Origin of the sequence: Duganella guangzhouensis, from assembly GCF_009674535.1 — a bacterium.
GTDB classification, from domain to species: domain Bacteria; phylum Pseudomonadota; class Gammaproteobacteria; order Burkholderiales; family Burkholderiaceae_D; genus Rugamonas; species Rugamonas guangzhouensis.
The window spans coordinates 115,344-230,686 of record NZ_WKJK01000001.1 but is presented as its reverse complement, the minus strand read 5'-3'; the positions used below and the strand labels follow the sequence as shown (position 1 = coordinate 230,686).

Genomic DNA, 115,343 nt, shown 5'->3' with positions numbered 1-115,343 from the left:
ATATTGTCCGCGCCCCATACCCAGCGCACGTGCTCCCAGTAGTGCGGCACTGGATTTTCGCCCTCGCGCAGCAAGCGGCGCTTCTGCATTTCTCCCCAGTTATGGTTGGCGCCCCACACCGCACCGATCGCGAAGCGCGGCTCGAAGGCCACCGCGCGCGGCGTGTAGTAACCGCCCAGCGACACGCCCATCATGCCGATGCGTTTCGGATCAACGTCGGTGCGGGCCTCCAGATAATCCACCACCTTGCTGGCCCATACCTCGCTGTTGACCATCGCCGGCATGTCGTGCAGGCGCAGCGCCTCGCCGGTGCCTGGCTGGTCGAGGTACAGACAGGCGATGCCGCGCTGGTTCAGCTGGCGCGTGATCTGCGTGCGGGCCAGCATCTCCTTGGTGCTGTCCAGGCCATTCACGCACAACATCAACGGCTGGCGCTCAGCCTTGCCGTCCGCGTGGAACAGCACACCGGCCAGATGCTCGTCGCCGTAAGGGATCTCCACCCGCTCCCAGCGCGCGCCCATCAGATCCTGCGCTTGCTGGAACAACGCCACATAGCGGCTGTAAAGCGCCTTGCGCGGCGCGAAGCTGTGCGCCTGCATCCGTTCGGCGCAGGCGAAGTACTGCACCGCTCGGTCCAGCTTCTCGCCAGCGCTGAAGAAATGGCCTTCGGCCTTGTCTTCCTCGGCCAGCGCCACCAGCTTCTCGCCCATGCTTACCCAAGCCTGGAAAAAGGCTTCGGTGCCAGGATCGTCGCCCTGCGTGGCCAGATCGCGCAACGGACGGCAGACTTCATCGATTTCGCCGATGCGGCCACCGCTTTCAAGCGCGGCGTTGACCGCCAGGCTCCAGACGTAATTGGTAGGGAAGTATTGGAACATCGACATGCTGTGGTTTCCTATTCAGTGTGAACGCAAGGCGTTGCGTATCAATTCAATGATCGAGCCGTCGTGATGGAAGCCAGCCGTTTCGGCCGCGCTGGCATCCAGCGGCGGCTGACGGCCGAAGGCGGCTTCCAGCCCTTCATCCGGCTCGTAGACGATGCAATCGCGGCGGTCAGCGCCATACAGCTCGGCCAGACCGTCGACCACCTGCGCGATGGTCAGGCGCAGCACCGGCAAGGTGTAGTCGCGGCGCTCAGCGGCGCGCTCCGGCGCCAGCGTGGCCGCATGCAGGAAATTGTCGACGCAGCAGCCGACCGACATCCACCACGCCACCGCCTGCGGCGACACCGGGCAGCGGAAACGCTCGCCGGCCGACAGCCGCCAAAAGATATCGCTCATGAAGGCTGACAGCAGACCATTCGGCACCGGCGGCCGCGCCACGATGCCCGGCAAGCGCAGGATGCGGCCATCGACCCAGCCACGGCGGCTGTAGTCTTTCAGCAGAATCTCGCCGGCCAGTTTGTGGGCGCCATAGCTCAACTGCGGCGCCATCGGCGTGTGATCGTCGACGCCCTCGCCCATATGGCCGTACACGGCGATGGTGCTGGCGAAGACGAACACCGGCGCTTTTTCCTGGCGGCGGCTGCGTTCCAGCAGCGCTAGCGTTCCTTGCAGATTGACTTCCAGGCCAAGTTCATAATTGCGCTCGGCCGCACCACCGGGGATGCTGGCCAGATGGAAGATCAGGTCATACGGCTGTTCGAACACGCTGTCCAGCAGTTTGCTGTCGGCGATGCTGCCGCCGAAGCGGCGTACGCGCGTATCCCAACCGGCCGCGCCGAACGCGACGTCCATCAGGCTCAGTGCCTCGACCTGCTTGCCGTCCACGCCGCACTCCAGCAGGCGTCGCACCAATGCCTGGCCGACGAAGCCGTTGGCGCCGGTGATCAGCACCTTCATGCCTGCACCATGCGATGATCGATGGCGCCGAAGACCGACTGGCCGCTGGCATCCAGCATTTCGAAGCGCAGCGTTTCGCCGTAGCGCAGGAATGGCGTTTTCGCTTCGCCGTTGGCGATGGTTTCGATCGCGCGGCGCTCGGCCAGGCACGCCGAGCCGACTTCCTGGTAGTTCTTGTTGGAGAAGGTACCGGTGCCGATCACGGTGCCGGCGCCCAGTTTTCGGTTGTAGCTGATGTGGGCAATGATGTCGGCAAAACTGAAGTCCATCTCGCGGCCATTCGGGTTGCCAAACCATTCGCCGTTGCGATGCACCTGAAGATCAAGGTGGATGCGGCCATCGGCCCAGGCGTCGCCCAATTCATCCGCCGTCACCGCCACCGGGCCAAATACCGTGGCCGGCTTGGCCAGGATGAAACCAAAGCCCATGCCCAGCTCGCGGAACAAATGGGTGCGCATGCTCATGTCGTTGAACAGCATCAGCAGCTTGACGTGGCCCAGTGCGTCGGCGGCTTGGGTGCCTTGCGGGACGTCGTCCAGCACCACCGCGATTTCGCCTTCGAAGTCGGCGTTATCCGCTTCGCTGGGGAACGGGTAGTCGTCGTGCGGGCCGTAGAAATCGTCGCCCTGGCGCTGGATCAGGATCGGGATGTTCTTGTCTTTCTTGACCGTCAGGTTGTAGGCGCGCTCCATGATGTTGCCGTGGTTGAGGAAGGCCGAGGCGTCGATGAATTGGTAGGCGCGCGGGAATGGCGCTGCCACGGCGTGTGGGTCGAACACGATCACGCTGCTGATCTGACCTTCGTTCAGGCGGTCGTAGACGCGGCGCAGTTGTGGCGCTGCCTGTTCCCAGTTTTCGATCGCGGCCTGCATGGTGGGGGCGATGTCGCCGGCGTGGCAGGCATGGCGCAGGTCGCGCGATACCACCAGCAGTTGGCCGTCGCGGCTGCCGTCTCTCAGGGTTGCGAGTTTCATGTAGTCTCCTTGTCGTGCGCCGGTGCGCGCTGTATCAGCTCGATCAGATTGCCCGCGTTGTCGCGGATGAAGGCCATCGGCGTGCCGTTGATGACTTTTTCGAACACGATGTCGGCGCCGCGCTCGCGCAGGCCGGCCACCGTGGCCGGCACGTCGGCCAGGCGGTAGCAGACATGCTTGTTGCCGTGGGTGCGCAGGTCGAGGTTAGGTTCGCGACGGTCGGACGGCAACGCTGCAGCGCCTTCCACCTGAAACAGTTCGATGCGGAAGTCGCCACGGCGCAGGAACGCGATGTCGGCCGGGATGATCGGCAGGTGCTGGCGCATTTCCAGCTCGAAGCCGAACATGCGGCCGTACCAGTCTATCGAGGCGTCGAGATCCGGCACGCTGATGCCGATGTGGTCCGCGATCAGTTCGGGGTAGTGGTTTTGCATGTAGTCCTCACTGCAAAGGGCGGCCGCCATCGACGGGGATGATGGCGCCGGTTGTGAAGGTCAGGTGGGTGGCCAGGGCAACCACCGCCAGCGCCACTTCGCGTGGTTCGGCCAGACGGCGCAAGGGCGTGCGTTCGGCTTGCTGGTCGCGCCAGCCGCGGTCCATGGATTTGACGAATTCGGTGTCGGACAGGCCGGGCGAGACCGAGGCGACGCGGATCGCCGGCGCCAGTGCGCGTGCCAGCGATTTGGTCATGTTGTCCACTGCGGCTTTGGAGGCGCAGTACATGACGTTGCTGCCCATGGCCGTCACGGCGGCGATCGAGGATACATTCACCACCAGACCGTCGCCATTCGCCGCCAGCAGCGGGCGCAGCGCGCGCACCGCCGCAAAGGGGCCGCGCACGTTGGTCGACAGGATGGAGTCGATCAATTCATCGCCCAGGCCATCGAGGTCGTGGTGCGCCACAAAGCTGGTGGTGCCGGCGCAGTTGACCAGGATGTCGCAGCGGCCATACGCCTCCGCGATCTGCCGTGCCAGCGCGGCCAGCGCCGCGCTATCCGTCACCGGCGCCGCCAGCGCCACATGCCGCTGGCCCGCCACCGCCTCGCACCGAGCAGCATGGTCAGCCAGCCGCTCGTCGGCCGCGCCTTGCCCGGCCGCGCGCTGCGCCAACGCGGCTGCGGGCGGCTGGACCGCGACTGGCAGTTGGGCGGCGAGCGTGGCGGCTTTGTCGGCCGAGCTGTTATAGCCCACCACCACGCTGGCGCCCTGCCTTGCCAACTCCTGGCAGATGGCGGCGCCGATGCCACCGGCGCCGCCGGTCACCAGCGCCACCTTGCCAAGCAATGGCAACGGCAGCGCATCAGATGTCGTCGTGCCGGCCATCTCAGGCAGTCTTCTTCAGACGGCGCACGCGGATATCCGCTTGCTCCTTGTGGCCAGAGAAGTGCTCCAGCGCGCACAGACGCGAACACACTTCACCAATCGCCACCGAAGCCTCGTCGGTCAGAATGAGCTGATAGGTATGCGTCTTGATGAACTTGCCCACCCACAGACCGCCGGTATAACGGCCCGCGCCCATGGTCGGCAGCGTGTGGTTGGTGCCAATCACCTTGTCGCCATACGAAACATTGGTGCGATGGCCCAGGAACAGCCCACCGTAGCTGCTCATGCGCTCAAGGAACCAGTCCGGATCCTTGGTCATCACCTGCACGTGCTCCGAGCAGATACGCTCCGACTCCGCCAGCATCTCTTCGTCGGTATCGCACAAAATGATCTCGCCATAATCGCGCCACGACACGCTGGCAATCGGCGCCGTATCCAGACGCGCCAGCACCGTTTCAATCGCCGCCGGCAGCTCTTCCGCGATGCGACGGCTGGTGGTCACACAGAATGCTGGCGAGGTCGGACCATGTTCGGCCTGGCCCAGCAAGTCCACCGCCACCAGTTCCGCATCCACGGTATCGTCGCAGATCACCATGGTTTCGGTCGGGCCGGCAAACAGGTCGATGCCAACGCGGCCGAACAGCTGACGCTTGGCCTCCGCCACATACGCATTGCCAGGACCGACGATCATATCAACCGGCGCGATGTTCTCAGTGCCGATGGCCATCGCCGCCACTCCCTGCACGCCGCCCATCACATAGATTTCATCCGCGCCGGCCAGCGCCATCGCGGCGACGATTTCCGGCGACGGCTTGCCATCGAATGGCGGCGCGCAAGCGATCACGCGCTTCACGCCGGCCACTTTCGCCGTCAGCACGCTCATATGCGCCGATGCCAGCAGCGGATATTTACCGCCCGGGATATAGCAGCCCACCGAGTTGACCGGAATGTTCTTATGACCCAGCACCACACCTGGCAGCGTCTCCACCTCCACATCGCGCAGCGACAGCAGCTGCACCTGCGCGAAACGGCGAATCTGCGCCTGCGCGAACTTGATATCTTCCAGCGCCTGTGGCGACAACGAGTCGATGCAAGCCTGGATTTCCTCAGCCGACAAACGCAGCGCCGGCGGATTCCATTTGTCGAACTTTTCCGAATATTCGCGCACCGCCGCTTCGCCGCGTGCTTCGATATCGGCGATGATGTTTTCGACGGTGGTACGCACCTGCGCGTTGATTTCCGCCTTGGCTTCGACCGACTTGCCTTTTTTCAGATACTTGATCATTACGTCTCCTTGATGAAATTGTTCAGAACACCACGCCGCCATCCACATTCAGCACCTGTCCGGTGATGAACGCGGCGTCCGGCGACGCGAGGAATATGAGTGCGCCCACCAGATCCTCCGGTACCTCGGTGCGCTTGAGCAGCTGGCGTTCGCGCACGGCGGCAAACAGCGCCTCGGGCAGCTCGCGCGCCGCCGCTTCGGTGCGGGTCAGGCCCGGTGAGATGCCATTGACGGTGATGCCGCTGCCGCCCAGCTCCGCCGCCAGCGAGCGCACCAGTCCCATTGCCGCCATCTTGCTGGTGGTGTAGGACAGGAAGGTTGGCATCGGCGTTGAGGTGGTGCTGGAAATGATGTTGACGATGCGGCCATGGCCGCGCTGCTTCATGCCCGGCGCGAACGCCTGCGCCAGCAGCAGCGATGCTTCCACGTTCACCGCCATCACCTTGCGGAATTCGCGCAGCGTGAGGTCTTCCAGCGAATTCAGTGGAATGTAAGCGGCGTTGTTGACCAGGATATCGACGCGGCCGAAGCGCTCTTCGACGGCGGCGGCCAGGCCGCGCACCGCTGCCTCGTTACCCAGGTCGCACTGCGCATTGAAGACGCGGCGGCCCTGCGCTGTCAGTTCCTGCTCCAGTTCAGGATCGGGGCGTAGGTCGGCAATCACGATGTCACAGCCTTCCGCCGCCAGTCGCTGCACGAATGCGCGGCCGATGCCGGAGGCGCCGCCAGTGACCAGCGCTACTTGGTTTGCGAGACGTTGGCTCATTGTGCGTCCTCCTTGGCGGCGGCCGATTTGCGGCGGAACGGTAGCGTCATCAGGAATGGCAGCGTGCGCATGCCCAGCAGCTTCAGGCCGGAGCGCGCGGCATCGGCATCGAGGCGAACCACCATCGGCATGGTGCCGAAGGATTTTCCGCTGATGATCAGCGCATCGCCTTCGCGACGGATTTCGCTGACGGTCATCAGCTCGGAATCGTCTTCACCGCGCAGCGTCATTCCGGCCGACGCCTGGCGACCGTTCGCGCCGGCTGCGTGCGCCGTAGCGGCGCCATTCGCGGTGCCGCCATTCGCCGCCAAGCCGGTGCCGTGGCCCCCGCTGGCCGCCGGCAAACTGATCGACCGCTGGCCATCCCCCGCTTCGCCATTGATGGCGCGGTTGAAGTCCATGCCCAGATGCTCAAACATCTTGATCGCCGTCGCCCGGCCAGCGCCAAACACGCCGCCGCCCGGGTGCATGAACGGCCCCACCAGATACAGCCCCCTCACATCCGGCACCGTGAACTGGCCCAGATCCGGCGTCGGCCGATGGCTCAGCGTCTGATAGAAATACGGCGCCACACCATGCACATCGCCACGCACCATGCTGTTCGGCGAGCTGCGTTCCAGATCCAGCGGCGAGCAAATGGTGCGCTTGATGATATTGTCCGAGGTCAGATTGGAGACAAACTTGCGATACGCCTGCAAACTCAAATCTCCAATCTCCTCCTTCACCTCATCCCAGCGCGCATGCCCGCCTTCCGCCAGTTCATACGGCGCAAAAGTAATCCCGTGGAACATCCCCTTCCCTGCCGGCACGCGGGTCGGATCACCGATACTCTCATCGCCACCGGCAATCAGGCGGCGCTCGGTGATGCGGCCACGGCGCAGGCCATCAAAGTCATCCAGCATCTCACTCAGCTTGCTGGTGCTGAGCATTTCCAGCATGGTGGCTTTATTGATATCCTCGCCGGCGTAGAACTTGGCCTGCTCGTGCAAATCGTAATGGCTGACCATGATGCTGAACGGTGCCAGCGCGGTTTTCTCCGCGCGCTTCAGCACCGGCTCATGCACGCCGCTGACGAACTGGCGCAAACGGTGCGGGTGGATCGCGCCAATGACGGCGTCGCGTGCCTTGATCTGCTGACCATCCGACAGTTCAACACCGGTGGCCTGGCCACCGCTGACCAGAATCCGCGTTACCTCGCTATTGCAGCGCACTTCGCCGCCGTAATGTTCAATGCAGCGCACCAGCGCTTCGCTCAACTTGCCGCTGCCGCCGATCGGCTGCGACACGCCGTAGGTGTGAATAATCCCCGGCATCAGGAAGATGCCCATGCCGGTACCCAGTTCGTCCGGCATCTGCAGGTTTTCCGACACGAGACGCAGCAAGTGGATCTTGACCTTGTCGCTTTCGAACAGCTCATTGGCGATGTCCAGGCAGGAGCGCTGCATATAGTTCAGCATCTCGCGGCCCTCGTCGTTCTGATCCAGCATCGCCATCAGGCCGCCCATCGGCGCTGGTGGCGCGTACAGGCCGGACATGAACATCGGCAGGATGCGCATGCTGGATAGCGCGAATTCGCGATAAGCGTGGGCATCGCGCTCGGAGATTTTGGCAATGCCGGCGCAGGTGCGGTCCAGGTCTTTGTACGAGATCAGCACACTCTGGTCATCGAAGATGGTGGCGTGTGGCACATCCGAGTAGTTGTACTTCAAGCCGAATCTGGACAGCAGCCCCAGTTCATCCTGGCGCAGCATCGGATTCCCTTGAATCATGATGTGGACACTGGAGTGTTCATCGTGCCAGTAGCCGGGGGTGTTGATTTCGCGGGTGACCACGCCGCCGCCGTACCAGGGTTTACGTTCCAGTACCAGCACGCGCTTGCCGGCCTTGGCCAGGTAAGCCGCCGCGACCAGGCCATTGTGGCCGGCGCCCATGGCGACGATGTCGAATTCCTGTTGACTCATGGTGTGTTCTTTCTGCTCTGTGTGCCGGATTGATCATACGGATCGCTCCGGCGGGCTAAAAATCGTTTATCGCGTTGGTTGCCATCACGGCCGCTGATACTCCAGCAGCACCACGCCCTGCTCTACCCGCGCCGGCACGGCCTGCAGCGCCTGGCCGAGACAGGGGCCGTGCACGCACACACCGTCTTCAATCCGGAAGTGGGCGCTGTGCGCGTAACAGACGATGGTGCTGCCGTCAGCGGACAGGAAGCGGTGGCGCATGTATTCCAGCGGCCGGTGGTTGTGCGGGCAGTCGTTGCGGTACACATGCACCTGCGCGCCGCGCCGCACGGCGAAGATGGTGTCCTCGCCCGCGCCATCCGGATCGAAGCCGCGCGCGCCGCCATCCGGCAGCTGATCGAGGCGGCACAGCGGTACAGGACCGCTTAGTGGTTGCCCGGACGGGGGAACCATGGATCGCGCAAGTTAAACAGGAACATTTGCGACGTTTCCTCGGCCGCCGTGCATTCGCGTGGCTGCCAGTGGTCGTCGTGCTGGTCCATGTCGGCGTCGTACTCCAGCGTGCCGCCCAACGGCGAGTTGAAATACCAGAACCAGTTGGAGCCATAGATATGCCGCCCCGGTCCCCAGAACGTCTTGTAACCCTTGTCGGCAAACGCGCGACCAGCACGCAGCAGTTCGTCCACGCTGCCCATGTGGAAGGTGAAGTGATTCAGGCCGATCATGGCGGCCGGCGCCTGAATCAGGAACAGCGTGTGATGGTCATTGGTGCCGGCCGGACGCAGGAACGGCCCGGTGCCGGTAAACCGGTCCGACACGCGGAAGCCCAGCCGCTCAACATAGAACTGCTCCGCCGCCGCCACATCCGGCACAAACAGCACCACATGCGACAGCGTGTGCGGCACCGGCAGCGGCGCCTCGGGATTGGCGGCCACGTGGTTGGCCGGGCGCTGCGCGGTGCGGCCGGGCACATTCACCTGTACCGGCGGCGCATCGTATGGACGCCGCACGTTGACCTGGAAGCCGATCGGTACACCCGCGCCATCCACGCTATGCAGCACGCCGTCCGCATCCACGCGTACCTCGCGGTCTTTGGACAGCTCGGCGCGGATCTGCGCCAGCGTCTCCGCATCGCGCACGCCGTAGATCACCTCGCGGATATTGGGCGACCTGCCCACCGCCGCCGGCAACAAAGGATCGCTGTCGTGGCGCACCACCACCGACGTGCCATCCAGCGCCGCATAGACGCCGTGCGTAGCCGACGCTTCTACCTCGATCAAGCCGTAATCCTTCAGACATTGCTGACAGGCGGCGACATCGTCCACACCAAACACCAGCGTGTCGGGACCAAGAATTTGCATAGTTGTCTCCTCTATTTAAATCGGTGCGGCCAGCGCCGCCTGCGAGGCGCGCATCAGCTGCGAGAACTGTTGTTTGGATTCCGCGTCCGCCGTGCGTTCAAGCTCGCCCAGCGCGACCGAGTTCTCCACGATCATGCGGGCACGCGGCAGACGGCGTTCCATGTAGACCTTGAACGCGGCTTCATGCGACCCAGCGCGCGCCAGCTCCTCCGCCAGAACCAGCGCATCCTCGACGGCGGCACCGGCGCCCGAGGCCAGATGCGGCGTGGTGGCATGCGCCGCATCGCCCAGCAGAACCACCCGGCCGCGATGCCACGGTGTGGTCAGCAACAGCTTCTCCAGCGGGCGATACAAAATGCGTGAATCGGCATCCAGACCATCGCGGATAGCGCTGATGGTGCCGCCAAATCCCGCCAGCTCCTGCGCCAGCCGCTGCGGCCAGTCCTGCGGTTCGATAAAAGGATTGCCCGGCATATGCAGCGTGAAAAACAAATACATCTCATCCTGCGACACCGGATTGACGCCGGCTTTCACGCGCGGCCCCATGAAAATATGCGGACGGTCGATCGCCGCCGGGCGCGGCACCAGCGCGCGCCAGCATCCCTGGCCGGTGAATTCCGGCTTGGCGGCATCCGGGAACTGCGCCTGACGCACGCGGGAGTTCAGCCCATCAGCACCGATCAGCAGATCGTAGCGGCCACGCGAGCCATCACTGAAGACGACATCAACGCCATCCTCATCCTGCGTGATCTCGCTGAAGGTGGTACCCAGCCGCACCTGCGTGCCGGACGCCAAGGTGGCCTGCGACAGAATCCTGGCCAGCACCGGCCGCAAGATGCCGCCACCGCCCGGCACGGTATCGCCGGCCAGATGCGGCGTGGGCAGCTCGGTCAGCAGCTTGCCGTTGGCATCGCAGATGTTGACGCCATCGGCGCAAAAACCTTCACGCAGCACCTCATCGATGATGCCCAGCGTGGCGAACGCGCGCAGCGTCGGGCCGCTGATGGTGATGCCGGCGCCGGCCACCTGCCAGTGCGGGTCCAGCTCCACCAGATCTACCTCGAAACCGCGCTTGCGCAGGCTGATGGCGGCGGCCATGCCACCTATCCCCCCGCCGATGATTAAAACTCGTTGGCTATGCATGTCTCCATTACTCCGTTGTTGTTGTCGGGTGAGTGAGATGCATCTTAGAGAGCAGCCAATAATTAAGAAAATCGTTTATTTCGATGTTGAGTATCGTAAAATCCGGTACATAAGAAGGAGACAAGGCTATGCGCTATAAACGATTCGACCTCAACCTGGCCGTGGTGCTGGACGCCCTGCTGGCCGAGCAAAGCGTGACCAAGGCCGGCCAGCGCCTGAACGTCAGCCAGACCACCGTCAGCGACGCGCTGGCCCGGCTGCGCGAACATTTTGGCGACGAGCTGCTAACCCAGGTCGGCAAGAAAATGGTGCCGACCGCGCTTGGCGCCAGCCTGGCGCAACCAGCGCGCAGCATGCTGCTGCAGGCCGACGCCATGCTGAACACGCGTCCGGCCTTCAATCCGGCCGCCGCCAGCCGCCATTTCACCCTCATGCTGAGCGACTACGTGGCCACAGTGCTGATCAGCCGCTTCGTGCCGGTGCTGCAAGCGCAGGCGCCTGGCATCACGCTGGAACTGTTGCCGCACTCGCAGGCGCCTTGGGAATCGCTGAACCATGGCGAGGTGGATTTCCTCATCATGCCGGCCAATTTCGTCCACGACAGCCATCCCAGCAGCATCCTGTTCCGCGACGATTTCAGCTGCGTGGTGTGGGACCAGCATCCGTTCCAGGGCGACACCATCAACATGGAGCAGTACCTGAGCATGGCGCATGTGGTCAACCGCGTCGGCCGCAACCGCGCGCCCACTTTCGACGAATGGTTCTTCAAAAACTACGGCCATGCGCGCAAGGTGGAAATGATGGCCATGGACTTCAATTCGGTACCGCAGTTTGTGGTGGGCACGCAGCGTGTCGGCACCATGCACACCCATCTGGCGCGCTATTACGCGCAGTACCTGCCGGTGCGCCTGCTAACGCCGACCTTCGAACTGCCGGTGCTGGAAGAAGCCCTGCAGTGGCACCGTTTTAACGACAACGATCCCGCCATGCTGTGGATGCGTGAACTGCTGGCCGCCACCGCGCGCGACGCGATTTCCAGCGCAGCCTGAACATACGCATCGCCACTGCCGATACAGGGCATCGGCAGATACCATTGGCTTAAAGCCGGGCTCCGAATCTATTCTCCTCTCCAGTTTGAGAACACAAGGAGAATGGATTGAGCAAAGTAATTAAACCGGCCAAGCCGGTGGTGCGCGGCACCCGCCTGGCTGGCAAGGTGGCGATTGTCACTGGCATCGGCGCCGGCATCGGCCGCGGCTGCGCGCGCATGTTTGCGGCCCAGGGCGCGCACGTGATCGGTTGCGACATCGACGCCGAACTGGCCGCCTCCAGCCTCGCCGCCGCCCACGCAGAGGGCTTGCACATCGATGCGCTGTATCCCTGCGATATGACCGATCCAGCAGAGGTGCAACGCCTGATCGAGCACACGGTGCAGCGCTGGGGCCGCATCGACATCCTGGTCAACGCCGCCGCCTTCGGCGCTTTCGAGCCGATCGAAAGCATGGACTACATCGAACACTGGCGCAAAACCATGGTGGGCGAATTGGACATCGTGTTCCTCGCCTGTAAAGCAGCCTGGCCGCACATGGTGGCTGGCGGCGGCGGTTCCATCATCAACTTCTCATCGGCCAACGCGCACCACGCACTGGACACGTCGCCGGCATTGGCGCACTGCGCCGGCAAGGGCGGCGTACTGGCGATGACGCGCCAATTGGCGGCCGAAGGCGCGCCGCACGGCATCCGCGCCAACACCATCGCCCCCGGCCTGATCGAAACCGCCGCCACCCGCACCCCGCTCGACAGCCTGCCCGGTTTCCGTGACCAGGTGCTGGCCAAGGCCATGATCAAGCGCCTCGGCCAGCCGGAGGACGTGGCCTGGTGCGCGGTCTATCTGGCCTCCGACGAATCCACGCTGGTGACGGCGGCCGACTTCCGCATCGACGCCGGCGCCACCGGCTGGTAAGCCTTTCCAATCCCACTAGAGGAGACATTGTATGACCCATACCATCTTTACGCCCCGCCGCCTTGCGCTGGCAGGTTTGTTCGCCGTCAGCCTGGCCGGCTTCGCGCCGCAGGCATTCAGCGCCGACAGCGCGGCCGCAGCCGCGGCCAGCAGCGCAGCGCACGCACAGCCGCGTTACCTTACGCTGTATCCCGGCGTCTACAGCCCGCATGAGCAGGCGCTGGTGCAGAAATATTTCGAGGCCAACCGCGCGCTGCTGGCGCGTGGCCCGATCGATGTGAAAAAACTGGTGGCCGGCACCCTGCCCGCCGATACGCCCGGCCTGGGCCCGGTCATCAAGGTGACCGAAGAGTGGGTACGCTATAACAACGCCAAGTACGATCCTGAGAACCCGCTGCACAACGATCGTGACTACGCGCGCAAGGCCGGCTATGCCGACATCATGGCCTTCCCGACCTTTGGCGCGCATGACGACACCTTCATGGTGCCCTACCCGCCAGCCGCGCGCGACAAGCTGCTGGTGAGCGAGTTGAATCACAGCGTCACCTCGTACAAACCGATTTACCCGGGCGATACGCTGTACCTGGTGGCCAACGAACGCGAGGTGATCGATCTGACGCCGGCCAGCGGCGCCACCCACCGCAGCCTGGCGATTCAGACCAAGGGCAGCATCTACAACCAGCATGGCGACAAGGTCAATGACGTGATCTTCCGCGTCACCGAAAACATCCGCGTGCTGGCAGATGACAACGATCGTCCGGCCAATCCCGGCTTCCCCGACATTTGGGAAGCGCCGGATTGGCTGAAACGCCCGGCCCACTTCTACACCGACAAGGACTGGAGCTTCATCCGCACCGTCTGGGCCAAGGAAAAGCGCCGTGGCGCCGAGCCGCTGTACTGGGAAGACGTCAAGGTCGGCGAGCAGCCGGCATGGACGGTCGACGGTCCGATTCAGGCATCGGTGGCGCCGGTGCCGCCATGGGGCATGGGCGCCGGCGGCAGTCGCAGCATGAAGCGCGAGATGATGGATCCGGTACTGTTCAAGAGCATGGTGCGCGGCGCCAAGGATGGCATCTGGCGTCTGTCCGAGCGCACCGCTTACGTGCCCGCCGTGCCGGCCGCGCCGGATGGCAAGGAAAATCCGATGCTGCAGGAAGGCGCGATCAACACCACCGACATCCACAAGGATGGCGTCAAGCGTAGCCCGCTGGTCAACTACATGGGGCGTGATCTGGCGATCCGTCACATCACCAACTGGATGGGCGACCGTGGCTGGCTGCAGAACATTCGCTGGACCATCATGGACCCGCGCGCTTTCAACGCTTATGGCATGAAGGTGCCGGCCAATCCGCGCGCCGAGCACTTCCTCGATCAGGTGCCGTCCATGCGCGGCAAATACGTCAGCGAGCACGGGCTGACCGAAGACGTGGCGCTGGTCAAGTCGCAGATCACCAGCAAGTACGTCCTGGATGGCCAGTTCATGGCCGATCTGGTGTGGTGGATTGAAACCGTCGACGGCAAGGTGTGGCTGGAAGGCGCGGCCACCGTCAAGCTGCCGTCGCGCCAGGCACAGTAACACCCCTCGCCCGCTCCAAGCGGGGCGGGCTCCTACTACAAAAACAAAGGAGACGACCATGAAGAACAAACAATTCAAACTGACCCCGCTCGCCGCCGCCCTCGCCTGCGCGCTGAGCTTACCGGCCTATGCGCAAACCGAGGCCGCAGCCGATGCGCCAGCACCGGCCGACGCCACCTCGCCGCGCGCCGAGCGGCAGGAGCTGACCACCATCGTGGTGACGGCTGAGCGTTCGGCGCAGAGCCTGCAAAAAACCTCGATCTCGATGGTCGCCATCAGCGAGCGCGAGATCGCCGAGCAAGGCATCACCAACGCCGCTGATGCGCTGAAAAACATCACCAACGTCGAAGTGCAAGGCGCCGCCCGCGGCAGCGTGATCGCGATGCGCGGCCTCGGCTCCGACCTGCCACCCGGCATGGGCGAATCCGCCGTCTCGACCAATTTCGACGGCATCTACAACTTCCGCGCCGAGGGCAACACCGCCGGCCTGTTCGACCTGGAACGCATCGAAGTGCTGCGCGGCCCGCAAGGCACGCTGTATGGCCGCTCGGCGTCCGGCGGTGTGGTCAACTTCCTGACCCGCAATCCGCAGATCGGCAAATCCACCGGCAACGTCAGCCTGGAATTGGGCACCTACGGCCTGGTGCGCACCGAGGGCGGCGCCAACATCCCGGTCAACGACATGCTGGCGATCCGCATCTCTGGCACCAGCACCGACCGCAAAGGCTATCTGAGCGACGGCTACAACGATGACGTCAGCAACGCCGGCCGCATCAAAGTGCTGTTCAAGCCGACCGCCGGCATCTCGCTGCTGGCCGCCACCGAACGGGTGCGCCTGAACGGCAAGGGTATCGGCTTCATCCCGCAGGATAACTGGAACGACGCAAGCAAACGCCTGCAAGCCGCCACCGGCGCCGGCACCGACATCGGCTATCAGCGGTACGAGCAGAATAAAACCTGGCTGGAACTGAACGCCGATCTTGGCTTCGGCCTGCTGACCGTGCTGCCGGCCTGGCAGCGCGCCGATGGCGAGCTGTATCGCAAATTCGACGCCTCGCGCACCGCCGGCAGCGAAGAGCAATCCAACCGCGATCCCAATCACGCGACCCAGGACAGCCTGGAAGCGCGCCTGGCCTCGCCGGCTGGCGCGCCGTTCAAGTGGGTGGCCGGCTACTACGGCTACAAGATGCATGGCTCAACCTATTGCCTGATCAATTGCGATACCACCTCGCCCAATCCGAATGACACCAGCACCCGCTCCAAGGCTGGATTCGCTCAGGTGACGGTGCCGCTGACGACCGGCTGGCGCGGCCTGGCCGGCATCCGTACCACCAAGGACGAAAAAACCATCAGTTCGCTGACCGAAGGCCAGTTGAAGGACACCTGGAAAAGCACCGACGGCAAGGTGGGCCTGGAATACGATCTGAATTCCGCCACCATGGCCTATGCCACTTACGCCACCGCTTATCGTCCGGGCGGCTTCAACGCGCTGCCGGCGGCGGTGCAGCCGCTGCGCTTCGAGTCGGAGAAGATGAAATCGGCCGAGCTGGGCATCAAATCGCGTCTGCTGCACAACACGCTGCAGATCAATGCCGATATCTTCAGCCTGAATTATGAAAACTATCAGGTGGTGGATTTCTCGCCGCCGACCTATTCGCGTATCAGCAATGTGCCGAAGCAGAAGGTGCGTGGCGTGGAGATTGACAGCCGCATGCTGCTGGGCGAATTCGGCCAGCTGCGGGCGTCGGTGGCGCTGCTGGATGCCAAGCTGGGATCGTTTGTACCGTATGGCACCACCACCAATCTGGAGGGGCAGCAGATGCCGCATGCGCCGCGTCGCACCTTCAAGATTGGGTATGAATATCCGATCGATCTGTCCAACGGCGCGGCGGTGATTCTAAAGGCGGATGCGCGGCGAGTCAGCGAGCAGTATGTGTCAGCCACCGAGAATGCTTACACGCTGCAGGAAGCTTACAGCTCGGGCGACGTCTCGGCGGTGTACCGCGCGCCGGATGAGAAGTGGTCGGTAACGGCGTACATGAAAAACGTCAGCAATTACATCGCCAAGACCGGCAACTTCGGCGGCTACGCCACCGTCAGCGCACCGCGTACTTCGGGCGTGATTCTGAACTACAGCTATTGATAAAAGCGAGCATACGCATGAACAGTAAAACACTACAGCACTCAGCCGCACCGGCCTCGCTGCCGGCGCTGACCGCGATCGCCCTCCTCTGCGCCTCGCTGACGCTGGCCCCGGCGCCAGCCCGCGCCGACGCCTCGACCGCTCCAAGCCTGGGCGCTGCGGCTGAGACAGCCGCCGGCGCGATGGCAGCGCCGGGCGCGGATACGGCGGCCGAGGCGCAGGTCGCGCTAGCGCTTGGTGCTCCGCCGGGGGCGCCTGCGGGGATGGCGGGTGGGCCACCGCCTCCGGTGCGCTCCAGCAAGGAGATCGACTACGCCGCCGAACTGACGGTCAGCGATGGCCGCTATCTGCCGGCGCGTTCGCTGGCGGCGGCGGCCGTCGCCGGCAAGACCAGCGACAGCGGCGCCAAAGGAATCACGCTGCGCTCGGCCAGCGCCAACCGCAACGGTTTGATCGTCCATGGCAGCCACACGCCCTACACGCTGTCGGACGCCAACATTGCGCTGTCCGGCAACGGCAGCAACGACTTCGAAGCCATCGGCGCCGGCGCGCTGGTCGACGCTGGCGGCAGCCTGGTGCTGAAATCGGTAACCATCACCACCAGCGGCGTGCTGGCCGCCGCCACCGCCGCCCGCGAAGGCGCCACCCTCAAAGTCTACGACTCCACCCTGACCGCCCACGGCGGCCCGCTGCCGGCCGACTACGTTCCCAAAATCGGCCCCGGCATGATGGAACCGCCGCCGCCACTCGGCATCAAAGGCACCGCGCGTACCCACCTGTCCACCAGCCGCTCCAAGACCTACTTCTACAACAGCCATATCAGCGCCGACGGCTGGGGCGCGCTGTCCACCGACGACACCGGCGGCGACGTCTACCTGGAAGCCAACGACAGCGACATCACCACCCGCAACAGCGGCTACGGCGTCTACGCCGACTTCGGCGCCACCGTGGTACTGAACCGCTCGCGTCTGAACGCTGCTACCTTCGGCGGCATCATCGCCGGCGCCGGCAAGATCGATCTGAACCAGGTAGAGGGAAACGCCGGCGCCAACACCGTGATGATCCACAGCGTGATGGGCGATCCACAGGAACGCGCGCTACTGGCGATCAAAGGTGGCCGCCTGGCCAGCGCCCAGGCCGCCGTGCTGGTGAAAAGCGCCAACGCCGACATCACCATCGACGGCGCGCAACTGCTGCCGCAGGATGGTGTATTGGTGCGTTCCATCGTCAACCAGGATCCGAACGCCACCCGCATCGATGGTCAGCAAGTGCCCGGCATCCACGTCACGCTGCGCAACGTCGACCTGAAAGGCGACATCCTGCACCAGGATGGCAAGCGCGGCATGACCGTCACGCTCAGCCACAGCAAGTTACGCGGCGCGGTTCAAGGCGCGGTGCTGGAATTGAGCACTGACAGCAGTTGGACCGCCAGCAACGACTCGCGCGTGATTCTGGCCGGCACGCCGGAGTTGGCGCAGCTGGATGCGCCATCAGGCGTCACCATCCACGCCCAGCGCGGCACAGCATCCACACTGCGTGACGGCAGCTACCCGCTGGCGGGCGGCGGCCGTCTGGTGGTCAGCGGCGCGCAGCTCGCATGGCATTTGCTGATGCGCTCTATCGTCAAAAACGATTAGTGACTGCGGACGTAGCTGTTATTCTGGCGACATCCACCAAAAAAAACATGGAGACAAGACCGTAAATGCGTACCATCCCACCCCGCTCACCGCGCCTGATCCAGGCCATCATCCTGCTGATTACCAGCGGCCTCACCGTGCTGGTGTCGGCCATTCTGGGGCCGAATATTCCGCAGCTGCAGGAGCATTTCTCCAAGCAGATCGCCAACGCCGACCAATGGGTGCCGCTGGCGGTATCGATACCAATCGGCGTGTTCGGCCTGTGCGCTATCTTCATCGGCAACCTGGCCGACAAGGTCGGTCGCAAAAACCTGCTGGTGTATTCAACGCTGGCGTACACCGTCCTCGGCACCATGCCGTTTTATATTGACAACTTTTGGGCCATCTTCGCCAGCCGCGTCGCGCTGGGCGTGTTCGAGGCGGCGCTGATGACCGCCTCCACCACCATGATCGGTGACTACTACCAAGGGTTGAAACGTGAGCGCATGATGTCGCTGCAAACCACCACCTCGTCGGCCACGGCGACGGTGTTTGTGGCGGTGGGCGCGGCGGTCGGCACGCTGGGCTGGAACGCGCCGTTTGCAATCTACGCGCTAGCGTTGCTGCTGTTGCCGCTGATGGCGATCTATCTGTGGGAACCGGTGCCGGATAACGCCACCGACAAAGCCGCCGTCGAATCGGCCGAAGGTGAGCAAGTCATCTTCCGGCCACGGCTGGTGGCGCTGACCTGCGCGATCGGCTTCTTCGTCGGCATCGCATTCATGGTGGTGCCGATTAACCTTGGCATTCTGTATGCGACTCAGGGCTGGGCGCCGAATATCGGTACCGGCTATACCCTGAACAGCGCTGGCGTGATGCTGGGTACCTTCATCTTCGGCTGGGTGCTGGCCGGCCGCACCAGCGTGCCACTGCAACTGTGCCTCAGCCTGGCCATCGGCGCCGTCGGCTACATCCTGATGGGCACCGCTCACAATGCCGATGCGCTGACCACCGGCGCCATCGTCAACGGGCTGGGTTGCGGCCTGCTGCTGCCGACGGTGGTGACCTGGAATATGCGCATCCTGCCGTTCGCCAAGCGCGGGTTGGGCACCGGCGCCTTCCAGTCGGCGCTGATGCTGGGCATGGCGGTCAGTTCGCTGATTCTGGTGTCGATGGGGAATGTGGTTGGTTCGCGTGCTGTCGCGGTGGCGGAAGTGGGTACGGTGATGGCGGCGAGCGCCGTGGTCGCTCTGCTCTGCTGGCTGGCGTACGCGGTGCGCCAGCGTCATCCACGTGCGACCAATTTCGCGGACGCCACGCGTCACTAACTTCAACCAGCGCCCGATGCACCGCGTCGGGCGTTTCAGCAAGCAGACTCAGCCCATCGCTGCTGGGCGCTTGGCAAATACCTGCCGCAACGACTCTGCCTCTGGCAGTGCATCGCTCCATGCTTCCAACTGACGCAGACTCGCTTTCGCCAGTCTGGATTTGGCCGTATCCGGCAACGGCCCGAAGCGTCGTATAAGCAACCGCTCCAGCAGAGCCGATGCGCCCTCTTGGCGACCTTGCGCCAGCCCCTGCTCCAGCCCTTTTTTAATGCCATCATCAAGAAACATTTGCTCTAATGGATTGAGAAGTTTCATCTCATACTCCTTATCCAGTTCAAGAACGGCCTGCCAATAGCGCCGCTGATGCTGCTCGGGCAAGACCATCATCCAATTGATCACCTGGAACATCGCAAGTATGCGCTCTTTGCGCCAGCCATGTCGGTACATTTGCTTCGTGCATTGCCACTTGGCGGCGTACAGCACATCGGGATCGTGACGCGCCTGCTGCGTGCGCAGATGCGCCAGCGTGAGCCAGGCAAACGGATTGTGCGAAGCCAGCAATTCCTCGCTATTGGCCGCATAGTCCAACAACTTGACGACGCCAAAGTCGATCCCCATCACGGTCCTTGGCGCCCGGCTATGAAACGAACATGGCCGCCAGTTGACATCTTCATCGGCAAGCACTACCAGGCTCGAGACCGGCCGTTCATGCTCCTTGAAAATGCGGTAGTTATAGTCCAGCACCCGGCGTCCCAGCGTGGCGTCGCGTTGTGCCTGTACTTCGATGTGGATCAGCAGCCATTGCGTGCCGCCATCGCGCCAGCAGACTTCGACCAGCTTGTCTGCGACCATGCTGTCGGTGGCGCTGCCGAAGCTGAGTCCGGCAAGTTCCTTGTCACGAAAACGCGGCCGCTTGCGCCAGTCGATTTCAGGGCCGACGTCGGCAAAGAATGACGCTGCATCAATCATCCTGATGACTATATGAGGTTGAACGATTTCCCTATTAAGCGGGAACACTAAAATGTGAGGACGTTTTTTACGCCTATCCAACTTCATCATGCGAAAACTTCTTTGCGCTATCTGCGCGCTGCTGTGCCTTGCGCTGAATGCCGGTGCGGCCGATCTGCGCCCGCCGCTGCTGCTGACCGGCAGCATTTACCGCGACAGCCAGGACTTGTCCGGCGCCTGGACCTATTCCAAAGACCTGTACCGCACCGGCCTCACCGACATCAACGGCTGGGTCGCTAAATCACGCATGCAGCGCTACCGCGACATCGACGTCACGGCCGAGGAAGCCAAGGGCGGCGTGGGCTTCTACGAATTTGACATGGATCGTGGCCCGCAGATGAATATTCCCGGCGCCTGGAACGCGGCGCAGCCGGAACTGCGCTACTACGATGGCCTGATCTGGTTCCAGCGCAAATTCAGCGCGCGGCCGCTGCGTGGCCAGCGCGCCTTCCTGCGCTTCGAAGCGGCCAACTACCGCGCCTACGTCTACCTGAACGGCAAGGAGATCGGCCGTCACGAAGGCGGCTTCACGCCATTCGTGCTGGAAGTGACCGAAGCGCTGCGCGGCGGCGAGAACCGGCTGACGATGGGCGTCGATTCAACGCACGATGCCCAGACCATCCCTACCCCGATCACCGACTGGGATCTGTACGGCGGCATCACGCGCCCGGTACGGCTGGTCTACACGCCCGCCACCTTCATCGACGACGCTTACCTGCATCTGAACCCCGACGGCAGCATCGCCGGCACGGTACAGCTGAACGGGCCACAGGCGGCGGGACAGCAAGTCTCGGTGAAGATCGGCGACCTGGCCGACATCAGCGTGAAGACCGATGCCCAGGGCGGCGCCACCATCACGCTGCCACCGCCGCGTGGCCTGCAACGCTGGTCGCCGGAGCACCCTGCCCTGTACGACATAAGTTTCAGCACCGCCGGCGATACGCTGCGCGACCGCATCGGCTTCCGCACCATCGCCGTAAAGGGCAGCCGCATCCTGCTGAACGGACAACCGATCTTCCTGCGCGGCGTGTCGATGCACGAGGAAGAATTCGGCCCCAATCCCGCCCGTAACATGACCGAGCCGGCGGCACGCGCGCTGCTATCTGAAATCAAGCAGCAGCTGCACGGTAACTACGTGCGTCTGTCACACTACCCGCATTCCGAGACCACGCTGCGCCTGGCCGATGAAATGGGTCTGCTGGTATGGAGCGAAATCCCGGTCTACTGGACCGTGGATTGGGACAACCCGGCGGTACTACGCAAAGCACTGACGATGCAGGCCGAAACCATCTACCGTGACCGCAATCGCGCGGCGGTGATCCTGTGGAGTGTGGGGAACGAGACGCCGGTGTCGGAACCGCGCACGCGCTTTCACGCCGCCATGGCGGCCAATGTTCGCGCGCTCGATCCTACGCGTCTGATCAGCGCCGCGCTGCTGGTCGAACGCCACAAGGCCAATGGCGAAGACGTCACCGTCATCAAGGATCCGCTGCTGGAGCATCTGGACGTGCTGGCGGTGAATACCTACACCGGCTGGTATGGTGACGACAAACTGGCCGACCTGCCGGCCATGAAATGGCAGGTGCCGGCCGACCGGCCGCTGATCCTGTCCGAATTCGGCGCCGACGCGTTGGCCGGCTATCACGACGCCAGTATGAAGAAGTTCAGCGAAGAATATCAGGCCGAGTACTACCGCAACACGCTGACCATGGCCAGCCGCATCCCCACGCTAGCCGGCATGTCGCCGTGGGTGCTGAAGGACTTCCGCTCGCCAAGGCGGGAGCATCCCGTGTTTCAGAACGGCTGGAACCGCAAGGGTTTGCTGTCTGAAACCGGCGCGCGCAAGCAGGCGTTTGACGTGCTGGCCGACTTCTATCTGCACCACTGATTCAATTGCGGTCCAGATCGCGCGCCACATGCACCGGACCTTGGTAGATAAGCTGAATACCCCGGCTATAGCCACTCAGGTCGGTCTCGTCGTCCATGCCCGGCGAAAGGTGAGTCAGCACCACCTGCCGCACACCGGCGCTGGCAGCCAGCTTGCCCACTTCGGCCGGGGTCAGATGATCTTCCTCCATGTGACGAAGCATCGAGGACAGCATGGCCGGCGGATAGTTGGGCAGCCCCTTCAGCAACCGGCCTACCGCATCCAGATCGATCACTTCGCTGATCAGTACATCCGCGCCCTTGGCCAACTGCTCGACATTTTTCGACGGCCCGGTATCGCCGGTGTAGACATAGCTGCGGTCCGGCGCCTCGATCCTGAACGAGTACGAACGCGAGAAACGCGCTTCCGCGCTCTGTGGGTCGAAATGGTAATGGGTGTTGGTGACGGCCAGCACGCGGATCTGCTCATCCTTGTAGATTTCAGTCGGCGTGTCCATATCGGACGCCAGATCGCGCGCCTGAACGGTGGCCGCCAGCTCCGGCCGACGCGGACCGCCGATCGGCGCCAATTCGACCGGATGAAAGGCCGCGCTCAATCCCGCCCACATCTCCCGCGTGCCTGGCGGTCCAACCAGCGGCAAAGGCTGCACGTGGTTGAAGATCCAGCGGCTGGCCAACAACTGCCCCAGATCGGCATTGTGATCGATATGGTGGTGCGAAATGAAGATGGCCCGCACGCGGGGCAGCGCCAGCCCGGCCGCCAGCAGCTGCCGCTCGGTGCCGGCGCCGGTGTCGAACAGGTAGACGTCCCGCCCCACCACCACCGCATTCGCCGGCTCCGAACGTTTGCCGCGCATGACCGGACCACCGCCGGTGCCCAGCGTGACGAATTCCGACGCAACCGATGACAAGCTGCTGGCTGCGAGCAGCAATGCAAAGATCATTCTCTTCATCTTCAACTCCTTCGCTAAGGGCTGACAGTATGCGGCGAATCGGCGCGCCGGCACAGGAACGCTTATGTTGCATGAATGTCGCACAATCCGCGCCTACGCCGGCCGGCATTGTTGAGGCGCCTGCAACATAGTTTGTAGCCCGTTACAGCGCGCGCCGCAGAGCGCATATTGGGGACAGCTCTCTCACTTAAATCAAAGGACTGTCATGAATCACTCCCCGCCGGCGGCGGCCAACGCGCGACCGCTACTGATCGCCCTTATTGTGGCCATCGCCTTTTTCATGGAAACGCTGGATTCCACCATCATCGTCACCGCGCTGCCCCACATGGCGCGCAGCTTCGACATCGACGTCGCCCGCCTCAGTATTGGCGTCACCGCCTACCTGATGGCGGCCGCGGTATGCGTCACAGCCTCCGGCTGGCTGGCCGACCGCATCGGCTCGCGCACGCTGTTCTGCGGCGCCATCGGTGTATTCACCATCGCCTCCGTCATCTGCGGCATGGCGCAGGATTTTTCCGCCTTCATCGCCGGCCGCGTGCTGCAAGGCGTGGCCGCCGCCATGATGAGCCCTGTCGGCCGGCTGGTGGTGCTGCGCACCTCGCAAAAGAAAGACCTGGGACGGGCGCTGTCGGCGCTGATCTGGCCCGGCCTGGCGGCGCCGGTGATCGGACCTCCGCTGGGCGGCTTCATCACCGACATGGCCAACTGGCGCTGGATCTTCTACGTCAACGTGCCGGTCGGCTTGATCGGCATGGCGCTGGTAATGGCCTACGTCCCCAACGAAAAACAGGCACCACGACCGTTCGACCGCAAAGGCTTCCTGCTGATGGCGGTGGCGCTGGGCGCCCTCACCTATGGGCTGGACCTGCTCGGCATGCGCCAGCAGCAGGCGCTGTACTGGGGCGCCGGGCTGGTGGTGCTGGCCAGCGTGCTGGGCGTGATGGTACACCGCCATCTGAGCAGCGCGCAGCATCCGCTGGTCAATCCCGCCATCTTCAAGGTGCGCTCCTTCTTCATCAGCAGCGTGACCGGCGGCGTGATTTCGCGCGCCGCGATCAGCGCCACACCCTTCCTGCTGCCGTTGATGTTCCAGCTGGCCTACGGCATGACGCCGCTGCAATCGGGCAGCCTGCTGCTGGCCTACATGCTGGCCAATCTGCTGATGAAAACCGTGACCACGCCGATCCTGGCGGCGGTCGGCATCCGCAATGCGCTCATCTGGAGCAGCATCGTTTCCGGCCTAGGGATCGCGCTATGCGGCTTCGTGTCGCCGGCGGCCGACCTGGCGCTGAACATTGTGATTCTGGCTTTCGCCGGCGCCGGCCGCTCGATGCAGCTGACCGCCATCACCATGGTCAATTTTGCCGACATTCCGCCACCGCAGCGCCAGCCGGCATCGGTACTGTCCTCGCTAACGCAGCAAATTGGCATGGGTGCCGGCGTGGCGGTGGGTGCGCTGCTGCTGACCGTCGGTCAGACCACACGCGGCGCGCCAGCCCTGGCACTGCCTGACTTCCAGCTAGCGCTGGTGCTGGCCGGTGTAATCAGCGCTTCGGCGGCGTGGTTCTATGCCGGGCTGGCGCGCGACGTCGGTGATGAAATCAGCGGTCGCGCACAAGGTCCGGCGCGCTGATAAAAAAGCGGCTACCTGAATAACCAGGCAGCCGCAAACGCCAACGGCGACAAAAACCGCAGGATCAACCAGCAAGCAAGGCCGCCGGCACGCGCGGCAAACCATCCAGCACCGAATGGGCCTGATACCAATGCGACATGAACTCCAGGAAGCACTGAATCTTGCGGATGCGATGCGCGCCCGGCGCGTAAACCGCATACAGCGGACGGTCCGGCACAGCGTACGCTGGCAGCAGCACCTCCAGTTCCCCGGTTTGCAGCTCGCGACGAATCGCGCGCATCGGCAGCACGGCAATCCCCATGCCGCGCACGGCGGCCTTGCTCAGCACCAGAAAGGTATTCGACGTGAACACCACCTGCTCCGGCTTGATGCGCAACTGCTCTTCCTCAAAGTTGAAATGCCAGATCGGTTCATTGGCATGCATCAGGCATTTGTGCTCCAGCAGATCGCGCGGCTCCACTGGCCGTCTGGCACCGGCCAGATAGCCGGGCGCCGCGCACACCACGAACTGCATGGTGGCCATCTTCTTCACCATCACCGAGGAATCGCGCAGATAGTTGGTCTGGAAGGCGATTTCAAAGCCGCTGCCAAGAAATTCGTGGGTACGGTCCGACACGCCGCCCAGATCCAGCTTGACCTTGATCAGCGGATGATCGGCGGCGAAGCTGGCGATGGCGTCGCCCAGATCCAGGCTGCCGATCCACTTCGGCGCGATGATGTTCAACTGTCCTTCCGGACGTTCGGTCATCCGTTTCAGGCTGTCTTCCTCCAGCGCCAGCTCGTTGAGAATACGGCGGCAGAATTCGTAATGTCCGATGCCGGCTTCGGTCAACGTCACCGCACGCGTGGTGCGGTTCAACAGCCGCGTGCCAACCTGCAGTTCCAGGTCGGCGATATGGCGCGATACCAGCGCCCGCGACAAGCTCAGGTTGCGGGCAGCCGCCGAAAAGCTTTCGGAGTCCACCACCTGCACAAAACTTTTCATCACAGTCAGTCGGTCCATGCTATCCCTCCCTTAAAGATCGAGCACCAGCAAGGCCGACCTGGCGCGCGAGCAGCACGGCGTGAAACAGTCGTTGCGCGCTTGCTCGGCGGGCGTCAGGAACAGGTCGCGGTGATCGGGTTCGCCCTCTAACACCTTGGTCAGGCAGGTGCCACAAATGCCCTGCTCGCAGGAGACCGGCACCTCGACACCGGCATCCAGCAACGCCTGCAATACGGTGCGTTGCGGCGGCACCGCGATCACGCGGCCGCTGCTGGCCAGCTTGACCTGGAAGCTGGCGCCATCCACAGGGGCGGATGGCGCGGCCGCAAAGAACTCGTAATGCAGCCGCGCTTCCGGCCAGTCAGCCGCGCGCGCGGTCGCCAGCACCGCATCCATGAAGCCCTTGGGACCACACACATACAGATGCGTGCCGGCCGGCGCGCCGCGCAACAGGCGTTCGATGTCCAGCCGCTGCGATGGTGCCTCGTCATCGAAATGGAATTGCACGCGCGCCGCGAAGTCGGATTTGGCGATGCGTTCGCGGAAGGCGGCACGTTCGCGCGAGCGGGCGCAGTAATTCATCTCGAATGCGGCACCGAGCGTCGACAATCGTTCGGCCATGCACAGAATTGGTGTCACGCCGATGCCGCCGGCCAGCAACAGGCTATGCGGCGCCCCCTGCGCGAGCTCGAAGTGATTCTTCGGCGCGCTGATCTCCAGCAGGCCGCCGGCCCGTACCCGCTCGTGCATGGCCTGCGAACCGCCGCGCGACGCTGCCTCCTTCAGCACCGCGATCTGATAGCGGTGCGTGCGCTGCGGATCGCTGCACAAGGAGTACTGGCGTGTCAGGCCGTCCTCCAGTCGCACATCGATATGCGAACCGGCGGTGAACGGCGGCAGCGTGGCGCCGTCCAGCGCCGCCAGTTCGAAGCTGACGATGTCGCGCGCCTCATCGCGCCTGGCGACCACGCGCACCGAAAAAAAGGCCGTCATGCGACCGCCGTGGCTTGTTCGTCGGCGATCATGGTGTCCAGCAGCCGCAGCGCCATGGTCGGCGCGTGGTCGATTTTCAGGCCGGTGAACTGGCGCTTGCCGCAGCGTTCCTGCTCGATCTGAATTGCGCTGGCCACCTGGTTGTCTTCCACATAGGTCTTTTCCAACCCGGCGCGCAGTTGCTGCTCGTAGGCCGTATCGTCCAGCCGATGGTTACGCAGGTGCAGCCAGAAGAAGTGGGTGTGGCGCTCGTCTTCCGGCGTCAGGAACTTGTAGCTGAGGGTGCGCAGGCCGAGGTTCTTGTTGTCCTCTGTTTTATCCAGACCGGTCGGCATCGAACACACTTCTACGAACGACACCCCCGGCAATTCGAACGAAAACGACACCATCCGATCCACCAGCCCATCTCCAAAATCACGCGACTGCTTGTCGAACGGCGATGGTGGCGTGCGCTCCATCCAGCGGAAGGCGCTGATCGAGCGTTCGTTGCGCTCCACCTGCACCGGCACGTCCTTGGCGGCCGGATTGCCGATGGTCTGCTTGTGCAGATAGGTGGTGTGGGCCGGGTCCATCAGGTTCTCGATTTCGATGCGGTAGTTGGCGGCGTGGTGCTGGTAGCCATCCTGCAGCAGCGCCCATCCAGGCTCGCCATGCTGCGGGATCGACGGCAGGCGGCTTTCGTCCGGCTCAGCGTCGCCCATCCACACCCACACCAGGCCCAGACGCTCGCGCACCGGGTAGCTTTTCACCTTGGCGGTGGTGGGAATAAAATCCTGGCCCGGCACGTTGATGCAGGCGCCAGAAGCATTGAACAGCAGGCCGTGATAGCCGCAGCGCAGGCCGCCGTCGATGCATTCGCCCATCGACAGCGGCGCCAGGCGGTGCGGGCACTGATCTTTCAGCGCGCCGATGCCGCCCTCTTTGGTCGGGAACAGCGCCAGTCGCTCACCGAGAATGGTGCGCGCCAGCGGCCGGGTATCGATCTCGCGCCGCCACGCGGCGGCGTACCAGTTATTGCGGATGAACGCCTGTTTGTAGTCGGCGATTTCAGTCATGAATAAGTCTCCTTTAAAGTTGTATGTCGCGATTGCGGCCCAGGTCCAGGTACGGGAAGCGCGCCACACGCGCGCGCACCTGCTTGATGCGACCACCAAAGTCGCCCCAATGCACCGTGACCTGGTTGCCGATCTGCGCCTGGTCGATGTCGATTGAGCACAGCGAAATCATTTGCCGGTAGTGGTAGCTGTAGACCGTGCCGGATGAAATGCCGACCGGCTTGCCGTTGATGGTGACGTGGTCGGCGTGGGCGTGACTGCGGCGGTGCGCCGGCGATGCCGGCAAGTCGATGTATTTGTATTCCTCGCCGGGCCGGAACAGCGAGGCGTAGATGTCGGTCACATCCTCGGCCGACCATTCCAGCGTGACCACGGTACGCCGTGGCGCGGCGGCCTCGCGTTCCAGTGCGGCGCGACCGAGGAAGTCGTGATCGAACTGGATCGAGCGCTGCCAGCCCACTTCGAACGGCGTGCGGAAACGCGCGCGCCGGTCGGCCGGGTCGACACTGCCACAGAACAGCGGCTCACCAAACCAGTAATGCGGATGCGCGCGGGTGAATTCGCGATAGCCGGCGTGGTCGTACAGCGACGAGCTGAAAGTCCAGAACAGCTGCGGGAAGCCGCCCTCCACGTGATTGACCGGAAAGGTCTGCCAGCCCAGGCGTTCAATACCGAACGGCCGGCCCGCCTCCACCACCGCGTCGAACACCGCCGGCCCATCGGCGGACGGCCCATGCAGCTCGTAGGCCAGCGTGCCGGCCATGCCGACCCGCATAATCTCGACCGGCACGCCGTTGATGGCGGTCTGGCGATAGCGCAGGAAACCGACATCGCGCAGGCTTTCGCCGGTGGCCGCTTCCAGCGCTTGCAACGATGTCGGCCCAGCCACCTGAAACAGATAGTTGTCCTGCACCTGCTGCGTCACATCGTATTTGCCCATGCTATGCATGTACAGCGACCACGGACCGCTGACGTACAGGCGAAACTGGTCCGGCGCCAACCGTTGCAGCACACCATGCGCCGTGATCAGTCCCTGCTCGTCGCAGGCTATCGCGTGCTTGCAGGCGCCAACCTGAAAGCGGCTGAAATTGTTGATGAACACACTGGCGAGAAAAGCTTCCGCCTGCGGCCCCTGGTACAGCACCTGACCGGGGCCGGACAGGCCGCCGTGGATGTAGCAGGAGCGCTTCCACGACAGGCTTTCCGCCTTCCAGCCGTTGTACTCCCACTGCCGCACGGCGCCGCCGCCGACAAAATGCAGCGCGTATTCCGGATAATAGGGAATCGCAGGCGGCTGTTTGAATGGTGTTGGAACAGGCATGCGATCTCCTTAATGCGCGCCGGCGCGCAGTGCGTTGCCGGTGCTGGCCGCCAGTGCCAGCAGCACCGCTCCGGCCAGTACCGCCAGCGGCGCCATGATAAAGATCAGCTGATTGGCGGTGGTCCCCTGCCCCATCATGTAGCCGGCGATGACCGGTCCCAGGATGGAGCCGATGCGGCCGGCCGCCACCGCGCTGCCAACGCCGGTGCTGCAATTGGCGGCCGGGTAGATCTGCGGGCTAATGCCGTACAGCGCGCACTGCGCGCCCAGCATCCAGAAGCCCACCAGACCCGCCAGCGACACCACCGCGCCGATCGTGGCGGCACTGCTGAACAACCACAGGCTAATCGCCATGGCGGCATAGGTGGCCAGCATCACCGGCCGCACGCCCCAGCGGTCGCAGGACGATGACAGGATCAGCGCACCGGCAATGCCGCCGACATTAATCGCCAGCAGGCTCTGATATCCCACCGCCGCCGGCAAGCCCTTGTCCACCACCAGCGTCGGCACCCAGCCAGCCACCGTCGAGAAGATGGCCAGCGTGAAGATGAACAGCACCCATAGCAGCAACGTCGGCAGCGCGCGCCGCTCGCCAAACAACGACTCGCGCCATGAAGCCGCCGCTGTACGTGCCGCCGTCAGCCCAAGCTGCTCGGCGCCAGGTTCGGCCAACCAGCGCAGCAGCGCAGGAATAATCACCACCGTCAGCACGCCGCCCAGCACAAACAATCCCTGCCAGCCGTAGCGCGCGATCAGCGCGTGGCCGACCATCGACGCCACCACGCCGCCAGCCGGCATCCCGCAGATCATCGCCGCCACCTTGGTGGTGGCGCGCTCGCCGCGCGAGGCCGATGCGGCGATGGCGATCAGATTGGGCATCACGCCGCCCATCGCCAATCCGGCCAGAATGCGCAGCGTCACCAACCAGCGGAAGTCGGTGGCCAGCGCGGTGGCCACCGTCATCATGCCCAGTGCCAGCAGCGAGACGATCAGCACCTGCTTGCGACCGATGCGGTCGGCCAGCCGGCCGCCATAGGCAGCGCCCAACGCCAGCCCGATCAAGCTGGCGCTGAAGGCAAAGCCCAGCTGACGGGGATCGAGCTGCATGGCAGCGCGCAGCGCCGGCCCGGCGATCGCCATGGCCTGCAAGTCATAGCCATCCAGTACTGCGACGGCAAAGCACAGCCACAGCGTCAGCCGGGGGCGGTCGATAGTCGATATCGTAGTCATGCGGATCTCCCGGCGTTAAAACGAGGTTTGTACGCTGAAGCGCACATGGTCGCGGTCCAGCATCGGCTGGCTGGTGGCTTTGCCGAGGTAATTGACCCACGACAGATTGGCCTTCCACTTGTTGCGATAGTCGGCCGTGAGCCCCAGTACAAAGTCGCCGCCATGATCCGGACTGCCGGCAAACGGGAACGCGATATCGATCATCGACTTGCCCTTGAAAGCCCAGCCCAGATTGGCGGACGGGCTCAGGTCCATACCCGGCAGCACCTGATAGTAGGTCGGCGTGAAGATCACGCGCATGCCGACGCTGTTGCGATTCAGCGTGGTATCCACCTTGTCGGCATTGCGTTCGATCGACATCACGTGATTGGCCGCGACTTCGCCCACGATAGCAGCGCCGTCCCACAGCGGCGAACCACCCAGTATCAGCGTCGACGACAGGTTCAGATGCGCGGTGCGCCCGGTCGGATACAGCGGGTTATCCTGCAGATCGGTATCGGTGGCGCCAAACGGCAGCACCAACGCGCCGGATTTGGCCAGCAGCGGTTGGCCGTAGCGCACCGACACCTCGCCACTGACGTTGGCGTCCCCCACCAGCCGGCCGAAGCTGGCGCCCAGCAGCCGCACGTTGTTCGGATACACCAGCCAGTAACGGCTTTGCGAAGGCTGGGTAAACACCTTGGGCGCGGTGTCCTTGTAACGCAGCGCATACAAACCGAAATCGGCCGCCAGTTCATCGCTGTGGGTGGTCAGCGCGATGCCGAAGTTATGCCGGCTCTCCGGTCCCTTGATCTCGCCGGCATACGCCATGCGCAGCGGGCCGGCCAACAGCAGCTCGCTGCCTGCGCCCAGAAAGTCGACCGTGCTGTAATAGCTGCCGGCCGGCGCCAGGCGGGTCGGCTTGAACTTGGTCTGCACATAAGCTTCGATGCTGGTGCTGCCAGTCAGCTGCAGCGCCGCCGACACCTGCGGCACCGGCATCAGCGTCTCCTTGGACTGCGCGCCCGGGATATTCAGCTTGTACACATCCACCGGCGCCATGCCGTTGGCGATGCCATTCCCGCCGAAGAACAGGCTATTGCCCCAGATGAGGGTGTGCTGGCCGACGCGGTAAGTCAGCTCGTGGCTGGCCAGGTCGGTGTGGCCGAACGCAAACCAGTCCAGCATTTCGGCCTTCTTGCCGGCCATGGTGGCGGTACCGTCGGTGAATTCGTTGTACGCCACGCGGCTGTTATTGGAACGGGCCGGCGTGTTGTTGGCATTGGCGCGCTGATAAACGGCGTCGTACCAGGCGGCGGCGCTGAGACGAATGCCATAGCCATCCTGTTGCGCATCGAATTCGGACAACAGGTCCAACCGGTTCGAGACCAGGCCACGATTGAAATTGCGGCTGCCATCGTCGGTATTGATGGTGGCCGCGCCATCCACCAGCACCGACGACGGCGCATCAAGACGCTCGGCCGCGCTGTACTTGATGGTGTTATCCCAGCGGATTTTCCAGTCGCCGCCGGGATTCAGGTCGGCCGCCGTTGCCGCCGTCGCGGCCAGACCACCGATCAATAACATCGCGGCCGTCTTGTGCGGCGCTCGCTGATGTGAGTTCTGCTTTTGCATATGTCGTCTCCATTTTTATTATGAGGCGGTGGCTTAGCGCACGCCGCTGCTGGCCAGTGAGGCTGGGGTGAACTTCAGCATCGACTTCTCGTCGGCGTCGCTGTACTTGATGCCGCCCGGCGTTTCATTCATCGAGAAGGTATAAGCCCACATGCCTGACTGGAGATCGAACCAGGCGTACGGCAGCGTGGTGGCCAGTGGTTGGTCCGGGACGGCGATGGTGTATGCCTGGCCGGTCTTCCACAGCTTGCCCTTGGCGTCCCAGGTGTCCGACAACACGGCCTGCCAGGTATCCTCGTCCAGATACAGCCGGCGGCGCGCCGACACATTGCGCTTGCCGGCTTTGAGCGTGGCTTCCACCACCCACACGCGGTGCAGCTCCCAGCGCACGGAGGATGGATTCAGCGTGCCCTTGCCCACCACATCGTTCAGTGGCTTCAGCATCAGCGCGTTATCGTTATAGGGCACGTACATTTCGCGCTTGCCGACGATCTTGATGTCGTAGCGGTCCATCGAGCCGATGAACAGATTGACATCGTCGAAGTTGACCACGCCGTTGGCGCTGGGATCCGGCGTGTCATACGCCAGCGATGGCGCCATGCGCACGCGGCGCTGGCCCGGCAGCAGCTGCCATGCCTCTTTCGGCCGTTTCAGGCTGTCCTGATACTCGACCGCCAGCAGCAATTGTCCGGCGGCGGACGGTGGCTCTATGGTATCGAGCCGCGCGCGCGCCCATTCCTCGGTCACACCGGCCGCCTGGTGCGTCACGTAATACGGATAGATTAGCGACACCGCCTGGCGCGAGCCGAGGATACGCTCGGCGCCGGGCGGCATGATGTATTTATCGGCCACGTACGACACCTGCTGGCCGCGATACGACAGCATATGGTTCCACAACGCCTCGTAGCCGCTCTTCGGAATCGGGAACGGAATGCCGCCCGCAGCCCCCTCCAGCGACAAACCGCCGTTGACTGCCTTGGCATTGACGGCATTCTTCGCGATCGCCTCGTAGATCTGCTGCGGGAATACAGCGCTGCGGCGAGTCGGATAGACCTCGACCCGGAACTCCGGGTACTTGGCCAGCAAGGCGCGGGTGCCGTCGCTGAGTTTATCGGTGTATTCCGCCATGTTGGCGGCAGTGATGGTCTGCAGCTTCTTGTCGGCGGCGTAAGGGTCCGGCCGCTTGGTGCCGTTTTGCGAAGCGCCGGCCGGCGCTTTGCCATCCCAGGCGGGAATGGTGCCGTCCTTGTTGCCGGCACGTTCAGCGCCAACTGGCGTCAGCGTGGTTTTCAGCGTCGCGGCCTCCTCGGCGGTGACAGCGGCGCGTGCGGCGGGCAGCGCGCCGACGACGGAGCTAAACAGCAAGGCGTGCCACAGCACACAGTGATTGCGTTTCATGGTGTCTCCTGATTATTTTGATTTTGGGTGACAGGCTGGAACCGGTGGGTCGCGGCGCGCCCGACGCGCCCACCGGGGGGACTGGCCTGTCAGCAGTCCCCGGTAAAACCATCAGTTATTGTTGCGGTACGTGGTGCGGGCGATCTCGCTATACGGCGACGGCTGCACCGTGGCGCGCAGCTTGGGGAAGCCCAGATCGGCATTCGGATCGGTGCCCGGTCCAGGATGCTCGCCCCAGCTGACCGTTACTTCCGTGCCCGGCTTGGCGAATTTGTCGCTGACCACCGCCAGCGACAGGATCGTCTTGGCCGGGTCGATGAACGCCGTGTAGAAAGTCATGCCGGCCAACTCGGCGCCGGCTTCGACGCGGAAGCGCGCGTACGACAGCAGGAAGCCGGTGTCGTCACCAAACACCTTGCGCACGTCGTCCGGATTGAACACCAGCGTGACCTTGGTGCGCAGTTGCTGTTCGCGTGCGCGCTCCAGCGCCTCGCGGCCGATGAAGTCGTGATTGAAGGCGATCGACTTGCCATAGCCCAGTTCAAACGGCGACAGGTAGTAGTCCTCAATGTTGTCCGAGTAGTAGCTGCCGTGGATGCCGCGCATGCCTTCGAACGAGAACAGGCTGATGAAACGGCGATAATCCTCCAGCTCCGGCGCGGTGTAGATGGCCGGCGTCGGCGTTGGAATCCAGCCGCTCTCGATACCGTTGGTGAAATATGCCTTGCCACCGATATGCAGCATGCCGGAAGGCTCGCCGGCCTTAAACAGCGCGTCCTTGACGAACTGGCCGTCTTCCCAGTTGCCGATGAATTCATAGCCCGGCGTGCCGGCCATGCCGTGACGGAAAGCGCGGAAGCTGCGGCCGCCCAGCGACACTTCGGTGGAGTGGAAGAATTTGGTCTTCGGCAGTGGGCCGCCGAAGCAGCGCTCCACCACTTCCAGCGCGCGCGCACCCTGCACCTGGAAGCGGAACAGTTTCGGGTCGCCGCCCTTGCGGGTGCCGGAATCCGGATCAATCTCGAACTCCACGTCATACTTGCCTTTCAGGCCGTGGTAGCGCACCCAGTTTTGCGAAGCCGGCACGCCGCTCAGCACATACTTGTTGGCGTGGTCGCGCATCAGGATGCCGTCGGTGATCAGCAGCCCTTGGGCGGTGACCGGAATGAACTGCTTGGCCTGGCCATCAACGAAGTTCTGGTAATCGTTGGCGCTGACATCCATCAGCAGGCGCTGCGCGTCCGGGCCTTCGATGAACAGGTCGGACATGTGGTGCGACAGATCGGAAAACGCCGCACCATCGCCGTAGGCCGCCTGCTCCAGGCGCCAGCCGGCATATTCCGGCTGCACCACCGGCACCGCGTGCAGCTTGTTATTCGGCTTCCACAGCAGTTTCATCGGGCCGCCGGCCTGCTGCATCGCTTCTTCCAGATTCGGTGCGGATTGTTGTTTGTTTTCGATTTTCATTGCGTCTCCGTGGGTTGGGATTATTTAAGTACGACAGTCTTGTTACCGTTTCTGAACACGCGGCGCTCCGCGTGCCATTTGATGGCGCGGTTCAGCACCACCGATTCCAGCTCGCTGCCGGTGACCGTCAGGTCTTCCGGCGAATAGGTGTGGTCGACGCGCTCGACGCCCTGCTCGATGATCGGTCCTTCATCCAGGTCGGTGGTGACGTAGTGCGCGGTGGCGCCGATCGATTTGACGCCGCGCTCAAACGCCTGGTGGTACGCCTTGGCGCCCTTGAAACCAGGCAGGAAGGAATGGTGGATATTGATGGCGTTGCCGTCGAAGTGGCGGCAGGCGTCGTCGCTGAGAATTTGCATGTAGCGCGCCAGCACCAGCAGTTCGGCCTCGGTGCGCGCGAACACTTCCTTGATGCGCTCCTCTTGCTCGCGCTTGCGGCCCTCGATCACCGGCAGGTAGTAATACGGCACGCCATGCCACTCGACCAGGCTGCGCATATCCTGGTGATTGGACACCACGCCCACCACATGTATCGGTAGCGTGCCGGTGCTCCAGCGGTGAAGGATGCTGTTCAGGCAGTGACCATGGCGCGACACCGCCAGCAGCACGCGGCATTTGCGCCGCTGTGCATGGAATTGCCAGCGCATTTTGAACGGCGTGCCAACCTGCTCGGCAAACAGCTTGTCCAGTTCTTCGATCGGCAGCGATTGCGGTTCGACCGAATGGAACACCGCGCGCACGAACGAGCTGCCGCTATGGCTGTCGTCGTGGTGGTGCGCTTCGCTGACTGAATAGCGATGCGATGCCAGAAAGCCGGTAACGGCGGCCACCACGCCGATGGTGTCCGGACAGGACAGGGTCAGCACAATATGCTCCGCCTGCGCGGCAATGCTGGCGGCCGCGGTTTCGGACTGGTTAAAAGACGTCATGTTCATACTCCAATGTTTGATTTAACGACGCACTTCGATGGCGCCGTCCGGCTGCAGATCAAATTCTTCATTGCGCACGGCGCGTATCCAGTTGGCGGTGGCGATGGTGCCGCCGAACGCAAATACGTGTGGCTGCACGATGCGCGCCGCCGTCTCGCCGGCGCCCAAACGTACCAGCGCTGGTACGATTTCCTCCGGCGTCGCGCCCTGACGCGCCACGTTGGAAAAAGCTTTCATGTTTTTGGAGGCCGCCGTCAGCGAAGCGCCGACACCGCACTGAATCGCAAACCGCAGCAGCTTGGCCACCGAAGTCGGGCCAGCGATGCCGACGTGCACCGGCAGGTCGATGCCATGCTGCTCGAACTGGGCGGCCCAGTCGTGCACACCCTGCGGATCGAAGCCGAACTGCGTGGCGACATGCACCGCGATGCCGGTGCGGTCGGCAAACGCCTGCTTGTGGCGCAAGGCTTGCCACAAGTCTGCCTTGACGACATGCGGGTGGCCTTCCGGATGACCGGCTACGCCGAGCGCGCGCAGGCCGCAATCATCGAGCACGCCCGAGGCCAGCAACTCCAGCGTATTGGCGTAGGGTCCCAATGCCGCATCGCGGTCGCCCGCCACCAGCAGTGCCTGCGTAATGCCGGCGTCGCTGAGCATGCGCAGGCCGTTGCGTACCGCCGCTTCGGACGGCAAGCGACGCGCTACCAGATGCGGCGAAGCTAAAAATCCAGCCGCCTGTACTTTCAGCGAAACGCGCAGCACATCGTCGAACTGCGCCTTGGGTGTATGTGCGACGTACACGGTGGTACCGCGCGGGAGGGTGTCTGCCAGTTGGGGAAGCGTGGATTCATCGTGGGTGGTCACCTCGGTCGAGGCACGCCGCATGAAGGCGGCGATGCGCTCCTTCAGCCGCGTATCGACAGCATGCGGCGGGACCGGGAGCGCTTCGCTTGATACTACATTCATTGTGATCTCCTGGTTATTGTGGCCCCACTCTATTGCAGCCCACAGCCGCCGAAAAATCGATTGCAGGGATGCGCGAATTCGCCATCCATAAGCAACGCTGATAGTTCATCTGTTTTCCCTCTGGGGCGGCGCTGCGCCGCTGGTTTGCGGCCGCGTCTCACTCCTATGTTGCAGAAGTGCGAACAATCGGCGCGTCGTTCCTTCACTACAATCGGTCGCCTGAATTTCACACTCTCGAAAGAACGATATGACGGCACAGCTGATCGATGGACTGAAACTCGCCCACAGCCTGCGGGCGGCGATGCGCGAGCGCGCGCGGCAACTGGAGGAGGATGGCGTCAAGCCAGGACTGGCGGTGGTGCTGGTGGGCGCGGACCCGGCGTCCGCTGTTTATGTGCGCAACAAGCTGCGTGCCTGCTCCGAATGCGGCATCGCATCACGCCAGCATCTGCTGCCGGCGGAGACCAGCGAGGCGCAGGTGTTGCAGTTGATCGCGCAGCTGAATGAGGACGATTCGGTGCACGGCATTCTGGTGCAGCTGCCGCTGCCGCCGCATATCGATGTGCGGCGCGTCATTGAATCGATCGCGGTCGACAAGGATGTCGATGGCTTCCATCTGTATAACGTCGGTGCGCTGGTGATCGGGCAGTCGGTGTTCCCGCCTTGCACGCCGTATGGTGTGCAACTGCTGCTGGACACCACTGGCATCGACGTCGCCGGCAAGAACGCGGTGGTGGTCGGTGCCAGCAATATCGTCGGCAAGCCAATGGCGCTAATGCTGCTGCAGCGCGAAGCCACGGTCAGCATCTGCCACGCGCGCACCCGTGATCTGGCGCAGTACACGATTCTGGCGGATATCCTGATTGTCGCCGCCGGCAAGCCTGGCTTGATTACCGGTCCGATGGTCAAGCGCGGCGCGGTGGTGATCGATGTCGGCATCAACCGGCTGGCGGATGGGCGCATTGTCGGCGATGTGGATTTCGACAGCGTGCGCGAACGCGCGGCCTGGCTTACGCCGGTGCCGGGTGGCGTCGGTCCGATGACGGTGACCATGCTGATGGAGAACACGCTGCGCTCGGCACATCGCGCCGCAATGCAGCACGCGCCGGCATGAGCGGCGACGCCGTATTTGCGCTGCTGGACGATGCAGACCCGGCGCGCCGCTCGCGCCTCTATCTCGACCATGCTGGCACGCTGGCCTGCCTCGCCATCAATGAATGGCCAGCGCTGTTGGCGGCGCTGGACGCGGCACTGCAACAAGGTCTGTATGCGGTGCCGGTTTGCGCTTACGAGTTGGGAGGCCAACTGCTGGAGATCCCCGCCACGGCGCGCGCCACCAGCGAACCGCTGGCGCAGATACTGTTGTTCCGCAGCGTACAGATGTTGGATGGCGCCGAGGTTGACGCCTGGCTGGCGGCCCGCGCGTCGGCGGGGACACATGCCGCTGTGGCGGGACTCCGTGCCACACCGGCGGGCATCGTCGCCGTGCAGCCGAGCGTCGACCAGGCGGCTTTTACGCGCTCTGTTGAGCGCATCCTGGCCTATATCGCCGCCGGCGATGTCTATCAGGTCAACTACACCTTGCGTCTGCATGTAGACGTTTTCGGCCCCGCGCCGGCGCTGTACGCGCTGCTGCGCGCGCGCCAGCCAGTGCCCTACGGCGCCTTGATCGCGCTGCCGGACGGCCGTTGCGTGCTGTCGCTGTCACCGGAGCTGTTCATCCGCCACCGCGCCGGCAAGCTGCAAGCGCGCCCGATGAAAGGTACTGCGACCGCCGGCGATGACGATGCAACGAACGCGCAGCACGCGCGGCGACTGGCTGCCGATCCCAAGAACCGCGCTGAAAACCTGATGATTGTGGACTTGCTGCGCAATGACCTGGGACGCATTGCCCGCACCGGCAGCGTGCGGGTGCCGGCGCTGTTCGACATCCAGCGCTACGGCAAGGTGCTGCAAATGACGTCGACCGTGGAAGCCGAACTGGCACCACACGCCACGCTGGGCGACATCTTCCAAGCGCTCTATCCCTGCGGCTCCATCACCGGCGCCCCCAAGCGGCGCGCCATGGAGATCATCCGCGAACTGGAGCCGGACGCGCGCGGCATCTACACCGGCGCCGTGGGCTGGATCGATCCCGGCGGCGACTTCTGCCTGTCGGTGCCGATCCGCACGCTGGTGCTGCCGCCCGGCGACGGGCCGCGTCAGGGCAGATTCGGCGTCGGTGCCGGCATCGTCCACGACAGCGATCCAGCACTCGAAGTCGCCGAATGCCAGCTCAAAGCATCCTTCCTCACCGGCCTGGTAAAGCCGTCATAGCATTCCGCGCGGCGCGTAATCGCAATCTCCACCGCCTGCGCGCCCGCCACGATCCCCACCTTGCCGACACGGACCGACACCCAGCGCGCGCCATAGCCCAGCACTTCCTGCGCCACCTGCTCGGCCAGCGTCTCGACCAGATTGAAATGCCGGCTAAGCGCAAGCGTGCGCACCGCCTCGGTCACCGCCATATAGCAAATCGTATCCTCCAGCGCGTCGCTGACATGGCTGCCCTGTTCCGGCAAGCCCACCTCCAGCGACAGGCAGATAGTCTGCGTGCGGTCTTTTTCGTGCGGATAAACGCCTACCCGCGCCGGCATGCGCAGCTTCTCGATTATCATGCGGTCGTCGTTCATGCTTCCTCATCGTCTGACTGTCTTCACCGGCATTGTCGGCCAGATCGGCGCGGCCAAGCGACGACAACTCTATGTTGCAGGCAGCTCGACAATCAGCGCAACGGATCGAAGCCGCCGCCCGCATGGTAGGCGTTGCACTCTTCGATAATCAGATTGCGCAACCAGATGTGCGCCGGGTCAGCCTCAAAGGAACGGTGCCACAATATACTCAGCTGACTTGGCGGCATCAGCCCTTCCGGCAGATCCAGGATGCGCAAGCGCGGCGACGCCTTCAGGAACTGCGCCAGGAACTCCAGCGTCACCGCCACAAACGGCGCGCCCTTGGTGACCAGGAACGGCAGCTCCAGTACATTCTCGGTCACCGCACGCACATCCAGCTGCACGCCGAAACTCTCCTGCATGATTTCCTCCAGCCGCGACGAACGCCGCGACTGCCGAACGATGACGAATTGCTGCTGCAGGAAGCGCTCCTCACTCATCTTCTCGGTCACGGCCGGGTGGTCGGCCGACAGAATACACACATAACGCAGGTCGCAAATAAAGCGGCTGTCGATCGATTCCGGCAAGGCAGGATATGACAGCGTTTCCGGTGGATCCAGCGCCAGCATCAGATCGACGTCGGCCTGCAGCAGGCTGGCCAGATCGGCGCCGGAGGGCCGCTCAATCTCGATGCGGATGTTCGGCGCGGCGTGCTGCAAGCGGCGCAGAATGCCGGGCATCAGCCATGGCGACACGTGGTCGGGGCACAGCACGGTAAAGGTGCGGCGCTCCGTGGCCGGATCAAAGGAACGCTCGGTGCCCATCAACGCCTGGGCGCTGAGCAGCATTTGCCGCACCGGCTCGCGCAGTTCACGGGCGCGTGGCGTCAGCTCCATCTGCCGGCCGACGCGCACCAGCAGCGGGTTGTCGAACTGTTCGCGCAGCTTGGCCAGCGAGGCGCTCATGGCCGGCTGCGATACGAACAAACGCGCCGCCGCGCGCGTTACGCTTTTTTCGCGCAACAGCGCATCCAGCGCCAACAACAAGTTGAGGTCGAATTTATTAAGCCGCATAGTCTCCGTCTGGGTATAGTTATCATCGCAGCAAACCCAGATAGTAACAGGGCCGGAGCCGGAACGCTCACTATCCCAGACAGGCACGCACCACCGCCAGCGCCTCCTGTGTCTCGGCAAACACATACGTGAAGTAGTGCTGCGCGCTGGCGCGCTGCTCGGCGTGGAATGCGGGGTCCTGTTCATGCAAGCGGATCGAGACGCGCGCGCTGCGCAGCCACATCCAGCCGATCAGACAGTGTCCCAGCAGCTTGACGATGTCGCCGGCGATCCAATGCGGCAGTTCCGGCCGCGCGCGCGCCGCGCCATGCAGCGCATCCGCCACGGCAGCCAGTTCCCGCGTCAGCGACAACAGCAAGCAGCTATGCCCCGCCAGCGGGCCGTCGGCCTCGTCCTGCGCCGTGTGGCGGACTTCATCCAGCAGCATCGGCAGCGTGCGGCCCTGGTCCGCCAGGATTTTGCGCAGCACCAGATCAATCGCCTGAATCTCGTTGGTGCCCTCGTAAATCATGGTGACGCGCACATCGCGCAGGTACTGCTCGATGCCGGTTTCGGTGATGACGCCATAGCCGCCGTACACTTGCAGCGCGTTACTGGCGCCGTCGAACGCCTTCTGCGTCAGGAAGGCTTTGACCACCGGTGTTACCAGCGCCAGCAACTGCTCCAGCTGCTGGCGGCGCGCCGCATCGGCGCTGGCATGCGCCAAGTCGAGCAGCAGGCCACTCCAGTACAACAGCATCCGGCCACCCTGCACATAGCAGCGCTGAGTCGCCAGCAACCGCTGTACCGGAGGATGCAGCGCAATCGGGTCGGCCGCCGCCGACTGCCGCTCCGGCGGCCGGCACACCGCCTTCATCTGCAGGCGTTCTTGCGCATAGCGTTCGGCGTTCTGCCAGGCTGCTTCCGCGATCCCGATACCCTGCGCACCCGCCAGCATGCGGGCGGCATTCATCATGACGAACATGGCGGCCAGTCCGCGATGCGGCTCCCCTACCAGCCAACCGGTGGCGCCGTCGAAGTCCAGCGAGCAGGTGGCGCTACCGCGTATGCCCAGTTTGTGTTCGATGCCGGTGCAAACGATGCGATTACGCGCGCCGTCCGGGCCAATTTTCGGCACCAGAAACAGCGAGATCCCTTTGCTGCCTTCCGGCGCGCCGGGGATGCGGGCCAGCACCAGATGGATGATGTTATCGGTGAGGTCATGCTCGCCGCCAGAGATGAAGATTTTGCTGCCGCTGATGCGGTATGCCTGCTCGCCATCCGGCTCGGCGCGGGTGCGCAGCAGGCCAACGTCGCTGCCGGCCTGCGGTTCGGTCAGACACATGGTGGCCAGCCATTCGCCACTCACCAGCTTGGGCAGATACGCCTGCTTCAGCGCCTCGCTGCCGTGCGCGCGCAGGCAGGTGTAGGCGCCGTGCAGCAGGCCGGGGTACATAGTCCATGCGTGATTGGCGCTGACCATCATCTCCTCCAGCGCGCAGTTCAGCACTTGCGGCAGTCCCTGCCCGCCATCGTCCGGATCGCAGGACAGCGAGGCCCAACCGGCTTCATGGAACTGGCGATAGGCGTCGGCGTAACCGTCCGGCGTGGTGACGACGCCGTTCTCGAAGCGGCATCCCTGTTTGTCGCCGGACGCGTTCAGCGGGAACAGCACCTCGCTGGTGAAGCGCCCCGCTTCTTCCAATACTTGCTGCACCAGTTCCGCATCGAGGTCCGCAAAGCCGGCTTCCTGCCGCAGGCGCGCGGTGGCCGACAGCACGTCGTTCAACACGTACCGCATGTGTTTGACGGGAGGATGATAGGAAAACATATTATGTCAGGCAAACTGATATTAACCGCATACTAGATCAAACAATACGGCCGCACAAGCAAAATCTCGGCGCCTGGAACTGGCGTAGTTTTTTCTTGACACACGCGATCCGGGCTTGCTATGTTATCGATAACCAAATTAATTAATAAGAGGAAGACGTGTTGAAATTCCTGCTGTTCGCGGCCGCCGCGCTTAGCGCCGCATCACCGGCGCTGGCCGCTCAAATCCAGACCTACGACTATCCGCGCCCGGTGCGCTACAGCCCTGGCGACACGGTACGCGACACCCATCGCAATCCTGAATATGTGGTGCGGGTACGCGCGCCATCGGGCGTCTGGCAGGATCTTTACGAGCACCGGGTGGAGGTAGACTGGAACAATCCGCAAAGCGCCGCGCTGGTGCGCTTCGACTTTGAAGGCAAGGTGGAACTGGCGATTCAGCGCAGCTATGCCGGCTTCTCCAAGGTCGCGGTGCGTCCCGCCAGCCTTGGCATCCAGCCGCGCATCGAGGATGACACGGTGTACCTCACGCTGGACAAGCCGGCCAATCTGTCGGTCGAATTTGACGGCGACAAGCACCACAACCTGCACGTCTTCGCCGGTGCCATCGACAACAGCGCCAAGCCGCAAGGTCCGGGCGTGATCGTGTTCGGTCCGGGCGTGCACAAGCCGCCCAAGGGCGAAAAGGTATTCCGCTTTGCCTCCGGCCAGACGGTGCTGATCGATGGTGCGGCGGTGCTGGATGCCGGCATCTCGCTGGACCATGTGCACGACGTCACCATCAAAGGCCACGGCCTGATCGAACGCCCTACTGGCGACGTCCCCATGACCAACACCGCCACCCATGACAACACGCCGGAAGCACACGTTGATGGCACCGCAGCCATCGGCATCCGCAACTCGCGCAACATCCGCATTGAAGGGCTGACCATCATCAATCCTCCCGGCGTGACGCTGGGCTGCATGCAATCCAGTGGCGTCAGCATCGTCGATCTCAAAAGCTTCAGCGCCCGGCCTTGGGCGGATGGTATCGACATCTACTCCTGCCGGGATGTGGAGATCGACCGCGTGTTCCTGCGCGTGGCGGATGACTGCTTCGCGCTGTACAACCATCGCTGGGATCTGTACGGCGATATACGCCGGGTGCGCGTCACCAATTCCACCTGCTGGGCGGACGTGGCACACGCCATGTACATGGGATTGTTCGGCAATCCGGACCGGCCGGAGGTGACCGAAGACGTCACCTTCAAGAACATCGATGTCCTTGAAATCAACGAGACGCAGCCACGCTTTCAGGGCGTGATGGCGATTAACGCGAACAACGCCACCGTGGTCCGCAACATCCTGTTCGAGGATATCCGGGTCGACCATATGATCGAAGGGAAGCTGTTCAACTTTGCGGTGATCGGCGACGACCGCTTCAGCCTCAGTCCCGGCGGCGGCATCGCCAATCTCACGCTGCGCAACATCAGCTTCACCGGCAAGGGCGTGTACGGGCCGTCCGTGATCCAGGGCTATGACCAGGCGCGCGGCGTGCGTGGCGTCACGCTGGAGAATGTGCGTATCGGCCAGCGCAAGCTCACCGCGCCGGACGCGGAGCTGCTGCAAGTCGGCCCGCATGCCACCGACATCCGCTTTAAATGAACAAGGACACCATGAAGAACCGTATCGCCCTGACCATGCTGGCCGCCTGCGCGCAAGCCCACGCTGTCACCACGCTGACCGACAAGATCACCTTTGGCGATGCCGCATCCGAAACGGCGCATGCAGTGCGTGGCGAACATGCGCAAATCATTCAAGGTGCGCTGGGACGCGGCGCACGCCAGCTACTGCCGCTGTCCGCGACCGACTGGCGCGGCGGCTCGCTGGAGTTCACGCTGAAGGTCGACCCGGCGGTGCAGAACTACGCGTCGGTGCGGCTGTGGGGCGGCGAAACCAACACCAACAAACTGACGCTGTACTGCGAAGGAAAGCAGATCGGCTACCGCCATCTGGGCGACATCGAGATCCTCGATCTTGGCACCGTCTCGCCCATGTATGAAGGCCGCTTCACCTATCGCACTTTTCCCCTGCCCGCCAACCTGACCGCGAACAAACGCCAGCTGAATTGCCGCATCCGCGCCACCGGCCCGTACGCGGTCTACAACAGCGACTTCGCCAAATTCCAGCGGCCGATGACGGAGCCGTCGCGCCCAATCTATGCCATGTATGTGCACAGCGATCCATTCCTGGATGCCGGCGAGGCTGAAGGCGCGGCCCCCAACGCCGCAGTGCGCCCGGCACCGGGCGCGGAAGTGATGGAACAGCTGCAGGCCCGCATCAACAGGGAAATCGAAAGGGAGCTGGCCGCCGATCGCGCCCTGACGCTGCACGAAACCCTGTTCCTGGCGCGCAGCTATGACATCGCATGGACCAAGGCTTATCGCAATCCCGCCGTGGTGCGCAAGGTGCTGGAAGCGGGCGACCAGTTTTACACGCGCTATCTCAGCGACCCAGGCTTCATCTACAGCGACAAAACCCACACCAATCCGGACTGGGAAGCGCTCGGGCCATACGGCAAGGCGCTGCAAATCCTGCAGGCCGAAATCACGCCACAGCTGGATCAGAAGCTGCCGGGCAGCGGCGTCACACGGCGCGATGGCTACGCAGCCATGCTGTCGTATGGACTGGACTACATGCTGCACCACCGCCGGCTGTACACCAACCAGTCCATGATCGTCGACCTGCTGGGCATCTATTACAGCAACAACGGCTTGCAGGCCATCGGCAGCGGCAAGGCGCTGCCGGAACAGCAGGCACGCCACTACCTGTACGAATCGCTCGGGCTAAGCGCGTGGAGCGGTAGCCAGGACAAGGACGGCCATCCGACCTACTCCGCCGCCTCCGGCGACAACGGCGCCTTCCGCGTGCCGAAAGACTACCGCATCTTCACCGCTGCCGGCCTGTCGAAAGAACTGGGCTTCGTCGGCAGCTATGGCGAAATTCAGGATTGGGCAACCGGCATTTATCTGGCGACGCGCTCGAAAAGCGAAACGGCGGGCGATCCGCAGCTGCTGCAACAGTTGGTCAAGATCGCGCACGCGCGCTCGCCGTTCCGCTATCCTGCCGCCGATGCCGATGGTTACCGCGCCATGAAGCTGGAAGCGCCAATCGGCTGGCGCGATCCTGCCTTCCCCGGCGTGACCACCTATGTACAGAAAACCGGCTGGGACAACACGCCGTTCTACACCGCCGTCGCCACCAGAGATCCCGCCTTGATGGCCGCCGCCCAGCAAATGCTGGAGGATAACCAGTTCTTCGCCGTGCTGCGCGACCGCATGAAAGATCCCGGCCAGCGTACCACCATCGGCCTGCTCGACGCTTACGACGAATGGCAGGTGGTGAAGAACTGGCCGCGCCAGCAGGCTCGCCTGCCGATGAGCGCGGGGCAGCCGGACTTTGTGTTCACCGATACCGAAAACGGCGTCATCGCGCTCAAACATGGCGATGACATTATGTACGCCTCGCTATACTGGCGCGCCATGTGCGGCGTGAACAAGCTGTTTCGGGTGCACCATCTGACGCCGCAGGCGGACCGCGTGGCGACTTTCTATGGCCGCGTCGACTTCGTGCCGAGCGGCCGCAATTGCACGCGCGGCAACTCCGCGCATACGGCGGGCGGCCCTATCCCCGACGTGCGCTACCCCGACGACGCGCCGCCGGCGCTGGCGGGCGAGGTGCTACCGGCGGCGCAAGGGCCAGCCGACGCCAGCTTCGAACGCAGCTCCTTCGATCCCTACGCGGGCCGTGGCGATTACTATGAGGGCAGCTATGGCCGCTACCTGTTCGCCATGAACGCCGGCGGCACCAAGTCCGTGGAGCTCGCGCTGCCCGGCACGCAGGCGCCACTGAAAGATCTGGTCAGCGGCAAAACCATCGCTGCCGGCACCCGCACTTTGACCATCGCGCCGGGCCAAACCGTGATTCTGTACCGGCCGTGACCGGCTATCTGACAAAATTGTAATCTGGCCGTCAGCAAGGCGTTGGGGGCGGGAAGTTAGAGTGTTTCGGACGAAATTCTCTCTTCCTTCTTGCCATGACAGCCACACGCCGCCCGCTTCTTTTCCTGTGTTCTGCCCTGTTGCTTCAGCTGCTGGCCGGCTGCGCGGTGGGGCCGGACTATGTCAAACCGGCCATGGAACTGCCCTCCGACTACCGCGAGGCCGCACCCTGGACCACCGCCCAACCCGCCGCCGCTGACGATCAGTCGCAATGGTGGACCAGCTTCCAGGACCCCGTCCTGAACGATCTGGTCGATCAAGCCAATCTTGCCAATCAGACCATCGCCCAGTCCGAGGCCCAGTACCGCGAGGCGCTGGCCTTGGCCGATGCCGCCCGCGCCGGTCTGACGCCGACCGTATCGGCCGGTGCCGCCACCAGCCGCGCGCGCAGCAGCGGCGCGGTCGCCACTGCCCACAGTGTCAGCCTCAGCAGCAGTTGGGTGCCGGACCTGTGGGGCGGCGTGCGGCGTTCGGTGGAGGCCGGCGATGCCAGCGCGCGCGCCAGTGGCGACGATCTGGCCGCCGCCCGCCTCAGCATTCAATCCAGCCTGGTGCAGGATTATGTGCAGCTGCGCGCGCTGGACATGCAATCGGCCTTGTATGCGCGCACCACCGCCGCCTACCAGCGTTCGCTGCAACTGGTGAACAGCCAATACCGCGAAGGCGTGGCGCTGCGTTCCGATCTGGCGCTGGCCGAAAACCAGCTGGCCGCCGCCGAGGCCGAGGCGCTGGACCTGCACGCTCAGCGCGCCCAACTCGAACATGCGATCGCGGTGCTGACGGGCCAGCCGCCGGCCAAGCTGCAAATCGCCGCCCTGCCCGCCGACGCCGGCCTGCGCCTGACAGTGCCGGCGATTCCGGCCACCCTGCCGGCCCAGTTGCTGGAGCGCCGCCCCGACATCGCCGCCGCCGAACGCCGCGTCGCGGCCGCCAACGCCAATATCGGCGTGGCGCGCGCGGCCTGGTTCCCGGCGCTGAGCCTGAGCGCCGGCGGCGGCTACAGCAACAGCGCCATGGCTGATTTGTTCAACACGCCATCGCGCATCTGGTCGCTGGGCGCGGCGCTGAGCCAGACGCTGTTTGACGGCGGCCTGCGCAAGGCCAACGACGCCCAGGCCATCGCCGCCTACGACGTCACCGTCGCCAGCTACAAGCAAACCGTGCTGAGCGCGTTCCAGGAAGTGGAAGACAACCTGGCCACGCTGTCCGTGCTCGACGCCGAAATCGCCAAGCAACAGCAAGCCACCGATGCCGCCAAACTGGCGCAGGAACTGGCGCTGAAACAGTATCGCGCCGGCACCGCCACCTATCTGACGGTGGTGACCGCGCAGGCCACCACGCTGGCCGGCGAGCGCACCGTCGCCAGCCTGCTGTCGCGCCGCCTGGTCGCCAGCGCCGCGCTGATTACCGGCCTGGGTGGCAACTGGCACGCTCCGACTCTCTGATATCTGACACCTACTCCCGATCACGATCATGAAAACCACGCTCAATACCAAACGCATCGTGCCGCCACTGGCGGCGGCGGTTCTGATTGTCGCCGGCGCCGCCTGGCATTCCCACTTCAACGCACAGGCAGCCGCACCGGCCGCGAACGCGCCGGCCATTCCGGTGGTGACCGCAGCGGTCGCGCGTCAGGATGTGCCGGTGCTGCTGAGCGGCGTTGGTACGGTGACCGCTTACGCCAGCGTCACCGTCAAGACCCGCATCGACGGTCAGCTGGACAAGCTGCATTTTGTCGAGGGTCAGGACGTCAAGGCCGGCCAACTGCTGGCCGAGATCGATGGCCGCGCGTTGCGTGCCCAATTGGCGCAGATCCAGGCCACGCGCGCCAAGGATGCGGCGCTGCTGGCCAATGCCCGCGCCGACCTGAAGCGCTACACCAATCTGCACGCCGACGATGCCACCACCCAGCAAACGCTGGACACGCAACAAGCGCTGGTGGCGCAGTACGCCGCCACCGTGCAGTCGGATGATGCGCAGATCCAGTACGCGCAGGTACAGCTCGATTACACCCGCATCACCGCGCCGCTGAGCGGCCGCATCGGCGCGCGGCTGGTGGATGCCGGTAACATCGTCCACACCACCGACACCACCGGTCTGCTGATCATCAACCAGATCGATCCGGTGGCGGTCACCTTCACGCTGCCGGGCGAGGATGTGCAGCGCATCGGCGCCGCCGCTAACGGCAGCAAGCCGCTGTCGGTGGTCGCGCTCACCCGCGACGGCAAGACCAGGCTGGCACAGGGCGAGCTGGTGCTGCTGAATAACCAGGTCGATACCACCAGCGGCACGGTGCAGCTCAAAGGCAAGTTCGTCAACACCGACCACAAGCTGTGGCCAGGGCAGTATGTCAATGTGCAGCTGCAGTTGGGCACGTTGTCGCAGGCGCTGACGGTGCCGTCGGCCGCCATCCAGCGCGGTCAGAGCGGTACTTTCGTCTACACGGTGGATGCGAATAATGCGGCCGCCATGCAGCCGGTGCGACTGGGCCAGGTGCAGGGTGATACCGCCGTGATCGAGCAAGGCTTGCAGGCTGGACAGCGCGTGGTGGTCGATGGCCAGTACAAGCTGAAGCCGGGCGCGCGCGTGGCCGAGGCCAGCGCAAAACCGGCCGGCGCGTCCGGGGCATCCGGCTCGGCCGCACCGGCGGGTGCCGCGTCCCCGGCCAGCCCGGCGGCTCCGTCGTCGGCGGCGGCAGCGGCGACGGCCAAGCGCGAGGGAGCTTGATATGAGCGTCTCCGCCCCGTTTATCAAACGCCCGATCGGCACCACGCTGCTGGCCATCGCCCTGCTGTTGCTGGGCATGGTGGCCTGGCCGCTGCTGCCGGTGGCGCCGCTGCCGCAGGTCGACTTCCCCACCATCCAGGTTTCGTCCAGCCTGCCAGGCGCCAATCCTGAAACCATGGCGTCCAACGTGGCCCAGCCGCTGGAGCGGCAGTTCTCGCTGATTTCCGGTCTGTCGCAGATGACCTCCAGCAGCTCGGTCGGCAGCACCCAGGTGACGCTGCAGTTTGACCTTAACCGCAATATCGACGCCGCCGCACTGGATGTGCAGGCCGCCATCAACGCCGCCTCCGGCCAGCTGCCAAGCAACCTGCCCAGCCCGCCGACCTTCCGCAAGATCAACCCGGCCGACGCGCCGATCATGATCATGGCGGTGCAGTCGGACGTGCTGCCACTGCAACAGGTCAGCGATTACGCCGATAACATTCTGGCGCAGCAGATTTCACAGCTGTCCGGTGTCGGTTACGTCAACATCGCCGGCGCGCAAAAACCGGCGGTGCGGGTGCAGATCGACCCGGCCAAGATCGCCACGCTGGGCATCAGTCTGGAAGACATTCGCGGCGTGATCGCCGAAACCACCGTCAACACGCCCAAGGGCAGCGTGGATGGTCCGAACAAAAGCTTCACCGTCTACACCAACGACCAACTGCTGAGCGCCGAGCCGTGGAACGATACCCTGCTCGGCTACAAGAACGGCGCGCCGATCCGCATCCGCGACGTCGGCGTGGCGGTGTCCGGCCCGGAGACCGTCAAGCAAGGCGCCTGGGCTTACGCCGGCCCGGCCAAGCCCGACGATAACGACATGCAGAATGGCCGCGCCATCGTGCTGGTGATCAGCAAGCAGACCGGCGCCAATGTGATCGACACCGTCAACGGCATCAAGGCCGCCATGCCGCGTTTGCGCGCGTCGCTGCCGTCCACCATCAAGGTCAACACGCTGGTCGACCGTACCCAGACCATCCGCGCCTCGGTGCTGGACGTGGAATTCACGCTGGCCTTGACGGTCGCGCTGGTGGTGATGGTGATCTTTGTGTTCCTGCGCAATCTGCCGGCCACGATTATTCCTAGTGTGACGGTGCCACTGTCGCTGCTGGGCACGGCCGGCCTGATGTACGTGGTCGGCTTCAGCCTCGACAACCTGTCGCTGATGGCGTTGACCATCGCGGTCGGCTTCGTGGTCGATGACGCCATCGTCATGCTGGAAAATATCTACCGCTACATTGAAGAAGGCATGACGCCGCTGGAAGCGGCCTACAAGGGTGCCGGCGAAATCGGCTTCACGATTATTTCGATTTCGGTGTCGCTGGTGGCGGTGTTCATTCCACTGCTGCTGATGGGCGGCGTGGTGGGCCGGCTGTTCCGCGAATTTGCCGTCACCGTCACCATGACCATCGCGCTGTCGGTGGTAATTTCGCTGACGCTGACGCCGATGCTGTGCGCGCGCTTCCTGCGCAACGAGCACGAGGTGCAGCATGGCCGCTTCTACCATCTGTGCGAGCGCGGCTTCGACACCATGCTGGCCTGGTACAAGCGCGGCCTGGACGTGGTGCTGCGTCACCAGTTCCTCACGCTGTGCACCTTCATCGCCACGCTGGCGCTGACGGTGGTGCTGTTCATCTTCATCCCGAAAGGCTTCTTCCCGCAGCAGGATATCGGCATCATCTCCGGCACCGCTGAATCGGCCCAGGACGCCTCGTTTACGTCGATGAGCGGACGCATGGTGGAGCTGGCGGACATCGTCCGCACCGATCCCGACGTGCTGGCGTTTGGCATGTTCTCGGGGAATAACACCGCCAACACCGGCAACTTCATGATCAGCCTGAAGCCCAAGGACCAGGGCCGCACCGCCACCGCCGATGAAATCATCGCCCGCCTGCGGCCGAAGGTGGCCAAGGCGCTGGGCGTTAACCTGTTCATGCAGGCCAACCAGGATATCAACGTCGGCGGCCGTACCAGCCGCACCCAGTACCAGTACACGCTGACCGACGCCAACCTGGACGAACTGAACCAGTGGGCGCCACGCATGCTGGACAGCCTGCGCAAGCTGCCGCAACTGACCGACGTCGCCTCCGACCAGCAGAACTCGGCCGCCACCGCCAACCTGACCATCGACCGCGCCCGCGCCGCCTCGTTCGGCATCAGCCCGTCGCTGATCGACGCCACCATTTATGACGCCATCGGCCAGCGCCAGGTGGCGCAGTACTTCACCCAGATCAACAGCTACCACGTGGTGCTGGAAGTGACGCCGGAGCTGCAGCGCGATCCCGACCTGTTCAACCATCTGTACCTGACCGCGCCCACCACCGGCGAGCAGGTGCCGCTGTCGAATCTGGTCAAGGTCGATACCAACAAGACCGGCTACCTGTCGATCAGCCACCAGGGCCAGTTCCCGGCGGTGACGATTTCGTTCAACCTGGCGCCCGGCGCCGCGCTGGGCGATGCGGTGAGCGCCATCAACGCCCTGCAGCAGAAAATGGGCGCGCCAGCCGGCCTGACCGGCAACTTCCAGGGCACGGCCAAGGCGTTCAACGAATCGCTTTCCACGCAGCCGTATCTGATCGCGGCGGCGCTGGTGGCGGTGTACATCGTGCTGGGCCTGCTGTATGAAAGCTATATCCATCCGCTGACGATTCTGTCCACCCTGCCCTCGGCCGGCGTCGGCGCGCTGCTGATCCTGATGGCGGGCGGCTATGACCTCAGCGTGATCGCGCTGATCGGTATCATCCTGCTGATCGGCATCGTCAAGAAAAACGGCATCATGATGATCGACTTCGCGCTGACCGCCGAGCGCGAGGGCGGGATGGCGCCGGAACAGGCGATTTACCAGGCTTGCCTGCTGCGCTTCCGGCCGATTATGATGACCACCATGTGTGCGCTGCTGGGCGGCCTGCCGCTGATGCTGGGCCATGGCGCCGGCTCGGAGCTGCGCCGCCCGCTGGGCTATGCCATGGTCGGCGGTCTGCTGCTGTCGCAGATGTTGACGCTGTTTACCACGCCGGTAGTGTATCTTTACCTTGATCGCGCGCATCACTGGTATGTGCGGCGCAAGCAGGCGCGTGCCGGCGCCGTTATCGAAGGCAGGGCTCAATGAATATCCTGATCGTGGAAGATGAACCGAAGACCGTGGACTATCTGTACCGCGGGCTGACGGAACATGGTTGCACCGTCGATATCGCCCGTAACGGCATCGACGGCCGCCACTTGGCGTTGCAGAATAATTACGATGTGGTGGTGCTGGACGTGATGCTGCCGGGGATCGACGGCTTTGGCGTGCTGCGCGAACTGCGCGCCGCCAAGCAGACCCCGGTCATCATGCTGACCGCGCGCGACAGCATCGAAGACCGCGTACGCGGCCTCGGCGACGGCGCCGACGATTATCTGATCAAGCCTTTCTCCTTCCTCGAATTGCTGGCGCGGCTGCAGGCGCTAACCCGCCGCAACCGCAGCCAGGAACCGCTGCAACTGAGCATCGGCGACCTGAAGATTGATTTATTGAGCCGCAAGGCGTTTCGTACCGGCCGCCGCATCGACCTCACCGCCAAGGAGTTTGCGCTGCTGGTGGCGTTGGCGCGGCGCGAGGGGCAAATCCTGTCCAAGACCGCGATCGCGGAAATGGTGTGGGATATGAATTTCGACAGCAACACCAATGTGGTGGAGGTGGCCATCAAGCGGCTGCGCGGCAAGATCGACATCCCGCCGTCGCCGCGCCTGCTGCACACCATCCGCGGCATGGGTTATGTCCTGGAGTTACGTCCGGATGAGACGGACACGGACGAGGCGCCATGAAGCACTCGATCACCCGGCGCCTGGTGGCGCTGTTCACGCTGACCACGCTGATTGTGATCGTCCTCATCAGCATTGTGCTGAACCACTTGTTCAAGGAACAGCTGATCCAATACCAGCGCCACCAGTTGGGCTCCGCCATGCACGACCGCGCGTATCAGATCGAGCGCATCGACAGCGAGGAGCGCTGGGAAAAAGTCGACCGCAAGATGGAAGTGCTGACGCCGCGCGACGGCGGCATGCGCTTCTGGGTACTGAGCGAGAATCCGCATTTCCGCTACGGCAGCGATCTGGACGCGGTGGCCGACCACTGGGAAACCAATCATGAGATGAAGCAGGTCTACGTGCCGGGCCGGGCCTATCCGTACAACGTGCAGTCGCAGCACTTTGAAGCCAATGGCGCGCGGCCGCCGGTGACGCTGGTGGTCGGCATCGACACCCGGCCGTATGCCGAGGCGCGGCGGGTGTTTCTGATCTCGCTGGTGACGCTGTCGATCACGGCAGCGGCAGCGATGTATGCGCTGGGTCATTTCGTGGCGCGGCTCGGTCTGCAACCGCTACAGCAGCTGTCCGATCAGGCTGGCGAACTCAACGTCAGCAATCTGGCGCAGCGGCTGGCGATCTCGCCGCTGCCGCAGGAACTGGCCGGCGTCACCAGCGCCTTCAATGGCGCGCTGGACCGGCTACAGCGCGCCTATGTGCAATTGGAAGCGTTCAACGCCGATGTCGCGCACGAGCTGCGCACGCCGCTGGCCAATCTGATCGGCTTAACCCAGGTGGCGTTGTCCAAACCGCGTGGCGCGGCCGATCTGACCGATATGATGCAATCCAATCTGGAAGAACTGGAGCGGCTGCGCAGCATCGTCAACGACATGCTGTTCCTGGCGCGCGCCGACCAGGGCGAATCCAGCGCCACGCTGCAGGATGTGTGCGTGGCCGAGGAAGTCGGTAAGTCGGTGGAATTCCTTGAATTCACGCTGGAAGAGGCGGACAAGACGGTGACGGTGGATGGCGATCTGGAAGCGCACGCGCCGCTGGATGCGCGGCTGTTCCGGCGTGCCATGGTCAACCTGCTGGACAACGCGATTCGCTATTCCAGCGCGCAGGCGCCGCTGAGCGTGCGGATTCAGCGCCAGCCGCGTCAGGTGCTGGTTGAAGTCAGCAACCCCGGCACCACCATCGACGCCGCCGACCTGCCACGCCTGTTCGACCGCTTCTACCGCGCCGATCCATCACGCCATGGCGGCGAGCAGCAGAAAGGCCATGGGCTGGGTCTGGCGATCGTCAAGGCCATCGCCCACATGCACCGCGGCGAAGTGTTTGCCCGTTCGGCTGATGGGGTGACCACCATTGGTTTCAGCGCGGCGTGTGAGAGCTGATCACCTCAATCGCGGTGTCAGCGGAATGCTGGCGGGTGGTGATCAATGTCGCGCAGTAGCCGATGGACACAAAACCTGATTGACAAAGTTTACCGGATTGACATGGTGGACATTTGAACTAGACTGAACTGAATCATAAGCAGGAGATTTTCGTGTCCGCCAGCGAGCAAAAGAAACGTTCGACCAGAGCGGCGCAGCCGCTCCGGCAACGCAAGCCGGCACCGCTGGCTGGCGCGACTGCGCTTAGTGGTCATTCAACCCCAATGCTTTTAGCCGAGGATATCGAGCGAACACTGGATCTGGGTGATGGCTTCGTGGTCGTGAAGGTCCGCCGCCATCGTTCTGCCGCATCTGGTCAGCCTGGAGTCAGCGCTAGATTAGCACTCCTCAAGACTTCGTTCCCTGATATTACGGAATCCAGACTACAAATCCAGCTTGACCGCCGTGCGAAGGACAAGCTCGCGCCAGCGGGCGCTGATGCCAATCAGGAATTCATGGCGCAGCTTGATCGCGACAGTATGGCGTCGCGAAAACGTTATCTGGAACAGGGATTATTGCTGCGTTCTTCAGATTTTCTAGCGCCCTTGGGCATTTCGCGGCAAGCGTTGAGCAATGCGGTGAGAGATCAGCGCATCTTTTCTATTGATGGTCCTTCAAATGTGCAACTTTATCCGGCCTTCTTTGTAACTAGCGCTCAGCAACGCCGCCGATTGGAGAAAATATCAAAAGCACTCGGCGACCTCCCCGGCCCCAGTAAGTGGCAGTTCTTCATCTCTCCCAAAGTATCGCTGAATGGGCGCACGCCGGTTGCAGCATTGCAGGATGGCGACTTGGCCAAGGTGCTGACGGCCGCCAACGCGTTCAAGGAGCGATAAATGACGGCGGCACCGATAGGAGCGCCTCCGTCAATTCTGTCAGCGAAGGTTTGGCCGCATACCAACGTTCAACCGTCCCGGCTATACCGTGTAAGTGGCCATAACACGGGTGAGCCTTACTTCGGATGCACGGGCGGCAACCGGTTCGATGCACCTGGGTGTAGTGTGAACAACGCTGAATACAGCACCTGCTATCTGGCTTACTCCCTTGGGCAGTGTTCAAGAATCCGGCAAAGTATGACGGCTTCATCTATGCCTCCCGGCATGTCACGCCAGGCAAAGCCGTGGTGTTATTTGATCGTTCAGCCGAAAAAATCGTAGCTAGCAAATGCGCCCCCTTGCGAACGGCTCACGGTTTCGCACGCGCGGTACGGAAGTTTTCCATCGTCGGAATTTAATCAACACGGTCTGTCACCAACTTCCTGGGTGACGTGTTTAAGCTGCTGATGGCGGATCCGATTGATTCTTGTCAAAAAAACAAAAAGCCTCCGAAAGGGAGGCTTTTTGTTTTGTTCTGGCGGAGACGGTGGGATTCGAACCCACGATACAGGTATAAGCCGTATGCATCCTTAGCAGGGATGTGCCTTCGGCCACTCGGCCACGTCTCCTAGTCGATTGCTCAACTATGTCGTTTCCGTAAGTAACGGAGCAGACGACCGACATAGTATAGATCGTGACTCATTTGGTCAAGAGACACGCCTCGGTGATGGGGGCGCCGCGCGCCCACGGCGCGCTTCGCATCCCAAATAGCCCCCCTAAAATCAAATGCGAAGGCTCGCAAAATCATTCACTGCCCATGACTTATCGCGGGTCGGGGCCGGCGAAGGTGGTGCTCCACGCCAGTCCCAGCACTACCCTGCCCTTGCACGAGTTACGCAGGAAGCAGTCGCTTCGGCTGAGGTTGGTGTCGTGGTAGCGCAGGTCGACCTTGAAGCTGGGGTTGACGTTGTAGCTGACGCCGGCATCCCACCAGTTGTAGCTGCGGAATACCGGACTGTCGCCGAACGCTAGCCGGCCTGCCGATCCGGACAGCATCCATTTGTCGTCCAGCGGCTTGCGCCAGGTGAGTTCGTAGACATCTTCTTTGATGTTGAAATTGACGTAGTTGGGCGAGTGGTAGTAGTTGAAGGCGGCCACCACGCCGTATGGCAGGTCGGTTTCGACCCCGGCTTTGAATTCCCAGTAGTCGACCGTGTCGTCCGGCACCAGATGAGCGTATAGCACGTTGAAATCGAAGCGCAGCGGGCCGGCTTGCGGCGTGACGCCAACCAAAAAATCCTCCTCCGCCCGCGATGCGTTGTCCGGTCCCAGATCCTTGTTCATCCAGATCGCGCCGGCATACAGCGGCCCCGAGACGACGAACGCGTGGGCGTTCATGGCGGCTTTGCTGTTGGTGCCGGACTGGCCGCGGAACATGCCGTCGGTGGCGAAGGCGCTGCCGATTTCCACCACCGGCGCCCAGGATGGCGCGGGCGGCGTGGCGTCGTCGCGCTGGGTTTCCTGCGCCCACGCCGAAGCGCCGCAGGCCAGACAGAGGGTAAGAGCGATAAGCTTGAACATGAATTGTCCTTTTCTATGGATGAGTTTTGCCGCGCCCCGCGCTGAAGCCAGCGCGGGGCGAAGAGATGACAGGGTTGGATTGAGACTGTTAGGGCGGCGGCTTAGCGCGTGGCCCAGTCGGTCTGCTGGAGGGTCTGGCGCAAGGTCAGGCCAGGCAGATAGGAGGTGCGCAGCACACCGGCGCGCTGCAGCACTGGCACCAGGCCGTCGATGACGCCGTCGTTCCAGGCGCCGTTGGCGACGTCGCAGCCGATGATCAGGAAGCCGTCGCCGCCGATGTAGTCGATCGCTTTCATCATCTTGTCGGCGATCTGCGCAGGGGTGCCGATCAGGCCCAGTTCATCGATGCCGGACCAGAAGCCGCCGATCGCTTCGCGCAGCGTCCTGCCTTCGCGCGCGGCCTGGCGCAGCGTTTCGATCATGGATTGGCTGCCGCGCGATTCCACCTCCAGCGGGAACGGTTTATCCAGATCGAACTGGCTGAGGTCGAGGTCGAACGATTGCGCGGTCATCAGCAGCGCGTATTCGACCTGGGCGTCGGTCAGCGGCGGGATCGGCGTGTCGGCGCTCGGCAGCACTTTGACCATGGCGGCGAAGAATACCTTGACCTCGTCCGGATTGCGGCCGAATTTCGCGGCGCGTTCCTTGATGTCGTCGCGGATCGCCTTCATGCCATCCAGGCCGCCGATCGGTGGCGCGAACACCGCGTCCGCATGCTTGGCGGCGAAGTCGCGGCCGCGCGGCGAGGCGCCGGCCTGCATCAGCACCGGCTTGCCCTGCGGCGAAGGCACCTGGTTCAATGGTCCGCGCACCTGGAAGTATTTGCCCTTGTGCTTGATCTCGCTGACCTTGGCCGGATCGACATAGACGTTGCGCTCGACGTCACGCACCAGCGCATCCGGCTGCCAGGCCGACCACAGCGCCTTGGCCACGTCCAGGAACTCGTCCGCCATTTCGTAGCGCTCACCGTGCGAGGGCAGCGTGGCGTAATTGTGGTTCTGCGCCGCCGATTCCTCCGAGGTGGTGACCACGTTCCAGCCGGCGCGGCCGCCGCTCAGGTTATCCACGCTGTTGAGCAGGCGCGACAGGATGAACGGCGGATAGAAGGTGGTGGAGGCGGTGCACACCATGCCCATGTGGCGGGTGGCCTTGGCCAGCAGCGGCAGCAGCGGGATGGCTTCATGGCGCGGCGAGCCGACCGCGAATTTCAGCTCCGCGTCCATGCTGCCGCCCATGGCGTTGGACACGGTCGAGGTGTCGTCGAAGAACATGAAGTCGAAGCCGCGCGAGGCTTCCAGCCGCTGCGCCAGTTGGATGTGGTGCTCGCCGGTCCACCAGTCGCCGCCGTAAGTGCGGTCGTCGGCGGCGCTCCAGGCGGTCGGGCCGAAGCGGGTGAAATAGCCAAGCCGGAAAGGTTGGTGTGCCATGGGGTGATGCTCCTTGTTGAGGGTAGTGGTGGAAATATGAAACGGATTGCGTCATTGGCGGCCGATGCGCGCGAACACCTCCGGCCTGAAAGTCCGGAACAGCAGCGCCAGCACGATGCCGGCCAGCACCGCGCCATACGTGACATCGAGCGAAATGGCCGACAGGCTGGGCGAATTGGTCAGCAAGTCGATCTTGCTGGTGGCGATGATGCCGATCACCGTCATCAGTACGGCGGCGGCGCCGGGCGCGGCGTAGCGCTGCCAGACCGAAAGGCCGGCCACCTCGGTGCGCGCCAGGTAGGCGGCGATGCCGATCGCCGCCAGCACGAACAGGATGATGAAGGAATAGCCGGCCACGCCGATCAGCTGGATGTAGACCTCGGTCGGCGAAGCCTGCGTCAGCACCACGCCCAGCACATAGACGGCGGTGGCGATGCTCAGCGACAGGCTGGCCCGGTGCGGCGATTTCAGGCGCGGATGGGCCACACCGACGGCTTGCGGCAGGATGCCGTCCACGCCCAGGCTGAACAGGTAGCGGCTCAGCACATTGTGATACGCCATCAGCCCGGCGAAGGCGCTGGAGATGATCAGCACCGTCACCAGGTGATAGCCGGTCGCGCCCAGATAGCGGCTGACCATGTCGAAGAACGCCGTGGTCGGATGTTCGGCGATGGCACCCACCGCCTTGGACTCGCCCAGCGCCTGGATCAGGGCCCACGAGCCGGCCGCGTAGAACACGGTCAGGAAGCCGATCGCCAGGTAGGTGGCGCGCGGCACGGTGCGCACCGGGTCGCGCACCTCGTCGCGGAAGATGGCGGTCGCCTCGAAGCCGCCGAAGCAGCTGATGGCGAAGATCATCCCCACCGCCACGCCGCCGCCCAGGGCCACCTGCGGATCGAAGGAGGAATACGTCAGGCTGCCGCCGTCGCCGCCGGCGGCGAACACGCAGACTTCCCACGCCAGCACGATCAGCACCTCCAGCCCCAGCAGGATGCCCAGCACGCGGGCCGACACATCCACCCTGCGGTAGCCCAGCACGCCAACGATGGCGATGAAGGCCAGCGCCCACACCCACCAGGCGACGGCGGGACCGTGCAGGGTGTCTTGCACCAGCGAGGCCAAGGCCAGGCTGGCGAAGATCAGCATGCTGATCATGGCCAGGGTGTAGGACAGCATGGCGACAAACGAGCCACCCAGCCCCAGCGGGCGACCGAGGCCGGCCGTGATGTAGCTGTAGAACGCGCCGGGATTCGGCAGGTGGCGCGACATCGCGGTATAGCCAACGGCGAACAGCGCCATCAGCAAGCCCAGCACGATGAACAGCAGCGGCGCGCCGAGGCCGATGCCGTAGCCGATCACCAGCGCGACCACGGTGGCCAGCACGCCCAGCGGCGCGTTGTACGACAGCACAGCAAATACCAGTTGTAAAGTCCCCATGTCGCCAGCCAGTTTTCGGTCCACATGGGGAGCAGCAATAATTGTGCCGTCCAGCATCGGCAATGGTGTTTGTGTCATGAGAAGGTTTCCTTGTGATAGATGGGGATGGAAGATCAAGCCGTGGCGGTCGCCCTGGAGCGGACCGGAAGTGCGAAACTCACCAACAAAAACAGGATCAGCAGCAGCGCCTGCGCCGCCAGCGCCAGCCGGTAGCCGCCGGCCGGGTCGCCGGCGGCCAGACGACCGAAGAACAGGCCGCTCAACAGCGCGATGCCGGCCGCCGAGGAAATGGCTTGCACGGCGGCCAGCAGGCCGGAACCGGAACCTGCCTCGCGTTCGTCGACGGCGCTGATGATGATGGTGATCAGCGAGGCGATCACCATGCCGCCGCCCACGCCCAGCAGCACCAGGGCCGGCGCCAGCGCTGTCAGCGAGAAGCCGGTGCTGTCCAGCGCCCGCCACAGCCAGGCCACGGCGGCGATCTGCAGCACGGCGCCCAGTTGCAGGACGCGGGCGCCGATGCGCTCCAGCAGGAAGCCACCCGCCAGACCGGAGCCGATGAAGCATCCACCAGTCAGTGGCAATGCGGCCAGTCCGGCCTCACCGGCGCCGTAGCCCTGCCCCAGCTGGAGGAACAGGGTGAACACCAGTTGCATGCCGATGAAGGCGGAGAAGAACAAACCCATGCCCAGGATGCCGGCGCTGAACGCCGGCTTGGCGAACAGTCCCGGCTCCACCAGCGGCACGCGGCCGCTGTGCACGCGGCGCCGCTGCTGTCGCACAAAGCTGGTGAAACCGGCGCCGGCCAGGCCCAGGCTGGCCCACGCCCACAGCGGCCAGCCCGCTTCCTGTCCCTGTATCAGCGGCGCCACCAGCAGGCCGCAGGAGATGGCGATGAGCGCGGCACCGCTCAGATCCACCTCGCCGGCCAGCGCCTGCGGCGGATCCCGCGGCACGCAGCGCCAGGCCACCAGCAGCGCGGCCAGCGCCACCGGTGTGTTGACGCCGAGCGCGAAACGCCAGCCCAGGCCGAAGTAATCGGCGGCGATGATGCCGCCGCCCACCACCGGTCCGGCGATGGCCGCCAGTCCCATCACGGGACCGAAGATGGCCAGCGCCTTGCCCAACTCGTCCGGACCGAATACCGCGCGCAGCAAGGCGAAACCCTGTGGCAGCAGCAGCGCTCCGGCCACGCCTTGCAGCAGGCGGGCGACGATCAGCAGATGCATGGTCGGCGCCAGCGCGCACAGCAGCGACGTCAGGGCGAAGCCTGCCAACGCGGTCAGGAACATGCGGCGACGTCCGTACACATCGCCCAGCCGGCCGCCGACGATCAGGCAGGCGCCCATGGCCAGCGCGTAGCCGCCCACCGCCCATTGCAGCTGGGCCGGCGTGGCGCCCAATTCGTGCTCCAGGGCCGGGCCGGCCACGTGCAGGATGCCCATGTCGAGCACGTCCATGACCTCCCCCGCCAGCATGGCGGCGAACACCAGCCAGCGGTGACGGTAAGGTGCGAGCGGGATTGCGATTGCGTGCGGCATAAACTCTCCTGTTTTTCTCAAATGGCCATCAGAACCAGCGACAGTCCCATCAACATCGGCTCCAACGCCGCCGCGCTATGCGCCAGTGCGCGCCGGTGCTCCGGCTGGCCGCGCAGCTGCGTCGCCGTCAGCGCCAGTCCGGCGCCCAACAGCGCCAGCGCAATGACGGCGGCGAACGATGGCGCGGCCGTCCCGGACCCACGCGTGGTGCAAAGGTCTTCCAGAGCGGATGACAGCGCCATCGCTTCGGTGTGGCGCAGCAGCAGCCAAGCCATCACCACCGCGCTGGCGGCACGGTGGGCGCGGAGCAGCAGCGCGGACGCGGCGGCGGCGCGCGGCCATCCGGCCAAACTGGCCCACAGTCCGCTGGTGGCCATCAACGCGGCCAGCATGGCGACCGGCAGCAAGTGCGTGTAAAAGGCGTCGGCCATGCCCAGCACCATCGTGGCCGCGCACACCAGGCTGGCCGGTGTGCGGCACTTGTCCAGCAGCGCGCAGCCGGCCGCGCACAGCATGGCCAGCAGCATCAGGGGCGCGGCCACGCTGCTCATGCCATCGCCTCCAATGAGCGGAAGCGCGAACCGTGGAACACCAGCGGTTCCTGCTCGGTGGTGGCGCGGAAGGATTTCACCTCCATCAGTACCACCTCGTGGTCGCCCGCCGGATACTCGGCGTGGATGGCGCATTCGAAGGTCAGTGCGGCGTGGCCAATCAGCACCGAACCGGTGTCGCCGCGCTCGATGTCCACCCCGGCCCAGCGCACGCTCTTGTCCTTGCTGGACAGCTGACGGCACAGATGATCCTGGCCGCTGGCCAGGATGGAGACGCCGATCACCGGCGCCTGGCGCAGCAGCGGCCAGGTCGAGGAACTGCGCTGCACCGCGAACGAGACCAGCGGCGGCGACAGCGAGATGCCGACACTGAAGCTGGCCACCAGCAGCACCTGGTCGGCGCCATCCACCTGCGCGGCCAGCGCGGCCAGGCCGGCCGGGAAATGCGCGAAAGCCTGGCGTAGCGCGGCTTCGTCGGAGAGGTTGGGTACGATAGTCATTGCATTTACTCCTGTTGATGCCAGGCGCGCCGGCGGCGGCGCGCCTGACCGGTTACATGTCGTTATGGCCGCAGCTTTTCTTCTCGCCCGTGGCGCACTGGGCCGGCTTGTTGGCCGGCACGTCCAGCGTCGGATTGCGCTCGAAGAAGCCATACGGCAGCAGCGCCACCTTGGCGTAATCGCACGGCATCACCGGCCAGTCTTCGGAGCGCGGGAAGTGGGTCAGGCCGAAGGTGTGCCAGACCACGATGTCCTCGTTCTCCACCGATTCATTGCGCGCCGCGTACTGCGGCAGACCAGTGCCGCCGGGACTCTGGTTGACCAGATAGCCGGCCGGCCAGTTCTCGTCGCGGCGGTACTTGGTGACCCACAAGCTCTTGGTGGCGAACTTGGCGCGCTGCGTGATCAGCGCGTCCGGATCAGCCAGCAGCAGCGGACTGGCGGCGCTGTGAATCACATAACCGGGCGCCTGGCCCAGACGGTTGGTGGTCTCGTTGCTGGAGATCTTCCACACCCTGCCCTTTTCGGCGGCGCTCAGGCGCTGGGCCTCGCCCTCGGTTTTCAGGCGCGTGATCTTGCGGTCGAACACCCCGCCCCAGATCGGCTGGGTGCGGTCCATGGCGACCGGCGCGGCTTCGATCTCATCGACCGAGTTGCGCACGCCGTCCACGCTCATGTCCAGCCGCAGGTTGAACAAATGCTGGTGGGTGGTGGCGGCCAGATTGGGCGCGATCATCGGCGCCGGATGCGGATCGCCGGGCCGCGTGCCGGCCGTCACCACCAGGCCGTTGGCCTTGACTTCAACCTCGATCTTGCCGTCCAGGTAGAAGTGCCAGTAGAAGCCGTAGTCGTAGTTACCGGCCGTCAGGAAGCACGACACCACCAGGCGGCGCTGGCGCCGCACTTCGCTGTGGCTATGGTCGAAGGGATCGGTGTGCTTCCACAGCACGCCGTAGTCTTCCTCATGGATGCAGATGCCGTTCGGGACCACCACCGGGTGGCCCATGTCGTCGGCGAATACCACGTCCTTGTAGACAATCTCGCCCAGACAATCGCAGCCCAGCTTGAGCGAATTGGCGAAGCGGCCGAACTGGTATTCGCCAGCGTCGAAGTAATTGATCCAGCCACGGGTGGGCGACATGTCGCTGTAGTTGACCACCATCTCCGCCACCGAGGCGCGGTACAGGATGGGACGCTGCTTGCCCTGGTCCGCGAACGACACCTGGTGAATGGTCAGTCCTTCGCGGGCGTTGTAACCGATGCGGAACTTCCAGTTCTGCCAGCTCATCTCATTGCCATCCAGCGTGAAGCTGACGCCCTCGGGCTGGGTGATGACGATGGGTTTGAGCCCGGTGCGCGGCGCCGGCAGCGATTCCGGCGTGTGGATCTCGCCCGATTCCTCGGGGATCGGGTAGGCGCCGGTGTCGATCACGCGCAGCACCTTGCGGTTGGTCAGGTCGATATCGGCCCGCACACCTTCGATCGGATGGCCCCAGAAACCGGCCATGGTGCCGAAGTTGTCGTCGGGCGCCAGATACGGCACCACGCGCGCCACGCGTATGCCCTCCTCGTCCGGATAATTGAAGCGGCCGCCGGCCAGCGGGATCAGGCGCACCCGCGCGAAATCGGTCACGCCGTGGGCGATCAGCGCCTGCTGGAAGACCGGGTCCTCCATGGCGATCGGGCCGGAGTCCAGCACTTCCTCCAGCATGAATGGCGCCGTGCCTTCCTTCAGTTGGTCGATCTCGCGCGTCTCAATGATCTCCCCGGTACGCACGTCGGCGCTGACATAGCGCAGCTTGCGGGTGAGCGGGTCGTACACCACGGCCGACACCTCACGCGCGAAGCGCTCGCCGGCCTGGAATTTGAGGACCGCCGCCTTCTCGGGCTCACGCAACATCACATAACCGAAGCGGCTGGTTTCGCCGGCCAGGCCGGCTTGGGCGACGATCTCGCGGAAGCTGTCGATTTCGCTTGCGGTGAGCGCGTCCAGCGGGTGTTGCGGGGTCAGGTTCGAATTCATGTTTTCCTCTGTTTATTCAGTCATGCTCTTTGATGCTCGTGGCGCGGGCGCCACGAGGTGCTTCACTGGCGCCGCTTAACCGACGGAGTCGGTCCACTCGCGGATTTCGTGGGTGGCGACGATGCCCTCCTTGACGAACGGATCGTTTTTGACGAACTCCTCGGCATCGGCTTTGGAGGGGAAGATGCCCATCGAGCCATGGCCGACCAGGTCGGCGAAGGCGCCAAAGGAAATCAACCGGCCTTGCTCGCGGAAGGCGCTGAAGTGGGCGACATGGGATGGGAACAGCGCGCCAGCTTTTGGAAACGCGGCTGGATCAGGCTTATAGAACAGGACGTACTTGGTGGTAGGCATTACAGATCTCCTGGCTAAGAAAGTTACTCTCGTCATAAAAATACAAATGTATTGTTTGACGTTTTTTATAAAGCAACCTCTGTGCCATGAATAGGCAACTACCCTACTACCTTGATTTCTTTGATTTTTCCCGCCAGCCGGTGCTGGCGGCCGTCGCAGGCGCACCAGCGCGACACCGCCACGCACCAGATCGGCGCCACGCTTTGGGGCAAGTCGACAACTGCTGCGGCGGGCGGGGAAAGGCCTTACAATCCGGAGGAATTAATGCGGAGGTGGTGCACGTGCGGAGTAAAAGTGGAAAGCCGGAATACGGCGAAGGCAGGCAAGCCCTGATAGAAGCAGCCATTCGGCTGGTGGCGCGCGAGGGTCTGGTCAAACTGACTTATCGCTCGCTGGCGGCGGAGGCCAACATGACCGCCGGCGCCCTGCAACACCATTTCAGCGCCATCGACCAAGTGCTGGACGAGGCGCTGGAATACTGCCTGGAACAATCCACGCGCTATTCACGCGCGATTCATTCGCTGTCGGATTTTATTGATGTGGTGGTCAGCTTCACGCGGGCCGAACCGGCGCTACAAATATTCCAGGTGGAGTTGTTTGCGGCGGCCCGCCTGCGGCCATCGCTGGCCATCCTGGTCGAGCGGCACCAGGAGTCCTACCGCGAACTGGTGCGCGACATGCTGACGGATCTGAACATTGCTCACGATGACAGCCTGGTGGAATTCATCACCGCAGCGATTGACGGCATCGTGTTTCAGGTAGTGATGCAGAATGATGAGCGGCAGCGGCAACGCATGGATCTGCAGTTCGACACGCTCAAACGCGTGATCGCCGGCTACCCCGCCATCGCCTGAGGGATGGGCGGCGCATCCATGCCGGCATCGGCAAGGCCGGCGGCCAGCGGGTGGTCGCCGCCGTCAACCAGCACCGCCTGATCCGAATCCGTGGCGACCGCACCGCCAGTGGCGCCGCCACGCCCCACCCGGCTCGCCGCAGCCGCCGATGCCCCGCCGCCTATGCCAAGGCAAGCCACCAGCAGCAACACGAAGACGGTCGCACAGCACAGACTGATCCATTCTCGGTACATGGTTTCCCCACGAAAATTAGACTGTACAACGTTTCTATAGCGAAATAGTTAGCATAATTTTCATGTAGAATTTGTTTTCCATATGTCACATCTTGGCAATTCACCCATGAATAACAACACCACGCTGTTGAATTTTGGAAGCGAAAGAGTGACGGAATTGGCGACGCTGCCGCCCCACATCGACGCCCTGCTGCGTGCCCATGCACACATCAAAAAAGTCGAAAAAGGCACGGTTTTGTTTCGCCGCAACCAGGCCGCCGCCGGCTTGTACGGGCTGCTGGAGGGCGAGGTCAGCTTTTCCACCACCAGTCCTGGCGGGCGGGCGTTCGCATTCGGGCGGCTGCCGGCCGGCCAGTGGTTCGGCGAACTGGCATTCCTCGACGACACACCGAATCCGTGCGACGCCACCACGCAAGCCGATTGCGTGGTGGCGGTGGTGCCGTTCGCGACCGTGCGGGAGCTGACCGCAAGCCATCCGGAACTGCTGATGGCACTGGCCAGGGTGCTCGGCTCCAGGGTACGCATGCTGATGCAATGGGCCGAGGAACTTGCCACCCTGCCGCTCGACACGCGGCTGGCAAAATGGCTGCTGACCATGGCCGGCGACGTACCGGCCGACGCCGAATGGCTGCATGTGCCCATCGTGCAAACCGAACTGGCCTGCCATCTGGGCGTGTCGCGGCAAAGCGTCAACCGCCTGCTGAAGCAGTGGGAAGCCGACGGCTGGCTGCGCGTCAGCTACGGCGTGGTCGAGGTGCACGACGCCGCGACGCTACGGCGACTGGCCCAAGGCTGACGGCGCTCGACGCCAAGATAAAATGTTATACCAAATAATATTTAATCTCATTTGGTATAACATTTTTACACAATAAATTTCTCCGCGTAGTTTTTTTGCAACCAGCAGGACTTTTTTCGTCCCTCGCGAGCGTTTCAACTTGCTCTTGAGCCGCGAATTCTTGCAAGCGTTTTCATACTATGGAAAATATGGCGTTTTTAACACGAAGAAGACGCCGTTTCTATTTGTCGAGATATTATTTAAGATATCAGTCCCGCTAAAAAAGTTATTGGAGCGAGGTTCCCGTTCCGTTTTATGTTTGCGCAAACATCGGCACATTTGATGTTCAACATGGCTAAGAGGCGCTAACGCCCATGCCCATAAGACGATAACGGAGACAACATGCAAAACCTCAAAAAGACGGCGATCGCCGCCGGGATAGCCACGCTCGTCACTCAGGCGTGGGCCCAGGAAGAACCCGTACCGGAAGAAAAAGTGGTGGTCGTGTCCGGCCAGCGCTCCGCCCTGCAATCCGCGCAAAAACTCAAGCAGAACGCCGACGAGATCGTCGACTCGGTTGTTGCGGAGGACATTGGAAAGCTTCCCGACCGCTCCATCACCGAAGTGCTGAGCCGCGTGGTGGGCGTGACCATGGACCGCAGCATGCAAGGCGATCCGCAGCACTACGCGGTGGAAGGCTCGGGCATCGCGATTCGCGGCTTGAGCTATGTGCGTTCGGAGCTGAATGGCCGCGAGTCCTTCTCCGCCAACGGCGGCCGCTCGCTCAGCTTTGCCGATGTGCCGCCCGAGCTGATGGCTGGTGTCGACGTCTACAAAAATCCCTCGGCGGAACAGATCGAGGGCGGCATCAGCGGCCTGGTCAATCTGCGCACCGCGATGCCGTTCGACTACAAGGGCTTCAAGGGTTCGGCCACCTATCAAAGCTCGTACTCCACGCAGCGCGAGGGCAAGGCCACGCCCTCCAGTTCGCTGTTGCTGTCGGACCGCTGGAAAACGCCGCTGGGCGAGATTGGCGCCCTGATCGATCTGGCGGCATCGCAAAGCCACACGCGCACCGATGAGATGTTTGTCGACGCCTACTTCCCGCGCACCGATCTGGTCGAAGGCAAAACCGTGTGGGTGCCGCGCGGCGCCCAGTGGCGTTCGATGAACTGGGAGCGCGACCGCAAAGGCGCGTATGGCGCCCTGCAATGGCGCCCGGTGCGCGAACTGACCACCGCGCTGACGTTCTTCAAATCGCGCTACAAGGAAACCTGGTCGGAACGTTTCACCGGCGTCGGCAACTCGCCGTATGACATGGAGGTGAGCGACGCCACCTGGTCCGACAGCGGCGCGCTGTTGAGCGGCACCCTGACCATGCCCGACGGCCGCGGCACACCCTTCGTCGCCGCGCGCCGCGCCTCCGAGCGCAACTCGTCGACCACCGATGTCGCCCTGAACGCCGAATGGCGTCTGGCCCCGGACTGGACCGTGCGTGGCGATCTGCAGCGCGTGCGCGCCAAGACCGAAGGCTTCGACTCGGAGGTGGCGGCGGCCATCAATCTGCCCAAGCAGCGGCTGGATTTGACCGGCAAATATCCCAGCATCATCTTCGACGCCGCCGATACCGCCTACCTGGCCGATGCCAACAACTACTACTGGGATCACACCATGGAGCACCGCGACAATTCGCACGCGGACAGCAAGGCCGCCCGGCTCGATTTCAAGCATGATTTCGACAGCGACGTGCTGCGCGATGTGCGCTTTGGCGTACGCCTGACCGAGCGCGATTCGCTGAATCAAAACAGCGTGCCGAGCTACAACTGGCAAGCGGTCACGCCGGCGTGGATGCTGGGCTGGCGGGTGCAGCGGCTGGCGTCGCTGGGCGATCCCAACTTTGCGCTCGGCCAGCAAACCACGCTGTCCGGCATCCCCAATTTCTTCGGCGGCAGCGTCTCGGTGCCGGCGGCGATTTACCCGAACGCCAGCCTGGTGACCGACTATCCCGGCGCCTACGCCACGCTGCACAGCTACCACGACCAGTTGTGCGCGGAGATGCGCGCGGCGGTCGGCTGGGGCGATTGCCCTGCGGCGTGGCAACCGGCGGCCTACGGCACCGATCCGGCCGGCGACAACCGCCAGTCGGAAAAAACCAAGGCGCTATATGCCCAGCTGCGCTTTGGCTGGGACAAGCTGAAATACCCGATCGATGGCAACATCGGTCTGCGCTATGTGAAGACCAATTCGACCGCGCACGGCTACACCATTTTCTCGCGCACCATCCCCACCTTCCCGGCCGATCGCAACGTGGTGGGTGCGGATCTGATTCCCGACATCCCCAACTTCGCCACCGCGCAGGACTTCAAAAACTCCTACCACAATTTCCTGCCGACCTTGAATCTGCGCCTGAAGGTCAGCGAGGAACTACAGTTCCGCGCCGCGTTCGGCTCGTCGATGTCGCGTCCCGATTTCTCCCAGTTGCAGGCGTACACCACGCTGGGCCAGGGCTTCCGCACCGTGACCGATGAAGACACCAATACCGTCACCGTCAGCAACGTCGAGCATACCGGCGGCTCGGCCGGCAACCCCAATCTGCGGCCGACCACCGCCCGTTCGCTGGACCTGTCCGCCGAGTGGTATTTCGCCAAATCCGGCTCGCTGACGGCGGCGCTGTTCTACAAAAAACTGAAGGACATCGTGGTCGACGAAATGTTCATCTATCAGGTTCCCGACGTCAACGGCAAGATGGTCAACTTCCAGGTCACCGGCCCGGTCAACGGCGCCAACGGCTATGCGCGCGGCTTCGAGGTCGCCTATCAGCAGTATTTCGACAATCTGCCCGATCTGCTGAAGGGCATAGGCGTGCAGGCCAGCCTGACCTTCGTCGACAGCCAGCGCAAGCTGAAAGACATGGTCTACAGCGCCTATTGCAGCGGCGGCGACGGCGCCACCAACTTCAACCTGGCGATCAATGGCTGCGACACCGATGGCCGCAGCTTCGGCAACCTGCCGTTGACCGGCCTGTCGCGCCGTACCATCAACTTCGCCGTGATGTACGACCGTGGTCCGGTCTCGGCCCGGCTCGCCTATAACTGGCGCTCGAAGTATCTGGCCGGCGTGAACAACTGGGGCACGCGCGGCACCGACGGCACCGACACCAATCCCGACAGCGCCACCTACGGCGTGACCAATCAGGCCTGGGGCCTGCCGCTGTGGCAGCTGGCGTACGGCCAGCTGGATGGTTCGATCTTCTACAGCGTCACGCCCAAGTTCAGGATCGGCCTGGAGGCGCAGAACATCACCAACGCCATTTCGCGGCAAGTGATGCAACAGCATATCGGTGAAATGGGCCGCGCCTGGTTCTCCTCCGGTCCGCGCTACACCATCCAGGCGCAATATACGTTCTGATTTACCAGTCTCTCTCTCCAGCCCGTCGCTGGTTTCTCGGCCGCAGTACCGGGCCGAGTTTTTTATTCAGGTCGCCGTCCACGTGACGGCGGCCGCAACCAGGAAAATACGTATGCATCGAAACAAGCTCCATCGTCAGATATGCAGGATGCTGCTGCCATTGTGCCTGGCCGGCTGGCTGATGCCGGCCATCGCCGCCAGCAATCCCATCATTCGCGACAAGTTCACGGCCGATCCGGCGCCGCTGGTGGTCGGCGACACGCTGTATCTGTACGTCGGCCATGACGAGGCGCAGCGCGATGAGATGTTCAATATGCGCGAGTGGCTGGTCTACTCCACGACCGACATGCAGACCTGGACGCCGCATGCGCCCATCATGAACGTCAAGGATTTCAAATGGGCCAAGCAGGATGCCTGGGCCTCGCAGGCGATTCAGAAAAACGGCAAGTTCTACTTTTATGCGGCGGTCGAGCATGACGATACGCATCCGGGCAAAGCCATCGCGGTGGCGGTCGCCGACCGGCCCACCGGACCGTTTGTCGATGCGCGCGGTTCGGCGCTGATCACCAATCAGATGACGCCCAAAGGCACCCACAGCTGGGAAGACATCGACCCCACCGTGTTCACCGACGACGACGGCGTCAGCTGGATCGCCTGGGGCAATCGCCAATGCTACCTGGCCAAACTGGCGCCGAACATGATCGAACTCGATGGTCCGATCCGTGAAATCACACCACCGCATTTTGAAGAAGGCCCGTGGTTGCACAAGCGCGGCGATCTGTACTACCTGACCTACGCCTCGCTGGACCGCAGCACGCAGCGCGACGAACACATCTCCTATTCCACCGCGCCCAGCATCACCGGGCCGTGGACCTATCGCGGCGAACTGACCGGCGCGGGCAAGTACAGCTTCACCATCCATCCGGGCATCGCCGAATTTAAAAATCAGTGGTATTTATTCCTGCATAACGCCACGCTGGCGATCGGCGATTTGAACGGCGCCATCGGCCGCCGCGCGGTCACGGTGGAGCACCTCCAATACAACGCCGATGGCAGCATGCGTCCGGTGACGCAGACCGAGGCCGGCGTGACGGCGACGGTTGCCGCCAGCCCGGTGCCGGCGCGCTTCGAGCGCTTCAGCTACGCCGGCACATCGCAGGAGCAGGTCAGGCCCGCCGCCGGGCAGTATCAGAATCCGGTCTTGTCCGGCTACTATCCGGACCCGTCCGTCACGCGCGTGGGCGATGACTACTATCTGGTCAATTCGACGTTCTCGCATTTCCCCGGCCTTCCGGTGTTCCACTCCAAAGACCTGGTGAACTGGACGCAAATCGGTAACGCCATCGACCGTCCCGGCCAGCTCAACTTCGATGGCCTGGAGATCTCGGCCGGCGTGTTCGCGCCCGACATTTCGTATCACGACGGCACCTTCTACATCGTCAATACCTGCGTCGGCTGCAAGGGCAACTTTGTGATCACCGCCAGCAATCCGGCCGGGCCGTGGTCCGATCCGGTGTGGTTCGATTTTGAAGGCATCGATCCGTCGATCTTCTGGAATGACGATGGCAAGGCCTACATCGTCAATAACGGCGCGCCGAACGAAACGCCGCGCTACGACGGCCATCGCGCCATCTGGGTGCAGGAGTTCGACTACCGGGCCATGAAGCTGGTCGGCCCGCGCACCCAGCTGATCAACGGCGGCGTCGATATTTCAAGCAAACCGATCTGGATTGAAGGGCCGCACCTGTTCAAGAAAGACGGCTATTACTACCTGTCGGCGGCCGAGGGCGGCACCGGCGATGGCCATTCGCAAGTGGTGTTCCGCTCGCAAAGCGTGTTCGGACCGTTTGTCGCCGGTCCGCACAATCCCATCCTGTCGCAACGCACGCTGGACCCCACGCGTAAAAACCCGGTGACGTCGGCCGGTCACGCCAAGCTGGTGCAGACCCAGAACGGCGATTGGTGGGCCACGTTCCTGGCCACCCGCCCTTATCAGCAGGGCTACTACAACATCGGCCGCGAAACATTTTTGCTGCCGGTGAGCTGGCAGGATGGCTGGCCGCTGATACTGCCGTCAGGCCAGGCCATCCCGTTCGCGGCCAACAAACCGGCCTTGCCGGCGCAGCCGCGCTCGCCTCGCCCGGTCAACGGCGATCTGTCGTACGTCGATGAATTCGATGGCGCCAAGCTGTCCATGGAGTGGCTCGGCCTGCGCACGCCCAACCAGACTATCTACACGCTCAAGCAAGGCACGCTGGAGCTGCATTCCGGCGCGGCGCTGGGCGATCAGGGCGGTGTGCCGGCTTTCGTCGGCCGTCGCCAGCAGCACCATGTGGCGACGGTGTCCACCACGCTGACTTTCACGCCACAGCAAGCCCAGGATCGCGCCGGTCTGGTCGCCGTGCAGAACGACAAGGCCTATCTGTTCTTCGGCCTGGCCAGCATCGATGGCAAAGCTGTGGTGGCGCTGATCACGCGCGAAAACACGGGGACGGAAAAAGTCGTCGCCTCGGCGCCGGTCGGCGCGGGCGCGGTCACGCTGACCATCCGCGCCAATGGCGGCGCCATGTCCTTCGATTACCAGGCCGGCAACGGCGCGGCGCTGCGTCTGCGCTCCGACTATGACGTGCGCTTCCTCAGCACGCACGCGGCCGGCGGTTTCGTCGGCACCCTGATCGGTCCCTATTCCTATCAACCACGCTAAGTCACCTCATGCTCAACTACTTATCCAGCAAGGCCGGCACAGCCCTGGCCCTCGTCACTGTCCTGCTCGGCTCCGCGCTGGCCTACGCCGCCGAAAATTCGATCGCTTTGACGGTCGATACCGCCAAGCCCGGCGCGACAATCGACCGCCACATCTTTGGCCAGTTTGCCGAACATCTGGGCTCCGGCATTTACGAAGGCATCTGGGTCGGTCACGATTCGCCGATCCCGAATACGCGCGGCATCCGCAACGACGTGGTGGCGGCGCTAAAAGCCATCCAGGTACCGGTGGTGCGCTGGCCCGGCGGCTGCTTTGCCGACGAATACCACTGGCGCAACGGCATCGGCCCGGCGGACAAGCGCCGCGCCGGCGTCAACGGCAACTGGGGCAATGTCAAGGAACCCAATACCTTCGGCACCCATGAGTTTATGGACCTGGTGGAACAAATCGGCGCCGAAGCCTATATTTCCGCCAACGTCGGCTCCGGCACGCCGCAGGAGTCGGCCGAATGGCTTGAATATCTGACGGCCGAGGACTCCGCGCTGGCACAAGAGCGCGCGGCCAACGGCCATCCGGCGCCGTACAAGGTCGCCTTCTGGGGCATCGGCAACGAGAGCTGGGGCTGCGGCGGCGCCATGAGCGCCGAACACTACCTGAGTCAGCTGAAGATATTCTCGCGCTTCAGCCGCAACTACAACGGCGCGCAGAAGATGCAGCAGATCGCCGTCGGCCCCGACGGCGGTGACACCGCCTACACCGAAACCATCATGAAGGCGTGGAAGAACAAGGTCTGGAGCTGGGATATCGGCGGTCTGTCGCTGCACTCGTACACGCTGAACGGCTGGCCACCGGTGGTCAAGGCCACCGGCTTCGGCGAGGCGGAATACGCCAAATTCATCCACGAGACGCTGGGCATGGAGGGACTGATCGGCAAGCACGCGGCGATCATGGACCAGTACGATCCAGAGAAAAAAGTCGCGCTGGTGGTCGATGAATGGGGCGCGTGGCTGGCGCCGACGCCGGGTACCAATCCCGGCTTCCTGATGCAGCAGAATTCGCAGCGGGATGCGATTCTGGCGGCGCTCAACCTCAACATCTTTGCCCGCCACGCCGATCGCGTGCGCATGACCAATATCGCGCAGATGATCAACGTGCTGCAGGCGATGATCCTGACCGACAAGGAAAAGATGCTGCTCACGCCAACCTATCACGTCTACAAAATGTATGTGCCCTTCCATGACGCGACGCTGATACCGGTGCGCTTTGACGCCGGCACGTACCGCTTCCAGGAACTCAGCATGCCACGGGTGGACGCCATCGCCGCGCGCGACAAGAATGGTCAACTGTGGCTGGCGCTCACCAACCTCGACCAGAACCAGGCGGCCAAGGTCAACGTCGCGCTGCTGCCAGGCGGCACGGCCAGCGCGGTCGGGCAGACGCTGTCCTCGGCCCGCATCGATGCGGTGAACACCTTCGCGACGCCGAACGCGGTGGCGCCGGTGGCGGTCAACATCCGCGCCGTTGGCAAAAGCCTGTCGATACCGCTGCCGCCCGGCTCGGTAACGGTAGTCAACCTGCGACCATGACAAGGAAGCCTATGCCGCGACGATTACAACGTTGCGCGGCCGTGCTGATGGCAGGCGTCAGCCTGCTGGGCATGGCCGCGCCAAACGCCGCCGGCGCCGCCGGCGACAGCCAGCGACCGACAACTTTTTACAATCCGCCACTGCACGCGGATTTTCCCGACCCCGACATCATCCGCGTCGGCGACCATTTCTATTTCGCCACCACCACCTTTGCCAACAGTCCCGGCCTGACGATACTGCAATCCACCGATCTGCTGCACTGGGAGTATGTGACGCACGTCGTGCCCAGGCTGGATGGCAACGTCCAGTTCGACCTGGAAAACGGCGGCGCCTATCGCGGCGGCATCTTCGCGCCCAGCCTGCGCTATCACGCCGGCACATTCTATGTGGCGGTGACGCCGGTCGGCCAGAACACCCGCATCTACAGCAGCCAACGGATCGAAGGCCCATGGGCCATGCGCGTGCTGGACCGCGAAGCCTTCGATCCGGCGCTGTTCTTCGACAGCGACGGCAGCGGCTACATCGCCACCTCCGGCGGCTGGGACGGCACCATCACCTTGCTGACGCTGAACGGCGATTACAGCAAAGTCACCGATGCCCGCAAAATTCATTACCACAAGGGCGCCGAGGGTTCCAAGCTGATCAAGCGCGGCGGTTACTACTACCTGTTCAACGCGGTGCCATCGAAACTGGCACTGGTGGTGTCGCGCGCGCGCAGCTTGTCCGGTCCCTGGGAAACCCGGGCGCAGATTGACGACACCAGCGGCGGCCACCAGGGCGCGATTGTCGATCTGCCGGATGGCGGCTGGTACGGCTTCGTCATGATTGATGCCGGCGCCATCGGCCGCATGACCAATCTCAGTCCGATTTTCTGGCAGAACGACTGGCCGGTCTGGGGCACGCCGGATGCGCCTGGCCGCGTGCCGGCCACCGCCACCGTGCCCATCGCCGGCAAGCCGGCCGTGCGGCCGGCCACCTCCGACACCTTTGACGGCCCGCAACTGGGCCTGCAATGGCAATGGAATCACAATCCCGACAGCAGCCGCTGGTCGCTGACGGAACGGCCGGGCTACCTGCGGCTGCGGCCGACCGTCGCCAACGATTTCTGGCACGCGCGTAACACGCTGACGCAAAAAGGCTATGGTCCGCATAGCCGGGGTGAAGTGGTGCTGGATGTGAGCCAGCTGCGCGCCGGCGATGTGTGCGGCTTTGGCACGCTCGGCAAGTTCAATGCGCACATCGCCGTGACGCGCAGCGCCAGCGGCGCTCTGCAACTCGGCATGAACGTCATCGAAGATACGCTACAGGGGCAGAAAACCGAGGTGCGCGCCGCCGCCCTGCCCTATGCGCAGCAGCGCATCCATCTGCGTACCGAGATGGATTTCACCAGCGAGCGCGGTGAGCTGTCTTACAGCGCCGATGGCAACGCATGGCGCTCGCTGGGCGGACCGTTCAAACTCGCCTATGACTGGCAGAGCGGTACTTTCCAGGGGCCGCAATATGCGGTGTTCTGCTACAACCCGCAGCGCAGCGACGGCTATATCGACATCGACCAATTCAATCTGCGCATGGATTGAACCGCCAGTCCGGGGCGGAGCTTCCGTCCCGGACTCCGCCCATCTCCCTAATCGCGCAGCACAACATTGACCGGCGCGCCCTTGTATTGCACCACCCGGGCGGGCTTGGCTGGCGACATCAGCACGATGCGCAGTTCCCGCTGCTTGATCAGGCCGGCAAACTGCCCCTTGCGCGCGCCGATGCTGAGCGTGCCGCTGGCGTCGTGCCAGGCCAGCTCGTAGGTGGCGTATTTGCCCTTCTCGTAGTCGTAAGTCTCGTTGTCGTCCTCGTAGAGGGTGAACTTGCCATCGGCACCGGGATAGATGCGCACTTCCAGCGGCGCCTCCGGGTGTTCGGTGGCGTATTGCACCTGCGGCCCCAAGGGCAAAATCGCGCCAGCCGGGATGTACAGCGGCACCACGTCCAGCGGCGTTTCCTTGTCGACCGTCTGACCGCCCTGGTGCACCTGGTTGGTCCAGAAGTCATACCAGACGCGGCCTTTCGGCAGATAGGTCCGCATCGTCAGATCGCGCGCCGGCGTGCTGGCCTTACGCTCCTGGGCCTGGCTTGGCGTGCGCCACGCCAGCCGCAGGTTGCGGTCCTGGCCGCCCTGGAAGTATTCCAGCTTCAGCGGCACCGATTGGCCTTTCTTCAGCGTGACCTGCGCGCTGCGATAGCGCTTCGGACCGGCCTCCCACAACTCGATCAGCTTGGCGTTGTCCAGATACAGGCGATAGCCATCGTCGCCCTCGACACCGATCTCGTACTCGCCATCCTCCGGCGCGATCAACTGCCCTTCCCAGCGCGCCGAGAAATGCTCCAGGCTGTCCAGACCGGCCGGCGGTCCGGCCAGCGGCGGCCCCGGCCATTGATGGTCGATGGTGGCGTCCACCACTTTGCCGCGTGGCGTCTCGAAGCTCTCGCCGGCAAAATACTGGCCCGCCAGGCCGGGCTGGCCGTCGGCCGTGCGCAAGGCCGACGCCGGTATCGTCAACGGCGGGGTTTCCGGCACGTGGTACATCGGCCGCGTGACCGGGTGCACCAGGATGGAGGAGCCAAACATGAAGGCGTCGTTGATGTTCAGCACCGCCGGATCGTCGACAAAATCCATCGCCAGCGGCCGCATCAAGGTATAGCCATCGGCCGTGACTTTCCAGCTCAGGCTGTAGATATAGGGCAGCAAGCGATAGCGCAGGTTCACCGTGTCGCGCAGCGATTTGTACATCGGCGCATCCAGCGTCTTGAAGATGTACGGCTCGCGCTCGATGTTGGTGCCGTGCACCCGCATGATCGGATTGAAGGCGCCGAACTGGAACCAACGCGCGAACAGCTCGCGATAGGCCGGATCGTTTTCGCCCTTGGGATATTCGGTCACAAAGAAGCCGCCGGTGTCCTGGCTCCAGTAGGGGTTACCGGTCACGGTGACGTTGACGCCGCCGGCGATCTGTTCGCGCAGCGTTTTCCAGCTGGCGAAAATGTCGCCGGTCCAGGAGGCCGCCGCCGTGCGCTGCGCGCCCGCCCAGCCGGAACGGGTCAGCGTGAACACGCGCTTGTTGCCGCTGGCGCGCTGGCCGTCGTAGGCGCCCTGGGTGGTCATCAGCGAGTACGGATTCAAGTAGCGGGAGAAATCGCCCAGCGCGTTGCGGCCCAGGCTCTTGATATCGCTTTCGACTTCGACCGGGTTCCAGCACGCGGTGCCGACTTCAACCTCGGTGCCATCCATCCACAACGCATCCACGCCGTAGTCCAGCAGACCGCGCTTGATGTGCTTGAAGTAGATGCTGCGTCCGAGCGGGCTGTAGGCATCGTAAATCCGCGCCTTCTTCGAGATCCAGTGCAGCGGCGCGAAGCGCAGGCCGTGCTGGTCCAGTTCCTGGGCCAGCGGCGTGTCGTTGCCAATGCTGGGCCAGATGGAAATCATCAACTTCATGTTGAGGTCGTGCAGCGCTTTGGTCATGCCGGCGGGGTCCGGATAGCGCTCCTTGTCCCAGATCATGCCGCTCCAGCTACCGTCCTTGTCGCTGCCCCAGTACTGCCAGTCCTGCACCATGTAGTCCAGCGGGAACTGCTCCTTGCGGAAGGTTTCGGCGACTTCCACCACCCGTTGTTGCGTCGCGTAGCGCTCCTTGCTCATGAACAGGCCAAAGGCCTGCTTAGGATACATCGGCGCGGCGCCGGTCAGCTTGCGATAGGCGGCCACCACGCCATCCAGCGACGGCGCGCCCATGAAGTAGTAGTCGACGCCGCCCGGCGCGTCCTCCGCCCACAAGGTGGCGCCGTTGACGTTGTCCTTGAACTTCATCTTGGAATAGGTGTCCCACATGATGCCGTAGCGCTCGGAAGACACCATGACGGGTATGACGGTGCCAACGTTGGTTTGCACCAGCAGTAACTCCTTGCCGCGACGGTTGCGCTCGCCCTCCTCGATAAAGCCGAGGCCGTAAATCGCTTCGTTCGGCTTCAGCGCGAAGGTGTTTTCCACTTCGTAGGTCGGGGCGCCGGCGATCTCGCGCGGCTGGACCGAGACCGGGGTGCTGGCGTGTTCCTGGGTGTACACCGCGCCTTGCTTGTTCTTGAAGGTCAGCGCGCCGCTGTGCTTGTCTATGTCGATGCGCAACGCCGGGGAAATCAGGCTGAGCGTCGCGCCGCTGTCAGCGATATCGAACTTGATGTGGGCCGGCTTGTCGATCACCACAATGCTGGCGGCCTGCCAGTAGTTCCGACCCAGATTGGCGTTGACGCGGACCGTGGACGGGCCGTAGAAAATCACATTCCTGGTAATGCCATTGACGACAAACTGCACGCCGGACTCCAGGCGGGTGTAGGCGAAGTCCTGGCCGGGTTGCACCGCCTTCAGCAGATGGCCATGCGGGTCCAGGCCGGTGGGTGCCGCCGCCTGCGCCAGCCACGGCGCGGTGCCGAGGACCAGCACCAAGATCACGCGCGGTGAAAATTTCATCGAGGTCTCCTTATGTTTTAGCGGGCGCTGAATTGCCAGTAGTCGAGGTTGAACAGCGGTCCCTGGTCCACACCACGGAACACCAGCACCAGATCGTGGACGCCGGTGGCGCCGCTGACGGCGGTTTGCTGCGTGCGCCATTCATTCCATCCGCCGGTGGGTTTGACTGCCAGGTTGCCTAGCAGCGGTCCCTCCGGGCTGTCGAGGTGGATTTCGATGGTGCCGCCGTTGGCGCCGCTGGCCACGCTGGCGGTGAAGGCGGCCGCGCCCTGCGCGCCGAAGTCCACGCCGTTCACTTTGATGTAGCTAAGGTCGGTAATCTGCGTCACATACACCCCCACCTGTTCGTTCTTCCCGATCTTGACGCCGGGCGCCCACTCGAACGGCCGGTCGATGCCGCGCTTCACACGCGAGGTCCAGGCCATGGTTTCAGCCTCGACCCGCTGGTAGGGCGACAAGGTCTCCAGTTGTTTGGCGCCGAAATTGTCCCACCATGGCAGCATGTCGATGCCGCCATCGGCCTTGTAGCTGAATTCGGTAACGGTGATGGAGCGGCGCTCGTGGTGGATCGGCGTCAGCGCGAAATTCAGGCGGTAATTGAAGCCGAACAGATACGAGTGTCCCTTGTAGTCGATGATGCCGGGATGGTTGCCGGTCGAGCCGGGATTGTGGTCCATGATGTCGCCACGGTAGACCCACGGCCCGGTCGGCCGGTCGCTCATGGCGTAGCCTATGCCTTCCGGACAGCAGGTGGGCGCGTAGGCCAGGTAGTACTTGTTGTTGCGCTTGTAGAACCACGGCCCTTCCTGGTAGTTGGCCGGTTTGGAATCGACTTTGACGATCGGCCCCGCGTACGAAATCATGTCCGGGTTCAGCTTGACGTACCACAGGTCGGGGTTGCCCCAGTACAGATAGGCCTGGCCGTCATCGTCGATGAAAACCGTCGGGTCGAAATAGCCGACCGCCTTGTCGATCAGCGGTTTGCCCAAGACATCGATGAAAGGCCCCTCGGGCCGGTCGGCGACTGCCACGCCGATCACGTTCTTTGGCCAGCCGGCGACGCTGACCGGCGCGTACAGGTAGAACTTGCCGTTGCGCGCTATCACTTGCGGCGCCCAGGCGTCGTTGTCCTGTACCGCCCAGGCGAAAATTTTAAGGGACGCGACCGCGCCTTTCGCGGTCCAGTTGACCATGTCGCGGCTGGTGAACAGTTGCCAGTCGCGCATGGTGAAGCCTTGGGCGTCGTCTTCGTCGTGGCTGGCGTACAGATACACCACGCCGTTGTGGACCAGCGGTGCCGGGTCGGCGGTGAACATGGTCTGGATGATGGGATTTTCCGCCGCGCTGGGCGGGCTGGTGAGCATTGCGGCGGTCAGCAATGCCAGTCCGGGCAGCCGTCGACGGACGGCGCTCGGTGATGGGCGAGTAGTCATGTGGTCTCCGTTTTGTCAGCTCGTAAGGCTGAATTGTTTGCGCAAACATTAGTGCTTATTGGCCTCGCTCTCCAATAACTTTTTGGTTGGAAACGATATTCAAATTGGAATCAGGCGGCGCTGTGCTATCGGGGCGTCTGCTCCCTTTTCATAGGGGAAAGCCGCTTTTGGGGATGGTGGCCGAAGATAGCGGGTGGGGGGTAGTTCGTAGCAAAAAAACTACGTTTTTTGGGATGAGGGATGGGCTGCCGCGCAGCGGCAGCAGTTGGGCGATTCGGATAGCCTCGCCCCCTTTAGGGGGGCTACGTCTTCGAATCCCACCGTTTCCGTCCGAACAAAACAAAAAAGCCTCCCGCAGGGGAGGCTTTTTTGTTTTGTTCTGGCGGAGACGGTGGGATTCGAACCCACGATACAGGTTTTGCCCGTATGCTTCCTTAGCAGGGAAGTGCCTTCGGCCACTCGGCCACGTCTCCTAGTCGATTTCTCAACTATGTCCGCCGTGAAGCAGACGACCGCCATAGTATAGACCGTGATCCGTTTGGTCAAGGCAACTTGGCGGTTTTTTGGAAAAATTTATGCCTTTTCCAGTTCGAACGCTTTGTGCAGCGCGCGTACGGCCAGCTCCATGTACTTCTCGTCGATCAGTACGGAGATTTTGATTTCCGAGGTCGAGATCATCTTGATGTTGATGCTCTCTTCCGACAGGGTGCGGAACATTTTCGAGGCCACGCCAACATGCGAACGCATGCCCACGCCCACCACCGAGATCTTCGACACTTTGTCGTCACCGGCGATGCTGGCGGCGCCCAGTTGATCTTTCGAGTTGTTCAGCACGTCCAGCGCGCGCTGGAAGTCGTTGCGTGGCACGGTGAAGGTGAAGTCGGTTTTGCCGTCGACCGACTGATTCTGGATGATCATGTCGACTTCGATGTTGGCATCGGCCACCGGGCCCAGGATGTGGTACGCCACGCCTGGACGGTCTGGCACGCCCAGCACGGTGATTTTGGCTTCATCGCGGTTAAATGCGATACCGGAGATGACTGCTTGTTCCATGTTTTTATCTTCCTCAAACGAAATCAGGGTGCCCGAGTTGGCTTCGACTTCCAGGTCCAGCATCGGGTCGGTCAGCGACGACAGCACGCGGGTCGGCACGCGGTAGTTACCAGCGAATTCCACCGAACGGGTCTGCAGCACTTTCGAGCCCAGCGACGCCAGTTCCAGCATTTCTTCAAACGTGATCGCCTTCAGGCGACGCGCTTCCGACACCACGCGCGGGTCGGTGGTGTAGACGCCGTCAACGTCGGTGAAGATCAGGCATTCCTCGGCCTTCATGGCGGCGGCGATCGCCACCGCCGAGGTGTCGGAACCGCCACGGCCCAGCGTGGTGATGTTGTCTTCATCGTCCACGCCCTGGAAGCCGGTGATGATGACGATCTTGCCGTCGTCCAGGTCGCGGTTGACCTTGTCGTTGTCGATCGACTGGATACGGGCTTTGGTGTAAGCGGAATCGGTTTTAATCGCGACTTGCCAGCCGGCATAGGCCACGGCTTTCTTGCCAATGGCTTGCAGCGCCATCGACAGCAGACCGACCGAGACTTGTTCGCCGGTCGAGGCAATCATGTCCAGTTCGCGAGGATCTGGTTGCGCTTGAATTTCCTTGGCCAGGCCGATCAGGCGGTTGGTCTCGCCCGACATTGCCGACGGTACCACCACGATGCGGTGTCCGGCGTCATGCCACTTGGCGACACGCCGCGCGACGTTCTTGATACGGTCCGTCGAACCCATCGACGTCCCGCCATATTTGTGCACGATTAAAGCCATAACAGTGAGTTTTCCGCTCAAATAAAGGTAAATAGAACCCTTAACTCTACCTGTCGAGCTGCAAAATAACAAGTCAAAAAGCTCATAAACTCATACCGAATAGACATATCTACATACAAAATTCGGCACAAAGGGCCGGTTTGTCTATACAGCTTGCCAACGGAGGCTGATGCGGCCAGGTCCGGCGGCCACTTGGTGACAGTCCATGCCGATGCCGGCGGCGTACAGCAGCGCTGTGGCGTTTTTGACCACAGGCAGGCGTGCGCGCTCCCAGGCCGGGATGTTGAGCGCCTGATAGTGGTATTTCAACGGCCGCGTGGAGCGGTTGGGCGCCGGCTTCAGCCGCTCGCCGCCACGGCGGAATTCGATCAGCAGCGGCTGGTCGCGCAGCCAGTCGGCGGCGATGCCCTCTTCCGCCTGATCAAAATGCAGAATGCCGCCATAGGCCGGGAACGCCAGCTGGCTTTCGCCGCTCCAGCGGAAGTCGGTGCCGGGCTTGTCGTCGAACTGGTCTTCGCGCATGCCTTCCAGCTCGGCCAGCTTGGGCGTCAGGTGCAGACGGTCGCGATAGCGGCGCACGTGGCATTCGGGATGGGTGACCAGCAGTTGGGCGTCGTATTTGGCTTCCAGCAGCTGGGTCAGCATTTCGGCCATCCAGGCGGTGCTGGGCATGCTCAGGCCACGGGTGGCAAACCAGTGGCGCAGCAGGTTGTAGGCGCGGTCCTGGCTCAGTTGGCGCAGTTTGGCGATGTCGAGACAGTCGTCGTCCAGCGTGGCGGCCAGATCCTGTTCGGCCAGTTCGGTCAGCAGGCGGGAGGCCGATTGGGCGTGCTGGGCGCTGCGGGCGAAGCGTTCCTGGAAGCCAGGGAAGTGCTGTTCCAGCGCCGGCATCACGTTGTGGCGCAAGGCATTGCGGGCGTAGCGCGGGTCGTCGTTGGATTCGTCGTGGATGTGGGCCACGCCGCGCTGGGCGACGTAGCTTTCCAGCTGTTTGCGCGAAGCTTGCAGCAGCGGACGGGCCATCATCAGCTGGTCGTTTTGCAGCAGGCCGGCGGCGGTGTTGGCGGCGTCCATGCCGGACAGGCCGGCCGGGCCAGAGCCGCGCAGCAGTTGCAGCAGCACGGTTTCGGCCTGGTCGTCCAGGTGGTGGGCGGTCAGCAGCAGCGCCACCTCGTGTTCGCGGCATAGCGCGCCCAGCGCGGCGTAGCGGGCTTTGCGGGCGGCGGCTTCGGTGCCGGATTTTTTCTGGTCTTGCAGCTGGATGCGGCGGGCTTCGAACGAGACGCCCAGCGCGGCGCATTCGCGTTCGCAATGGGTCAGCCAGGCGTCGGCGTTGGGGCTGAGGCCGTGGTGGATGTGGAAGGCGCACAGTGTCAGCTCGTGCTGCTGGGCGTAGGCGTGGGCCAGGTGCAGCAGCGCCGATGAGTCCAGCCCGCCGCTGAGGGCGACGGCGAGGCGTGGTGTGGTGCCCTCACCTGCCTGCGCGCGGGCGGCGCTGACGGCTTGTTCAAAGGTGGACGTGAGGGTGGGCTTTTGCTGCTTCAATCGTGGCTCCGAAATGCAAACCGGGAGCGGCGCATGCGCGGGCTCCCGGTGGTGTTCTATGGGTCCCGGCCTGCGCCGGGATGACGGGCGTCGCACCGGCGCAGGCCGGTGCCCAGTTATTCTTGTGGCGTGGTTTCCTTGAACTTACCGTAGCTCATCAGCTTCTCGTGACGGGCTTCCAGCAGGTCTTTGGTCTTCATGCCGTGGAACTGGCGCAGCGAGTCGGCCAGCGCGCGTTTCAGCAGCGTCGCCATTTGCTTCGGATCGCGGTGCGCGCCGCCCAGCGGTTCGCTGACGATTTTGTCGATCAGGCCGATGGCTTTCAGGCGATGCGCGGTCAGGCCCAGCGCTTCAGCCGCATCGGCCGCGCGCTCCGAGGTTTTCCACAGAATCGAAGCGCAGCCTTCCGGCGAAATCACCGAGTAGGTCGCGTATTGCAGCATGATGACCTGGTCGGCCACGGCAATCGCCAGCGCGCCGCCGGAACCGCCTTCGCCGATGATGGTGGCGATCAGCGGTACTTTCAGTTCCGCCATCACGAACAGATTGTGGCCGATGGCTTCCGACTGGCCGCGCTCTTCCGCGTCGATGCCTGGGAACGCACCCGGGGTGTCAACGAAGGTGAATACTGGAATGCCGAACTTCTCGGCCAGCTTCATCAGACGCATCGCTTTGCGGTAGCCTTCCGGCTTCGGCATGCCGAAGTTGCGCATCGCGCGTTCTTTGGTGTCGCGGCCCTTCTGATGGCCGATCACCATGCAGGCCTGGCCGTTGAAGCGCGCCAGACCGCCGACGATGGACTGGTCGTCCGCATAGGTGCGGTCGCCGTGCAGTTCGTGGAAGTCGGTGAAGATTTCGTTCACATAGTCCATGGTGTATGGACGTTGTGGGTGACGCGCGATCTGCGAAACCTGCCATGGCGTCAGCTTGGCGTAGATATCCTTGGTCAGTTGCTGGCTCTTTTTGGCCAGACGGTCGATCTCCTCAGAGATGTCGACTGCCGAATCGTCCTGGACGAAACGCAATTCTTCGATCTTGCCGTCGAGTTCAGCAATCGGTTGCTCAAAATTGAGGAAAGTCGTTTTGGTCATTGTACCTCCGTGTTTGTTCTCGACTGTCGAGGGCGCGGTCGTAGGCGCGCAAAATCCCCTCGCACAGCGATTAGAGTATCTATTCTACCGCAACCGGATCCAAACTACGCCATAAATACCAGGTGGCTACCGTACGGTAAGGCTCCCAGTTGGCGGAAACCTCGCGCGCATCGCTACGCGAGACTGGTTCGCCGGAGAAGTAATTCTGGCTGATGCCCTGGATTAAACCGGGGTCGTCCAGCGGTAAAACGTTGGGACGCAGCAGATTAAATATCAAAAACATCTCGGCTGTCCAGCGGCCGATGCCGCGGATCTGCGTCAGTTCGGCGATCACCGCCTCGTCGTCCATCTGGTCCCACTGGGCGGTGTGGACGCGCTTGTTCTTGAAGTGGTCGGCCAGATCGAGGATGTACTCGGTCTTGCGCTTGGACAGGCCGCACGCCGCCAGCTGCTCGGGACCAGCCTTGATGATCTGCGCCGGCGCGCACTTGGGGCTGACCGCCAACAGCTTTTTCCAGGCGGCGTCGGCCACCTTGGCGGTCACCTGCTGGCCGACGATGGAACGCGCCAAGGTGGTGAACGGATCGTGATGGCCGCGCAGGTGCAGGTCGCCAAACTGCGGGATGAGCTTGTTCATGATGCGGTCCCGCTTCATCAGCTCCAGCTTGGCTTCCTCCCAATATGGCGGCACGCCGCCCACGGCCTCATTATCCTTGGCGATGACCATGTTATGCGCGGCGCCAGTTGGTGGTGCCGTCAGGCTTGTCTTCGAGGATGATGCCCTGGGCCAGCAGTTCGGCGCGGAGGCGGTCCGACTCGGCGAAATTGCGGGCTTTCTTGGCGTCCGCGCGCGCGGCGATGGCGCTCACGATGGCGGCATCGTCGCCGCCCTCGCCGCCCACCGCCGCCTGGCGGAATTGCTGTGGCGTGCGCTCCAGCAGGCCGATCACGCCGGCCAGCGCTTTCAGCTGACGCGCCACCACTGGCGACTTCGATTTATTGACCTCGGTTGCCAGCTCGAACAGCGCGGCCACCGCCAGCGGCGTGTTGAAGTCATCGTCCATCGCTTCCGCGAAACGGGCCGCATGCTCTTCTTTCCAGTCGAGCGGCTGGCCGTCGCCTTCCACGCCGTCCAGCGCGGTGTACAAGCGGGTCAGCGCGCTGCGGGCGTCGTCCAGGTGGGCGTCCGAGTAGTTCAGCGGGCTGCGGTAGTGGGCGCGCAGGATGAAGAAGCGCACCACTTCGGCGTCGTACTTCTTCAGCACGTCGCGGATGGTGAAGAAATTGCCCAGCGATTTGGACATCTTCTCGTTATCCACCCGCACGAAACCGTTGTGCACCCAGTAATTGACCATGGTGTGGCCGAACGCGCCTTCCGACTGCGCGATCTCGTTTTCGTGGTGCGGGAACTGCAAGTCCGCGCCGCCGCCGTGGATGTCGAAATGCTCACCCAGCAGCGCCGAGCACATGGCCGAGCACTCGATGTGCCAGCCCGGACGGCCCTTGCCCCACTTCGAATCCCACTTCACCTCTTCCGGCTCGGACTCCTTGGAAGCCTTCCACAGCACGAAGTCGAGCGGATCGCGCTTGCCGGTGTTGACGTCGACGCGCTCGCCGGCGCGCAAGTCGTCCAGCGACTTGCCGGACAGGCGGCCGTAGGGCGCGAAATTGCGCACCGCGTAGTTGACGTCGCCGTCCTCGCTCTTGTAGGCCAGCTCCTTGGTTTCCAGTTGTTCGATCAGCGCCAGCATTTGCGGCACGTACTGGGTGGCGCGCGGCACCAGCGTTGGCGGCAGAATGCCGAGCGCGCCGATGTCCTCGTCCATGTACTGGATGAAGCGATTGGTCAGCTGCGAGATGGTTTCGCCATTCTCAACCGCGCGCTTGATGATCTTGTCGTCGATGTCCGTGATGTTGCGGGCGTAGGTGACGTCGTAACCGGACGCCATCAACCAACGGTACATGACGTCGAACGCCATCATCATGCGGGCGTGACCAATGTGGCAGTAATCGTAAATGGTCATGCCGCACACATACATGCGGACTTTGCCCGGTTCAATCGGTACGAATGCCTGCTTGTCACGCGCCAGCGTGTTGTAAATCTTTAAATTGCTCATCGGACTCTTGCGTTTTGCTGGGTGCCTCAGGCAAAAAGATGGCCCGGCGCACTGGTGAAACCGCGCGCACCCGTCTTCATCGTGTGCCTGGGGGAACCTCGGGAATGTTCTTGTTTCCACCTTCTAAGGGGTAGAATGGAACAAGTATAGCATTGATAAAAACAGCATAGGTTCCATCTGCAAGCGGATTTTGCCTATCTAACATTTAAATAGAGGAAGCTCGATGTACCAAAAACTGATGACCACCCTCGTTGGCCTGACCCTGTCCGGCGCCGTGCTGGCCGCCGCGCCGCAGCAGGTGGAGCTCAAGACCACCATGGGCGATATCGTGCTGGAACTGGATCATGACAAGGCGCCGAAATCGGTCGACAACTTCCTCGGCTACGTCAAATCGGGCTTTTACAAGGGCACCATTTTCCACCGCGTGATCGACGGCTTCATGATCCAGGGCGGCGGCTACGATGAAAAGCTCAAGGGCAAGCCAACCAACAAGCCGATTCCGCTGGAGTCCAGCAACGGCCTGAAGAACGTCAAGTACTCGCTGGCGATGGCGCGCATGGGCGATCCGAACTCGGCCACGTCACAATGGTTCATCAACGTCGAAGACAACGCCGGGCTGGACGCGCCGGGTCCGGACGGCTCCGGCGGCTATGCGGTGTTCGGCAAAGTCATCAAGGGCCAGGAGACGGTCGACAAGATCAAGGCGGTGCTGGTGGATGACAAGGGCATCTTCCAGAACATCCCGGTGGTGCCGGTGATCGTCAAGTCGGCAACGATTTTGAAGACACCGATCCAGCCAAAACAGTAAAATAGCGGCCTTGCCGTTTTCAATTAACCATTCAGGATATCAAAATGACCAAAGTAATCATCAAGACCAACCTGGGCAACATGACCGCCGAACTGGACGCGGAAAAAGCCCCGAAATCCGTCGCAAACTTCCTGGCCTACATGGAAGCCGGTCATTACAACAACACCATCTTCCACCGCGTGATCGATGGTTTCATGATCCAGGGCGGCGGCTTTGAGCCAGGCATGAAGCAAAAGCCAACCGACGCCACCGTCGAAAACGAAGCCAAAAACGGCCTGAAGAACGACAACTACACGCTGGCCATGGCCCGCACCTCGGCACCGCACTCGGCGTCGGCCCAGTTCTTCATCAACGTGAAGAGCAATTCCTTCCTGGACTACCCAGGCCAGGACGGCTGGGGCTACGCCGTGTTCGGTAAAGTGGTCGAAGGCACCGATGTGGTGGACGCGATCAAGAAAGTCAAAACCGGCCGCAGCGGCATGTTCTCGGACGTGCCGACCGAAGACGTCATCATCGAAAGCATTGAACTGGCTGCCTAAGGTATGACTGAAGCCTGCGCGCTGTTCATCTCCGATCTGCATTTGCAGCCGGCGCATCCCGCCACCACGGCAGCGTTTTACGACTTCCTGGAGCGGCATGCGCGGCACGCGCAGCAACTGTATCTGCTTGGCGATCTGTTCGAGTACTGGGCTGGCGATGACGACATCGCCGACCCGTATCATGCCGGTATCGTGGCGGCGCTGCGCGCCATCAGCGACGCCGGGGTGATGGTGTACTGGATCGCCGGCAACCGCGATTTCCTGGTTGGCGCCCGCTTTGCCGAGGCCGCTAACCTGACCCTGCTACCGGAAACCTGGATCGCCGACATCGGCGGTTTGAAGGTGGTGGTGCTGCACGGCGACGCCCAGTGCACGCAAGACACCAAATACATGGAATTCCGCGCCATGGTGCGGCAACCAGCATGGCAGGCGCAATTCACCGCCATGCCGCTGGCTCAGCGCAAGGCCATCATCGCCGGCCTGCGCGAAGACAGCCGCAAGGAACAAGGCGGCAAATCCTATGAAATCATGGACGTCACGCCCGACGCGATCGCCGCCGTGTTTGCCGACACCGGCGCCGACGTCATGATCCATGGTCACACCCACCGCCCCGCCCTGCATCAGCTCGGCACCAAACGCCGCTACGTGCTGCCGGACTGGGAGCCGGACGCCACGCCGCCGCGCGGCGGCTGGATCGCCATCACCGAAGATGGCGTCATCACGCGCCACGATCTGAGCGGCGCAGTCATCGCCGGCTAAACCTCGCCTCAGCGAGTCACCGACGCCATTGCCGTATTGAGACGGCGTACCAGTTGCTGGTTGAGATCGCGGGTGTGGCGCGCCCAGTGCTCCATGGTGCGCTGCAGTTCGGCGTTCAGTTGCCTGGCGCGGTCGGCATCGCCGACGCTGGCCGCCCAGATAGCGAATTCAGCCTGCACGGTAAAGCTGTTGTGACGGCTTAGCGCGAATTCAAACTCGGCCCGTGCCTCGTCCTGGCAGCCGGCGGCGGCATATGCCTGCGCCAGCAGCAGCGACACTTGCTCGGGACGGAATTTATCGTCGGCACCGCGTATGGTTTGCAGATGCGCGACCGCCGCCGCAGCCCGGTTGCTGGCCAGCGTGGCGCGCGCGGCGCCGTAGCGGATTTCCAGATCGTTGGCGAACGGGCCGTTCAGACAGGCTTCATAAGTGCTGGCCGCTTCTTCGGCTTGCCCAGCCTCCAGCAAGGCGCTGGCCAGACGCATCTGGTTTTGCGCGGTTGGCGTGAATTCATATGCCTGGCGCGCCTCGCGCAGTTCGCGTCCCGGGTCCAGCGACTTGGCGGCGGCGCTGACCGCTTTGCGGGCGCCGTGCTGCAACTTCGAGTTCGGCAGGTACACCGCCACGAAGTAGACAATGCTGGCGATGCCAGGGAACAGGAACAAAATCATCAGCCAGTACATCGGCTGGCCAGTGCGGATCACATGGACGGCGAAGAAAATCGCCACCAGCACGTGGATACCTATACCAAAAATATACATAAAAGCCCCTACCAATCGGAACATTCGATTGTAGAGGCTTCAGCCAAGCATCACAAGACGGCGGCGGGGACCGGCTGGCGCAGCCAGGCGGCGGTGCAGCGTGCCAGGCGCCCCAGGAACAGGCCGTTGAAGAGGCCGTACAGCAGGGTCACGCTCAGCGAGAACGGCAGGCTCTGGTGCAGCTCGGGATGCATTGCCGACGCCACGGCCACCAGGTATTTGGTGGCAAAGATCGCCACCATCAGCGCCATCGGCATCCAGCTGCCGCGCTGCAGGATGGTGCCGGCGGCGCGGTTGACCACGATCTCGCGGGTCGACAGTTTCCAGATCAGACCGCCGGAGATGGCGGCGCCGGCCAGCCACACCGCCCACACGCCCTCGCCCAGCACGCCGTCGCTGCGGATGCCGCTCAGCGCCAACCCCAGCATCACCAGCGGGATCAGGGCGATTTTCAGCAGCGGCATTTCGCGGTCCTGGCTGGCCAGGTAGCCGCGATACAGCAGGAAGGCCAACAGGGCCCAAACGTAGGTCGGGGTATGGGAAACGATTTGCTGGATCATGGCTTGCTCCGTAAAGTGGTTGTCGATGTAGCCATGATGCGCGCGGCGCCGGGGTGTCGGGCCGCGATGCGATGAATTGCGCCGGCGCGGCGCGAAATGCCGTAGATCGGCGCCAATTGCGGGCTTATTGCGCCGGCTGCACCTTGGCCACCAGCGCGCCGGGGCGGGTATCGATGCCAGTCAGCACGAATTGCACGCCGGCGTAACGCAGCTCGTCCGGGCGGAAGGTGTGCAGCGGCATGTCGCGGATCAGCTGGTCGCTGAGCAGGTTGGCGACGCTGGTCAGCTGGTTGCGCTTGCCCTCGTCCATATTGTCGATATTGAAGCGATCGACATGAGCGTCGGCAATGTAGATGGTGTTATTGGCACTGTCCACCCGCAGCCGGCCGGACACCAGCATGCTGCCATGCCAGGACTGACGCGCCAGCAGCGGCGTCACGCCCAGCTCCACATTCAGCGCCACGCGGTCGTTTTCCGGCAGGATGGCCAGTTGCGGATGGCTCAGTTCCACCTCAAACACGCCCAGCGCGCGGTGATGCATGGGGAATTTCTTGTCCAGACTGGTTTGCAGGCGCTCCTGCGGCAGGTTAACCTCGCGCGGACCGATCAGCCCGGCGCAGGCGGCCAACAGGCCGGCCACCAACAGTGGCGCGGCGAATTTGGCATAGCGTTTAAGATCCATCGCAACATCCTTCAAATAAAAACGCATTATATGGCCCAGACGCGTTTAGGCTGCGCCGGTTGGAGCATAGGCCGCGACGCCGCCCCTCAGCTGCCCGGTGACGGCAGTCATTTGCAGCGCTACGCCGCCGTGTTCAACGCGGTGGAAATCAACTCGTCGTTCTACCGCCCGCACCAGCCGCAGACCTACGCGCGCTGGGCCGATAGCGTGCCGGACCACTTCCGCTTCGCCGTCAAGCTGACGCGCACCATCACCCACGATCAACGATTAAAGGAAATCGACGCCCCACTGGCCCGCTTCGCCGCCGAGGCCGGCGCATTGGGTAGCAAACTGGGCTGCGTACTGGTGCAACTGCCGCCCAGCCTGGCACTGGATGCCGCGCTGGCGGAGACATTCCTGCAACGTCTGCGCGGCCACTTCGATTGCATGCTGGCCTGCGAAGCGCGCCACGGCAGCTGGTTCGGCGACGACGCCAGCGCCCTGCTGCAACGCCATCGCATTACCCGCGTGATCGCCGATCCGCCGGCCGGCCAGCCGGGGCCGTATGTACCGACCACCGACCACGCCTACGTGCGCCTGCACGGCAGCCCGCGCATCTATTATTCCTTGTACGACGAGGCCTGGCTGGCCGACGTGGCCACGTGGCTGGCCGGGCGCGACAGCTGGTGCATCTTCGACAACACCGCCGCCGGCGCGGCCATCCTCAACGCATTGCGCTTACGCTCAATGCTCGGCTTGTAGCGCGCGCTCCAGGTCGTCGAAGTTTGCGGGCTTGACCAGGTGATAGTCGAAGCCGGCCAGGCGGCTGCGCTCGCGATCTTGCTCGGAACCGTAGCCGGTGTGCGCGATCAGCCGCGTCCGCGCAAAGGCCGGCTCGGCGCGCAGCATGCGCGCCAGCGTGTAGCCGTCAGTGCCGGGCAGGCCGAGGTCGAGCAGGATGGCGTCCGGCTGCCGGGCGCGCGCCAGCGCCAACGCGTCTTCGGCGTTGTGGGCGGTGGCGACGTCGTGCCCCATCAGCGTCAGCAGTTCGGCCATCACGCCGACCGAGTCGGTATTGTCGTCCACCAACAGCAGGCGCTGGGCGCCCGGCCTGGCCGCTGCGGCCGGTGCGACGGATACAGCGGCGGGGCTGGCCGTCACCGGCGGGCGCAGCGGGAACTCCAGCACAAAGGTGCTGCCGTGGCCGATGCCATCGCTCTGCGCCAGCACCGTGCCGCCATGCATTTCCACCAGCCGCGAGACCAGCGACAAGCCGATGCCGAGGCCGTCATGCATGCGGTCGCGGGTGGACGCGCCCTGGGTGAACATGCCAAAGATGCGCGCCAGATTGTAGGAGGTGATGCCGATGCCGTTGTCGGCCACGGCGATGCGGATCCGGTCCGGCTGCGGCAACGTCACGCTCAGCGCGATGCGGCCGCCGGGATCGGTGAACTTGGCGGCATTGTGCAGCAGGTTGCCGAGGATCTGCGACAGCCGTACCGGATCGCCATGCAGCCACACCGGCTGCGGCGGCAAGTCCACCGTCAGCGCATGGCCGCGCGATTCCACCAAGGCCTTGACGGTTTCCAGCGCCGGCTCGACCACCGCGCGCAACTCCACATCGTCGTGCCGCAGCGTCAGCTTGCCTTGCGAGATGCGCGCCACGTCCAGCAAGTCATCCACCAGATGGGTCAGATGGCCGACCTGGCGCAGGATCACGTCGCGCGCATGCTGGTGCACCTCGGTCTGCTCGGCCGGCGCCGTGTTCATCAGCATGACCGCGTTGCGGATCGGGCTCAGCGGATTGCGCAGCTCGTGCGCCAGCGTGGCCAGGAAGTCGTCCTTGTGCTCGTCCGCCTGGCGCAGCAGCGCCTCCATGTCCTTGCGCTGGCTGATATCGCTGCTGATGCGGGCGATGCGGTACGGCTGCTGCTGGTCGTCGCGCACCAGGAAGCCGCGGTCGCGGATCCAGCGCACCGCGCCATCCTGGCCCAGCCGGTATTCCTGATCGTAATGGCCTTGCTGCGGGAAGCTCTGCCAGCCGGCCTGCACCATCTGGCGGTCTTCTGGATGAACCGCTTCCAGCCAGTCGTCCGGCGCCTGCTGCAGCTGCGCCAGCGACAGGCCGAACAGCTTCTCATAGGCCGGGCTGGCGTACAACAGTTGGCGCTCGCCAACGCTGAACATCCAGAACACATCGTCGATGTTTTCGGTCAGCTGGCGGAAGCGCTCCTCGCTGTTACGCAAGTCCATCTGCGTGCGCTGCAGGCGCAGCAAGGCGTTGACGTTGGCGATCAGCTCGTCAGCCTCGATCGGTGCCGCCAGGTAGTTGTCGGCGCCGCCGTCGAGGCCGCGAATCTTGTCGTCACGGCCGATCAGCGCGGCCGAGGTCTGCAGCACCAGCACGGTGCAGGTGGAGACGTCGGCCTTGATGCGGCGGCACACCTCGATGCCGCTGATGTCGGGCAGCTTGACGTCCAACAGCACCAGCGCCGGTACCTGCTTGCGCGCCATCTCCAGCGCGTCGGTGCCGTTGGCCGCCTCGATCACGCGGAAACCGGCGCTTTGCAGGATGCGCGTCTTGACATACCGGGCGCCGTCGTTATCGTCCACATTCAGGATCAGGATAGAGCTGTTGTCCATGACGGCGTCCTTGTTCATGGGGAGGCGGCCGGCAGCCGCAGATAAAAGGTGGAGCCGGCGCCCTCGGCGCTGCTCACATCGACCGTGCCGCCCAGCAGCGTGGCCAGCTTGCGGCACAGCGGCAGTCCCAGCCCGGTGCCCTTGGCGCGCCGCTGCAGCGGATGTTCGATCTGGCTGAATTCTTCAAAGATCAGTTGCTGGTTCTCGGGGCTGATGCCGATCCCGCTATCGGTCACGGCAAAGGTCACGCGGTGCTCGCCCTCATCCAGCAAGCGCACCACCACCTGGCCCTGCTCGGTAAACTTGAGCGCGTTGGAAATGAAATTGCGCAGAATTTGCGTGACCTTGCCCTCGTCCGACACCAGTACCGTCGGCGGCGGCTCGACGAACACCAGCTCCACCGGCGCATTGCGGGTCAGCGGCCGCAGCATGCCTTTGAGCGCGCTGAACATCTCGCCCACCCGGATCGGCGCCATCGTCACCTCCACCTTGCCGGCCTCGATCTTGGCCAGGTCCAGCAGATCGTTGACCAGCTCCGACAAATCGCCGGCGGCGCTGGCGATAAACGCCACCTGCCGCTCCTGCTCGTCGGTCAGCGGGCCGTCCATGCGGTCCAGCAGCAGCTTGGTTAGCGCGCGGATCGAACTCAGCGGCGTACGCAGTTCGTGGCTGGTGTTGGACAGGAAGCGCGACTTCATCTCGTCGGCCTTGCGCAGCCGCTCGGCCTTCTCTTCGATCTCGGCGTACAGCGCCACCACGCCACGGTTGGTGTCTTCCAGTTCGCGCGTCAGTTCCAGCAGGTCGTCCTGGCGTTCGCGCAGCTCGGCCAGCGCCTGCGCCAGCTCGCGGTTCTGCTGCTCGATTTCCGCATACGTGCTTTGCACCGGCGTGGCCGCCAGCCGCGCACCGATCTGCGCCAGGTCCAGCGTCTCGCGGGCCGGCGGCAAGCTCTTGTTCATCTCCACCCGCAGCTCCTGCGCGGTGGCGCTGAGCACGGTGCAATCGTCCATCAGCCGCTGCGCCGTCAGCAGCGCGCCGTCCAGCGTGGCGGTCGGCTGCTCGCCCTCCACCAGCGCCACCTGGGGCCGCTCCGCCCCTTCGGCGTTGATCATGACGCGCAACTGCGCCGGCCGCTGCTGCACGTTGATGGCAAACGTCGCCCGCCCGCCAGCCAGCCGGCCGTAGGCGCAGCGCGCCACTTCCGACACGGCGGTGGCGATGCGCACCTGGTCCTGCACGCCGAAGTTAAGCAGGCCGGCAATCTGGCGCGCGCGCTGGCGCACCGCCACCACGTCCGGCGTGCTGCCGATATTGACCTGTAATAGCCGTACAAAAGGCATCACACGCTCTCCACGGTTGTCAACACCAGCACGCTGGCGTCGTCGCGCCCCCGGCTGTGGTCGCGCAGCAGCACGCCGGCGATCAACGCCGGCGCGCGCAGCGCCAGCCCCGGATACTGCGCCAGATCCCACTGGGTGGTAATGCCGTCGCTGGCCAGCACCACCAGCGCGCCGGCCGGGCAAGCAAACGTCAGCTCGTGCACCTTGCGCATGTTGTGCCCGACAATCCCGTTGTGCGACATCAGCTGGCGCCGCGCGCCATCCTCGATGATGCTGGCGCCGATGTTGCCAATGCCGGCAAACCGCAGCTGCCGCGCCGCCGGGTCCAGCTCGGCGATGGCCAGCGCCGCGCCGCGGGTCGGCCGCAGCGCCTGGTGACAATCTTCCATCAGCTGCGCCGGCGTGCGGCCGGGCGCGGCCTGCAGCGCCTGCACCGCCGCCGCTGCGGCCTTGGCGGCTTCCGGACCATGGCCCAGGCCGTCGGCCATCAGCAAGCTGAAACCGCCTTGCCGCTGCAGCACGGCCCAGGCGTCGCCACAGGCGGTCTCGCCGGCCAGCGGCAGGCAGACGCCGCCGATATGCACCGGCTGCGCGGCCGCCGTCGCATCCAGCCACAGCCGAGCGAACAGCGCCGTGCCCTTGCCCGGCGGCGCATACACGTCCAGCTGATCGGCCAGCCGCCGCATCGCCCCCAGCCCGGTGCCGGCGGTGCCGGCGGTTGAGACACCATCCTGCATCGCCTGCGCCAGGTTGGCGATGCCGGGGCCGCTATCCAGCGCCAGCACTTCGATGCAGCGCTGGCCGCCGTGGGCCGCGCTGCTGACCAGCATGCGGCCTTCGCCCGCATGCTTGAGGATGTTGGTGGCAGCCTCGGTAATGACGATCGCCAGCTGGCCGGCGCGGGTCGCGTCCATGCCCAGCGCGCTGGCCAGCACCTGGCCAGCGCGCCGCGCGGCGCCGACATCGCTGGCGTGGCTGATGACGATCCATTCAGCGGGTGCCAGCGAACTGCTTAGATTTTCCATTTGATAATCGCTACCGCTGTGCCCTCTCCGGGGCGTGAATCAATATGAAAGTCGTCGGCCAGGCGCTTGGTGCCGCCCAGGCCGAGACCAAGGCCGCCGCCGCTGGTATAGCCGTCGCGCAGCGCCAGCTCGACGTCGGCGATGCCGGGGCCGGTGTCGGCGAACACCAGCCGCAAGCCCTTGCGCAGGCCGTCGGCCAGACGCTCCAGCACCACCACGCCGCCGCCGCCATACTTCAGCGTGTTGCGCGCCAGTTCGCTGGCGGCGGTCACCAGCTTGGTCTGGTCGACCAGGCTCAGCTTCAGTTCGAGGGCGTGTTCGCGCACCGCCTTGCGCACCGCCACCACGTGCTCGTCGCTTTCCAGCGGCAGCACCTGGTGCAGTTCCGCCTGCGCGGCATAGCGCGTCAGCAAAGGCGAATGGTAGCGGCTGATATCGGGCGAGGCGAGGCTCATCACACGTAGTTCTTTCCTAGCAGCCGCATGCCTTTTTCGACATTCAGCGCGGTTTTCACGCCCGGCAAGGTCAGACCCAGTTCCACCAGCGTGATCGCCACCGCCGGCTGCATGCCGACCAGCACCGTCTGCGCGTCCAGCACGCGCGCCATGGCGGCGGTGTTGCTGATCATGCGGCCGATGAAGGAATCCACCAGGTCGAGCGCGGAAATGTCGATCAATACGCCTTTGGCGCGGTCGCGCACGATACGCTCGGTCAGGTCATCCTGCAAGGTCATGGCCAGGCGGTCGTGCATGTCCACCTGGATGGTTACCAGCAGCAGGTCGCCAATACGCAAGATAGGGATGCGTTCCATGCTGCGCTTACTCCTTGCGGGTGATCGTCGCGCCGACGCGGGCCAGGGCCACCACAAAGGCGTCGGCCAGCGTGGCCTTGGTCACCACGTCTTCCAGGTTGACGCCCAGATGGACGATGGTCTGTGCGATCTGCGGGCGGATGCCGCTGATGATGCAGTCGGCGCCCATCAGGCGGGCGGCGGCGATGGTCTTCATCAAATGCTGCGCCACCAGCGTGTCGACGGTCGGCACGCCGGTGATGTCGATGATGGCGATGGCGGCGCCGGTCTCCACCACTTTTTCCAGCAGGCTTTCCATCACCACCTGGCTGCGCGCGCTGTCCAGCGTGCCGATCAGCGGCAAGGCCAGAATGTCCTGCCACAGCTTGACCACCGGCGTCGACAGTTCCATCAGCTCATGCTGCTGCCGCACGATGATCTGGTCGCGGCTTTTCTGGAACACTTCCAGCGTGTACAGCCCCAGCTGGTCGAGCACGGTGCTGATCGCCCACGACGCCTCGGCCAGCACCGGCGGCTCGGCGGCCAGCTCGCGCCGCAGCATGCTGAACAGCGACTGCTTGAGCGAGAAGACAAAGGTCGCGGTTTCGTTCGGCGTCGATCCCTGCTTGGCGCGCTGGGTGGAAATTTCGTTCAGCAGGTTGCGCACTTCGTCCCACTGGCGCGCGCTGGTGTCGTCCACGCCGCCGGTGATGGCGGCCGGCAGCAGCGCCAGAAACTGGCGTGTGTGGCGTTGCAGGGTGGCGTCGTCGCCACGGAAGGTCTTGCCGGCCAGCTCGGCCGTCCAGGTGGCCAGCACATCGGTTTCATGTTGCGTGATCAGTGTGCTCAGGCGTTGAGCGATATTATTGGCAACCATCAAATCCCCTAGTAATGTGTTCGTTGATGTAACTGTCCGACTATATAACATTGCCTCAAAAATAGCCTTTTCAATCGTGCGTAAGAAGCAAAATTGCTTGCTTTTCTGATTTCTAGTGTTATAGTTCACTACAACACCACTTCATTAACACACGTAAGGGGTACCTATGTATGTGGAATGACAATGCGCCGATTTATCGGCAGCTGAAAGACAAGGTCATCGGCATGATGCTGGACGGCCTGCTGAAGCCGGGCGACGCCCTGCCCTCGGTACGGCAGATCGCTGCGGATTATCAACTGAACCCGATCACGGTTTCGCGCGCCTACCAGGAGCTGGTGGACGAGACGCTGGTCGAAAAACGGAGGGGATTAGGTATGTACGTCACCGATGGCGCCCGCGACAAACTGCTGGCCACCGAACGCGATCGTTTCCTGACTGAAGACTGGCCACTGGTGCTGGAGCGCATCCGCCGCCTCGGGCTGAATCTGGAAACGCTGCTGAAACCGGCGGCGCCCGGAGGTGCGGCATGAGCGCCATCATCACCGCCAACAAGCTGCGCAAGCAATACGGCAAGCACACCGCGCTGGACGACACCAGCTTCAGCGTCGAAGCCGGCCGCATCGTCGGCCTGATCGGCCCTAACGGCTCGGGCAAGACCACCACCCTCAAAGCCCTGCTCGGCCTGACGCCGTTCCAGGGCGAGCTGTCGGTGCTGGGTCTGGACCCGCGCACCCAGCGCGAAGCGCTGATGAACGAAGTCTGCTTCATCGCCGACGTCGCCATTCTGCCGAAGTGGCTGAAGGTCAAGGACGCCATTGATTTCGTCGAAGGCGTGCACCCGCGCTTCGACCGCCAGAAAGCCGAGAAATACCTGGCCAACACCAAGCTGACGCCCAACATGAAGGTCAAAGCCATGTCCAAGGGCATGGTGGTGCAGCTGCACCTGGCGCTGGTGATGGCGATCGACGCCAAGCTGCTGGTGCTGGACGAGCCGACGCTGGGCCTGGACATCCTGTACCGCAAGCAGTTCTACCAGAACCTGCTGGAAGACTACTTCGACGAGCACAAGACCATCCTGATCACCACCCACCAGATCGAGGAAGTCGAGCACATCCTCACCGACCTGCTGTTTATCGAAAACGGCAAGATCTCGCTGGCCGCCTCCATGGACGAGGTGGGCGAACGCTTCACCGAGGTGATGGTGGAACCGCAATTTGTCGCCGCCGCCAACGCGCTGCAACCACTGAGCCAACGCACCGTGTTCGGCAAGGCGGTGATGCTGTTCGACGGCGTGGCCCGTCAACAGCTGGCCAATTTCGGCGAACTGCGCACGCCCAGCGTGGCGGATCTGTTCGTCGCGACCATGAAAGGAAGCTACGCATGAAAACCATGAAATGGCTGCTCAAGCGCGAAATGTGGGAACACAAAGGCATGCTGCTGTGGACACCGGTGGCCATCGCCGGCGCGATCGCCGCACTGGTGTTCTGCTCGCTATTCCTCGGCAAGATGAATCAGATGATGGTTGACGGCGCGCCGGTCACCAGCATCACCATCGAAGGCTCGGCGCGGCTGCGGATTGCACAGGTGCTGTCGGAAGCTTATGTCGGCGCCGGCATGCCGGTGTTGATGGTGCTGGGTCTGCTGGTGTTCTTTTACTGCCTGGGCGCGCTGAACGACGAGCGCCGCGACCGCAGCCTGCTGTTCTGGAAATCGCTGCCGGTGTCGGACCTGACCACGGTGCTGTCCAAGGTGCTGATGGCACTGGTGGTGGCGCCGCTGATCACGCTAGGCATCGCGCTGGTGCTGGGCGTGGTGACGCTGCTGACCAGTTGCCTGATGCTGCTGTCGCACGGCACCAATTTGTTCGGTGAGTTGCTGGTGCTGCCCAGCCTGTACCTGACGCCGTTGCGCCTGCTCGGCCTGCTGCCGGTCTACATCCTGTGGGCGCTGCCGACCGTCGGCTGGCTGTTGATGGTGTCCAGCATGGCGCGCTCCAAGGTATTTCTGTGGGCGGTTGGCACGCCAGTGATCACCTCACTGCTGCTGATGTGGGCGCAAAAAATACTCCATCTCGGCATTGATGCCGGCTGGTTCGCCAGCAACATCATCAACCGCATCCTGCTGGGCGTGATGCCGGGCGCGTGGTTCCCGATGACTGGCGACCGCGTGCAGCTGGAGATCGCCGCCCGCAATGGCGACGTCTCGGAAGCCATTTTCAACGGTTCATGGGCGACGCTGGGCGGTGTCGGCGTGTGGGTCGGCGCGGTGGCTGGCGTCGGCATGATCGCCATCGCCGTGTGGATGCGTCGTCGCCGCGAGGAGGCGTGATCGATGGCCGGCAAACACTGGATTGCCGCCCTGCTGCTGGCGCCACTGCTGTGGCAGCCAGTGGCGGCGCAGGACGACAGCAAGGACGGCGGCGTGGTCGTTGTCAACGGCACCCGCAGCCCCGAACTGCAGCCGTACCGCTACATGCTGTCCGGGCTGGACGCCTTCGACGACTACCATGAGCTGGCACCGGCCGCGACCGAAGTACGGTTCCGGCTGCGCACCAGGAAAAGCGCGCCGGATGACGCCATGGACGGCCTGACCGTCCGGCTGTGGGGCGACAAAACCGAGCTGATCCTGCCATTGGCCGTGGACCACAGCTTTGTGCTGCCGCGCAACAGTGCCGCCGAGGACGATAACGCTGACGTGGCGGTGAACAAGAAAAAAAGCTATTACAACTGGATGCCGGAAGTGCACAGCGCCGGCGTACCGGCCAATATGCGGCGGCTGGGCGATTTGCGACTGGAGTGCCGGGTGCTGGTGGGGATCGGCAAGAACTACATCCCCTTCCTGCTGCGCGCCACCATCAACACCCTGCTGCTGACCACCGACTGGTGCAGTTTCAAGGACTTTACCTGGTATGTGCGCACCGATCGCGAGATCACCCGCGCTACACTGGTGGACGGTACGCAGCGGGTAGAGTTGAAAATTAGCAAGGATGGTAACGCCTTCGATGCGCCTATCGGTAACAAACTGTATTCAAACGACGCTTTGATCCAGTTTGAGTAACAAAGCATGGCTGTCGTGTTAAAGAGGGTAAAACATGGCCCAGGGGTATTCCATTTGGTAGTGAAGCAGTTACAATCAGGATACTACCCCTGAACCCGGTTTCATATGAAGTGGTTAAAACGACACTTGCTGGAATGGCTGCTGAATAAGCGCAGGAAATCTGCCTTCGACCCGGCCCGCGTCAAAAAGATCCTCATCCTGAGGAATGACAAGATCGGGGATATGATTGTCTCCACGCCATTGTTGCGTGAATTGAAAGCTGCCTGGCCCGATGTGGTGATCCACGTCGCCGCCAGCAGCGTCAACCACGACATCATCCGCGACTGTCCGCATGTGGACCGCACCGTGTTGTGGGACCATGGCAGCCTGCTGTACAACCTGAAAGTGATTGCCGGCCTGCGCCGCCAGCGTTACGACCTGATCCTCAGCATGTCGTTGCGCTTCTCGCCGTCCTACCAGTTCTACCTGAAGCTGTTGGGCGGGCGCCACCTGCACGGCCCGCGCATCGCCAAATACGGCACCACCACCGGCAATCTCGGCATGTACGATCACACCGTCGACTACCCGGCCGACCGTCACATCCTGCAAACCTATTTCGACGCGCTGGGCGCCTACAAGCCGGAAAACATCGACTACCGCTACGAGTTGTACAACGTCGACGCGTATGCCGGCAAGGCGCTGGCCTTTGTGGCCGGCCTGGAAGACAGTTATGCCGGGCTGGTCTGTTTCAACTATCAGGGCAGCTGCGCCAACCGCACGCTGGGCAAGGAAGACGCCGCCGCGCTGTGCCGCCAGTTGGCCGACCGCTATCCGGACTACGCCATCGTCGTGATCCACCCGCCGGGCGACCGCGAGCGCGCCGCCGCCGTGGTGGCCGGCAGTGACCGGGCCAACGTCATGCTGTCGTTCGCCACCGCCCACGTGCTGGAACTAGCGGCGCTGGTGCGCGAGTGCGACCTGGTGGTCTCACCCGACACCGCCGTGATCCACATCGCCTCGGTCTACAACAAAAAAGTACTGGGTTTCTACGTCAACAGCGGCAACCATCGCTGGTTCTACCCGATGTGCGACCACTTCCGCATCATGCTCTCGCCGACGGACAGCATCAACGACATCGACAGCCAAGCCACCATCAGCGCCATCGACGAATTAATGGCCACCTGAAATCCGGGGTCAATCCTCCCAAAGCTACACGGGCTCTACCGTAAGCGTCGCTTACGGTAGAGCCCGTGTAGCTTTGGGAGGATTGACCCCGGATTTTATTCGAACTGTTTTTTGAATTCGGCAAACTGGGCGGTCAGCTCTTCGACTTGCTGGCGCAGTTGTTGTACTTCCTGCTCCAGCGCGCCGACGCGGCTGCCTTGTCCGCCTGCGCTGACCGAACCGCCCAGGCTGGCGGCGGTTTCTTCGCGCGCCAGCGCTTCTTCGCCGCCCAGCAGTTGACCGTAGCGCGGTTCTTTGGTTCCCGGCGCCAGCGGCAGCTTGGACACCAGCGGCGGGTATTTGTCGATCAGGAATTGCAGGGCCTGCTCGACGTCAGCCACCGATTTGAAGTCGTGCAGGCGGCCGCTGCGGGTACGGATTTCGCCAGCGGTCTGCAAGCCGCGCAGCATCAGTATGGTCAGTACCGCCAGCTTGTCTTGCTCCAGCGACCATTTGATCCGCATCCGGTGTTCGTATTTGGTCACGCGCGCGCCAGCTTGGGTGATGCCGTTGACGTATTTGCGCTGCATCAGCCGCTGCAGCACTTCGGCCACGGCTTCTTCCGACAGCGCCATCACCGGGTCGCGGCTAGATAGCTGGTTGCAGCCATTGACCAGCGCGTTCAGCGACAAGGGATAGTTATCCGGCGTCAGCGCTTCTTTTTCGGCCAGCACGGCCAGTACGCGGATTTCAAACGGGTCCAGCACTTCTGCGCCATCGGGCGTTGCTTCCATGGTCTTTCCTTATTCGACGAGCTTGTTGAGTTGGTCGGAATTTAATTTATCACACTCGGCCACGCTCTGACACTCCAGCCCCGCCGCCTTCATGGTGGCGACCAGCCGTTCGATGCGTTCTTCCTGCTTGACGGCGTTTTCGATCAGTCCACGCAGCGCCTTGGATAGCGGGTCGTCGCCATTCGGCGTCACGCCATAGGCGGCGAACGGGTTGGCGGCGGCGCCGGCCAGATCTTTCTGAACGATGTGGGCCGGATTGCCGACCGCCGTCGCGCCCGGCGGCACCGGCTTCAGCAGCACGGCATTGGAGCCGACCTTGGCGTACTCACCTACCGTGAAGCCGCCCAGCACCTTGGCGCCGGCGCCAATGATGACGCCGCGCCCCAGCGTCGGATGGCGCTTGGCGCCGGTGTGCAGCGAGGTGCCGCCCAAAGTCACGCCCTGGTAGATGGTGCAATCGTCGCCGACTTCGGCGGTTTCACCGATCACCACGCCGAAGCCGTGGTCGATGAAGACGCGCCGGCCTATCGTGGCGCCAGGGTGAATCTCAATCCCGGTAATGATGCGCGCCAGGTAGGAAATAAAGCGCCCCAGCCACTTCAGGCCGTGCGTCCAGCACCAGTGCGCCCAGCGGTGCATGACGATGGCTTGCAGGCCGGGATAGCAGGTCAACACCTCCCAGGCGTTGCGGGCGGCGGGGTCGCGTTCGATGATGCTGTTGATGTCTTGGCGCAAACGATGAAACATGGCTTATCCAGAATGACAACCGGTGCTTGAATGGTAGCGCATCCGGCTGGGAGTTGCTGAACAGCGGCTGAGTTCGGAGGGAGTGCGGCGGCCCTCGAAATCGGCCGCCGGGTGATGCGTGTCGCGCGTTAAGCTTCGCGCGCGAGTCGCTGGCGGCGGGCTTCGTACAGACAGACGCCGGAGGCGACGGAAACGTTCAGACTCTCGACCGAGCCGAACATTGGGATGCTGACCAGCATGTCGCAGGTCTCACGCGTCAGGCGACGCATGCCCTCGCCTTCCGAACCCATGACCAGTGCGGTCGGGCCGGTGAAGTCGGCGTCGTACAAGCCTTTATCGCCATCATCGGAGGTGCCGATCAGCCAGATACCGCGCTCTTTCAGCTCGCGCAGGGTGCGCGCCAGGTTGGTGACGGTGATGTATGGCACGGTCTCGGCGGCGCCGGAAGCGACCTTGGCGGCGGTGGCATTCAGGCCCACGGCGCGGTCTTTCGGCACGATCACCGCGTGTGCGCCAACACCGTCGGCCACGCGCAGGCAAGCGCCCAGATTGTGCGGATCGGTGATGCCATCCAGTACCAGCAGCAGCGGCGGGCCGTCGATGGCGTCCAGCAGCTCGTCCAGGTTGCGCGCCAGCGCGACCTGCGAGGCAAACGCGATCACGCCCTGGTGACGGCGGGTGCCGACGATCTTGTCGAGGCGGGCCGAATCGACCGGCATCACGCGCACGCCAGCGGCTTTGGCGTTCGCAATCAAATCCTTCATGCGGCGGTCATCGCGGGTGGCGTCGACGAAAATTTCTTCCACCGACGAAGCCTCGTGCCGCAGGCGCGAGGTCACCGCATGGAAACCGAAAATCATTTTGTTCTTGCTCATTTATCGCTTCTTCTTACTTTTCAGGGCAGCTTTGACTACCCGGGGTTTGGCCGCTGGTGCGGCCTTGGTTTTGCTGGCGGCCGCTTTCGGCTTGGCTGCGGCCGGTTTGGCGGCAACAGCGGCTGGCTTGCGGGCCGGCTTGCTTGGCTTGGTGGCCGGGATCGCCGGGCCAGGCTTGATATTGGTCTTGCGGTCTTTCGCAGGATCCTTTTCAGGACGCGGCGGCGGCGCATCGGCACCGGCCAGGCGCAGATCGATCTTGCGCGCCTCCAGGTCAACCCGCACCACCTGCACGCTGACGTGATCGGTCAGCTGGAAGGTTTTGCCGGAACGTTCGCCACGCAGTTCGTGACGGGCATCGTCGTACTGGAAGTAATCCTGGCCCAGGTCGGTGATGTGCACCAGACCTTCGACGAACAGCTGATCCAGCTGCACGAAGATGCCGAAGGTGGTCACGCCGGTGATGATGCCGGTGTATTCCTCGCCCAGCTTGTCCTGCATGAAGTAGCACTTCAGCCAGTTCTCGACATCGCGCGAGGCTTCGTCGGCGCGGCGCTCGTTGGCCGAGCAGTGCACGCCGAGCGCGTCCCACACGGTCAGGTCGGCGGCTTTTTTCTCTTTGCCTTCGGCCTTGTCCTTGGCTTGCTGCTTGCGGGTGGCGTTGGAGACGTTGGTGTTCAGCACGCTGGTGCTGGCGATCTTCGGCTCGTACTTTTTACCCAGCAGGATGGCCTTGATGGCGCGGTGCGTCAGCAAGTCCGGATAGCGGCGGATCGGGCTGGTGAAGTGGGCATACGCCTCATACGCCAGGCCGAAGTGGCCGATATTGTCCGGCGAGTAGACCGCTTGCTGCATCGAGCGCAGCAGCATGGTCTGCAGCAGCGACGCGTCCGGACGCTCCTTGATTTCACGCATCAGCGCGGCATAGTCGGCGGCGGCTGGCTTGTCGCCGCCAGCCAGATGCAGATTGACCTGCTTGAGGAAGCTGCGCACCTGCTTCAGCTTTTCAGCGGTCGGCGTGGCGTGGATGCGGTAGGTGCCAGGATGCTTGTGGCGGATCAGCAGATCGGCCGCGCACACGTTGGCGGTCAGCATGCACTCTTCGATCAAACGGTGCGCGTCGTTGCGGGTGCGCGGGATGATCTTTTCGATCTTGCCGTTCGGGTTGCAGACGATGTAGGTTTCGGTGGTTTCGAAATCGATCGCACCACGTTCGGCGCGCGCTTTCAGCAGCGCCTGGAACACGTCGTACAGATTGGTCAGGTGCGGCACCAGGCCAGGACGGCGCTTGGCTTCCGGTCCCTTGGTGTTGCCCAGGATGTCAGCCACTTCGGTATAGGTCAGGCGCGCCGCCGAGTGGATCACGGCTGGATAGAACTGGTACGCCTTGATCTCGCCCTTGCCGGTAACCACGGCATCGCACACCAGCGTCAAACGGTCGACCGCTGGATTCAGCGAGCACAGGCCGTTGGACAGTTTTTCCGGCAGCATCGGAATCACGCGGCGCGGGAAGTAGACCGAGGTGCTGCGCTCCAGCGCGTCGCCATCGAGCGCATCGTTCGGCTTGACGTAGGCGCTGACGTCGGCAATCGCGACGATCAGGCGGAAGCCGTTGCTGCGGCCGATCTTGACCGGCTCGCAATAGACCGCGTCGTCGAAGTCGCGCGCGTCTTCGCCGTCGATGGTCACCATCGGAATGTCGCGCAGGTCGACCCGATCGCCCCAGTCGCTTTCGCGCACATGGTCGGGCAGCTTGTTGGCCTGTTTCAGCGCGGCGTCCGAGAAGATGTGCGGCACGCCGAACTTGCGCACGGCGATTTCGATTTCCATGCCGGGATCGTCGAGCGAGCCCAGCACTTCAACGATGCGGCCGACCGGCTGCTTGAAACGCATCGGCTGCTCGGTCAACTCGACGTTGACCACCTGGCCCACTTTGGCCTTGCCGACCGAACCTTCGAGCAGGATGTCCTGCGAGATGCGCTGGTCTTCCGGCGCCACGATCCAGGCCCCGTTTTCATTCAACAGGCGGCCGATGATGTGGGTGTTGGCGCGCTGCGTCACTTCGACGATGGTGCCTTCCGGGCGGCCACGGCGATCCACGCCGATGATCTTGGCCAGCACGCGGTCGCCGTGCAGCACTTTCTGCATTTCCTTTTCGGGCAGGAACAAATCCTCGCCCGGCTCATCCGGGATGACAAAACCGAAGCCGTCGCGGTGGCTGCTGACGCGGCCGGCGATGAAGCCGGTCTGCGTGGCCAGCGTGTAGTGACCGGCGTCATCGGCGATGATCTGGCCGTCGCGCTGCATCGCGTTCAGACGGCGCGACAGCACCGCTTGCGCGTCAGTGGCGACTTTCAGCGTTTTCGACAGGGCGCGCAGGTCTAACGGGCCTTTGGCGCTGCGGAAGATGCCGAGAATTTCCTCCCGGCTGGGAATGGTATGAGTAGGTTGGTTCAAAAGTTTTCTTATTTTTACAGTGTTTGGCATATATATGGCACGAGCGACAGGCGTAGTGTACTTGGAAACGCCTTGAATGACTAATTCATGCCGGTGGTGAGGATTCCTCAAAAATATTTTTGGGAGGCATTTGACTTCGCTCGGGATTCCTCTATAATTCTGGTCTCTCGCAGCGCAAGCGGCGAGATCTGCAAGACAGGGTGGATGTGCAGTATGGAATGTTAAAGTTCATCTGGCGCGAAGCTCTCCCGGTCGATATAATAGCAGAGTTGTTCAGCAGTATCATTGCCCACGTGGCGGAATTGGTAGACGCGCATGGTTCAGGTCCATGTGCCGCAAGGTGTGGGGGTTCGAGTCCCTCCGTGGGCACCAAAAATTCCGCGAAAAAGCCGTCCTTGTGACGGCTTTTTTGTTTTTACACCGTCCACTCAAGCTTCAAGTGGGCACCAATCTCGCGCAACAAGTCATGCTCGTTGACTGGCTTGGCCAGGAAGGCGTTGGCGCCGACATCCAGCGAACGCTCCTCCTCTTCCGGTGTCGAGCTGGCCGAGATGATCAACACCGGCGTATCGGCGGTGCGCACATCGGCCCGCAAGCGGCGCGTGGTTTCGATGCCATCCATGCCCGGCATCACCATATCCAGCAACACCATGTCCGGCCGCGCGGCCTGCGACTGCATCAGCGCCGACATGCCGTTTTCCGCCTCCAGCGTGCGGAAGCCCAGTGAGCCCAACAGATCCCGCAACAACGCCCGGTTGGTGGCAACATCGTCCACCACCAAAATGGTCTTGCGCGGACCGACGTAGCCGCCGGCGATTTGCTCGCCACCCGACTTGCCACCCGGCTCATCCGAAACCGACAGCGGCACATCAAACCAGAAACGACTCCCCTGCCCCGGCGTACTATCCACCTGCAGTACACCGCCCATCAAGCGCACCAGTTGGCGGCTGATCGCCAGCCCGAGGCCGGTGCCGCCGGCGCGGCGCGACACATCCCCCACCTGCTCAAATGGCCGGAAGATGGCCTCTTGCTGGTCGCCGGCAATGCCGATGCCGCTGTCAATCACCTCAAAGCGCACCCGCGCCACATTGTCGACACGCTCCAGCGGCGACACGCGCAAGCGCACCGCGCCGCGATCGGTGAACTTGACCGCGTTGCCCAGCAAGTTCAGCAGCACCTGGCGCAGCCGCGTTTCATCGACACTGACCGCGTGCGGCAAGCCAGGCGCCTCATCCAGCTCGAAGTACAAATGCTTTTGTTCGGCGCGCACGCGCATGATGTCGCCCACCACGGACAACAGCTCACCCAGCCGCGCCGGCTTGGGATGAAACTCCATCTTGCCGGCATCCACGCGCGACAGGTCCAGCACGTCGTTAATCAGCGCCAGCAAATGCTGACCGCCCTGCTGGATGGTGCTGATGCCGGTTTGCTGGACCGCCGTCAACGTCTTGTCGCGCTTGAGGATCTGGGTGTAGCCCAGGATGGCATTGAGTGGCGTGCGCAGTTCGTGGCTCATCGCTGTCAGGAAGGCGCTCTTGGCACGGTTGGCCACCTCGGCGCGCTCCATGGCGGCACGCAGATCGTCGTTGGCTTTTTGCAGCTCGGCGTTCACGGCGGCCAGCTGCGACGGACTCGGTATGCGCAGCGCGATCGGAATCAGGCGCACCATGGCGACCGCCGTCACCACCGAGGCAACCGCGGTGACCGCCTTGACGCTAACCGACAACACATAGTCCGGACGCCACACCACCCAGATGTCCAGTATGTGCGTAAAGCCACAAGCCAGGATGAAGGCGCCAAAGGCAATGAACATCCAGTCGAACGGCATGTCGCGCCGTTTGCGGATCAGATACACCAGCGAGAACGGAATGGTCATGTAGGCCAGCGCGATCAACGCATCGGAAATCACGCTGGTCCACAGAATGGAGGGAATCCACAGGAAGCAGTGGCCGTGTGGCATAAAACCCTGGCTGCCAAACCAGTTGCTGATCATTTCCATTGCCTGGCCTCCGGGATTGTTGAAATGACAGGTTTAGCTTACGAAAACAACTGGCCGCGCGCAAGCGACTTAAAAACTTGCGAGAAAGAAGCTAACCACACTTGACGGGATAGCGGCCCTCCCGTAAGATGCTTGCCTCTGACGCAATCAACGCGACAGAGCGCAGTAAGACAGTATCGATGCCCACGTGGCGGAATTGGTAGACGCGCATGGTTCAGGTCCATGTGCCGCAAGGTGTAGGGGTTCGAGTCCCTTCGTGGGCACCAAGCACCGATACTGTTGATGTTGCAAATGCCCACGTGGCGGAATTGGTAGACGCGCATGGTTCAGGTCCATGTGCCGCAAGGTGTAGGGGTTCGAGTCCCTTCGTGGGCACCAAAAATTCCGTAGAAAAAGCTGCCCTCGGGCAGCTTTTTTTCATTTCAGCGCGCCCAGATACTCGGCATATTTGCCACTCGCCTTCAAGCGCCGCAATCCCCTATTGAACAAAGCCAGGTAACGCTGATTATCCGCGTTCACCTTATTCAGCAGCAGGTAGTAATGCGTGATGTTATACGGGTGCGGATCCCAGGTGATGCGCTCGGCCTGTTCGGCCGGCAGCCCGCGCAAGATCTGGCGGCCAACGTCCAGATTGGCGGGGAATACATCAAACCGCCCCGCCGCCAGCTTGACGAAATTTTGCTCGTCGCTGGCGGCGGCGCGGTCGACCCGCATGCCCGGATAGCGGTCGAACGCATATTCATAGCCCGCAGTGCCGCCGAGGCGCACGCCAACCAACTGCGTGTAGCCAGCCCAGCGAAATGGATAACTCTTCAGGTGAAAAAACACCGACTGGCCATCCAGCACGGTGTCGCTCAGATAAAAGCGCAGCCGGCGCTCGCTGTCACGTGGCGACACGCTCCACACCATACTGCCGTTGACGCCATGCGCCGTCGCCTCCACATACGCGCGACTCCAGGGGCGGAATACATACCGCACCTCCACGCCCTCCAGCGCAAACGCCTCGCTGACGATGCGCGACAGCGGCCCGTAGTGCGGCAGGCTGGGCGACATATATGGCAACCACTCGCCGCTGGTCAGCGTAATGACGTCATTGGCGCGAACGCCGGAACACAGCGCCAGCAACGCGGCCAGCGCCGCTGCACGGTAGAACTGAAGCATGCTGTATTGGCTGCAATGTTAATAGAATCTCTATCATGCTTCAACTTGTCGTATGACTGCAAATGAAATAATTTCACAAAAGCAGCAAAATGCTATTGACGGTGATGCGGACGAGCTTTAAGATGCGTGCCTTCTGTTGCTGAACAAGCAGCAGCTAGTAGCAGCAAGACAGTATCGATGCCCACGTGGCGGAATTGGTAGACGCGCATGGTTCAGGTCCATGTGCCGCAAGGTGTAGGGGTTCGAGTCCCTTCGTGGGCACCAAGCACCGATACTGTTGATGTTACAAATGCCCACGTGGCGGAATTGGTAGACGCGCATGGTTCAGGTCCATGTGCCGCAAGGTGTAGGGGTTCGAGTCCCTTCGTGGGCACCAAGTATTCCGCAAAAAAGCTCCCCTCGGGGAGCTTTTTTCATTTACAGCGCAGCTTTAACAGCCGCCGCCAGCGAAACGGTCGGATGACCGATCAGCTTGCTCAGCGTGCCGCTGTTGTCGAACAGTGCGCCGTGGGCGGCCTGGGCGTCGGAGTCGGCAATAATCGCCGCCAAGCCGGCGGGCAGGCCAACGCTGACCAGCATCGCCTCATATTCCGCCTGTGGCAGATTGTGGAATGGGATGTCCTTACCAGTCTGGCGCGACACTTCCGCCGCCAGCTCGGCCAGCGTGAAGGCGCTGTCGCCCGCCAACTCATACACCTGTTGCAGCGAACCGCTGGCGGTCAGCACCGCCGCCGCCGCGTCGGCGTAGTCAGCGCGCGACGCCGCCGAGATACGCCCCTCACCCGCCCCACCCGCCAGCGCGCCATGCGCCACCGCGCCACCCAGGCTGACGGTGTAGTTTTCCACGTACCAGCCATTGCGCAGCAGCGCATAGTTCAGGCCGGAGGCACGCAGCGCCTCTTCGGTGGCACGGTGTTCGGCGCCCAGCGCCAACGTCGAGGTGTCGGCGTGCAGCAGGCTGGTGTAAGCCAGCAGGCTAGCACCGGCACGCACCGCCGCGTCGATCACGTTGCGGTGCTGCTGCACCCGCTGTCCCAATTCGTTGGACGAAATCAACAGCACTTTGCTAGCACCTTGCAAGGCGCTATCCAGCGAGGCCGGATCGGCATAGTCGGCACGGCGCACCTGCACGCCCAGCGCGGCCAGGTCGGCCACCTTGGATGGATCGCGCACGGCGGCAACGATATTGGCGGCCGGCGTGGTCTTGAGCAAGCTGGCGATGACAAGACGGCCCAACTGGCCGCCGGCTGCGGTAACAACAATCATGTGGTTCTCCTTCGGTTTTGGTTAAGTGAGGCCATCATATCGGTTATACTTACGATTTGTAAGTACGCACATTTTAGTAAGTACCCCATTCCGGAGTCCCCAACATGAACAACAGCAAATCCCTGCGCCAAACCATCGAAAGCCAGCGCGGCCAGGTGATGGCCGCCGACTGCCCCTCCCGTGCGGTGCTGGGCCACATTACCAGCCGCTGGGGTGTGCTGGTGCTGGTGATGTTGTTAGAACGCACCCACCGCTTCAGCGAACTGCGGCGCGCGGTCGGCGGCGTCAGCGAGAAAATGCTGGCACAGACGCTGGACGCCCTGGCTGGCGATGGTCTGGTATTGCGTGTTGCCCACCAGGTGGTGCCGCCGCACGTCGAATACAGCCTGACGCAACTGGGCCGGGAAGCCGCCACCCGGCTGGAAGTACTGGTCGACTGGATCGAAGGCAACTACCCGCTCATCAAGCAGGCGCAGGACGCCGCTGCACAGCAGGCCGCATAACACTGGGCGGACGAGCAGAAATTGTAATAAACTGGTTTCAAGCCGCACTGCGGAGCCGCACCAGCCAGATATGATGCCGCCGTTCTCATCCGATCAGCCGCACACCATCCTGATTGCCGCCAGCGCGGCATACGACGTGCGCGCACTCGCGCGCATGCTCGTGCACCACCATTTCGACGTGGTACAGGTCCACCGTGGCGACGAAGCGCTGAAGGCTGTGCGCAGCGGCAACGTCGCGCTGGCGCTGCTGGATGTGGCACTGGCCGGCAGCGCCAGCCTGGAACTGTGTCCGCGCCTGCGCCAGGCCGGTGAGCGACCGCTGCCGGTGTTCCTGCTATCCGCCCATCCGGGTGAAGAAGAGCGTCTGCGCGCCGAGGAAGCCGGCGCCGCCGCCTACCTGCCGCTCAGCTTTACACCCGAAGATCTGGCCGAAAAAATCCTGCTGCAACTGCAGGTAATCACGCCTGCGCCGCTGCTGGCCGGCGTGCCGACCATGGCCACGCTGGAAGTCAATTACCACACCATGCTGGCCGGTTCGCCGGACGCCATCCTGCTGATGCAGCGCGGCAGCAACCACATCCTCGACGTCAACCACCGCACGCGCCAGCTGTTCGGCATTACCGAGACCGAACTGGTCCAGAGCGACCTCCTGGCGCTGTGCCCACCAGTGCAGCCGGATGGCCAACCCAGCGCGCAAGTGTTTTCCAGCCACGTGGAACAGGTGATGGCGGGCCAGGCACAGTTGTTCGAAATGACCATGCAGCACAGCTCCGGCCGCGCCATCGCCTGCGAACTGCGGCTGGTGCCGCTGACCACCGCCGAGCATCGGCTGATGCATGTGCGGGTGGCCGACATCACCGCCCGCAAGCTGGCCACGGCGCTGCGCGACGGCAAAAACGCGCTGCTGGAAATGATCGCAAGCGGCGCCCCGCTGTCCGACACGCTGGACAAACTGGTGCGCCTGATCGAAGCCCAGCTGGATGGCGGCCACTGCAGCGTGATGTTGCTCAACCACGATGGCCTGACCGTGCACAACACCATCGGCCCCAGCCTGCCGCAGGACTATCTGCAAGCGCTGATCGGCCTGCCGATCGGCCCGGCGGCTGGCTCCTGCGGCACCGCCATGTTCCGCAAAGACACCGTGATCGTCAGCGACATCCTCAACGATCCGCTGTGGGCGGCCTACCGCAACGCCGCCGCCCACTACGGCCTGCGCGCCTGCTGGTCGATGCCGATCCTGCTGGACAAAGATACCGTGCTGGGTTCGTTTGCCATGTACTACACCGACGTGCGCGAACCGACCGCCGAGGACCGCGAGCTGATCCGCACCGCCAGCCACCTGGCCGGCATCGCCATCGTGCGCACCCGGCGCGAGGAAGAATTGCAGCGCCACCGCGAGCATCTGGAGGAATTGGTGGCGGCCCGCACCGTCGAGCTGCTGCACGCCAAGGAGGAAGCCGAACACATCAACGAGGAGCTGACCACCGCGCTGGACAACCTCAGCATGACCCAGGAGGAGCTGGTACGGCGCGACAAGCTGGCGGCGCTGGGCGCACTGGTGGCTGGTGTCGCCCACGAGTTGAACACGCCGATCGGCAACAGCCTGATGATGGCCGACAGCATGGCCGAACGCACCGCCGCGCTGCGGCGCGACCTGCAAGGCGGGCTGCGCCGCTCGGTGCTGGAAAGCTATCTGGAGCAGGCCGCCAGCGCCGACGAGGTCATGCTGCGCAATCTGAACCGCGCCGCCGCGCTGATCGACAGCTTCAAACGCATCGCCGTCGACGGCGGCAGCAGTCCGCGCGGCCGCTTCAAGCTGGGCGACGTGGTGGCCGAGTTGCTGCAGTCGGTGCAGCCGCAGCTGCGCCAGCTCGATCTGGAGCTGATCGAGGACGTCGAGCACTGGCTGGAGATGGACAGCTATCCCGGTCCGCTGGCACAGGTGCTGTCGAATCTGATCAACAACAGCCTGGTGCACGGCTTCGCCCAGCGCAATCATCAGCCGGGCAGCATCACGCTGTCGGTGCATGACAGCGGCAACGGCGAAATCGCCATCCATGTCAGCGATACCGGCGCCGGCATCGCGCTGGAAAACTTGCCAAGGATTTATGATCCCTTCTTCACCACCCGCATGGGCGCCAGTTCGGGGCTGGGTTTGTATATTACACACAACATCGTCACCGGCGTGCTGGGCGGCCGGATCGAGGCCGCCAGCACGCCCGGCCATGGCACCAGCTTCATGTTGCGCCTGCCCAAAGTGGCGCCGCTGTAGCGCCCGGCGCAAAGTTTTTTCCGCTCCGCAACTATTGCAGCCGTATAATTAAAGCTAACAGACCGGCAAGCAGCCGGCTTCACAGCGGAGACTGCGGACATGCCCCCCAACCCCACGCCGTCCAGGACAATCAAAGTCGCGCCCCTGCGGTGCGAGTTTTGTGACGCCGACACGGAAACGGCCTTTCTGCGACATCAACTGGCGATGACGCAAGCGCAGTTGCGGGTGACGTTTCTGTTTTGCGCGCTGTTTTACCTGTGCTTTGCCGTCACCGACCTGATCTGGGTCGGCTACGAGCTGCGCACTTGCCTGCTGCTGGGGATGCGGATGGCGGTGGCCGCTATCGTCCTTGTTTGCCTGTGGCTGCTGAAGCGGCGCCAGGACTCGATCCCGTTCACGCGGCTGGCGGCCAATGTGGTCGAGGTGGCCGGCTCAGCCGGCTTCCTGATGATCGCCGCGTTGCGTCCCAACGAATTCTCGCTGCACGCGATCTCGATGTCGATCGTGCTGATTGTCCTGTACATCTACATTCCGAACCGGCTGATCTACGCGGTCAGCATCGCCTCCGTCTCGACCGCCGTGTTTGTTGTGCTGGCGTGGTGGCTGGGCCACCTGAAAACGGTGGAACTGAGCACCATGGCGGCGCTGCTGACGCTGTGCAATCTGTTCGGTTACGTGGCGGCGCGGCGCTACCAGATCCTGTGGCGCGAGGAATACCGCGCGCAGATGGTGTTGAAAAACCTGTCGGTACGCGATCCGCTGACCGGCTGCTACAACCGGCGCCACTTGCACGAACAGCTGCTGGAAACCGAAATCTCACGCGCCCTGCGCTACCGCCTGAGCCTGACCGTCATCATGTGCGACCTCGACCACTTCAAGGTGGTCAACGACACCTACGGCCACTACGGCGGCGACGCCGTGCTGAAAAGCTTCGCCGCGCTGCTGCAATCGATGACGCGCGACAGCATCGACAGCGTGGTGCGCTACGGCGGTGAGGAATTCCTGCTGATCCTGCCGGAAACCGACCTGGCCGGCGGCGAACTGCTGGCCGAGCGCCTGCGCCAGACGCTGGCCTCGACGCCGGTCGAGCACGAAGGCCAGCGCATCACCGTGACCGCCAGTTTTGGCGTCGCCAGCGTCGATTTCTCCAGCGCCACCCACACCGCGCACGTCAACATGATCGCCGCCGCCGACGATTTGTTGTACGCTGCGAAAAACAGCGGCCGCAATCGCGTCTGCGCCAAGCAACTAGTCTAGGCGTCCGATATGGATAAAAAAGAGCTGTTCCAACTTTATGAAAAGCTCTACTTCCACGAGATCGACGCGCGGGAAAAACTGAATTCACGCCTGCAGACACCGCTGACGCTCATTGTGTCGTTGATCGGTGCACTGGCGTTTCTGGTTCAAAACTACGCTCACCAAACGTCTGTGCTGGCGGCGCTATTTATTATCTTTTCTGGTTTCGCCGCCTTGACATTAGCAACCGCTATGTACTTCTTCGTTAAGTCATGGATGGGAACGGAGTACTTCTTTCTTCCGGCCGCAGTGGAAAGCGAAGCATACAGGCAGCAGCTTATCAGGCACTTCGCTCCCTATGAAACGGATGGCGAATTATCTTCAGCCGCCTTCACAAATTACATAATGGATTACTATATTAAGTATTCGTCGAAGAATACCGATGCCAACGATAGCCGCTCATTACGAATTCACAAAACGA

The 115,343-nt window shown here is 63.3% G+C and carries 93 protein-coding genes, 7 tRNA genes and 2 pseudogenes (2 of these 102 cut by a window edge); 42 read left to right on the top strand and 60 right to left on the bottom strand.

What is annotated here, in order from left to right:
• From GJ699_RS00995 to GJ699_RS00945, 11 genes are all read right to left on the bottom strand, one after another.
• Positions 1 to 878: the 5' portion of an alpha/beta hydrolase family protein gene (locus GJ699_RS00995; RefSeq protein WP_154372954.1), read on the bottom strand. 289 nt of this gene lie to the left of the window's left edge; only the first 878 of its 1,167 coding nucleotides appear in the window; it begins with the start codon at positions 876 to 878; its stop codon lies beyond the left edge, outside the window.
• A gap of 21 nt (positions 879 to 899) precedes the next feature.
• A complete protein-coding gene (locus GJ699_RS00990) occupies positions 900 to 1,841 on the bottom strand; it encodes an NAD-dependent epimerase/dehydratase family protein (RefSeq protein WP_154372234.1) in 942 nt (313 codons plus the stop codon).
• Positions 1,838 to 2,815 (bottom strand): fumarylacetoacetate hydrolase family protein, encoded by a 978-nt coding sequence (locus GJ699_RS00985; RefSeq protein ID WP_154372232.1) that lies wholly within the window; start codon positions 2,813 to 2,815, stop codon positions 1,838 to 1,840. Before GJ699_RS00985 ends, GJ699_RS00990 begins: the two co-directional genes overlap by 4 nt.
• Positions 2,812 to 3,249 (bottom strand): VOC family protein, encoded by a 438-nt coding sequence (locus GJ699_RS00980; RefSeq protein WP_154372231.1) that lies wholly within the window; start codon positions 3,247 to 3,249, stop codon positions 2,812 to 2,814. The genes GJ699_RS00985 and GJ699_RS00980 overlap by 4 nt, the downstream gene beginning before the upstream one ends.
• Positions 3,250 to 3,256: 7 nt before the next feature.
• Entirely contained in the window at positions 3,257 to 4,138 is an 882-nt protein-coding gene (locus GJ699_RS00975) for an SDR family NAD(P)-dependent oxidoreductase (RefSeq protein ID WP_154372229.1), read from the bottom strand.
• A 1-nt stretch (position 4,139) separates the two neighbouring features.
• Positions 4,140 to 5,423 carry a histidinol dehydrogenase gene (gene hisD, locus GJ699_RS00970; RefSeq protein ID WP_154372227.1) on the bottom strand — a complete coding sequence of 428 codons (1,284 nt, stop codon included), beginning with the start codon at positions 5,421 to 5,423 and terminating at the stop codon, positions 4,140 to 4,142.
• Positions 5,424 to 5,445: 22 nt separating this feature from the next.
• Positions 5,446 to 6,189 (bottom strand): SDR family NAD(P)-dependent oxidoreductase, encoded by a 744-nt coding sequence (locus GJ699_RS00965; protein WP_154372225.1) that lies wholly within the window; start codon positions 6,187 to 6,189, stop codon positions 5,446 to 5,448.
• Positions 6,186 to 8,150 (bottom strand): phytoene desaturase family protein, encoded by a 1,965-nt coding sequence (locus GJ699_RS00960; RefSeq protein WP_154372223.1) that lies wholly within the window; start codon positions 8,148 to 8,150, stop codon positions 6,186 to 6,188. Before GJ699_RS00960 ends, GJ699_RS00965 begins: the two co-directional genes overlap by 4 nt.
• Before the next feature lie 84 nt (positions 8,151 to 8,234).
• Positions 8,235 to 8,603: a Rieske (2Fe-2S) protein gene (locus tag GJ699_RS00955; RefSeq protein ID WP_154372221.1), complete on the bottom strand. Its 369-nt coding sequence runs from the start codon at positions 8,601 to 8,603 to the stop codon at positions 8,235 to 8,237.
• Positions 8,576 to 9,511, bottom strand: coding sequence for a VOC family protein (locus tag GJ699_RS00950; RefSeq protein WP_154372219.1), 936 nt, complete (start codon positions 9,509 to 9,511; stop codon positions 8,576 to 8,578). The genes GJ699_RS00955 and GJ699_RS00950 overlap by 28 nt, the downstream gene beginning before the upstream one ends.
• A 15-nt stretch (positions 9,512 to 9,526) precedes the next feature.
• Positions 9,527 to 10,609, bottom strand: a complete 1,083-nt coding sequence (locus tag GJ699_RS00945) for an FAD-dependent oxidoreductase (protein ID WP_229261880.1) — start codon at positions 10,607 to 10,609, stop codon at positions 9,527 to 9,529.
• 173 nt (positions 10,610 to 10,782) lie between these two features.
• Between GJ699_RS00945 and GJ699_RS00940 the strand changes: the two genes are divergently transcribed.
• The 6 genes from GJ699_RS00940 to GJ699_RS00915 all read left to right on the top strand — a co-directional run bounded on the left by GJ699_RS00940 (position 10,783) and on the right by GJ699_RS00915 (position 19,280).
• Positions 10,783 to 11,703, top strand: coding sequence for a LysR family transcriptional regulator (locus GJ699_RS00940; protein ID WP_154372216.1), 921 nt, complete (start codon positions 10,783 to 10,785; stop codon positions 11,701 to 11,703).
• Positions 11,704 to 11,810: 107 nt separating this feature from the next.
• Positions 11,811 to 12,617 carry an SDR family NAD(P)-dependent oxidoreductase gene (locus GJ699_RS00935; RefSeq protein ID WP_154372214.1) on the top strand — a complete coding sequence of 269 codons (807 nt, stop codon included), beginning with the start codon at positions 11,811 to 11,813 and terminating at the stop codon, positions 12,615 to 12,617.
• A gap of 31 nt (positions 12,618 to 12,648) precedes the next feature.
• Complete coding sequence (locus GJ699_RS00930) at positions 12,649 to 14,193, top strand: MaoC family dehydratase (RefSeq protein ID WP_154372212.1); 1,545 nt, start codon at positions 12,649 to 12,651, stop codon at positions 14,191 to 14,193.
• Positions 14,194 to 14,251: 58 nt separating this feature from the next.
• Positions 14,252 to 16,336, top strand: a complete 2,085-nt coding sequence (locus tag GJ699_RS00925; protein WP_195763427.1) for a TonB-dependent receptor — start codon at positions 14,252 to 14,254, stop codon at positions 16,334 to 16,336.
• 17 nt (positions 16,337 to 16,353) lie between these two features.
• The gene (locus GJ699_RS00920) at positions 16,354 to 17,973 is read left to right on the top strand and encodes a hypothetical protein (RefSeq protein ID WP_154372208.1); all 1,620 of its coding nucleotides are present in this window, start codon (positions 16,354 to 16,356) and stop codon (positions 17,971 to 17,973) included.
• Positions 17,974 to 18,038: 65 nt separating this feature from the next.
• Complete coding sequence (locus tag GJ699_RS00915) at positions 18,039 to 19,280, top strand: MFS transporter (RefSeq protein WP_154372207.1); 1,242 nt, start codon at positions 18,039 to 18,041, stop codon at positions 19,278 to 19,280.
• 48 nt (positions 19,281 to 19,328) lie between these two features.
• On the opposite strand, the gene GJ699_RS00910 is transcribed toward GJ699_RS00915, so the two are convergent.
• On the bottom strand, positions 19,329 to 20,339 hold the full coding sequence (locus tag GJ699_RS00910; RefSeq protein ID WP_195763426.1) for a DUF4351 domain-containing protein: 1,011 nt from the start codon (positions 20,337 to 20,339) through the stop codon (positions 19,329 to 19,331).
• Here GJ699_RS00910 and GJ699_RS00905 point away from each other — a divergent pair.
• On the top strand, positions 20,338 to 22,176 hold the full coding sequence (locus tag GJ699_RS00905) for a glycoside hydrolase family 2 protein (protein ID WP_154372203.1): 1,839 nt from the start codon (positions 20,338 to 20,340) through the stop codon (positions 22,174 to 22,176). The two genes, GJ699_RS00910 and GJ699_RS00905, sit on opposite strands and share 2 nt — an antisense overlap.
• 1 nt (position 22,177) lies before the next feature.
• On the opposite strand, the gene GJ699_RS00900 is transcribed toward GJ699_RS00905, so the two are convergent.
• Entirely contained in the window at positions 22,178 to 23,128 is a 951-nt protein-coding gene (locus tag GJ699_RS00900) for an MBL fold metallo-hydrolase (protein ID WP_154372201.1), read from the bottom strand.
• 205 nt (positions 23,129 to 23,333) lie between these two features.
• Between GJ699_RS00900 and GJ699_RS00895 the strand changes: the two genes are divergently transcribed.
• Positions 23,334 to 24,761, top strand: a complete 1,428-nt coding sequence (locus GJ699_RS00895; protein WP_154372199.1) for an MFS transporter — start codon at positions 23,334 to 23,336, stop codon at positions 24,759 to 24,761.
• Between the two features lie 64 nt (positions 24,762 to 24,825).
• On the opposite strand, the gene GJ699_RS00890 is transcribed toward GJ699_RS00895, so the two are convergent.
• The 10 genes from GJ699_RS00890 to GJ699_RS00845 all read right to left on the bottom strand — a co-directional run bounded on the left by GJ699_RS00890 (position 24,826) and on the right by GJ699_RS00845 (position 36,719).
• Complete coding sequence (locus GJ699_RS00890) at positions 24,826 to 25,764, bottom strand: LysR family transcriptional regulator (RefSeq protein ID WP_154372197.1); 939 nt, start codon at positions 25,762 to 25,764, stop codon at positions 24,826 to 24,828.
• A 12-nt stretch (positions 25,765 to 25,776) separates the two neighbouring features.
• Positions 25,777 to 26,739, bottom strand: coding sequence for a PDR/VanB family oxidoreductase (locus GJ699_RS00885; RefSeq protein WP_154372195.1), 963 nt, complete (start codon positions 26,737 to 26,739; stop codon positions 25,777 to 25,779).
• Positions 26,736 to 27,794 (bottom strand): aromatic ring-hydroxylating dioxygenase subunit alpha, encoded by a 1,059-nt coding sequence (locus GJ699_RS00880; protein WP_154372193.1) that lies wholly within the window; start codon positions 27,792 to 27,794, stop codon positions 26,736 to 26,738. Before GJ699_RS00880 ends, GJ699_RS00885 begins: the two co-directional genes overlap by 4 nt.
• A gap of 13 nt (positions 27,795 to 27,807) precedes the next feature.
• Positions 27,808 to 29,115 carry an aminomethyltransferase family protein gene (locus GJ699_RS00875; protein ID WP_154372191.1) on the bottom strand — a complete coding sequence of 436 codons (1,308 nt, stop codon included), beginning with the start codon at positions 29,113 to 29,115 and terminating at the stop codon, positions 27,808 to 27,810.
• Between the two features lie 9 nt (positions 29,116 to 29,124).
• On the bottom strand, positions 29,125 to 30,345 hold the full coding sequence (locus GJ699_RS00870; RefSeq protein ID WP_154372189.1) for an MFS transporter: 1,221 nt from the start codon (positions 30,343 to 30,345) through the stop codon (positions 29,125 to 29,127).
• 15 nt (positions 30,346 to 30,360) lie between these two features.
• Positions 30,361 to 31,959, bottom strand: a complete 1,599-nt coding sequence (locus GJ699_RS00865) for a DUF1302 domain-containing protein (RefSeq protein ID WP_229261879.1) — start codon at positions 31,957 to 31,959, stop codon at positions 30,361 to 30,363.
• A 33-nt stretch (positions 31,960 to 31,992) separates the two neighbouring features.
• Positions 31,993 to 33,357: a DUF1329 domain-containing protein gene (locus tag GJ699_RS00860; RefSeq protein WP_154372188.1), complete on the bottom strand. Its 1,365-nt coding sequence runs from the start codon at positions 33,355 to 33,357 to the stop codon at positions 31,993 to 31,995.
• Positions 33,358 to 33,468: 111 nt separating this feature from the next.
• Positions 33,469 to 34,824, bottom strand: coding sequence for an aminomethyltransferase family protein (locus GJ699_RS00855; protein WP_154372186.1), 1,356 nt, complete (start codon positions 34,822 to 34,824; stop codon positions 33,469 to 33,471).
• Positions 34,825 to 34,844: 20 nt separating this feature from the next.
• On the bottom strand, positions 34,845 to 35,753 hold the full coding sequence (purU, locus tag GJ699_RS00850; protein ID WP_154372184.1) for a formyltetrahydrofolate deformylase: 909 nt from the start codon (positions 35,751 to 35,753) through the stop codon (positions 34,845 to 34,847).
• A 21-nt stretch (positions 35,754 to 35,774) separates the two neighbouring features.
• Positions 35,775 to 36,719 (bottom strand): methylenetetrahydrofolate reductase, encoded by a 945-nt coding sequence (locus tag GJ699_RS00845; RefSeq protein ID WP_154372182.1) that lies wholly within the window; start codon positions 36,717 to 36,719, stop codon positions 35,775 to 35,777.
• A 247-nt stretch (positions 36,720 to 36,966) separates the two neighbouring features.
• On the opposite strand from GJ699_RS00845, the gene folD reads away from it, so the two are divergent.
• Together folD and GJ699_RS00835 are read left to right on the top strand one after the other, a co-directional pair.
• Positions 36,967 to 37,833 carry a bifunctional methylenetetrahydrofolate dehydrogenase/methenyltetrahydrofolate cyclohydrolase FolD gene (gene folD / locus GJ699_RS00840; protein ID WP_154372180.1) on the top strand — a complete coding sequence of 289 codons (867 nt, stop codon included), beginning with the start codon at positions 36,967 to 36,969 and terminating at the stop codon, positions 37,831 to 37,833.
• Positions 37,830 to 39,020: pseudogene (locus tag GJ699_RS00835) on the top strand (chorismate-binding protein); the annotation flags it as partial. The gene folD and the pseudogene GJ699_RS00835, both read left to right, overlap by 4 nt.
• Here the strand turns inward: GJ699_RS00835 and GJ699_RS00830 are convergent.
• From GJ699_RS00830 to GJ699_RS00820, 3 genes are all read right to left on the bottom strand, one after another.
• Positions 38,921 to 39,376: a dihydroneopterin aldolase gene (locus tag GJ699_RS00830; RefSeq protein WP_267877702.1), complete on the bottom strand. Its 456-nt coding sequence runs from the start codon at positions 39,374 to 39,376 to the stop codon at positions 38,921 to 38,923. The pseudogene GJ699_RS00835 and the gene GJ699_RS00830 sit on opposite strands and share 100 nt — an antisense overlap.
• Before the next feature lie 107 nt (positions 39,377 to 39,483).
• Entirely contained in the window at positions 39,484 to 40,443 is a 960-nt protein-coding gene (locus tag GJ699_RS00825; RefSeq protein ID WP_195763425.1) for a LysR family transcriptional regulator, read from the bottom strand.
• 70 nt (positions 40,444 to 40,513) lie between these two features.
• On the bottom strand, positions 40,514 to 42,253 hold the full coding sequence (locus GJ699_RS00820; RefSeq protein ID WP_154372173.1) for an acyl-CoA dehydrogenase family protein: 1,740 nt from the start codon (positions 42,251 to 42,253) through the stop codon (positions 40,514 to 40,516).
• Between the two features lie 158 nt (positions 42,254 to 42,411).
• Here GJ699_RS00820 and GJ699_RS00815 point away from each other — a divergent pair, with 158 nt between their 5' ends.
• From GJ699_RS00815 to GJ699_RS00780, 8 genes are all read left to right on the top strand, one after another.
• Positions 42,412 to 43,896, top strand: coding sequence for a glycosyl hydrolase family 28 protein (locus tag GJ699_RS00815; protein WP_154372171.1), 1,485 nt, complete (start codon positions 42,412 to 42,414; stop codon positions 43,894 to 43,896).
• A gap of 11 nt (positions 43,897 to 43,907) precedes the next feature.
• Positions 43,908 to 46,232, top strand: coding sequence for a hypothetical protein (locus GJ699_RS00810; RefSeq protein ID WP_154372169.1), 2,325 nt, complete (start codon positions 43,908 to 43,910; stop codon positions 46,230 to 46,232).
• A gap of 140 nt (positions 46,233 to 46,372) precedes the next feature.
• Positions 46,373 to 47,737 carry an efflux transporter outer membrane subunit gene (locus GJ699_RS00805; protein ID WP_229261877.1) on the top strand — a complete coding sequence of 455 codons (1,365 nt, stop codon included), beginning with the start codon at positions 46,373 to 46,375 and terminating at the stop codon, positions 47,735 to 47,737.
• Positions 47,738 to 47,765: 28 nt separating this feature from the next.
• On the top strand, positions 47,766 to 49,019 hold the full coding sequence (locus tag GJ699_RS00800) for an efflux RND transporter periplasmic adaptor subunit (protein ID WP_154372166.1): 1,254 nt from the start codon (positions 47,766 to 47,768) through the stop codon (positions 49,017 to 49,019).
• Between the two features lies 1 nt (position 49,020).
• Positions 49,021 to 52,167: an efflux RND transporter permease subunit gene (locus GJ699_RS00795; protein ID WP_154372164.1), complete on the top strand. Its 3,147-nt coding sequence runs from the start codon at positions 49,021 to 49,023 to the stop codon at positions 52,165 to 52,167.
• Entirely contained in the window at positions 52,164 to 52,862 is a 699-nt protein-coding gene (locus tag GJ699_RS00790) for a heavy metal response regulator transcription factor (RefSeq protein WP_154372162.1), read from the top strand. The genes GJ699_RS00795 and GJ699_RS00790 overlap by 4 nt, the downstream gene beginning before the upstream one ends.
• Complete coding sequence (locus GJ699_RS00785; RefSeq protein ID WP_154372160.1) at positions 52,859 to 54,238, top strand: heavy metal sensor histidine kinase; 1,380 nt, start codon at positions 52,859 to 52,861, stop codon at positions 54,236 to 54,238. The genes GJ699_RS00790 and GJ699_RS00785 overlap by 4 nt, the downstream gene beginning before the upstream one ends.
• 152 nt (positions 54,239 to 54,390) lie before the next feature.
• Positions 54,391 to 55,113 carry a hypothetical protein gene (locus GJ699_RS00780; protein ID WP_154372159.1) on the top strand — a complete coding sequence of 241 codons (723 nt, stop codon included), beginning with the start codon at positions 54,391 to 54,393 and terminating at the stop codon, positions 55,111 to 55,113.
• 515 nt (positions 55,114 to 55,628) lie between these two features.
• Here GJ699_RS00780 and GJ699_RS00775 read toward each other — a convergent pair.
• The 9 genes from GJ699_RS00775 to GJ699_RS00735 all read right to left on the bottom strand — a co-directional run bounded on the left by GJ699_RS00775 (position 55,629) and on the right by GJ699_RS00735 (position 64,506).
• Positions 55,629 to 55,721: transfer RNA gene (locus GJ699_RS00775), tRNA-Ser, on the bottom strand.
• Positions 55,722 to 55,914: 193 nt separating this feature from the next.
• The gene (locus GJ699_RS00770) at positions 55,915 to 56,673 is read right to left on the bottom strand and encodes a TorF family putative porin (protein ID WP_154372157.1); all 759 of its coding nucleotides are present in this window, start codon (positions 56,671 to 56,673) and stop codon (positions 55,915 to 55,917) included.
• A 101-nt stretch (positions 56,674 to 56,774) separates the two neighbouring features.
• Positions 56,775 to 58,100 (bottom strand): NtaA/DmoA family FMN-dependent monooxygenase, encoded by a 1,326-nt coding sequence (locus GJ699_RS00765; protein WP_154372155.1) that lies wholly within the window; start codon positions 58,098 to 58,100, stop codon positions 56,775 to 56,777.
• Positions 58,101 to 58,151: 51 nt separating this feature from the next.
• Positions 58,152 to 59,615 carry an APC family permease gene (locus tag GJ699_RS00760; protein WP_154372153.1) on the bottom strand — a complete coding sequence of 488 codons (1,464 nt, stop codon included), beginning with the start codon at positions 59,613 to 59,615 and terminating at the stop codon, positions 58,152 to 58,154.
• Between the two features lie 35 nt (positions 59,616 to 59,650).
• Positions 59,651 to 61,078 (bottom strand): MFS transporter, encoded by a 1,428-nt coding sequence (locus GJ699_RS00755; RefSeq protein WP_154372151.1) that lies wholly within the window; start codon positions 61,076 to 61,078, stop codon positions 59,651 to 59,653.
• 17 nt (positions 61,079 to 61,095) lie between these two features.
• Complete coding sequence (locus GJ699_RS00750) at positions 61,096 to 61,629, bottom strand: hypothetical protein (protein ID WP_154372149.1); 534 nt, start codon at positions 61,627 to 61,629, stop codon at positions 61,096 to 61,098.
• A complete protein-coding gene (locus GJ699_RS00745) occupies positions 61,626 to 62,129 on the bottom strand; it encodes a flavin reductase family protein (protein WP_154372147.1) in 504 nt (167 codons plus the stop codon). The genes GJ699_RS00750 and GJ699_RS00745 overlap by 4 nt, the downstream gene beginning before the upstream one ends.
• A 52-nt stretch (positions 62,130 to 62,181) precedes the next feature.
• On the bottom strand, positions 62,182 to 64,152 hold the full coding sequence (locus tag GJ699_RS00740) for a primary-amine oxidase (RefSeq protein ID WP_154372145.1): 1,971 nt from the start codon (positions 64,150 to 64,152) through the stop codon (positions 62,182 to 62,184).
• 75 nt (positions 64,153 to 64,227) lie between these two features.
• Complete coding sequence (locus GJ699_RS00735; RefSeq protein ID WP_195763424.1) at positions 64,228 to 64,506, bottom strand: YciI family protein; 279 nt, start codon at positions 64,504 to 64,506, stop codon at positions 64,228 to 64,230.
• A gap of 281 nt (positions 64,507 to 64,787) precedes the next feature.
• On the opposite strand from GJ699_RS00735, the gene GJ699_RS00730 reads away from it, so the two are divergent.
• On the top strand, positions 64,788 to 65,360 hold the full coding sequence (locus GJ699_RS00730; protein WP_371867404.1) for a TetR/AcrR family transcriptional regulator: 573 nt from the start codon (positions 64,788 to 64,790) through the stop codon (positions 65,358 to 65,360).
• Here GJ699_RS00730 and GJ699_RS00725 read toward each other — a convergent pair.
• On the bottom strand, positions 65,342 to 65,593 hold the full coding sequence (locus tag GJ699_RS00725; protein ID WP_154372139.1) for a hypothetical protein: 252 nt from the start codon (positions 65,591 to 65,593) through the stop codon (positions 65,342 to 65,344). The two genes, GJ699_RS00730 and GJ699_RS00725, sit on opposite strands and share 19 nt — an antisense overlap.
• A 106-nt stretch (positions 65,594 to 65,699) precedes the next feature.
• On the opposite strand from GJ699_RS00725, the gene GJ699_RS00720 reads away from it, so the two are divergent.
• The 5 genes from GJ699_RS00720 (at position 65,700) to GJ699_RS00700 (ending at position 75,643) form a co-directional block, all read left to right on the top strand.
• Positions 65,700 to 66,389 (top strand): Crp/Fnr family transcriptional regulator, encoded by a 690-nt coding sequence (locus GJ699_RS00720; RefSeq protein WP_195763423.1) that lies wholly within the window; start codon positions 65,700 to 65,702, stop codon positions 66,387 to 66,389.
• A 381-nt stretch (positions 66,390 to 66,770) separates the two neighbouring features.
• Positions 66,771 to 69,776: a TonB-dependent receptor gene (locus GJ699_RS00715; protein ID WP_154372135.1), complete on the top strand. Its 3,006-nt coding sequence runs from the start codon at positions 66,771 to 66,773 to the stop codon at positions 69,774 to 69,776.
• Between the two features lie 148 nt (positions 69,777 to 69,924).
• Positions 69,925 to 72,480, top strand: a complete 2,556-nt coding sequence (locus GJ699_RS00710) for a family 43 glycosylhydrolase (RefSeq protein ID WP_195763422.1) — start codon at positions 69,925 to 69,927, stop codon at positions 72,478 to 72,480.
• An 8-nt stretch (positions 72,481 to 72,488) separates the two neighbouring features.
• Positions 72,489 to 74,066 carry an alpha-N-arabinofuranosidase gene (locus GJ699_RS00705; protein WP_154372131.1) on the top strand — a complete coding sequence of 526 codons (1,578 nt, stop codon included), beginning with the start codon at positions 72,489 to 72,491 and terminating at the stop codon, positions 74,064 to 74,066.
• Between the two features lie 11 nt (positions 74,067 to 74,077).
• A complete protein-coding gene (locus GJ699_RS00700; RefSeq protein WP_154372130.1) occupies positions 74,078 to 75,643 on the top strand; it encodes a glycoside hydrolase family 43 protein in 1,566 nt (521 codons plus the stop codon).
• 47 nt (positions 75,644 to 75,690) lie between these two features.
• On the opposite strand, the gene GJ699_RS00695 is transcribed toward GJ699_RS00700, so the two are convergent.
• The 8 genes and pseudogenes from GJ699_RS00695 to cysS form a co-directional block, all read right to left on the bottom strand.
• The gene (locus GJ699_RS00695) at positions 75,691 to 78,582 is read right to left on the bottom strand and encodes a glycoside hydrolase family 31 protein (RefSeq protein ID WP_154372128.1); all 2,892 of its coding nucleotides are present in this window, start codon (positions 78,580 to 78,582) and stop codon (positions 75,691 to 75,693) included.
• A gap of 17 nt (positions 78,583 to 78,599) precedes the next feature.
• A complete protein-coding gene (locus tag GJ699_RS00690) occupies positions 78,600 to 80,015 on the bottom strand; it encodes a glycoside hydrolase family 43 protein (protein ID WP_195763421.1) in 1,416 nt (471 codons plus the stop codon).
• A 380-nt stretch (positions 80,016 to 80,395) separates the two neighbouring features.
• Positions 80,396 to 80,488, bottom strand: a tRNA-Ser gene (locus tag GJ699_RS00685).
• 100 nt (positions 80,489 to 80,588) lie between these two features.
• On the bottom strand, positions 80,589 to 81,836 hold the full coding sequence (locus GJ699_RS00680; protein ID WP_154372126.1) for an aspartate kinase: 1,248 nt from the start codon (positions 81,834 to 81,836) through the stop codon (positions 80,589 to 80,591).
• Between the two features lie 144 nt (positions 81,837 to 81,980).
• Positions 81,981 to 83,381 carry a tRNA lysidine(34) synthetase TilS gene (tilS, locus tag GJ699_RS00675; protein WP_154372124.1) on the bottom strand — a complete coding sequence of 467 codons (1,401 nt, stop codon included), beginning with the start codon at positions 83,379 to 83,381 and terminating at the stop codon, positions 81,981 to 81,983.
• A 116-nt stretch (positions 83,382 to 83,497) separates the two neighbouring features.
• Positions 83,498 to 84,499: pseudogene (locus GJ699_RS00670) on the bottom strand (acetyl-CoA carboxylase carboxyltransferase subunit alpha); the annotation flags it as partial.
• A gap of 52 nt (positions 84,500 to 84,551) precedes the next feature.
• Positions 84,552 to 85,199 carry a DNA-3-methyladenine glycosylase family protein gene (locus GJ699_RS00665; protein WP_154372120.1) on the bottom strand — a complete coding sequence of 216 codons (648 nt, stop codon included), beginning with the start codon at positions 85,197 to 85,199 and terminating at the stop codon, positions 84,552 to 84,554.
• A gap of 1 nt (position 85,200) precedes the next feature.
• Positions 85,201 to 86,589: a cysteine--tRNA ligase gene (gene cysS / locus GJ699_RS00660; RefSeq protein ID WP_154372118.1), complete on the bottom strand. Its 1,389-nt coding sequence runs from the start codon at positions 86,587 to 86,589 to the stop codon at positions 85,201 to 85,203.
• A 238-nt stretch (positions 86,590 to 86,827) separates the two neighbouring features.
• On the opposite strand from cysS, the gene GJ699_RS00655 reads away from it, so the two are divergent.
• Genes GJ699_RS00655 through GJ699_RS00645 form a run of 3 tightly spaced genes read left to right on the top strand, consistent with a single transcriptional unit; the run spans position 86,828 to position 88,695 of the window.
• On the top strand, positions 86,828 to 87,397 hold the full coding sequence (locus GJ699_RS00655; RefSeq protein WP_229261911.1) for a peptidylprolyl isomerase: 570 nt from the start codon (positions 86,828 to 86,830) through the stop codon (positions 87,395 to 87,397).
• Positions 87,398 to 87,441: 44 nt separating this feature from the next.
• On the top strand, positions 87,442 to 87,936 hold the full coding sequence (locus GJ699_RS00650; protein WP_154372114.1) for a peptidylprolyl isomerase: 495 nt from the start codon (positions 87,442 to 87,444) through the stop codon (positions 87,934 to 87,936).
• Between the two features lie 3 nt (positions 87,937 to 87,939).
• A complete protein-coding gene (locus GJ699_RS00645) occupies positions 87,940 to 88,695 on the top strand; it encodes a UDP-2,3-diacylglucosamine diphosphatase (protein ID WP_154372112.1) in 756 nt (251 codons plus the stop codon).
• 8 nt (positions 88,696 to 88,703) lie between these two features.
• On the opposite strand, the gene GJ699_RS00640 is transcribed toward GJ699_RS00645, so the two are convergent.
• The 3 genes from GJ699_RS00640 to GJ699_RS00630 all read right to left on the bottom strand — a co-directional run bounded on the left by GJ699_RS00640 (position 88,704) and on the right by GJ699_RS00630 (position 90,698).
• Positions 88,704 to 89,456, bottom strand: coding sequence for a tetratricopeptide repeat protein (locus tag GJ699_RS00640; RefSeq protein ID WP_154372110.1), 753 nt, complete (start codon positions 89,454 to 89,456; stop codon positions 88,704 to 88,706).
• A gap of 50 nt (positions 89,457 to 89,506) precedes the next feature.
• The gene (locus GJ699_RS00635; protein WP_154372108.1) at positions 89,507 to 90,016 is read right to left on the bottom strand and encodes a DUF6622 family protein; all 510 of its coding nucleotides are present in this window, start codon (positions 90,014 to 90,016) and stop codon (positions 89,507 to 89,509) included.
• A gap of 124 nt (positions 90,017 to 90,140) precedes the next feature.
• Positions 90,141 to 90,698 carry a DUF1439 domain-containing protein gene (locus GJ699_RS00630; protein WP_154372106.1) on the bottom strand — a complete coding sequence of 186 codons (558 nt, stop codon included), beginning with the start codon at positions 90,696 to 90,698 and terminating at the stop codon, positions 90,141 to 90,143.
• A 30-nt stretch (positions 90,699 to 90,728) separates the two neighbouring features.
• Between GJ699_RS00630 and GJ699_RS00625 the strand changes: the two genes are divergently transcribed.
• Entirely contained in the window at positions 90,729 to 91,439 is a 711-nt protein-coding gene (locus GJ699_RS00625) for a DUF72 domain-containing protein (RefSeq protein WP_154372104.1), read from the top strand.
• Here the strand turns inward: GJ699_RS00625 and GJ699_RS00620 are convergent.
• The 6 genes from GJ699_RS00620 to GJ699_RS00595 are packed head-to-tail and all read right to left on the bottom strand — an operon-like array spanning position 91,422 to position 97,352.
• Positions 91,422 to 93,320, bottom strand: coding sequence for a hybrid sensor histidine kinase/response regulator (locus GJ699_RS00620; RefSeq protein ID WP_229261875.1), 1,899 nt, complete (start codon positions 93,318 to 93,320; stop codon positions 91,422 to 91,424). The two genes, GJ699_RS00625 and GJ699_RS00620, sit on opposite strands and share 18 nt — an antisense overlap.
• 14 nt (positions 93,321 to 93,334) lie before the next feature.
• Complete coding sequence (locus GJ699_RS00615) at positions 93,335 to 94,660, bottom strand: ATP-binding protein (RefSeq protein WP_154372948.1); 1,326 nt, start codon at positions 94,658 to 94,660, stop codon at positions 93,335 to 93,337.
• Positions 94,660 to 95,685 (bottom strand): ATP-binding SpoIIE family protein phosphatase, encoded by a 1,026-nt coding sequence (locus GJ699_RS00610; RefSeq protein WP_154372101.1) that lies wholly within the window; start codon positions 95,683 to 95,685, stop codon positions 94,660 to 94,662. Before GJ699_RS00610 ends, GJ699_RS00615 begins: the two co-directional genes overlap by 1 nt.
• Positions 95,673 to 96,140 (bottom strand): anti-sigma regulatory factor, encoded by a 468-nt coding sequence (locus tag GJ699_RS00605; protein ID WP_154372946.1) that lies wholly within the window; start codon positions 96,138 to 96,140, stop codon positions 95,673 to 95,675. The genes GJ699_RS00610 and GJ699_RS00605 overlap by 13 nt, the downstream gene beginning before the upstream one ends.
• Complete coding sequence (locus GJ699_RS00600; RefSeq protein ID WP_154372099.1) at positions 96,140 to 96,496, bottom strand: STAS domain-containing protein; 357 nt, start codon at positions 96,494 to 96,496, stop codon at positions 96,140 to 96,142. The genes GJ699_RS00605 and GJ699_RS00600 overlap by 1 nt, the downstream gene beginning before the upstream one ends.
• A 7-nt stretch (positions 96,497 to 96,503) precedes the next feature.
• Positions 96,504 to 97,352, bottom strand: a complete 849-nt coding sequence (locus GJ699_RS00595) for an STAS domain-containing protein (RefSeq protein WP_154372097.1) — start codon at positions 97,350 to 97,352, stop codon at positions 96,504 to 96,506.
• A gap of 170 nt (positions 97,353 to 97,522) precedes the next feature.
• Between GJ699_RS00595 and GJ699_RS00590 the strand changes: the two genes are divergently transcribed.
• From GJ699_RS00590 to GJ699_RS00570, 5 genes are all read left to right on the top strand, one after another.
• A complete protein-coding gene (locus tag GJ699_RS00590) occupies positions 97,523 to 97,882 on the top strand; it encodes a GntR family transcriptional regulator (protein ID WP_154372095.1) in 360 nt (119 codons plus the stop codon).
• Positions 97,879 to 98,736 (top strand): ABC transporter ATP-binding protein, encoded by an 858-nt coding sequence (locus GJ699_RS00585; protein ID WP_154372093.1) that lies wholly within the window; start codon positions 97,879 to 97,881, stop codon positions 98,734 to 98,736. Before GJ699_RS00590 ends, GJ699_RS00585 begins: the two co-directional genes overlap by 4 nt.
• A complete protein-coding gene (locus tag GJ699_RS00580) occupies positions 98,733 to 99,680 on the top strand; it encodes a hypothetical protein (protein WP_154372091.1) in 948 nt (315 codons plus the stop codon). Before GJ699_RS00585 ends, GJ699_RS00580 begins: the two co-directional genes overlap by 4 nt.
• A 3-nt stretch (positions 99,681 to 99,683) precedes the next feature.
• Positions 99,684 to 100,409 carry a hypothetical protein gene (locus GJ699_RS00575; RefSeq protein ID WP_154372089.1) on the top strand — a complete coding sequence of 242 codons (726 nt, stop codon included), beginning with the start codon at positions 99,684 to 99,686 and terminating at the stop codon, positions 100,407 to 100,409.
• Positions 100,410 to 100,631: 222 nt separating this feature from the next.
• A complete protein-coding gene (locus GJ699_RS00570; RefSeq protein ID WP_195763420.1) occupies positions 100,632 to 101,573 on the top strand; it encodes a glycosyltransferase family 9 protein in 942 nt (313 codons plus the stop codon).
• Positions 101,574 to 101,668: 95 nt separating this feature from the next.
• On the opposite strand, the gene GJ699_RS00565 is transcribed toward GJ699_RS00570, so the two are convergent.
• The 4 genes from GJ699_RS00565 to rnr form a co-directional block, all read right to left on the bottom strand.
• Positions 101,669 to 102,346, bottom strand: coding sequence for a YceH family protein (locus GJ699_RS00565; protein WP_154372085.1), 678 nt, complete (start codon positions 102,344 to 102,346; stop codon positions 101,669 to 101,671).
• Positions 102,347 to 102,355: 9 nt separating this feature from the next.
• On the bottom strand, positions 102,356 to 103,093 hold the full coding sequence (gene cysE, locus GJ699_RS00560) for a serine O-acetyltransferase (protein ID WP_154372083.1): 738 nt from the start codon (positions 103,091 to 103,093) through the stop codon (positions 102,356 to 102,358).
• Between the two features lie 128 nt (positions 103,094 to 103,221).
• Entirely contained in the window at positions 103,222 to 103,968 is a 747-nt protein-coding gene (gene rlmB / locus GJ699_RS00555; protein WP_154372082.1) for a 23S rRNA (guanosine(2251)-2'-O)-methyltransferase RlmB, read from the bottom strand.
• Positions 103,969 to 106,425, bottom strand: a complete 2,457-nt coding sequence (gene rnr / locus GJ699_RS00550; RefSeq protein ID WP_154372080.1) for a ribonuclease R — start codon at positions 106,423 to 106,425, stop codon at positions 103,969 to 103,971. It abuts the gene before it with no gap.
• 287 nt (positions 106,426 to 106,712) lie between these two features.
• Between rnr and GJ699_RS00545 the strand changes: the two genes are divergently transcribed.
• A tRNA-Leu gene (locus GJ699_RS00545) sits at positions 106,713 to 106,797 on the top strand.
• Positions 106,798 to 106,840: 43 nt separating this feature from the next.
• Here GJ699_RS00545 and GJ699_RS00540 read toward each other — a convergent pair.
• Entirely contained in the window at positions 106,841 to 108,424 is a 1,584-nt protein-coding gene (locus GJ699_RS00540; protein WP_154372078.1) for an ATP-binding protein, read from the bottom strand.
• Between the two features lie 181 nt (positions 108,425 to 108,605).
• On the opposite strand from GJ699_RS00540, the gene GJ699_RS00535 reads away from it, so the two are divergent.
• Positions 108,606 to 108,690, top strand: a tRNA-Leu gene (locus GJ699_RS00535).
• A 27-nt stretch (positions 108,691 to 108,717) separates the two neighbouring features.
• A tRNA-Leu gene (locus GJ699_RS00530) sits at positions 108,718 to 108,802 on the top strand.
• 39 nt (positions 108,803 to 108,841) lie between these two features.
• Here GJ699_RS00530 and GJ699_RS00525 read toward each other — a convergent pair.
• On the bottom strand, positions 108,842 to 109,585 hold the full coding sequence (locus GJ699_RS00525) for a substrate-binding periplasmic protein (protein ID WP_154372076.1): 744 nt from the start codon (positions 109,583 to 109,585) through the stop codon (positions 108,842 to 108,844).
• Positions 109,586 to 109,764: 179 nt separating this feature from the next.
• On the opposite strand from GJ699_RS00525, the gene GJ699_RS00520 reads away from it, so the two are divergent.
• A tRNA-Leu gene (locus GJ699_RS00520) sits at positions 109,765 to 109,849 on the top strand.
• A gap of 27 nt (positions 109,850 to 109,876) precedes the next feature.
• A tRNA-Leu gene (locus GJ699_RS00515) sits at positions 109,877 to 109,961 on the top strand.
• A gap of 41 nt (positions 109,962 to 110,002) precedes the next feature.
• Here the strand turns inward: GJ699_RS00515 and GJ699_RS00510 are convergent.
• The gene (locus GJ699_RS00510; protein ID WP_154372074.1) at positions 110,003 to 110,851 is read right to left on the bottom strand and encodes an NAD(P)H-binding protein; all 849 of its coding nucleotides are present in this window, start codon (positions 110,849 to 110,851) and stop codon (positions 110,003 to 110,005) included.
• Between the two features lie 104 nt (positions 110,852 to 110,955).
• Between GJ699_RS00510 and GJ699_RS00505 the strand changes: the two genes are divergently transcribed.
• From GJ699_RS00505 to GJ699_RS00490, 4 genes are all read left to right on the top strand, one after another.
• On the top strand, positions 110,956 to 111,354 hold the full coding sequence (locus GJ699_RS00505) for a winged helix-turn-helix transcriptional regulator (protein WP_154372072.1): 399 nt from the start codon (positions 110,956 to 110,958) through the stop codon (positions 111,352 to 111,354).
• A 70-nt stretch (positions 111,355 to 111,424) separates the two neighbouring features.
• Complete coding sequence (locus GJ699_RS00500) at positions 111,425 to 113,626, top strand: ATP-binding protein (RefSeq protein WP_154372070.1); 2,202 nt, start codon at positions 111,425 to 111,427, stop codon at positions 113,624 to 113,626.
• 225 nt (positions 113,627 to 113,851) lie between these two features.
• Positions 113,852 to 114,883 (top strand): GGDEF domain-containing protein, encoded by a 1,032-nt coding sequence (locus tag GJ699_RS00495; protein WP_371867403.1) that lies wholly within the window; start codon positions 113,852 to 113,854, stop codon positions 114,881 to 114,883.
• Positions 114,884 to 114,892: 9 nt separating this feature from the next.
• Positions 114,893 to 115,343, top strand: the 5' portion of a protein-coding gene (locus GJ699_RS00490; RefSeq protein WP_154372067.1) for a hypothetical protein. Its footprint extends 263 nt past the window's final position; the window shows 451 of its 714 coding nt (coding positions 1–451); the start codon lies at positions 114,893 to 114,895; its stop codon lies off the right edge, out of view.

Excerpts from the sequence above, each read along its gene's own strand:
- GJ699_RS00705 (WP_154372131.1), top strand. The coding sequence starts at position 72,489 with ATGCTCAACTACTTATCCAGCAAGGCCGGCACAGCCCTGGCCCTCGTC.
- GJ699_RS00620 (WP_229261875.1), bottom strand. The coding sequence starts at position 93,320 with ATGGACAACAGCTCTATCCTGATCCTGAATGTGGACGATAACGACGGC.
- GJ699_RS00940 (WP_154372216.1), top strand. The coding sequence starts at position 10,783 with ATGCGCTATAAACGATTCGACCTCAACCTGGCCGTGGTGCTGGACGCC.
- GJ699_RS00635 (WP_154372108.1), bottom strand. The coding sequence starts at position 90,016 with ATGATCCAGCAAATCGTTTCCCATACCCCGACCTACGTTTGGGCCCTG.
- GJ699_RS00950 (WP_154372219.1), bottom strand. The coding sequence starts at position 9,511 with ATGCAAATTCTTGGTCCCGACACGCTGGTGTTTGGTGTGGACGATGTC.
- GJ699_RS00720 (WP_195763423.1), top strand. The coding sequence starts at position 65,700 with ATGAATAACAACACCACGCTGTTGAATTTTGGAAGCGAAAGAGTGACG.
- GJ699_RS00710 (WP_195763422.1), top strand. The coding sequence starts at position 69,925 with ATGCTGCTGCCATTGTGCCTGGCCGGCTGGCTGATGCCGGCCATCGCC.
- GJ699_RS00755 (WP_154372151.1), bottom strand. The coding sequence starts at position 61,078 with ATGCCGCACGCAATCGCAATCCCGCTCGCACCTTACCGTCACCGCTGG.
- GJ699_RS00945 (WP_229261880.1), bottom strand. The coding sequence starts at position 10,609 with ATGGCCGCCGCCATCAGCCTGCGCAAGCGCGGTTTCGAGGTAGATCTG.
- GJ699_RS00510 (WP_154372074.1), bottom strand. The coding sequence starts at position 110,851 with ATGATTGTTGTTACCGCAGCCGGCGGCCAGTTGGGCCGTCTTGTCATC.
- GJ699_RS00975 (WP_154372229.1), bottom strand. The coding sequence starts at position 4,138 with ATGGCCGGCACGACGACATCTGATGCGCTGCCGTTGCCATTGCTTGGC.
- GJ699_RS00725 (WP_154372139.1), bottom strand. The coding sequence starts at position 65,593 with ATGTACCGAGAATGGATCAGTCTGTGCTGTGCGACCGTCTTCGTGTTG.
- purU (WP_154372184.1), bottom strand. The coding sequence starts at position 35,753 with ATGACGTCTTTTAACCAGTCCGAAACCGCGGCCGCCAGCATTGCCGCG.
- GJ699_RS00695 (WP_154372128.1), bottom strand. The coding sequence starts at position 78,582 with ATGAAATTTTCACCGCGCGTGATCTTGGTGCTGGTCCTCGGCACCGCG.
- GJ699_RS00900 (WP_154372201.1), bottom strand. The coding sequence starts at position 23,128 with ATGAAGAGAATGATCTTTGCATTGCTGCTCGCAGCCAGCAGCTTGTCA.
- GJ699_RS00580 (WP_154372091.1), top strand. The coding sequence starts at position 98,733 with ATGAAAACCATGAAATGGCTGCTCAAGCGCGAAATGTGGGAACACAAA.
- GJ699_RS00690 (WP_195763421.1), bottom strand. The coding sequence starts at position 80,015 with ATGACTACTCGCCCATCACCGAGCGCCGTCCGTCGACGGCTGCCCGGA.
- GJ699_RS00830 (WP_267877702.1), bottom strand. The coding sequence starts at position 39,376 with ATGATAATCGAGAAGCTGCGCATGCCGGCGCGGGTAGGCGTTTATCCG.
- GJ699_RS00915 (WP_154372207.1), top strand. The coding sequence starts at position 18,039 with ATGCGTACCATCCCACCCCGCTCACCGCGCCTGATCCAGGCCATCATC.
- GJ699_RS00875 (WP_154372191.1), bottom strand. The coding sequence starts at position 29,115 with ATGCCTGTTCCAACACCATTCAAACAGCCGCCTGCGATTCCCTATTAT.
- cysE (WP_154372083.1), bottom strand. The coding sequence starts at position 103,093 with ATGTTTCATCGTTTGCGCCAAGACATCAACAGCATCATCGAACGCGAC.
- GJ699_RS00790 (WP_154372162.1), top strand. The coding sequence starts at position 52,164 with ATGAATATCCTGATCGTGGAAGATGAACCGAAGACCGTGGACTATCTG.
- GJ699_RS00855 (WP_154372186.1), bottom strand. The coding sequence starts at position 34,824 with ATGAAAATCGAAAACAAACAACAATCCGCACCGAATCTGGAAGAAGCG.
- GJ699_RS00565 (WP_154372085.1), bottom strand. The coding sequence starts at position 102,346 with ATGGAAGCAACGCCCGATGGCGCAGAAGTGCTGGACCCGTTTGAAATC.
- GJ699_RS00980 (WP_154372231.1), bottom strand. The coding sequence starts at position 3,249 with ATGCAAAACCACTACCCCGAACTGATCGCGGACCACATCGGCATCAGC.
- GJ699_RS00745 (WP_154372147.1), bottom strand. The coding sequence starts at position 62,129 with ATGACTATCGTACCCAACCTCTCCGACGAAGCCGCGCTACGCCAGGCT.
- GJ699_RS00880 (WP_154372193.1), bottom strand. The coding sequence starts at position 27,794 with ATGACTGAAATCGCCGACTACAAACAGGCGTTCATCCGCAATAACTGG.
- GJ699_RS00765 (WP_154372155.1), bottom strand. The coding sequence starts at position 58,100 with ATGGCACACCAACCTTTCCGGCTTGGCTATTTCACCCGCTTCGGCCCG.
- GJ699_RS00615 (WP_154372948.1), bottom strand. The coding sequence starts at position 94,660 with ATGCCTTTTGTACGGCTATTACAGGTCAATATCGGCAGCACGCCGGAC.
- GJ699_RS00740 (WP_154372145.1), bottom strand. The coding sequence starts at position 64,152 with ATGAATTCGAACCTGACCCCGCAACACCCGCTGGACGCGCTCACCGCA.
- GJ699_RS00610 (WP_154372101.1), bottom strand. The coding sequence starts at position 95,685 with ATGGAAAATCTAAGCAGTTCGCTGGCACCCGCTGAATGGATCGTCATC.
- GJ699_RS00825 (WP_195763425.1), bottom strand. The coding sequence starts at position 40,443 with ATGCGGCTTAATAAATTCGACCTCAACTTGTTGTTGGCGCTGGATGCG.
- GJ699_RS00735 (WP_195763424.1), bottom strand. The coding sequence starts at position 64,506 with ATGCCTACCACCAAGTACGTCCTGTTCTATAAGCCTGATCCAGCCGCG.
- GJ699_RS00990 (WP_154372234.1), bottom strand. The coding sequence starts at position 1,841 with ATGAAGGTGCTGATCACCGGCGCCAACGGCTTCGTCGGCCAGGCATTG.
- GJ699_RS00595 (WP_154372097.1), bottom strand. The coding sequence starts at position 97,352 with ATGGTTGCCAATAATATCGCTCAACGCCTGAGCACACTGATCACGCAA.
- GJ699_RS00605 (WP_154372946.1), bottom strand. The coding sequence starts at position 96,140 with ATGAGCCTCGCCTCGCCCGATATCAGCCGCTACCATTCGCCTTTGCTG.
- GJ699_RS00785 (WP_154372160.1), top strand. The coding sequence starts at position 52,859 with ATGAAGCACTCGATCACCCGGCGCCTGGTGGCGCTGTTCACGCTGACC.
- GJ699_RS00845 (WP_154372182.1), bottom strand. The coding sequence starts at position 36,719 with ATGAATGTAGTATCAAGCGAAGCGCTCCCGGTCCCGCCGCATGCTGTC.
- GJ699_RS00540 (WP_154372078.1), bottom strand. The coding sequence starts at position 108,424 with ATGGAAATGATCAGCAACTGGTTTGGCAGCCAGGGTTTTATGCCACAC.
- GJ699_RS00750 (WP_154372149.1), bottom strand. The coding sequence starts at position 61,629 with ATGAGCAGCGTGGCCGCGCCCCTGATGCTGCTGGCCATGCTGTGCGCG.
- GJ699_RS00885 (WP_154372195.1), bottom strand. The coding sequence starts at position 26,739 with ATGACGGCCTTTTTTTCGGTGCGCGTGGTCGCCAGGCGCGATGAGGCG.
- GJ699_RS00925 (WP_195763427.1), top strand. The coding sequence starts at position 14,252 with ATGAAGAACAAACAATTCAAACTGACCCCGCTCGCCGCCGCCCTCGCC.
- GJ699_RS00860 (WP_154372188.1), bottom strand. The coding sequence starts at position 33,357 with ATGAAACGCAATCACTGTGTGCTGTGGCACGCCTTGCTGTTTAGCTCC.
- GJ699_RS00655 (WP_229261911.1), top strand. The coding sequence starts at position 86,828 with ATGACCACCCTCGTTGGCCTGACCCTGTCCGGCGCCGTGCTGGCCGCC.
- GJ699_RS00955 (WP_154372221.1), bottom strand. The coding sequence starts at position 8,603 with ATGGTTCCCCCGTCCGGGCAACCACTAAGCGGTCCTGTACCGCTGTGC.
- GJ699_RS00500 (WP_154372070.1), top strand. The coding sequence starts at position 111,425 with ATGATGCCGCCGTTCTCATCCGATCAGCCGCACACCATCCTGATTGCC.
- GJ699_RS00920 (WP_154372208.1), top strand. The coding sequence starts at position 16,354 with ATGAACAGTAAAACACTACAGCACTCAGCCGCACCGGCCTCGCTGCCG.
- GJ699_RS00645 (WP_154372112.1), top strand. The coding sequence starts at position 87,940 with ATGACTGAAGCCTGCGCGCTGTTCATCTCCGATCTGCATTTGCAGCCG.
- GJ699_RS00640 (WP_154372110.1), bottom strand. The coding sequence starts at position 89,456 with ATGTATATTTTTGGTATAGGTATCCACGTGCTGGTGGCGATTTTCTTC.
- GJ699_RS00795 (WP_154372164.1), top strand. The coding sequence starts at position 49,021 with ATGAGCGTCTCCGCCCCGTTTATCAAACGCCCGATCGGCACCACGCTG.
- GJ699_RS00820 (WP_154372173.1), bottom strand. The coding sequence starts at position 42,253 with ATGTTTTCCTATCATCCTCCCGTCAAACACATGCGGTACGTGTTGAAC.
- GJ699_RS00870 (WP_154372189.1), bottom strand. The coding sequence starts at position 30,345 with ATGACTACGATATCGACTATCGACCGCCCCCGGCTGACGCTGTGGCTG.
- GJ699_RS00700 (WP_154372130.1), top strand. The coding sequence starts at position 74,078 with ATGCCGCGACGATTACAACGTTGCGCGGCCGTGCTGATGGCAGGCGTC.
- GJ699_RS00930 (WP_154372212.1), top strand. The coding sequence starts at position 12,649 with ATGACCCATACCATCTTTACGCCCCGCCGCCTTGCGCTGGCAGGTTTG.
- cysS (WP_154372118.1), bottom strand. The coding sequence starts at position 86,589 with ATGAGCAATTTAAAGATTTACAACACGCTGGCGCGTGACAAGCAGGCA.
- GJ699_RS00810 (WP_154372169.1), top strand. The coding sequence starts at position 43,908 with ATGAAGAACCGTATCGCCCTGACCATGCTGGCCGCCTGCGCGCAAGCC.
- GJ699_RS00570 (WP_195763420.1), top strand. The coding sequence starts at position 100,632 with ATGATTGTCTCCACGCCATTGTTGCGTGAATTGAAAGCTGCCTGGCCC.
- GJ699_RS00895 (WP_154372199.1), top strand. The coding sequence starts at position 23,334 with ATGAATCACTCCCCGCCGGCGGCGGCCAACGCGCGACCGCTACTGATC.
- GJ699_RS00575 (WP_154372089.1), top strand. The coding sequence starts at position 99,684 with ATGGCCGGCAAACACTGGATTGCCGCCCTGCTGCTGGCGCCACTGCTG.
- GJ699_RS00905 (WP_154372203.1), top strand. The coding sequence starts at position 20,338 with ATGCGAAAACTTCTTTGCGCTATCTGCGCGCTGCTGTGCCTTGCGCTG.
- hisD (WP_154372227.1), bottom strand. The coding sequence starts at position 5,423 with ATGATCAAGTATCTGAAAAAAGGCAAGTCGGTCGAAGCCAAGGCGGAA.
- GJ699_RS00625 (WP_154372104.1), top strand. The coding sequence starts at position 90,729 with ATGGCCCAGACGCGTTTAGGCTGCGCCGGTTGGAGCATAGGCCGCGAC.
- GJ699_RS00650 (WP_154372114.1), top strand. The coding sequence starts at position 87,442 with ATGACCAAAGTAATCATCAAGACCAACCTGGGCAACATGACCGCCGAA.
- GJ699_RS00800 (WP_154372166.1), top strand. The coding sequence starts at position 47,766 with ATGAAAACCACGCTCAATACCAAACGCATCGTGCCGCCACTGGCGGCG.
- GJ699_RS00760 (WP_154372153.1), bottom strand. The coding sequence starts at position 59,615 with ATGACACAAACACCATTGCCGATGCTGGACGGCACAATTATTGCTGCT.
- GJ699_RS00525 (WP_154372076.1), bottom strand. The coding sequence starts at position 109,585 with ATGCTTCAGTTCTACCGTGCAGCGGCGCTGGCCGCGTTGCTGGCGCTG.
- GJ699_RS00910 (WP_195763426.1), bottom strand. The coding sequence starts at position 20,339 with ATGATGAAGTTGGATAGGCGTAAAAAACGTCCTCACATTTTAGTGTTC.
- GJ699_RS00590 (WP_154372095.1), top strand. The coding sequence starts at position 97,523 with ATGTGGAATGACAATGCGCCGATTTATCGGCAGCTGAAAGACAAGGTC.
- GJ699_RS00630 (WP_154372106.1), bottom strand. The coding sequence starts at position 90,698 with ATGGATCTTAAACGCTATGCCAAATTCGCCGCGCCACTGTTGGTGGCC.
- folD (WP_154372180.1), top strand. The coding sequence starts at position 36,967 with ATGACGGCACAGCTGATCGATGGACTGAAACTCGCCCACAGCCTGCGG.
- GJ699_RS00665 (WP_154372120.1), bottom strand. The coding sequence starts at position 85,199 with ATGGTCATCGCCAAGGATAATGAGGCCGTGGGCGGCGTGCCGCCATAT.
- GJ699_RS00890 (WP_154372197.1), bottom strand. The coding sequence starts at position 25,764 with ATGGACCGACTGACTGTGATGAAAAGTTTTGTGCAGGTGGTGGACTCC.
- GJ699_RS00865 (WP_229261879.1), bottom strand. The coding sequence starts at position 31,959 with ATGCAAAAGCAGAACTCACATCAGCGAGCGCCGCACAAGACGGCCGCG.
- GJ699_RS00505 (WP_154372072.1), top strand. The coding sequence starts at position 110,956 with ATGAACAACAGCAAATCCCTGCGCCAAACCATCGAAAGCCAGCGCGGC.
- GJ699_RS00985 (WP_154372232.1), bottom strand. The coding sequence starts at position 2,815 with ATGAAACTCGCAACCCTGAGAGACGGCAGCCGCGACGGCCAACTGCTG.
- GJ699_RS00960 (WP_154372223.1), bottom strand. The coding sequence starts at position 8,150 with ATGAGTCAACAGGAATTCGACATCGTCGCCATGGGCGCCGGCCACAAT.
- GJ699_RS00715 (WP_154372135.1), top strand. The coding sequence starts at position 66,771 with ATGCAAAACCTCAAAAAGACGGCGATCGCCGCCGGGATAGCCACGCTC.
- GJ699_RS00770 (WP_154372157.1), bottom strand. The coding sequence starts at position 56,673 with ATGTTCAAGCTTATCGCTCTTACCCTCTGTCTGGCCTGCGGCGCTTCG.
- GJ699_RS00965 (WP_154372225.1), bottom strand. The coding sequence starts at position 6,189 with ATGAGCCAACGTCTCGCAAACCAAGTAGCGCTGGTCACTGGCGGCGCC.
- GJ699_RS00680 (WP_154372126.1), bottom strand. The coding sequence starts at position 81,836 with ATGGCTTTAATCGTGCACAAATATGGCGGGACGTCGATGGGTTCGACG.
- GJ699_RS00600 (WP_154372099.1), bottom strand. The coding sequence starts at position 96,496 with ATGGAACGCATCCCTATCTTGCGTATTGGCGACCTGCTGCTGGTAACC.
- rlmB (WP_154372082.1), bottom strand. The coding sequence starts at position 103,968 with ATGAGCAAGAACAAAATGATTTTCGGTTTCCATGCGGTGACCTCGCGC.
- GJ699_RS00585 (WP_154372093.1), top strand. The coding sequence starts at position 97,879 with ATGAGCGCCATCATCACCGCCAACAAGCTGCGCAAGCAATACGGCAAG.